Genomic DNA, 113,071 nt, shown 5'->3' with positions numbered 1-113,071 from the left:
GCTCCGGCCTCGTCCTGTGCCCGTACCGCCAGACGCCGGGCGCCGCCTGCGGCCGTGGCGTGCGCAGCCACGCCAGGAACTCCTCGCCCTGTGTCTGCGGCGGCGCACCCGGCGCCTGTGCCGGCCGGGGCGGCACGGCGTCGGCCGCGCCGCCGCGCGGCGGCGCGGGCCGCGGCACCGGAGTGGCGTGCGTCCCGCGAGCGTCGTACGTGCCGTCGGAAGTCATGGCCCTTGCCCCCTGACCTGCCCTGTCCTGACCCTGCTGTGCTGGTTCGCGGCTCAATCTAGTGCCCGCGCGGCACCGTTGGGCCGCGCGCACGCCGATCACGCCAGGGGCCGGCGCCGCGGCGCCCTCGCCGTGGCTATGTCCACCACGGACAACCGCCACGCCGAACATCTCCCCCATGGAGCATGCCCGCCGCCACCGCCCGCCCCTAACCTGCGGAGAAAGACCGAGAAAGCGTCCGGAAAGCCGCTGTGCCCCGAGGACGTCCGCACGCCCCACCACCCCCAGGAGCTCTCATGACCGCCATCCCCCAGGAGCGCCGCGTCGTCACCGCCATCCCCGGGCCGAAGTCCCAGGAGCTGCAGGCCCGCCGCACGGCCGTGGTCGCCGGTGGCGTGGGCTCGGTGCTGCCCGTGTTCACGGCCCGCGCGGGCGGCGGCATCATCGAGGACGTCGACGGCAACCGCCTGATCGACTTCGGCTCCGGCATCGCGGTGACCAGCGTCGGCGCCTCCGCCGAAGCCGTCGTGCGCCGGGCGAGCGCCCAGCTCCAGGACTTCACCCACACCTGCTTCATGGTCACGCCGTACGAGGGCTACGTGGCCGTCGCCGAGGCGCTCGCCGAGCTCACGCCGGGTGACCACGCGAAGAAGTCGGCCCTGTTCAACTCCGGCGCCGAGGCCGTCGAGAACGCCGTCAAGATCGCCCGTGCGCACACCAAGCGCCAGGCCGTCGTCGTCTTCGACCACGGCTACCACGGCCGCACGAACCTCACGATGGCCCTGACGGCGAAGAACATGCCGTACAAGCACGGCTTCGGCCCGTTCGCGCCCGAGGTCTACCGCGTGCCGGTGGCGTACGGCTACCGCTGGCCGACCGGTGCCGAGAACGCCGGGCCCGAGGCCGCCAAGCAGGCCATCGACATGATCAACAAGCAGGTCGGCGCCGACAACGTCGCCGCGATCATCATCGAGCCGGTGCTCGGCGAGGGCGGCTTCATCGAGCCGGCCAAGGGCTTCCTGCCGGAGATCGTGAAGTTCGCGAACGACAACGGCATCGTCTTCGTCGCGGACGAGATCCAGTCCGGCTTCTGCCGCACGGGTCAGTGGTTCGCGTGTGAGGACGAGGGCATCGTGCCCGACCTGATCACGACCGCCAAGGGCATCGCGGGCGGCCTGCCGCTCGCCGCCGTGACGGGCCGCGCCGAGATCATGGACGCCGCGCACGCGGGCGGCCTCGGCGGCACCTACGGCGGCAACCCGGTGGCCTGCGCCGGTGCGCTCGGCGCCATCGAGACGATGAAGGAGCTCGACCTCAACGCCAAGGCGAAGGAGATCGAGTCCGTGATGAAGGCCCGGCTCTCCGCCATGGCCGAGAAGTTCGACATCATCGGCGACATCCGCGGCCGCGGCGCGATGATCGCGATCGAGCTGGTCAAGGACCGCGCGACGAAGGAGCCCAACCCCGAGGCGACCGGCGCCCTCGCCAAGGCCTGCCACGCCGAGGGCCTCCTCGTCCTGACCTGCGGCACGTACGGCAACGTGCTGCGCTTCCTGCCGCCGCTGGTGATCGGCGAGGACCTTCTGAACGAGGGCCTGGACATCATCGAGGCCGCGCTCGCCACGGTCTGACGCACGCCGGGCGCGGCCGTGCGCGCCGCACCTGTCTGGACCTCTGGAACCGGGGCCGTCCCACCGCGGGGCGGCCCCGGCGTCGTGCCGGGCGCGCCTCCTGACATGTGCGGATACCTCCTGGTACAACGCCCGTGACCTGGGGTGACGGTCAGGGCCTGTGAAGAAGGTGTGGGAGCCCCATGGCGGGACGCGCTTCCGGCTGTCGGCCCACAACCTACTGACGTACGGTTTCTGCAGATGAGAGAAACACCCCGCGCACGGGAGACCGTGGGCGAGACCGGGTCGGAGCCTCCCCAGCCCCGCCCTGGGCGTGCCTTCGCGCACACACCTGGAGCCACGCGCTCCGGAACTCCTCACCGATCGGATGGCCGCCCGTCCCAAACCCCCCGGGACGCGCGGCAGCCCGGTCAGGACGGCCGCCTCGGAACTACCCCCGTGGTTCCTTCGCAAGTAGGTCACGGCGGATAGCCGAGACGGCTAGGTCCTACTGAAGGGCCAGCGCATACCCCCCCTTGCGCTGGCCCTTCAGTGTTGTGCGCGAAGCCCCGTGCCTCACGCAGCCCCCAACGACCTTCACCGGCCAGTCGGGGCGGTGAAGGCCGCCGAGGATGACGCTGCTGACGCATGCTCAACCTCACCTGCCGGACGGCAAGGGTTCGGGCACGGAGGCCTTGCCGCCGGGCCGCTGCGCTTTCTCGGCGAGTTCAGCCGGGGGCAGCCCTTTGGGCGAACTCGTCGTCGAGCGGGCCCCTACCGAGCACCGTGAGGCGCGTGCCCTGGCGAACTCCGCCGCTCTACACACTCCCGACGAATCAGCCCTGCCAGGCTGCGGCCATGACCGCCTCATCAGTGTTGTCTCGGGCAAGGCCGCTCCGCCGGGAACGGGTACTCTCCCCACCGCGCGCGGCCCCCCTCACCGGAGCCCTCCACCCGCAGGCCTCCCTGCGCGCCTACCCGTGCGGCCTGTTCTGGCACTTCGGCCACAACTCGGCGCGGTTGAAGCACTACGCCGACTCCAGGCTGCGGGTCATCGGCCTCGAATTGTCGATCACCGAGACCGGCGTCGCGCTGCCGGATGGCGACACGTACCCACTGGCCCCTGACCAGCAGGACGGCGACGGGCGCCTGGTCGGCATCGCGCAGTCCTTCGACGACCTCCTGGCCTCGCCGATTCACCTGGCCGTCATCGAGGACCTGCCGAAACACGCCCACGCTGCGGGGATCACGGGCATGGTCCACACACGGCTCGCCCTGCTCGAAGCCGGAGTTCCGTACGCAGTCGTCGCGCCCGCCACCCTGAAGGCGTTCGCCACGGGCAAAGGGACCGCGGACAAGACCGCGATGGCCCTGGCCGCCTGCAAGCGGGCTGGCGCCGAGTTCGCCGACGACAACTGCTGCGATGCCTGGTGGCTGCGCGCGGCGGGACTCGACTGGCACGGCCAGCCGGTCTGCAGACTCCCCGTCGAGCAGCGAGCCCGACTCGCCAAAGTCGCCTGGCCTGCCCTTTCGGTCGGCAGGGAAGTCGCCTCATGACCAGCTTGAAGGTCGATGGTAAACCTGGCGCCGCCGCTGCCGCCGCTCTGGAACCACATGTCGGCAAGCTGTTCGCCCGGCCCGGGATGCGGCTCGTCGGCATCATCGAACCGGCGCACGTGGAGCGCACACACCCCGCCCCGGACTCCGATAAGACAGCCTCCGTGAAGGTCAAGATCACCCAACTGGAGATCCCGAGCGAGGAGCAAGAGGGCGCAGTCCGAGGAGGACGGGCAGATCGAGCTGTCCGAGGAGACACTGCGACGGACCAGCGGCCTGCTGCACGCCATCGAATCGGCTCGGTTGAAGGCCGCCCTCCAGCACTGGGTCGCCTACGCCCGTCGCGTCGTCCGGAGTCCGGACCTGCCTTCCACACGGGCGCGGCCTGGACGGGCTGGCACACCAGCTCCGTCGAGTGGACACCGGGCAAGGTCCGCTACTACCTCGACGGCCTGCTCATCGGCGCCAGCGCCACCGGCATCCCCGCTCCACCCCTGCCCTGGGTCCTGCAGAACGAAAGCGCCCTGCACGGCCCGTACGCGGCACCCGGCTCCTCCGCCCAGCTCGACATCACCTGGATGATCCGCAGTACAGGGGGCGTCGCCGTAGCGACGTTGGATGAGCTCGTCCGTGGCCTCCTCGACCGGTACGGCGACAACGCTCGACCGGGCCCCGGCCTCCTTGCCCGCCTGGACGGCATCGGGCCCTCCCAATGCAGAGGCAGGCAACCGCGTCGTGGAGGCCGTCCGCCTCGTCGGCATGTGGCACTCCACGGCCCAGACAGTGCTGGGGCTACGTAGCCCGTCCGTGTACATCGCGCACGTGCGCTGCCTCGTGTGTGGCGAGCGCACCATCTACTGCAGGGCTGACGTCGACCGGCCGCGCGCCTGGTGCGTGAACGATGCGTGCGTGGATGAGAACACCAATCGCCCCCGCCCAGTACGAGGGCAACCGGTTGTGTCTCCTCACGATGCGCTGAGCACCGAATCGCACAGCAGCGGCGCCACCTGGAAGGGCAGTTGGCGCGATCTCACCCCGTGCCCCTCCGCTAGCCGCAGCACCAAGGAATCAGAAAATTCGTGAGGCCCAAGTCTCGGCGACATTTTCCCGGAAAGTACTTGCGTAGCACACCAATGGTGATGTCTCCTATACAGGTCGTGATCAACAGCGCACTGCAGGGCGCGTCTTTATCACGCCAGTAGACCTAAGGGGAGAGGTTTGATGAAGCAGAAACTCGCAGCCATGATGATAACCGGAGTCTCAGCATCCGGGCTCTTGATTGGCTTTGCCGGCACCGTGCATGCCGACGAGACACCTGACCCCGTCGCCACATGGATTGATGGCGGAATGCTCGAAGACGGTGCACCCATCGCGGAATCTGAACGGGCTCGCATAACCTGCGACCAATGGGTCTCCGGCTACACCGGGAAGAGTAAGTGTTCAGGCGGAGCCGGCACCGGCGCCCGGCAACAGCGAGCCAAGGTTACCTGCATAAAGCCCAGCGGAGGAAAGTTCGTCATCTATGGCAACTGGGTTGGCTACGGCGGAAATGTCTCCAGTGCCACCTGTTCTCCCCATGGAGAAGCCGGTGTCTACAAGGTTGAGACTGACTCAAGGACGCACGGATAACTCTTAGTCGCTTCGACACAAAGACCGGCAAGAACTCGTAGCAGGATCCTGGTCGTCGGGTCTGGTCAGGTGCGCCTGGCGTGATGGTCCGGCCGGTCACGGTGCATGAGTGCCCGACATGAGCCATGGACGATGACTTGCAGACACTCGTGAAGCCGCTGATACCGCCCTGGCCCGAACGGTCGCCAGGGCCACGGCCAGCGTGTGGCCGGCCATGCCCGCCGGGCATCCACGACGCCCCACGGCAACTCCCGCCGCTAGAGCTGAGGTCCGATCCCGGCTAGACCTGGCTAGACCTGGTGACGACGTCCGGGCCGCCAACGGCAAGCTGGTTCCTTCGACCAGCTGCACCGCATCCTGCTCGAAAACCTCAACGCGGCGCCAGTCGAAGTCAGCCGCTGCACCGGGACAGCCCTCACACCCTAAGCACCGTCCCAAAGAAGGGGGATACGGCATGCGAAATAAGCTCACCACCCTAGCAATTGCTAGTACTTCACTAACTGGCCTCCTCTTCGGCCTTACTGGCACTGCGCAAGCTGGCGAGACAGCAAATACAACGTCCGGGATTGACAGAATAACCACCCAGAGCGATGGTCCGACCCAGGATTACATCGCAGCTGGACTGGACTGCAAAACCTGGGTGTCAGGGTTTACAGGTAACAGTAAATGCCCTGTGACCAGTTCAGCTACGCTACGGCACCGCGCCAAGGTTACATGCGTTAAGAGCAGTGGCGCGAAGTTCGTAGTGTACGGCAAATGGTATCGGGTAACCAGGGGAAAGACTTCCAGCGGAACATGCTCCGCCACTGGAGCAGCTGGCGTATATAAAGTGGAGACGGATTTCAGCCAGAGAGGTTAACACCTAGGCGCATTGGGAGCGCTAGTCGAGGCCCACGCGAGAAGCAGAGGCTAGTCGCACACAATCCCCGAGATGGCAATAACTTCTAAAGGTACAGGTTCTGGCTCCAGACTGGAGCCAGAGCCGTTTCCGTCATGAGTCATTCCTGCGAGTGTCAGATACTCGCAGGCTTTTTCCCATTGAAGAGCCACGTTTCGAACACCCCGGAAAGATCCTTTCCCGACTTCTCCTCGCACAGGGCGATGAACATCTGGGTGTCGGCGTTCCGGTGCCGGTACCGATCCGTCCAGGTTTGGAGGATGTCGTAGAAGGTGTCGTCGCCGACAGCCTCACGTACCTTGTGTACCACCATGGCGCCCCGTCCATAGACGGGAGCGTCGGATACACGGGCCCCGCTGGGCGGATCAGCCGGAGGAAAGCCCCATATGCCATCGCTGTCAGGGTGCGTGCCTTCGTAGAACTCCTCGAAGGTTTTCTGGGCCGGTTTGCCGTCCTGATCCTCCTGCCAGAGCCACTCAGCGTACGTGGCGAGGCCCTCGTTGAGCCACATGTCCTTCCACGCGCGCGGGGTAACGGAATTCCCGAACCACTGGTGCGCCAGTTCGTGCACCAGCAGTGTCTCCTCGGGCGCCTCCTCGAAGTACGGCTTGGTCTGGGTCTCCAGGGCGTAGTCGAGTCCAGGCAAGTGGTCGACGATGGCACCCACGGAGGAGAAGGGGTACGGCCCGAAGTTCTCGCTAGCCCAGTCGATGACCTCGGGCACCAAATCCTTGACGTCTTCGGCATCTTCGGCCTCGTCCGGATCAATGGCGACATAGACGGGCAGGTCGTCGGAGGTCCAGCCCTTGTGGATCTCGAAGTAGCCGACGGAGACGTTGGCGAGATAGCTCGCCATGGGCTCCTCGGCGCGCCAATGCCGGGTGACGCGGTCGCCCTTGTCCTCCTCCTTGATCAGCTCCCCGTTGCTCACCACGTCGTACGGGTCTCCGTCTTCGTCCTTGGGCACGGTGACCGTGATGTCGTACGTCGCCTTGTCCGAGGGGTGGTTGTTGCTCGGGAACCACGTCATGGAACCGGATGGCTGGCCCAGGGCGGTCGAGCCATCGTCCGTCTCGATCCAGCCCTCCAGCCCTCCGTCGGCACCCTTCATCATTCTCGCGGCACCGTCGTAAGTGACGGTGGTCTTGAAGGTGTGCCCATCCCCGACCGCCTTCGCGGGCGTGACGATCAGTTCGTTGTCCTTACGACTGAATCGAGCCTTCCTGCCGTCCACCGTGGCCGCGCGCACCGTCAGCCCGGCGAGGTCCAGGTTGAAGCTGCTCAGGCCCTGGGTCGCGCGCGCGGTGATGGTCGCGGTGCCTTTGAGGTGGTTAGTCTCGGGAACGTAGTCGAGAGCCAGGGCGTAATGGGAGACGTCATAGCCGCCATTGCCCAGCGTAGGGAACAGAGGGTCTCCCCTCCCGGCCGCCCCTGGCTTCGCCACGACTTCCGATGCGTCCGCAGTATGCGACCTGGAAGCGGTGCACGCTGTGCTCGTGGTCACGAGAAGCACCGCGGCCAGAGCCCACTGTGCTAGTCGGGGAAAGATGAGTGCCTCCCATTTGGCCATCTAGTTGCAGTGCGTCAGTTGTGCGCTTCGAAGACGGCACGACTCGTGACTCCAGCCCCGTCGCCGCCCTTCCACCGGCCTCCAGAGGGGGCGTGCCCCCTCGGCCTGGCGAAGAGATTCGTAGCCGGTGAACGTGGCAACGGCGTAGTCGGCACTGGTGAGCTCGACTGTGAAGAGGCGGTTGGCTTGCCGGTCCAGCACCGTCTCGCTCTGAGCGGGCGCCGTCACACGGTTCACTCTGATCCGGGCCCCTGGCTTCGTATCGGCACGAGCCGCAGCCAGAAGCATGGCGAGCGTGGCCGCCTCACACTGAATCCCGTTGCCTCCCCCTGAGCTCATGCGGGGTGCCCCATCAACCGCGTTGCACGAAGAGATAGAGCTTGCAGTCCCTCGCCAGGTTGACCTGCCGAGGGTCAAGGAATCTTTACACCCGGCTACGTCGACAGAGGGCACACCTTGATGCATGATCTTGAACTCGCGGTAGTCGGAAAACGCATCCGGTCATGATGCAGGTGTCAGCTCCTTCTCAGCCTGACTACCCTGGTCTTCACTGGTGACCGTCACGTTGCTGACGCCCTTCTCTTTCTCCCACCACGCGGCGAACGCCTCACTGATGGACTCCAGGCAGTTCTGAGTCTGCGGGGCCTTGTACGTCAGGTAATTCGTCGAGACTGTTGCGGCACCTGAGCCCTTCACGCCGTAGCCGAGGGTGAGCGCTGTGATGTGGGGGGCGAGTCGCCTTCCATCAGAGGTGTTCTGGGTGACCCATGAGCGGAACTCCGTAAGGAGGTTCTCCGGTTTGTCCCCGGCGTAGAGCGCAGTCTCCTTCACGGTCTTGCCCCCTTGACTCAGGAATTGGGCGCTGCTAGCTGCTGGGTCCTTGTCCCACCATGCTGTGAACGCCTCTGCCAAAGGCCCGACTTGGCTCTCAGCCCTACCCCAGGGCCCGTAGTTGGTGAGGACTTTGGCTACACCTGAACGCCCGTCGGAGTAATCGAGGCTGACGGACAGCGCGTGCTCTGCTAGTTCGTCGTCCTTGCTTGACTTGTTCGTCTTCAGCCACGAGCGGAATCCCCGTAGCAGGTTTGGGTTGTCCTTGGATGGCGCATCAGCCCTGCCTGCAGGTGGAGTTGACGAGGAGGAGGGTGACGATGAGTTCTCCTCGTCCGACGTTGCGCACGCTGTCGCAAGGAGCAGCACTGCCACCGAGAGCAGCCCACTCCGGACCCCACGCCGGGCAAACCGCTTGGCCTTGTCCACTGCTACTCCATTCAACTAGCGGACCACCATGTCCACTTAGGGCCCGATGGCTTGAAAGTGCCTTAAGGGGCGCGTCGTTAGGTGTAGAGGTAATGTACCTTCTTGTTTGATCTAGGCCAAGCAGGTCTCGGGCTGCCCGAGGCTAGTTTTGTGGGGGGAACAACCTTGAGAATAAGACGCAGCCTGCCCGCGATAGTCGCCGCAGCGGCGATGCTAACGGCCACCGGGCCGGCATGGGCCACCGAGAGCCCCACACCCACTACCTCTGCTGCCTCCACCGGAGGACCGCTAGACGGCCTTGCAGAACCAGACGTATCGGAATCACCGACTCCACCGCAGGAATCCGTCACGCCCGAGGCGCCGACCACGCCGCCCCCGGACACTCCGACCCTGTCTCCGGCGCCGCAGAATGGCGACCAGGACGCAGAACTGGCCGCCGAGATGGAGAAGTTCTGGACCCCGGAGCGTATGGCCGAGGCCAAGCCGGTGGAAGAACAGCAAGCTCGTGACGCTCTAGCCCAGAAGGAGCTGGACCAGGAAGCCCATCAGTCCGAGCCGAAGCGTGAACGAATGCTGCGGTCGCCCTCACACACCTTCAAGGGCATCAAGGAGGTCGGCACCTTCTACTGGGCGAGGAAGGCAGGCAACGACTTCCCTGACCGGTACGACTACCGGTTCTGCGGCGGCACCGTCGTTCCCTCTCCGGGCAAGAATCTGGTCGTGTCTGCGGCGCACTGCTTCGACAGCAGCGACCAGAACGAGAACATGATCTTCGTGCCGAAGCACAGCTCGACGGATCCGAAGCCCTACGGCATGTTCCCCATTAAGAAGGGGTCCATCGTCAAGGATCCCGGCTACACCGGATCCAAGAAGAGCGAGGAGAACTTCACGGGCGTCGATGTCGCGTTCCTCGCCACCCAGCCACGCAGTGACGGCAAGAAGCTCGAAGACGTGGTCGGATCCATCCCTATGGGCTTCAGCACCGGCTTCAAGCACACCATGCACGTCATCGGGTACCCGTACTTGTACGGGAATGGCAATTACAAGCCGAAGCAGGACCCGCTCAGCTGCACCACGCCGATGAAGAAGTTCACCACTGCCAACGCCCGTGACAGCAAAGGACGGCTCTGGCGCGGCGGCACCTTCTCCGAGGTCCACTGTGACGGCTATGTGGGCGGTACCTCTGGCGGACCCTTCATCATCGCGGGCAGTGAGTCGCCCAAGGTCATCGGCGTCACCGGCGGCTGGATGACCGGCGGCCACAGTGCCAACACCTCTTACTCGTCCTACTTCGACAACGACGTTAAGCGCATCTACGAGGCCGCCAAGGCGGGCGAGCAGCCGGTTGGGGTCAAGCTGCCGCCCCTGACTGACTCAGTGCTCCCTGCGGCGGGTACCTGGAAGCATGCCAAGTCCATCGCCAATGGCTACTTCGCTCTGGGAAGCCCTGTCCCCGAAGACCGCATGGACATGTTCGTCAAGTGGTCCGACGGCGAACTGACCATCTACCGCGGTGCGGGCGGGAACAAGAACTACTTCGACAAGGAGTTCAAGGTCAAAGGCGCCAACGCTCTGTGGCGCGACCACGCCGAGCAGATCGTGGCTGGCGACTTCACTGGCGACAACGGCTCGGACCTCATCGTGCGCTGGTCGGATGGTGAAGTAACGCTGTACCCGTCGGTGGACGAGAATGGGTTCCACGGCGAGTATCAACTGGCGGCGCCCAACGGCACGTGGAAGCACGCCGTGGTGATGGCGGCCGGCCGCTTCGGCGGTAACAAGTGGCAGGACGACCTCGTCGTACGCTGGTCCGACGGCGAAGTAACCCTTTATCAGAACACTGGCAACGACAAGAAGCTCGGTAGCGAGATCAAGGTCGTCTCTCCCGGTACGTCGGAAGCTGGTACCTGGAAGCACTCCGCGCAGATCACTGCCGGAGACTACGCTGGTGATGATACTTGGGATCTCGTAGTGCGGTGGTCTGATGGTGAATTGACGCACTATCAGGACTTCACCGGTACTGGTTCCTCCTGGGGCGAGCACCAGTGGAAGGCCCCCAACAGCCTGTGGAAGCACGCCCTTGTGGTAAGCGGCGGCGACTTCACCGACAACCCTTGGTCCGATGACACCATCGTGCGGTGGTCGGACGGCGAACTCACGCTCTACGCCAACGGCAACGCATCGGGCATCGGCACAGAGCATCAGCTCGTAGTGCCAGCGTGATCGCGCGGCGTGGCCTGCCTCCCGAGTCGGCTCGCTCACTGGGTCTCTACCCGAGAGTTCTGTAAGTCTCCATTGGCGATGGGCCATCTCCGCAGAATGAGATAGGTATCAGTTCGCATGAAAGTGAGGAAGTATGCGTTCTCTTCGAATGGCCTCCGTGGCCGCTGTCACCGGAATGGCGTTGCTGTCAGGGGTGTTCATGGCAAGCCCGGCCGAGGCAATGAGGGTTCCAAAATGCAAGATATGGAAGTCTAACGGCAGCCACAAGGCGAATGCGAAGTGCGGTTACGCCAGTCTTCCGAGATTTCACAAGTACCGAGTAGTTGCTGCGTGCCCTGGCAAGGGCACAATCTACGGCCGGTGGGTGACTCCGATCCCCAAGAACAAGTACGGTGCTACGTCCAGCGCTAAATGCTCTGGAACGGTACGGGGCCTCGAACGCGAGTTCGCCCGGGCCTAGCTGCCGACCAGCAGGGCCTCTTGACCTGTCGCAGGGCAGGGGCCCTGCCAGATACTGAGAAACTTGCACAGAAGTAACTGGTGTGAGGCTCCCGGCATGCTCCGTTTGTTGGGAGCCTCGACTAGGCCGGGTCTTCGGAAGCACGTGCTCAGCCGCTGCTGCCCTCCCACTTGAGTGATCGCCCCTGGGGCGGGAGAGGGGATGGGTCCCGGAGTCGGCAAGATCGGCACCGGGAGCGCCTGGGTGATCCGTCCTGCTCGCTGACAGGTTTGATCGATGGGGGTCACGGCAGTCGCCGATGGAACACTCCCGGGATGGCTCCTTCTCCCTGGTGGAACGATTGGCCGAAGTTCGCACCGGCTGGCTGGCTTTCTGCGCGACCCTCTACACCATTTTCCGCACGTGGCGTACTCGCCGTCATCGACTGGCGGTGGGACCAGACCCGGAGAGGGTGCAGGACCAGCTCATCGTCAGCCGCCGACTCTTCCACTACATCAGAGCAGAGGGCCGTCGTTCGGACTGGTTCCTGGATGAGGACCGTAGGGAGACCGCGCAGTTACTCCGGGATCTCACTGCGCGGTGCAAGGACGAGCTCCTGAAGAGATCGCCTGCTCGGACCTTCAGGGCGAGCACCTGCGAGCGGTCCCGCTTCACCGTGACCCGGCGCGGTACGACGTTGTCGAAGTGCTGCTCAGGAATGGAGCGGTCCCCCGCCACGGACACCCTCGGATACTCGCGGCCGATCTTTCCTGACAGGCTGTGGCCCATGGCCGCCTCCTCGGACCCGCACCACCAGTGTGCGCCTACCTCACAAGGTAATAGGCCCCCTGTTCCGGGGCGGCCGACCGTCCACCTCGTTCTCCTCGCGGTGGGCACGCTGCTCTTCGCCCTTCTCACCTGGCAGATCGCCGCCGACGGCCCCGTGCGCCGGCTCGACGAACGCCTCGGCCGTGCCCTCTCCGGCGCGCTGCTGCCCCGCCCCCTCGCCGAGTTCTTCGCCGACCTGGGCAACATGACGGTCGCGCTTCCGGTGCTCGCCGCCGCCCTCGCGTACACGGCGTGGCGCGGCCGCCGTGCGGGCACGCACCGCTGGTGGCTCCCGCCGCTGCTCGCGGCGCTCGCCATGGCCGCCGTGCCCGCTCTGGTCGTACCTCTGAAGGCGGCCGTCGACCGCGGCGCCCCGCCGGGCATGGACGGCACCGGCTACTACCCCTCCGGCCACACGGCCACCGCCACCGTCGCCTACGGCGCCGCCACGCTCCTGCTCCTCCCCTGCCTGCGCGCCCCGCGCGCCCTGACCGCCGTCTGCGTCCTGGTGAACCTCGCCGTGGGACTCGGCCTGGTCGTCAGCGGCTACCACTGGCCCGCGGACGTCGTGGCGAGCTGGCTGCTGTGCGGGGGGCTGCTGTGGGTCATGTCGCTCGGCCGAAGTACGCGTCGAAGTTCTTCGAGAACTCCCGGTTGTTGAAGCGGTCCCAGTTGATGGACCAGGTCATCAGGCCGCGGAGGGCGGGCCACTTGCCGTGGGGCTTGTAGGAGCCGCAGTTGGTGTTCTTGGTGAGGCAGTCGAGGGCCTTGTTGACCTCGGCGGGCGGGACGTGGCCGTTGCCCGCGTGCGGGGACGCGGGCATGCCGATGGCGATCTTCTCCGGGGGCAGGGGCGGGAAGACGTTGGCCGCGTTGCCCTTGACCGGGAAGCCGGTCAGGAGCATGTCGGTCATGGCGATGTGGAAGTCGGCGCCGCCCATCTGGTGGTACTGGTTGTCGAGGCCCATGACCGGCCCCGAGTTGTAGTCCTGGACGTGCAGCAGGGTCAGGTCGTCGCGCAGGGCGTGGATGACCGGCAGATAGGCGCCCGCGCGCGGGTCGCCGCCCCACTGGCCGGGGCCGTAGTGCTGGTAGCCGAGCTGCACGAAGAAGGTCTCGGGCGCCATGGTGAGCGTGAAGCCGGAGCCGTACTTGGCCTTGAGGGTCTTCACGGCGGAGATCAGGTTGACGATCACCGGACTCTTGGGGTTCTTGAAGTCGGTGTCGCCCGCGCCGAGGGAGAGGGAGTGGCCCTCGAAGTCGATGTCCAGGCCGTCGAGTCCGTACTCGTCGATGATCGCCGACACGGAGGAGACGAAGGTGTCACGGGCCTGGGTGGTGGTGAGCTGTACCTGGCCGTTCTGGCCGCCGATGGAGATCAGGACCTTCTTGCCCTGGGCCTGTTTGGCCTTGACCGCGGCCTTGAACTCGTCCTTCGTCTCGACGTTCGGGCACTCGCTCCTGGGGCAGAGGCCGAAGCGGATGTCGCCGGAGGTCGCCGAGGTCGGCTCGCCGAAGGCCAGGTCGATGATGTCCCAGCTGGCCGGCGTTTCGGCGAGGCGCGTGTAGCCGGAGCCGTTGGCGAAGCTGGTGTGGAGGTAGCCGACGAGGGCGTGCGCGGGCAGAGCGCTGCTCTCCGCTGCCGCCTGCGGACTCTGGACCGCGAGCAGTCCGGCGACCGCGAGCACGAGCGCCCCGAAGGGGCGCGGGGAACTGCGCGACCAGCCACGACGAACCCGCGGGCGAGAAACGAGTGCCACAACTGCCTCCATAAGTGGGGGTGTTGGAGAGCAGGACATACTCAAGCTGGTCCAGACCAATACCCTTGTCAAGTCCCCGTCACCAAGAACGAGGCGAAGGGTCACTCGGGGCGCGGCTCACCCGGGTCGCGAGGGGCGGCGCCCCAGGCATCCCGTTCGGCTCGCACGTCCCGGGCGAGCTGCGCCGCCGCCTCGTGCATCGCGAGCTCCAGGAGCGCCGGATCGACCAGGGTGCCCGAGCCGTCCGGCGGGATCAGCCAGCGCACCGCGCCCGTGGAGCGACCGGGGAAGGGCACCACGATCCAGGTGCCGCGGCCCGCTCCGCGCACTCCCGTGCCCACCCAGCGGGACACGGTCCCCGGGGGCACGAAGAACCCCATCCGCGCGTCGCCGAAGTCGGCGAGCACCGGACCGGGGCGGTCGACCACCCGCGTCAGCACGTCGAGGGTGGGACGGCCGAGCTCGCCCGGCAGGATCAGCACGTCCCAGAGCCGGCCCGCCGGGAGCAGCGCGACCCCGAGGGGGTTGCGTTCCCACTCCCAGCGGCAGGCGTCCGGATCCGGCGCCACCGACACCAGCCACTCCATCGCCGATTTCGCCCCTGAACCGTTCATGAGTCCACCTCTCTGTCTTCGTGTGCAGTACGGATGCCTGACACGAGGGAGAGGACTTCGGGGCCCGGGCATTACGCGGATTCGGCTACTGGCTGGTAGTGAAGCGTGTCACAGAGTGGTGAGGGCGTACGCCGGTGGACAACGGCGGACGGATGTCCACCCGCGCGCCGCCCGGACGGGTGGCGCGCGGGCAGCCGCTCAGGGGGTCAGCTGTCGAAGCCGAGCCCCACCTTGTCCATCGCCCTGAGCCAGACGTTCCGCTTGCCCGCGTTGGCGTCCGCGCGGGCAAGGGCCCACTTGGTCAGGGTCACCCCCGTCCAGGCGAAGGGCTCGGGCGGGAACGGCAGCGGCTTGGAGCGGACCATCTCCAGGGCCGTCCGCTCGGTGCGCTCGCCCGCGAGGAGGTCCAGCATCACGTCGGCGCCGAAGCGCGTGGCACCGACGCCGAGGCCGGTGTACCCGGCGGCGTACGCGACCCGGCCCCCGTGCGCCGTGCCGAAGAACGCCGAGAAGCGCGAGCACGTGTCGATCGCGCCGCCCCACGCGTGCGTGAACCGCACGCCCTCCAGCTGCGGGAAGCAGGTGAAGAAGTGCCCGGCGAGCTTCGCGTACGTCTCGGGGCGGTGGTCGTACTCGGCGCGCACCTTGCCGCCGTACGGGTAGATCGCGTCGTACCCGCCCCACAGGACGCGGTTGTCGGCGGAGAGCCGGAAGTAGTGGAACTGGTTGGCCGCGTCGCCGAGGCCCTGGCGGTTCTTCCAGCCGATGGCGGCCATCTGGTCCGGCGTGAGCGGCTCGGTCATGAGCGCGTAGTCGTACACCGGGACCGTGTACGCGCGCACCCGCTTGACCAGGGACGGGAAGACGTTCGTGCCGAGCGCGACATGGCGGGCGAAGACCCTGCCGTACGGGGTGCGGATCGCCATTCCGGCGCCGGCGGGGGCGAGCTGGAGCGCGGGCGTGTGCTCGTAGACGCGCACGCCGAGCTCGCGGCAGGCGCGCTTGAGGCCCCAGGCGAGCTTCGCCGGGTGCAGCATGGCGACGCCGTCGCGGTCCCAGAAGCCGCCGAGGAAGGTCGGCGAGTCGACCTGCTCGCGCAGCTCGTCCGCGTCCAGCATCTCGGCGGATCCGGTCAGGCCCCGGGCAGCCATCTCCTCGTACATCTCGTGGAGTTCGGCGAGCTGGTGCGGCTGCGTCGCGACGTCGATCTCGCCGGTGCGCTCGAAGTCGCAGTCGATGGCGTAGCGCTTGACGGCCGCCTCGATCTCGTCGAGGTTGCGGGCGCCGAGCTCCTCGATCCTGGCGATCTCGTCCGGCCAGCGGGCCAGGCCGTTGGGCACGCCGTGGGTGAGGGACGCGGCGCAGAAGCCGCCGTTGCGCCCCGAGGCGGCCCAGCCGATCTCGCGGCCCTCGACGAGGACGACGTCGCGGCCGGGGTCGCGCTCCTTGGCGATCAGGGCGGTCCACAGACCGCTGTAGCCGCCGCCGACGACGAGCAGGTCGGCGCGCTCGTCACCGACGAGCGCGGGTTCGGGGTCGGGTTTGTTCGGGTCGTCCAGCCAGTACGGGACCGGCTTGGCCGCGGCGAGGGACTTGGTCCAACGGTTCATGGCAGCAGGGGCCATGATTTCCACTCCCTTGAGAATTGCGTAGAGCTGCACAGAGCTGCTTGGCACCGCACGGGCACGGCCTTTCGGAGTTCAGCGCGCCCGCTTCGCGCGGCGCTTTCCGATCAGCATTCCCGCCAGTACGAGAACGACGGCGATGAGGAACATCGCCGTACCGATCACATTGATCTGAACGGGTGTGCCCCGCTGCGCGGATCCCCAGACGAACATGGGGAAGGTCACAGTCGATCCGGCGTTGAAGTTCGTGATGATGAAATCGTCGAAGGAGAGCGCGAAGGCGAGCAGCGCGCCCGCCGCGATGCCGGGTGCCGCGATCGGCAGCGTGACCCGCAGGAAGGTCTGCACGGGCCCGGCGTAGAGGTCCTGCGCGGCCTGTTCGAGGCGCGGGTCCATGGACATCACGCGCGCCTTCACCGCGGTCACCACGAAGCTCAGGCAGAACATGATGTGCGCTATCAGGACGGTCCAGAAGCCGAGCTGCGCGCCCATGTTCAGGAACAGCGTGAGCAGCGAGGCGGCCATGACCACCTCGGGCATCGCCATGGGCAGGAAGATCAGCGAGCTCACGGCGGAGCGCGCCCGGAAGCGGTAGCGCACGAGCGCGAAGGCGATCATCGTGCCGAGCACGGTGGCGCCGAGCGTCGCGAAGAAGGCGATCCGCAGGCTGATGGAGAGCGAGCCGCACATGTCGGCGACGCCGCACGGGTCCTGCCAGGCGTCGGTCGAGAATTCCTGCCAGGAGTAGTTGAACCGGCCTTTCGGCTTGTTGAACGAGAAGACCGTGACCACGACGTTGGGCAGCAGGAGATAGCCGAGCGTGAGGAGCCCGAAGATGACGACGAGGTTCCGGCGCAGCCAGCGGCCGAATGCGACGAACGGGCCCATCAGACCAGATCCTCCGTTCCCGACTTGCGGATGTAGAACGTCACCATGATCAGGATGGCGGCCATCAGGATGAAGGAGAGGGCGGCCGCCGTCGGGTAGTCCAGAATGCGCAGGAACTGCGTCTGGATGACGTTTCCGACCATGCGCGTGTCGGTGGAGCCGAGCAGATCGGCGTTCACGTAGTCACCGGCGGCCGGAATGAAGGTGAGCAGCGTGCCGGAGACGACACCCGGCATCGACAGCGGGAAGGTGACCTTCCGGAACGTCGTGGAGGGCCGGGCGTACAGATCGCCCGCGGCCTCGTGAAGCCGGGGGTCGATGCGCTCCAGGGACGTGTACAGCGGCAGGATCATGAACGGCAGGAAGTTGTACGTGAGTCCGCAGACCACGGCGAGCGGCGTGGCCAGGACGCGGTCGCCGTCGGTGGCGCCGAGCCAGTTGGTGACGTCCAGGACGTGCAGCGTGTTCAGGGCGCCGACGACGGGCCCGCCGTCCGCCAGGATCGTCTTCCAGGCGAGCGTGCGGATGAGGAAGCTGGTGAAGAACGGCGCGATGACGAGCACCAGGATCAGATTGCGCCAGCGGCCCGCGCGAAACGCGATGAGGTACGCCAGCGGATAGCCGAGCAGCAGACACAGGACCGTGGCGGCGCCCGCGTACAGGACCGAGCGCAGGAACTGCGGCCAGTAGTCGCCGAGCGCGTCCCAGTAGGTGGCGAAGTGCCAGGTGACCTTGTAGCCCTCTTCGAGGGAACCGGTCTGCACGGACGTCGAGGCCTGGTAGACCAGCGGCAGCGCGAAGAAGACGATCAGCCACAGGATGCCGGGGAGCAGCAGCCAGTAGGGCACGAGGCGGCCGCGCCTGCGGGGCCGCGCGGGGGCGGGGTCCTGGGCGTCCTCGACGGGCGCCTTGACGGGGGCCGTCACGCGTCCTCCTCGACCTTCTCGACGCCCGCCTGGACGTCCTGCCCCGCGTCCAGGCCGAAGGTGTGGGCGGGGTTCCAGTGCAGGACGACGTCCGCGCCCGGGGTCAGCCGGGTGTCGCGCTCGATGTTCTGCGCGTACACCTCGAAGGCGTCGCAGAGCGGCCTTTCGATGACGTACTGCGTGGAGACGCCGATGAAACTGGAGGCGACGACGCGGCCGGTGATGCGGTTGCGGCCGTCGGGGACGGTGCCCGCGTCGTCGGCGTGGGTGAGGGTGATCTTCTCGGGGCGCACCCCGAGGAGGACCTTGCCGCCGGGGCTCGTCGCGGCGCCGCAGCGCGCCTTGGGCAGCAGCAGTTTGCCGTCGCCCGCCCTGAGGACCACGTCGTCGCCGCTGACCGAGTCGACCTCGGCCGCGATGAAGTTGGAGGTGCCGAGGAAGTTGGCGACGAAGGTGGTGCGCGGGTTCTCGTACAGCTCGGCGGGGGCGCCCTGCTGCTCGACGCGGCCGCCGTTCATCACGGCGACGGTGTCGGCCATCGTCATGGCCTCCTCCTGGTCGTGCGTGACGTGCACGAAGGTGATGCCGACCTCGGTCTGGATGCGCTTGAGCTCCAGCTGCATCTGACGGCGCAGCTTCAGGTCGAGGGCGCCGAGCGGCTCGTCGAGGAGCAGCACCTTGGGGTGGTTGATGAGCGCGCGGGCCACGGCGACGCGCTGCTGCTGGCCGCCGGAGAGCTGGTGCGGCTTCTTGCGGGCCTGCTCGCCGAGCTGGACGAGGTCGAGCATGTCGCCGACCTGCTTCTTCACCGACTTGATGCCGCGCCGGCGCAGGCCGAAGGCGACGTTCTCGAAGATGTCGAGGTGCGGGAAGAGCGCGTACGACTGGAAGACCGTGTTCACGGGGCGCTTGTAGGGCGGCAGCGCGGTGACGTCCTGCTCGCCCAGGCACACGGTGCCGCTGCTCGGCTCCTCCAGGCCCGCGATCATGCGAAGGGTGGTGGTCTTGCCGCAGCCGGACGCGCCGAGCAGGGCGTAGAACGAGCCCTGGGGCACGGTGAGGTCGAGCGGGTGGACGGCCGTGAAGGAGCCGTAGGTCTTGCTGATCCCGGTCAGGCGGACGTCGCCGCTGGCTTCGGTCATGAGTTCTTCCCAGGGGTGGTGAGCGGGTCGGGACGGCGGGCGCCGTCGAGGGGCCCGAGCGGGGCCGTGAGGGAGTCCGGGGCGGACCGTGAGCGAGTCCGGGGCGGGCCCGACGGCACGGGTTCAGGAGCCCGTGAGCCGGGCGAACTTCTCCTCGTACGCCGTCTCTTCCTTCGGCGTGAGCGCCCGGAAGGCGTGGGACTTCGCCGCCATCTCCTTGTCGGGCAGGATCAGCGGGTTCCGCGCCGCCTCGGGGTCGATCTTGGCCAGCTCGTCGCGGACGCCGTCGACCGGGCACACGTAGTTGATGAACGCGGCGAGCCGGGCCGCGGGCTCCGGCTCGTAGTAGTAGTCGATGAGCCGCTCGGCGTTGCGCTTGTGGCGCGCCTTGTTGGGGATGAGCAGGTTGTCCGTGGAGACGATGTAGCCGCTGTCGGGGATGGCGAACTCGATGTCGGGGTTGGCCAGTTTGAGCTGGACGACGTCACCGGCCCAGGCCACGCACGCGGCGATGTCGCCCTTGTCGAGGTCGGCGGTGTAGTCGTTTCCGGTGAAGCGGCGGATCTGCCCTCTGTCGACGGCCTTCTGGAGCCGGGCGATCGCCGCGTCGTAGTCGTCGTCCTTGAAGGCGGCCGGGTCCTTGCCCATGTCGAGCAGGGTCATGCCGACGGAGTCGCGCATCTCGGAGAGGAACCCGACGCGCCCCTTGAGCTTCGGCTCGTCGAGGAGTTGCGAGACCGAGGTGATCTCCTTCCCGTCGGTCGCCTTCTTGTTGTACGCGATGACGGCGGAGATGCCGGTCCAGGGGTAGGAGTACGCGCGTCCGGGGTCCCAGTCGGGCGAGCGGAACTGGGCGGACAGGTTGGCGTAGGCGTGCGGCAACCGGGCCGCGTCGAGCTTCTGCACCCAGCCGAAGCGGATCAGGCGGGCCGCGAGCCAGTCGGTGACGCAGATGAGGTCGCGGCCGGTGTCCTGGCCCGCGGCGAGCTGCGGCTTGACCTTGCCGAAGAACTCGTTGTTGTCGTTGATGTCCTCGGTGTACTTGACCGTGATGCCGGTGCGCTCGGTGAACGCGTCGAGGGTGGGCCGCCGCTTGTCGTCGTCCACGTCCATGTACTCGGTCCAGTTGGAGAAGTGCACGCGCTTCTCCTTGACCGAGCGGTCCTCGGCGGCGATGCCGCCCGAGCCCTTGCCCGCGGCGGGGATGCCGCAGGCGCTCAGGGCGCCGAGCCCGCCCGCGGCGAGGGCGCCGCCGCCCGAGGCGCGGAGGAGGGAGCGACGGGTGAGCGCGGCCCGGCCGCTGGTCAGGCCGCGCCGCAGGGCGGCCCGCTGGGCCGGGGAGAGGCGGTCGGGCTCGTACTGCTCCATGCGCTGGTCTGCCCTTTCGGGAGGGTCCCTTGCGGGAGGGTTGAGGGCGGGCGCCGCCCGGTCTCGCGGCGCCCCGGCCCGTGCTGACTACCGGTCCCCGAAGATCGTGCGGTGCCAGTCCTTCCTCGCGACCGCGGTGTTGTCGAACATGACGTGCTTGATCTGCGTGTACTCCTCGAAGGAGTAGGCGGACATGTCCTTGCCGTAGCCGGAGGCCTTGTACCCGCCGTGCGGCATCTCGCTGAGGATCGGGATGTGGTCGTTCACCCAGACGCACCCGGCCTTGATCTCGCGCGTGGCGCGTCCCGCCCGGAACACGTCGTGGGTCCAGGCGGACGCGGCGAGCCCGTACGGCGTGTCGTTGGCGAGCCGGATGCCCTCGTCGTCGCTGTCGAAGGGCAGCACGACGAGGACCGGCCCGAAGATCTCCGCCTGGACGACCTCGCTGTCCTGCGCGGCGCCCGTGATCAGGGTGGGCCTGTAATAGGCGCCCGGGTGCTCGGGGGCCTCGCCGCCGGTGACCACGCGCGCGTACGAGCGGGCCCGCTCGACGAAGCCGGCGACCCGGTCGCGGTGGGCGTGCGAGATCAGCGGGCCGAGGTCGGTGGCCGGGTCGCAGGGGTCGCCGAGCCGCACGGTCGCCATCAGGTCGGCGACCCCCGCGACGAAGGCCTCGTACAGCGGCCGCTGGACGTAGGCGCGGGTGGCGGCCGTGCAGTCCTGGCCGGTGTTGATCAGGGCGCCCGCGACGGCGCCGTGCACGGCGGACTCCAGATCGGCGTCGTCGAAGACGACGAACGGCGCCTTGCCGCCGAGCTCCAGGTGGAGGCGTTTGACGGTCGCGGTGGCGACCTCCGCGACCCGCTTGCCGACGCCGGTGGAGCCGGTGAAGGAGGTCATGGCCACGTCCGGGTGGCCCACGAGGTGCTCACCGGCTTCGCGGCCCGCCCCGGTGACGACGTTGACCACGCCGTCGGGGATCCCGGCCGCGGTCGCGGCCGCCGCGAACATCAGCGAGGTGAGCGGGGTCAGCTCGGAGGGCTTGAGGACGATGGTGTTCCCGGCGGCGATGGCGGGGAGCACCTTCCAGGCGGCCATCTGGAGGGGGTAGTTCCAGGGCGCGATGGACCCCACGACGCCGATGGCCTCACGGCGTACGTACGAAGTGTGGTCGCCGCCGTCGTACTCCCCGGCGGACTGGCCCTGGAGGTGGCGGGCCGCGCCCGCGAAGAAGGCGGTGTTGTCGATGGTGCCCGGGACGTCGAACTCGCGGCTCAGCTTGATCGGCTTGCCGCACTGGACGGTCTCGGCGCGGGCGAGGTCCTCGGCGCGGGCGGACAGCTCGGCGGCGAAGCGGTGCATCGCGTCGGACCGCTCGCCGGGGCTCGCGCCCGCCCAGCCGGGGAACGCGGCGCGCGCGGCGGCCACGGCCGCGTCCACGTCCTTGGCGCCCGCCAGCTCGTAGCCGAGCACCTCCTCGCCCGTGGCCGGGTCCACGACCGCGTGGTGCTGCCCCGAGGTGCCGCGGGTGAGCCGCCCCGCGATGTACTGCGCGCCGTCCGCGAAGCGCTCCCGTGCCGGAAAGAACTGGTCGCGCGCCTGGAATGTGTGCATGCCGCTCTCCTCCGCCGCCCGGCCTCGACGAGGGGGCGGCGTAGTTCCAGATCGATTTGAGTGCCGATCCTGACAGAGGGTCGATAGTCCAACAAGTGATTCCGTAGTTGCCTTTTGGTTAAGCGACGGAATCTGTCGACCAGGTGTCGAGTTCCCCCGGAAAAGGCCGGACGGAATGTCCGTGGCGCGTGCCAGGGTGGCGTGCATGAGCGAGCACACGGGGGCGGACACGCGGTCCGACAGGTCATCCACCACGCGTACCGGCACGGACGACATCCGATCGGTGGCCGATCTGACGGCCGCGGTGCGGTCGGGGCGGCGGGTGAAGTACGTGCACTTCTGGGGTCACACCCCGCGCCGTGACGGCGCCCTCGGGGCGAGCTGCTTCAGCCAGTGGTGGCCGTCGCCCTTCACCGCCGACGGGGTCGCGTACGCGACGGCGGAGCACTGGATGATGGCCGCCAAGGCCCGGCTCTTCGACGACGCGGAGGCCGAGCGCGCGGTGCTCGCCTCCCGCACGCCCGCCGAGGCGAAGCGGGCGGGACGGCTCGTGCGCGGCTTCGACGAGGCCGTGTGGGAGCGGGAGCGGTTCGCCGTCGTGGCCGAGGGCAGCGAGCGGAAGTTCGCCTCCGACGCCGGGCTCCGGGCGTATCTGGTCGGCACCGGCGAGCGCGTCCTGGTCGAGGCCAGCCCCCTCGACCCGGTGTGGGGCATCGGCCTCGCCGCGGACGACCCCCGGGCCGAGGACCCCGCCTCCTGGCGCGGCGCGAACCTCCTGGGCTTCGCCCTGATGGCGGCCAGAGAGCGCCTGCGCTGACATCGCCGGTGGTTCCCGCGGTGCCGCGGCGGCGGAAAGCCGGGCCCCGGCCCCCTTCGGCAGGGGGCGTGTTTACGATGAGCCGGACCTCGCGTGGGTCACCCGATCAGCCGATCAACCTTGTTCCGGGGAGGAACCATGACCGAGACCGCCGCATCCCGAGCCGGCAGCTTCATCGCAGGGCTGCCCAAGGCGGAGCTGCACGTCCACCACGTGGGCTCGGCCTCCCCGCGCATCGTCTCGGCGCTCGCCGCCCGCCACCCCGACTCCAGGGTACCGAAGGACCCCGAGGCCCTCGCCGACTACTTCACGTTCACGGACTTCGCGCACTTCGTGCAGGTGTACCTGTCCGTCGTCGACCTGATCCGCACCCCGGAGGACGTCCACCTCCTCACCTACGAGGTGGCCCGCGAGCTCGCCCGGCAGAACGTGCGCTACGCCGAGCTGACCATCACCCCGTTCTCCTCCACCCGCCGCGGCATCGACGAGCGCGCCTTCATGGCCGCCATCGAGGACGCCCGCAAGACGGCCGAGGCGGAGCTGAACGTCGTCCTCCGCTGGTGCTTCGACATCCCCGGCGAAGCGGGCCTCGTCTCCGCGGAGGAGACCGTGCGCCTCGCCACCACCGACGGCATCCGCCCCGAGGGCCTGGTCTCCTTCGGCCTCGGCGGCCCCGAGATCGGCGTGCCGCGCCCGCAGTTCAAGCCGTACTTCGACCGCGCCATCGCCGCGGGCCTGCACTCCGTGCCGCACGCGGGCGAGACCACGGGCCCGGAGACGGTCTGGGACGCCCTGACGCACCTGCGCGCCGAGCGCATCGGCCACGGCACCAGCTCCGCCCGGGACCCGAAGCTCCTCGCGCACCTCGCGGAGCACCGCATCCCCCTGGAGGTCTGCCCGACGTCGAACATCGCGACGCGCGCGGTCACCACGATGGACGAGCACCCCCTCAAGCAGTTCGTGGACGCCGGGGTCATCGTGACGATCAACTCCGACGACCCGCCCATGTTCGGCACGGACCTCAACAGCGAGTACGGCGTCGCCGCCCGCCTCCTCGACCTCGACGAGCGCGGCATCGCGGCCCTCGCGAAGAACGCCGTGGAGGCGTCCTTCCTCGACGAGGCGGGCAAGCGGCGCATCAGCGAGGAGATCGACACGTACACGGAGGCGTGGCTGTCCCGCTGAGTCCGGCGCCCCGGGGGCCACGGCCGTCACAATGAGCCCATGCGCACCGTGACTGCCGTGGCCCACCGAGGCGACCCCTACCGCGTCCGTGAGAACACCCTGCCGTCCCTGCGTTCGGCGCTCGACCAGGGCGCCGACGCGGTGGAGATCGACGTCCGTCTGACCGCCGACGGCGTCCCCGTGCTGCTGCACGACGCCACGCTCGACCGGCTGTGGGAGCACGACCGGCCCCTGGCCGCGCTGTCCGCCGCCGAGGTCAGGGGCGTCACCGAGGGCGGCGTACCCACCCTCGAAGAGGCGCTCAAGGAGACCGAGGGGCACCGCGTGCTCGTGGACCTGCCGGACCCGGAGCCCGCGCGGGACACGGTCCGTACGGTCGTCGGCGTGATCGCCGAGTGCGGCGCGGCGGACCGCGTGTACTACTGCGCGGGCCCCGCCGCGACGCTCGCGCTGCGGGCCGCGGACCCGGCGGCGGAGATCGCCCTGACGTGGAAGACGCTCGCGCCGCCGCGCCCCGCGCTGCTCGCCGCGATCACGCCGCGCTGGCTCAACTACCGCTTCGGCCTTGTGAGTCGGGAACTCGCCGAGCACGTCCACGGACAGGGCTATCTGATCGCCGCCTGGACTGCCGACACCCGCCGCACCATGCGTAAGCTCGTGTCCCACGGAGTGGACTCGATCACCACGAACCGCATGGACGCGCTCGCCACCGTGCTGGGGCGGCCGGGCCAGGGGACGGGGAAGGAACCGCAGGCGTGACGGCAGACAGCACCGGCAGGATCCGCACGGACATCGCGCACAACGCCCGGGTGTGGAACTACTGGCTGGGCGGCAAGGACAACTACCAGGTGGACCGGGCCGTCGGTGAGCAGGTCACCGAGATGTTTCCCGGCATCGGCGAAGTGGCGCGCGCGGACCGGGCGTTCCTCGGCCGGGCCGTCGCCCACCTCGTCGGCGACCGGGGCGTCCGCCAGCTCCTCGACATCGGCACCGGCCTGCCCACCGGCGAGAACACCCACGAGGTGGCGCAGCGCCTGGCCCCGGACGCGCGCGTCGTGTACGTCGACAACGACCCGATCGTCCTGACCCACGCCCACGCGCTGCTCACCAGCTCGCCGGAGGGCGTGACCACGTACATCGACCAGGACGCCCGCAACGCGCGCGAGATCGTGGCGGCCGCCGCGGCCACGCTCGACCTCACCCGGCCGGTCGCCGTGATGCTGCTCGGCATCCTGAACTTCATCCCGGACACCGGCGACACGCTCCGGATCGTACGGACCCTCATGGACGAGGTGCCGTCGGGGAGTTACCTCGTCCTGACCCACCCGACCCTGGACGCCGACGTCGGCGGCGCGGGCAACCAGGCGGCGATGGACTTCTGGAACGAGAACGCCACGCCGCCGATCACCGGCCGCACCCGCGCCGAGTTCGAGGCCTACTTCGAAGGCCTCGAACTCCTCGCACCGGGCGTCGAGTCCTGCTCCCGCTGGCGCTGCCCCGAGGCCCCGGTGGTGCCCCAGTTCGGCGCGGTGGCCCGCAAGCCCTAGCCCGCGCCCCGGCCGTGTCAGCCCCCGGCGTGGGCGAGCGGCGGCACGATCGCCCGCGCGTCCACGCCGCGCCCCACCCACAGGCCGATGAGCAGCGCCGCCGTGGCCTCCACGAGCCCGGCCCGCCCGAGCCCGCCGGCGTCGTACGGCTCGCACCCGAGATCGCGTACCAACTGCCGTACGACGTCCAGCGCTTCGGTGTCGTCCCCGCACACCGGCACCGCGAGCCGCTGTCCGTCGAAGACCGGCGGGGTCATCCGCCACACGCTCTCGTGGCACAGGTTGAACGCCTTGACGACGCGGGCGCCGGGCGCGGCTGCCGCGAGCCGCTCGGCGGCGGCCGGGCCGCGCTCCGTGAGCAGGGCGAAGCCCTCCCCCACCGGGTTGCAGCAGTCCACGAGCACCCGCCCACGCACGGCGTCGGCGAGCCAGGGCAGCACGTCCTCGCCCGCCCCGTACGGCAGCGCGAACAGCACGGCGCCGTCGCCGAACTCCGCCGCGTCCCGCAGCGAGCCGTGCCCGGCGGCCCCGATCCGCGCCGCGAGCCCGGCGGCCCGCCCCGGGTCCCGCCCGCCGACGAACACCTCGTGCCCCGCCCGCGCCCACTGGGTGCCGAGCGCGTCCGCCATGTTCCCGGTGCCGAGTACGCCGATCCGCATGTCCGTTCCTCCCTCGTGTCGCGCCCCTGGTCCGGGGCACGTCACGACAGTAGGAAAGGCCTCGGGCACCATTCGGTACGTGAGCGAACCCCATGACTTCCTGGCCGACTGCCGGGCCCGGCTTGCCTTCGACCTGCTCTCCAACACCTGGAACGCCGTGGCCCTCTGGGCCCTGCGGCACGGCCCGCGCCGCCCCGGCGAGCTGCGCGGGCAGATCGGCGGGATCAGCTCCAAGGTGCTCACCGAGACGCTGCGGCGCCTGGAGTACAACGGCCTGGTGACCCGCCGGTCGTACGCCGGCTCCCCGCCGCGCGTGGAGTACGGCCTCACGGACCTGGGCCGCACCCTGCTCCCGCCCATCGAGGCCTTCGGCGCCTGGGCCTTCACCCACGGCGACGAGGTCCTGGCGGCCCAGGAGCGGGCGGAGGCCCCTTAGGCGGACGGCTAGGCGTTGGTCCCGCCGTCGACCGTGAACTCCGCTCCCGTGATCGAGCGGCCGCCCGGCCCCACCAGGTGCGCCACCGTGGCGGCGATGTCGTCGGCCGCGGCGTAGCGGCCGAGGGCGGACAGGGCGCGCTGGAAGTCGGCGCTCTCGCCGTCGGCGGGGTTCATGTCGGTGTCCGTCGAGCCGGGGTGGACGAGGTTGACGGTGATGCCGCGCGGGCCGAGCTCGCGGGCGAGGCCCTTGGTGAAGCCGGCCAGGGCGGACTTGCTCATCGAGTAGAGGACGACGCCGGGGAACGGCACGCGGTCCACGAGGCTGCTGCCGATGCTCACGATGCGTCCGCCCTCCGGCAGGTGCGCGAGCGCGGCCTGGGCGCCGAGGAACGCGGCGCGGGCGTGGATCGCCAGGGCGCGGTCCAGCTCGTCGAGGGCGACCTCCTCGAACGGCCCGCTCGGGAACACGCCCGCGTTGTTCACGAGGATGTCGAGACGGCCCAGCTCGCGCGCCGCCCGCTCCACCGCGTCGGTGACCGCGTCGGCCTCGGCCGCGTCGGCCTGGATGGCCACCGCCCGCCGCCCGAGCGCCTCCACCTCGGCCACGACGGCCTCGGCCTTCGCCTTCCCCGCGGGGCTCACATAGGTGAGCGCCACGTCGGCGCCGTCCCGTGCGAGCCGCTTGACGATCGCCGCCCCGATGCCCCGGCTGCCGCCCGTGACCAGCGCGGCCTTGCCCTTGAGGTCCGTCATCCCCTGCCCCGAATCTCTCGCTGTACAGGGGCGGCACGCGAGGTCGCGTACCGCCCGCCGATTTCTGTGTCGATCGGCACAGAAACTTTCACACGCGCGTTCCGCCACGTCAAGGCCTATATTTGTCAGCCACTACAGAAATGAGGTGGGGAACGTGGCGGGACGCGGACGGCCCCGGAGCTTCGACCGGGACATGGCCCTGCGCCGGGCCATGGAGGTGTTCTGGGAGCAGGGCTACGAGGCCACGTCGATGACGGACCTCACCACGGCCATGGGCATCGCGTCGCCCAGCCTGTACGCCGCGTTCGGCTCCAAGGAGCGGCTCTTCCAGGAGGCGGTGGCCCTGTACAGCACCACGGAGGGGGCGGCCATGGCGCGTGCGTACACCGAGGTGCCCACCGCGCGCGGCGCCGTCGAGGCGGTCCTGCGCGAGAACGCGCGCGCGTACACCGACCGGGACCGGCCGACCGGCTGCATGATCGTGCTCGCCGCCACCAACTGCTCACCGGGGAACGCGCCGGTGCGCGACCATCTGGCGACCTGGCGCAGATCGGGCGCCGAGATGATGGCCGACCGCCTGCGCCGCGGCGTCGACGAGGGCGAACTCCCCGCCACCACCGACACGGAGGCCGTGGCCGCCTTCTACACCACGATCATCCACGGCATGTCCGTGCAGGCCCGCGACGGCGCGACCCGCACGGACCTGGACAAGACGGTGGACCGGGCGATGGCGGCCTGGGAGACGGTGCTCGCGCCCGCCCCGTAGCGCCCGCCGGCGGCCGGCGGAAGGGCGGGGCCTACAGCCCCACGATGGAGTTCCACCGCCGTGCGAACTCCGTGCGCTCGTCGGACGTGATGTCCCGTGCGATCGCGAGGCGTTCGCGCATCGTGTCGTCGGGGAAGACCAGCGGGTCCTCGGCGAGCGCGGCCAGGTCCCTGTCCTTGGAGGAGGCGAGGACGTCGCGGGCCGCGGGCACGGGGCAGACATAGTTGACCCAGGCGGCGAGCGAGGCGGCGACCTCGGGGTCGTAGTAGTGGTCGATCAGGCGCTCGGCGTTGCGCTTGTGGCGGGCGAGGTTGGGGATCATCAGGGACTCGGCCCACAGCTCGGCGCCCTCCTCGGGGACGACGAACGCGATGTCGGGGTCGTCGGCCTGGAGCTGGATGACGTCGCCGCTGTAGGCCTGGCAGGCGAGGACGTCGCCGCCGGCGAGGTCCTTGATGTAGTCGTTGCCGGTGAAGCGGCGGACGTGGTGGCCGCTCACGCGCTTCTCCAGGCGGTCGCACATGCGGTGGAAGTCGTCCCCGGTCCACTTCCTGATGTCGACGCCGTCCCCCTGCATCAGCAGCGCGAACGCCTCGTCGAGCCCGGACAGGAGCGTGACCCGGCCCTTCAGATCGTCGGCCCACAGGTCCGACACGTGCCGGATCTCGCGGCCGAGCCGCCGCTTGTTGTACGCGATGCCGGTGATGCCCGACTGCCAGGGCACGGAGAACATCCGGCCCTCGTCGAAGTGCGGCGTGCGCAGGATCGGGTCGAGGTGCTCGGCCACGTTGGGCTGCCGGGAGCGGTCCATCTCCTGCACCCAGCCGAGGCGCACGAAGCGCGCGCACATCCAGTCGCTGATGACGACGAGGTCCCGGCCGGTCTCCTGATGGTTCATCAGGGAGGGGCTGATCTTGCCGAAGAACTCGTCGTTGTCGTTGATCTCCTCGGTGTACCGGACGTCGATGCCGGTCCGCTCCTCGAAGGCGTCGAGGGTGGGGCGCCGGGTCTTGTCCTCGTCGTCGGTGTCGATGTACAGCGGCCAGTTGGCGAACGTCAGCCGCTTGTCCCGGCCGGAGAGGTCCTTCGCGGCGCGGTCCGAGGCGTCGACGTACGCGGCGGGCACCCCGCAGCCCGCGAGGGCGCCGAGGACTCCCGCCGCGCCGATGCCCTTGAGGAACGTACGGCGTGCGGCAACTGTCATGCCCCCACCCTCACTTCACACACGAGGGGCGGGCAATGGACAAGGTGTCCACCGCCCGCCCCGAAGACGACCCAGAACGTCAGCCCCGCGCGGGGCCGGGCGTCAGTCGATCGACGTCATGACGTGCTTGATGCGGGTGTAGTCGTCGAAGCCGTAGGCGGAGAGGTCCTTGCCGTAGCCGGACTTCTTGAAGCCGCCGTGCGGCATCTCGGCGACCAGCGGGATGTGCGTGTTGATCCAGACGCAGCCGAAGTCGAGCACCTTGGACATGCGCATCGCGCGAGAGTGGTCTTTGGTCCACACCGAGGAGGCGAGGGCGTACTCCACGCCGTTCGCGTATTCGACCGCCTGGGCCTCGTCCGTGAAGGACTGGACGGTGATGACCGGGCCGAAGACCTCCTTCTGGATGATCTCGTCGTCCTGCTTGAGCCCGGAGACGACGGTCGGCGCGTAGAAGTAGCCCTTCTCGCCGACCCGGTGGCCGCCCGCCTCGACCTTGGCGTGCGCGGGCAGCCGGTCGATGAAGCCGGAGACCTGCGCCAGCTGGCCCGCGTTGTTGAGCGGCCCGTACAGCACGTCCTCGTCGTCCGGAAGACCGGTCTTGGTGTCGGCGGCGGCCTTGGCGAGGGCGGTGACGAACTCGTCGTGGATGGACTCGTGGACGAGCACCCGGGTCGCGGCCGTACAGTCCTGGCCCGCGTTGAAGAAGCCCGCCACCGAGATGTCCTCGACGGCCTTGGCCAGGTCGGTGTCCTCGAAGACCACGACGGGCGCCTTGCCGCCGAGCTCCAGGTGGACGCGCTTGAGGTCCTTGGCGGCCGACTCGGCCACCTGCATGCCCGCGCGCACCGAGCCGGTGATGGAGGCCATCGCCGGGGTCGGGTGCTCGACCATCATGCGGCCCGTGTCACGGTCGCCGGTGACCACGTTGAAGACGCCGGGCGGCACGACGGAGCCGATGATCTCGGCCATCAGGACGGTCGACGCCGGGGTGGTGTCCGACGGCTTGAGCACGACCGTGTTGCCCGCGGCGAGCGCCGGGGCGAACTTCCACACGGCCATCATCATCGGGTAGTTCCACGGCGCGACCTGCGCGCAGACGCCGACCGGCTCGCGGCGGATGATGGAGGTCAGGCCCTCCATGTACTCACCGGCGGCGCGGCCCTCCAGCATCCGGGCCGCACCCGCGAAGAAGCGGATCTGGTCGACCATCGGCGGGATCTCTTCGGAGCGGGTGAGGCCGATCGGCTTGCCCGTGTTCTCGACCTCGGCGGCGATGAGCTCCTCGGCGCGCTCCTCGAAGGCGTCCGCGATCTTCAGCAGGGCCTTCTGCCGCTCGGCGGGCACGAGGTCGCGCCAGGCCGGGAAGGCGTCGGCGGCGGCCTTCATGGCCGCGTCGACGTCGGCCTGGCCGGACAGCGGCGCCACGGCGTACGCCTCGCCGGTCGCCGGGTTGATCACCTCGGTGGTCCGTCCGTCGGCCGCGTCCCGGAATTCTCCGTTGATGTAATTGCGCAGACGGCGCAGCTCGGTGCTCACTTCCGGCCCTCCAGTCAGTGTCCAGTGGATGAGACACCCACCCTAGTCCGTACACCGACGCTTTCAACATACCCAGCCGCCCACCACTGCGAAATCCGTGCTTCCACGCACTCCCAACAACGAATTTCATCGATCCGGGCTTGCGGAACTGTCGAGACGTCGTGCACAGTGAAGTCGTGGCCAGTCGAAGCACAGACCCCAGCCCCCGCGGCCCGAGCGGCTCGCCGACGGTCGACGCCGTCTCCCTGGCGATCATCGAACAGCTCCAGGAGGACGGCCGCAGGCCGTACGCAGCGATCGGCAAGGCCGTCGGCCTGTCCGAGGCGGCCGTGCGCCAGCGCGTCCAGAAGCTCCTGGACCAGGGCGTGATGCAGATCGTCGCCGTGACGGACCCGCTCACCGTGGGCTTCCGCCGCCAGGCGATGGTCGGGATCGACGTGGAAGGCGACGTGGACCCGGTCGCCGACGCCGTCGCCGCGATGCCGGAGGCGGAGTACGTGGTGATGACCGCGGGCTCGCACGACCTGCTCGTGGAGATCGTCTGCGAGGACGACGACCACTTGCTGGAGGTCATCAACAAGCGGATCCGCGCCCTCCCCGGCGTGCGTTCGACCGAGAGCTTCGTCTACCTCAAGCTGAAGAAGCAGACCTACATGTGGGGAACCCGATAGCCGTGAGCAAGGACCTCAGCAAAACCGCGTACGACCACCTGTGGATGCACTTCACGCGCATGTCGTCGTACGAGAACGCGCCCGTGCCCACCATCGTGCGCGGTGAAGGCACCTACATCTACGACGACAAGGGCAAGAAGTACCTCGACGGTCTCGCGGGCCTGTTCGTGGTCCAGGCCGGACACGGCCGCCGTGAGCTGGCCGAGGTCGCCGCCAAGCAGGCGGCAGACCTCGCCTTCTTCCCCATCTGGTCGTACGCCCACCCGAGCGCCGTCGAACTGGCGGAGCGCCTCGCCCACTACGCCCCGGGCGACCTGAACAAGGTCTTCTTCACCACCGGCGGCGGCGAGGCCGTCGAGACCGCGTGGAAGCTGGCGAAGCAGTACCACAAGCTCACAGGCAACCACACGAAGTACAAGGTCATCTCGCGCGCGGTCGCCTACCACGGCACCCCGCAGGGAGCCCTGTCCATCACCGGCCTCCCGGCCCTGAAGGCCCCCTTCGAGCCGCTGGTCCCGGGCGCCCACAAGGTCCCGAACACCAACATCTACCGCGCGCCGATCCACGGCGACGACCCCGAGGCCTTCGGCCGCTGGGCCGCCGACCAGATCGAGCAGGAGATCCTCTTCGAGGGCCCGGAGACGGTCGCCGCGGTCTTCCTGGAGCCGGTGCAGAACGCGGGCGGCTGCTTCCCGCCCCCGCCCGGCTACTTCCAGCGCGTGCGCGAGATCTGCGACAAGTACGACGTGCTGCTCGTCTCCGACGAGGTCATCTGCGCCTTCGGCCGCCTCGGCACGATGTTCGCCTGCGACAAGTTCGGCTACGTGCCGGACATCATCACCTGCGCCAAGGGCATGACCTCGGGCTACTCCCCGATCGGCGCGGCCATCGTCTCCGACCGCATCGCCGAGCCGTTCTACAAGGGCGACAACACCTTCCTGCACGGCTACACCTTCGGCGGCCACCCGGTCTCCGCGGCCGTCGGCCTCGCCAACCTCGACCTCTTCGAGCGCGAGGGCCTCAACCAGCACGTGCTCGACAACGAGGGCGCGTTCCTGAGCACCCTCCAGAAGCTGCACGACCTGCCGATCGTCGGCGACGTCCGCGGCAACGGCTTCTTCTACGGCATCGAGCTGGTGAAGGACAAGGCCACCAAGGAGTCCTTCACGGACGAGGAGTCGGAGCGCGTGCTCTACGGCTTCGTCTCCAAGAAGCTCTTCGAGTACGGCCTGTACTGCCGCGCCGACGACCGCGGCGACCCCGTCATCCAGCTGTCGCCGCCGCTGATCTCGGACCAGTCCACGTTCGACGAGATCGAGGGCATCGTCCGCCAGGTCCTGACGGAGGCCTGGACCAAGATCTGACCGTCGCCGACCCGGCACGGAACCGGCCCGGGCGCGCCCATCCGAGTGAGATGGGTGCGCCCGGGCCGCGTCCTTGTCCGGGGGCCCGCGCCAAATCCTTAGCGTGCCCAGTGACCGATCGGCCCAGCCTTCGTTCCCCCGTACGGGGGAGGCGATCTGATCTGAACCGAGGTGTACGCCCATGGTGGCCCCGCCGGACAACGACGTGCTGTGGGCCCGTGCCCTGCACGTCACGCTCAACGGCACTCCCGCACTCACCGGCGTCTCGCTCGGTGTCCGCGAGGGCGAGATCCTCGCGGTCGGCGGCCCGCGCGGCAGCGGCAAGACGACGCTCCTGCGCTGTCTGTCCGGCCAGCTGCCGCCGCAGCGCGGCGAGGTCTGGTTCAACTCCACGCCCGTGCACACCATGGGCCCGCTGGTCCGGGAGCGGCTGCGCCGCGACCGGTTCGGCTGGATCGACCCCGAGCCCTGTCTCGTACCGGAGCTGACCGGCTGGGAGAACGCGGCGCTCGCGCTGCTCCTGCGCGGCGCCCCGCACCGGGCCGCCAAGCGCGCGGCCCTGGAGTGGCTGGAGCGCCTCGACGCCGGCGACTGCGCCCGCAAGCGGCCGGGCGCCCTCACCCGCGCCGAGTGCCAGCGCGTGGCCGTCGCCCGCGCCCTCGCCGCGACCCCGTCGGTGCTCTTCGCGGACGAGCCCACCGCGCCGCTGCACCGCGCCGACCGCGCGCACGTGCTGCGCACCCTGACGACGGCCGCCCGCTCGCACGGCATCACCGTCGTCCTGGCCACCCACGACGCCGAGGTGGCCGCCCTCGCCGACCGGGCGGTCGCCCTCCTCGACGGCCGCCGCGTGACGACGCTCCCCCTACCGGGCGACGACCTCGCCCCCGGCGATGCACCCGGCTCCGCAGTCCGGGGCGGGCCGGACCGCGCGGACGGACCCGACGAGTCCGGGGGGCCGGGGGGAGCGGGCGGCTCGGGCGGCCTCGGCGCGGCGGGCGCGGCGGGCGCGGCTGGCACGGCGGGCGCGGCTGGCACGGCGGGCGCGGCTGGCACGGCGGGCGCGGCTGGCACGGCGGATGGGTCAGACGTGTCGGCAGGGGCCGGGGCGGGGGGCCGGTCCGGAGCCGCCGCTGGGCGCGCAGGCGGGGCCGCCGCTGCGGCCTCCGCCGGGCGCTCGGGCGGGGCCGGGCAGGCCGGTGGCTCCGACGCGGAAGGCCGGGCCGCGTGCTCGCTCTCCGTCTAGCGCGCGGCGCCCACCCCCTGGTCCTGCTGCGCCGCCTGCTCGTCGCCGCCGCGGCGGCCGGGACCGGGTTCCTGCTCCTGTGCGCCCTCGCCCACGCCCTGGGCCACCCGGGCTCCAGCGGCGCCGCGGCGCGCCTGGCCTGGTGCGCGCTGCCGCTCGCCGCCACCGTGTACTTCGCCGTCGCCGTGGCCCGCAGCGACCCCGGCACCAAGCCGCGCCCCGGGCTCTCCTCGGTCGGCCTCGGCCCCGGACGGCTCATGGTCGTCTCGGCCATGACCACGGCGGTGGCCTGCACGCTCGGGTCCATGGTGGCGCTGCTGTTCTTCCTGCATCTGCGCGGTGACCTCACCGGCCTGCCCTTCGACGGCGCCGCGGCCGAACTCCTCGCCGCCGACCGGCCGTTGCCGCTCGCCGCCGCGCTCACGCTGCTCGCCCTCGCGCCGCTCACCGCGTCCGTCGCGGTCGCCCTCGCGCTCCGCCCGCGCCGCACGAAGCCCGGCGCGGAACCGGCCGACCCCGACGCCCCGCCCCCGGCGCCGGGCGGCCTGCCGTGGGGCGTGGCCCTGCTCGCGGCCGGGCTCGCCGTCGAGACGTACGCCAGCGGCGCCGACGCGGCACCGGGCCTGCGCATGCCCGGCGGCATCGACGGCAGCCCCGCCGGCGTGCTCACCGGGTGGGCGCTCACCGCGATCGGCCTGGCCCTCGCCGGACCCGGCCTCACCCATCTGTGCGGACGCCTGCTGCAGGCGGTGCGGCCCGGCGCCCTGCGGCTGCTCGCGGGGCGTGTACTGATGCGGGAGGCCCGGCGGATCGGACAGCCCCTCGGCGTGGTGTGCGCGGTGGCGTCCGGCGCGTACGCGCTGACCACGCTGCACGCCGCGGGCGGGCGCGCGGACGTCGGCCCGCTCACCACGCTCGGCGCGCTGCTCGTCGCGGGCTGCACGGTGCTCACCCTGGCCACCGCGGCGGCCGAGGCCCGCCACACCCGCGCCTCGACCCGGGCGGCACTGGTCCGCCTCGGCGCACCGGCATCCCTGCTGCGCGGCTCCGCGGCCCTGCGCACGGGCGTGCTCGCGGCCACGTTCGGCCCTCTGACCTGGCTGGTCGCGCAGTTGTCGGCGATGCCGCTGACGCACTGAGAGCACTGAGAGCACTGAGAGCACTGAAGGCACGGGCCCGGGGCGCGCGCCCCGGGCCCGCCGCACCTCCGCCGCGCACGCGCTCGAAAAAACTTCCGCACCACCGATGAGTTCTCGCCCGGCCCCCCGTCTACCCCTCCGTAAGACGCACCGCATCCGAACCACACCCGAGCGGGAGACACCTCATGTACCAGCAGATGATCTTCGTGAACCTGGCCGTGTCCGACGTCGAGGCCTCCAAGAAGTTCTTCACCGGGCTCGGCTACACGATCAACCCCCAGTTCACGACGGACGACTGCGCCTGCGTGGTGATCAGCGACACCATCGTCGCGATGCTGCTCGGCACGGAGCGCTACCGGGACTTCACCACCAAGGAGATCGCGGACTCCAAGAAGACCAGCGAGGTCCTGCTCTGTCTGAGCGCCGAGAGCCGCGCCCAGGTCGACGAGGTGGTCGACAAGGCCGTCGCCGCGGGCGGCACGGCGGGCCGCACCCAGGACTACGGCACCATGTACGGCCGCAGCTTCGACGACCTCGACGGCCACACCTGGGAGATCATGTGGATGGACCCGGCCCAGGCCGAGGGCTGACCCCGCCCCTCCCGCCGCCGGGTGCCTAGCATGGGCGGATGCTCCCTTCCGAAGCATCCGCCCCGCACCCCGGGGACCGCGAGATCGAGACCCTCGCCGCCTTCGACGAGGTCGTCGCGGAGCGCGGTTCGCTGGCGGGATACCGCGTCCAGGCAGTCGATCTGACGGACCGTACGGACGCGCTGCTCACCCTCGACACCGCGGACGCCGTCTTCCTGGGCTGCCCGATGCACGAGGACGCGGCGGCACGGGTCCGCGCCTCCGGCGCCCTGGTCTTCCCGCCCGTGCCGGGCCTTCCGTTCGACCCCTACCTCGCCCGCCTCTACACACCGGGCGACCTGTTCGCGGGCCTGGCCGACGGCGGGTACGACGCGACGCCGGACGCCCGCGCCCACGCCTGGTTCCAGCGCACCAAGGCCGACGGCGACGTCTTCGCCTCCATGCTGCGGGCGGTCCACGACGACTCCGTCTCCGACGCACTCGACGAACTCCTCCACGGCGCACGGGTCGTGGGCGTCATGGGCGGCCACGCGATGGCCCGCGGCACGGACGCGTACGCGGGCGCGGCCCGGCTCGGGCGCTCCCTCGCGCGAGCCGGTCTCACGGTCGCGACGGGCGGCGGCCCCGGCGCCATGGAAGCGGCGAACCTCGGCGCGTACGCCGCCCCGTACGACGACACCATGCTCGACGAATCCCTCGAACTCCTCGCCGAGGCGCCCTCGTTCACGCCGTCGGTGACCGCGTGGGCGAAGGCCGCGTTCCGCGTGCGGGAGCGGTGGCCGGACGGCGGGGCCTCGGTCGGCATCCCCACGTGGTTCTACGGCCACGAGCCGCCGAACGCGTTCGCCGCGCACCTCGCGAAGTACTTCGCCAACGCCACCCGCGAGGACGGGCTGCTCGCCCGCTCGAACGCGGGCGTCGTCTTCCTCCCCGGCGCCGCCGGCACGGTCCAGGAGATCTTCGACAACGCGACCCCCAACTACTACGCGTCCCGCGGCGAGCCCACCCCCATGGTCCTGGTCGGCGAGGCCCACTGGACGACCCACCTCCCGGCCTGGCCCCTGCTCCGGGCCTTGGCGACGGACCGCCCGATGGCGGCGCGCATCACGCTGGTGGACGACGCGGAGACGGCGGCAGAGGTACTCGTACCCGCTGTGGGCAATCGTCCCGCAGGGTGAGTGGGGTCTCCCCTGCTCGAGCGAAGCCGAGAGCTTGGGGAAGGGTGGGCACAGCACCCGGGCGCCGCCCAGCCGTCAACGTAACCTCGGCGTCAGCCGAACGACGCCCGGCTCAGCCAGAACTCCAGCAACTCCCGCTCCCCCAGCACCTCGACCCGCCCGGAGTCCACCCCCCGCCGCCGATAGAACGCGAGCAACACCTCGGTCAGCGGCCCCCGCACCACCACATCCGCATCAGCCGCCGCAGGCCCCCGCTCCCACGCGACCTCGTCCGGCCCCAGCGTGACGACCCACCCCACCCCGGCGTCCACAGCGTGCAGCCCCAGCGTCCACCCGTCCCCCGTCAGCTCCGCCGCCCGCGGATCCGCCTTCGCCAGCTGCACGAACCGTACGATCTCCAGCCACTCGTCGATCGCGTCGGCGGCCACGTCGGGCGCCAGCTCGTACGCGGCGCCCACGGCGATCGCCGCGTCCGCCCGGTGGATCGCCAGCTCGTGCGTCATGCGCCGCGCCCAGAACCCGGCTGTCGCCTGCCCCGCCCAGGACCACACGGGCGTATCGGCGTCGGCGCCCCGCAGCGTCTCGTCGAACTGCTCCGCCGTCTCGGCCAGCCACGCGTCGAGCGCGGCCACGCCGCCCTCCTCGGGCCCTTCGAAGCCGGGCACCTTCGCGTCGGGGATGTTCTCCGTCGCCCGGGTCCGCACATGCAGCTCGACCAGGCGCACGGCGCCGCCCGCGTGCCGTACGAGCCGGTCGAGGGTCCAGTCGGGGCAGGTCGGGACGGTCACCGACAGATCGGCGCCGACCAGCGTCGCCCGCAGACTCTCCAGCTGGGCGGCGACCTGGTGGCGGTATCGCTCGTACGCAAGGGGGGCCATGGGCCGAGCCTAGGCCGTCGCGGCCCGCCGCAGCACGACCACTTCCTCCACCGCGAAGCGCACGCCCACGCGCGCGCCCGGCTCCGGCGCGTCGCGCAGCCCGCACGCGGCCTCCAGGCGCGGCGCGCCCTCGCCCCCGACGGGCTCCAGGCGCACGGCGACGTGCGTGCCCCGGAACGTCCGCCCCGTGACCACGCACGCGAGCCCGTCCCGCGCCCCCACGAGCCGCACCCCGGCGGGCCGTACGAGCAGCCGACAGGGGCCGTCCGCCGTACCGTCCGGCACCGGGACCTTGCCCCACGCGGTCACGGCGGCCGGTCCCGTGACCGTCGCGTCGACCACGTTGTCGAAGCCCAGGAAGCGCGCCACGAACTCGTCGGCGGGCCTGCGCCACACCTCAAGGGGCGTACCGGACTGGGCGATCCGGCCGTCCCTCATCACCACGACCCGGTCGGCGAGCGCGAACGCCTCGCCCTGGTCGTGCGTGACCGCGAGCACGGTCGTACCCAACTCCTGGAACAGCTCGCGCAACTCGGCGACCAGGCGCTCCCGGAGCGAGCGGTCGAGCTGGCCGAGCGGCTCGTCGAGCATCAGCAGACGCGGCCGGGGCGCGAGCGCCCGGGCGAGCGCCACCCGCTGCTGCTCGCCGCCCGACAGCGAGGCGACGGCCCGCTTCTGCGCCCCCGGCAGGCCCACCAGGTCCAGCAGCTCCGCCACCCGCAGGGCCTGTTCGGCGCGCGGCACGCCGTGCATGCGCAGCCCGAAGGCCACGTTGCCCGCCACGTCGCGCTGCGGGAAGAGCTGGTGGTCCTGGAACATCAGGCCGACGCCCCGCTTGTGCGCGGGCACCCCGCCCTGGTCGCGGCCGCCGAGCACGACCCGTCCGGAGTCAAGCGCCTGGAGCCCGGCGACCGCCCGCAGCAGGGTCGACTTGCCGCTGCCGCTCGGCCCGAGCACGCACACGATCTCGTGCTCGGCGACGTCGAGGCCGACGGCGTCGAGCACGGCCCGGCTGCCGAAGCGCACGGTGGCCCCGTCGAGCCTCAGCAGCGCGCGGGGCCCGGCGGCGGCAGTCGCCTCGGGGGCCGTGGCGGTCATCAGAACTCTCCCGTCGTACGGTCCGTGCGCAGCCGCTCCAGGAGCAGGAGCGACACCGCGCACACCAGCATGAGAATCGTCGAGAGGGCCATCGCCTGCCCGTAGTTGAGGTCACCGGGGCGGCCGAACAGGGTGGCCACCGCGACCGGAAGCGTCGGGTTATCCGGCCGGGCGATGAACACCGTCGCGCCGAACTCGCCGAGCGACACCGCGAACGCGAACCCGGCCGCGATCAGCAGCGCCCGCCGCACGAGCGGCAGGTCGACCTCCCGCCAGGCCCGCAGCGGCGAGGCCCCGAGCACGGCCGCCGCCTCGCGCAGCCGCTCGTCCACGGCGCGCAGCACCGGCAGCATCGTACGGACCACGAACGGCACGCCCACCAGGGCCTGCGCGAGCGGCACCAGGAACCACGACGCCCGCAGGTCCAGCGGCGGCTCGTCCAGGGCGATGAGGAAGCCGAAGCCGACGGTCACCGCGGACACGCCGAGCGGCAGCATGAGGAGCGCGTCGAAGCCGCGCACGAGCCGGCCCGCGCGCCGGGTCAGCGCGGCCGCCGCGAGTCCGCCGACGACCAGCGCGATGACGGTGGCGACGGCCGCGTACTGGAGGGAGTTCCCGATCGCGTCGACGGGCGGCACCAGGAAGGCCCCGCCGTCCGTCGACGTCAGCTGGCGGTAGTACGCGAAGCCGTAGCCCTCCGGGCCGTCGAGGGACCGCTGCACCAGGACGCCGAGCGGCAGCACGATCAGCACGGCCACGGTGAGCAGCACGAAGCCGAGCAGCCCCCACTGTCCGGCGCCGCGCGGCCTGCGCGCCGTCGTCGCGGCGTCGACGAGGCGCAGCGTGCTCTCGCGCCGGCGCACGGTCCAGGCGTGCACCGCCAGGACCCCGCCGACCGCCGCGAACTGCACGAGGGTGAGGACGGCGGCCGTCGGCAGGTCGAGCAGGTTGGCGGTCTGCCGGTAGATCTCCACTTCGAGCGTCGCGTACGTGGGGCCGCCGAGGATCTGCACGACGCCGAAGGACGTGAACGTGAACAGGAAGACCATCAGCGCGGCGGCGGCCACGGCGGGCGCGAGCGCGGGCAGCGTCACCGTCCGCCACGCGCGCGTGCGCGAGGCCCCGAGCATCCGCGCGGCCTCCTCCTGGCGCGGGTCGAGCTGGGCCCACAGGCCGCCGACGGTGCGCACGACGACGGCGTAGTTGAAGAAGACGTGGGCGAGCAGGATCGCCCACACCGTGGTGTCCAGCCGGACGCCCCACAGCTCGTCGAGGAGCCCGCCGCGCCCGATCAGCGCGAGGAAGGCCGTGCCCACGACGACGGTCGGCAGCACGAACGGCACGGTGACGACCGCCCGAAGGACCTGCTTGCCCCGGAAGTCGAAGCGCGCGAAGACATAGGCGCCGGGGAGCGCGAAGAGCAGGGTGAGCGCCGTCGACGCGAGCGCCTGCCAGGTGGTGAACCACAGCACGTGCTGGATGTCCGACTGCCCCAGCACGTCCGTGATCCGCCCGAACTGCCAGGCGCCGTCCACCTTCAGGCCGCGCGTGACGATCGCGACGACCGGATAGGCGAAGAAGACGGCGAAGAACGCGACGGGCAGGGCCGTGAGCCCGAGCCGCGCCGCGCTGCCCCGCGACGGCCGCCGGCCCTTGCGGGCCGGGGCCTTCGCTACTTCAGTACGAGCGAGGTCCACGACTTGACCCACGGCTCACGGTTGTCGGCGATCTTCTTGGGGTCCATCGTCCCGGGCTCGTCGACCTCGACCCCGTACTTCCGGAAGAGCTCCGGCACCTGCGCGCCCTTCCGCACGGGGTTCACGAACATCTGCAGCGGCATGTCGTCCTGGAACCGCTTGCCGGAGAGGAAGTCGAGCAGGGCCTTGCCGCCCTTGGCGTTCTTGGCGTTGCTGAGCAGGCCCGCGTACTCGACCTGCCGGAAGCAGGTGCCGGTCGCGACGCCGGTCGGAGCCGCCTTCGGCCGCGGCTTGGCGTACAGGACCTCGACGGGCGGCGAGGAGGCGTACGACACGACGAGGGGCCGGTCGCCCTTGGCCTTGCGGCCGCCCGCGGAGCCGGAGAACTCCTGGTTGTAGGCCTGGTCCCAGCCGTCGACGACCTTGACGCCGTTGTCCTTGAGCTTCTTCCAGTAGCCCTGCCAGCCGTCGTCGCCGTACTTGGCGGCGGTGCCGAGCACGAAGCCGAGCCCGGGCGAGGACGTGGAGGCGTTCTCGGTGACCAGCAGGTCCTTGTACGCGGGCTTGACCAGGTCGGCGAAGGTCTGCGGCGGCGCGAGCTTCTTGTCGGCGAAGTACTTCTTGTCGTAGTTCACGCAGATGTCGCCGCTGTCGACGGGCGTCACGCGGCGCTCGCCCTTCGCGAGCCGGTACTCCGGCAGCACCTGGTCCGCGTCCTTGGCCTCGTACGGCTGGAAGAGGCCGTTGTCGAGGGCGCGCGAGAGCAGGGTGTTGTCGACGCCGAAGAAGACGTCGCCCTGCGGGTTGCCCTTGGTGAGGATCGCCTTGTTGACGGCCTGGCCCGCGTCGCCGTCCTTGAGGATGCGGACCTTGTACCCGGAGCTCTTCTCGAACTCCTTCAGGACGTCCTTGGAGACGTTGAAGGAGCTGTGGCTGACCAGGGTGACGTCCTTGGACCCCTTCCCGGAGCCGCCGCCGGAGTCACTGCCGGAGCCGCACGCCGAGAGGGCGACGAGCCCGAGGCCCACCGCGACCGCGGTCAGAGTGGCCTTCTTGGTGGTGCTCACGTGAGTTCATTCCTCCTGGAGTGACCAGGAGAAGACGCGGCCCCGCCCGCGAACCGGGCGGTTCGCGGGCAGGGCGCAACAGCTTGAGTGGTGACCGAACTTCCTACCCGGAATGACCCGGGCGAGGTTCAGAGGGTCTGCGGCCGGCCTGTGTCAGGTGCCGCACTCTCAGCGCTGTGGCGCTCCCCTGTCGGAATATGCAGATGTTCCGGCCAGCGTACCGCGCTAGCGTTCGGCTGCCGCGAGCTGTCCGCAGGCGCCGTCGATCTCCTGGCCTCGGGTGTCGCGGACGGTCACCGGCACGCCGTGGGCGGCGACGGCCTCGACGAAGGCCTTCTCGTCCTCGGGGCGCGAGGCCGTCCACTTCGAGCCCGGCGTGGGGTTCAGCGGGATCAGGTTGACGTGCACCGGCTTGCCCTTGAGCAGGCGGCCGAGGCGGTCACCGCGCCACGCGTGGTCGTTGATGTCGCGGATCAGGGCGTACTCGATGGAGAGCCTGCGCCCGGACTTCGCGGCGTACTCCCAGCCCGCGTCCAGGACCTCGCGGACCTTCCAGCGCGTGTTGACCGGGACGAGGGTGTCGCGCAGCTCGTCGTCGGGCGCGTGCAGGGAGATCGCGAGACGGCACTTGAAGCCCTCGTCGGCGAACCGGTGGATGGCGGGCACCAGGCCGACCGTCGAGACGGTGATGCCGCGCTGGGACAGGCCCACGCCGTCCGGCTCGGGGTCGGTGAGGCGGCGGATCGCGCCCACCACCCTGTTGTAGTTGGCCAGCGGCTCGCCCATGCCCATGAAGACGATGTTGCTGAGGCGCGCCGGGCCGCCCGGGATCTCGCCGTCGCGCAGGGCCCGCATGCCGTCCACGATCTGGTGCACGATCTCGGCGGTGGACAGGTTCCGGTCGAGACCGGCCTGGCCCGTGGCGCAGAACGGGCAGTTCATGCCACAGCCCGCCTGGGAGCTGATGCACATCGTCACCCGGTCGGGGTACCGCATGAGCACGGACTCCACGAGCGTGCCGTCGAAGAGGCGCCACAGCGTCTTGCGCGTGGTGTCGTCGTCGCAGCTGATGTGCCGGACGACGCTCATCAGCTCGGGAAGCAGCGCCTCCTGGAGCTTGCCGCGCGCACCGGCCGGGATGTCCGTCCACTGCTCGGGGTCGTGGGCGTACCGCGCGAAGTAGTGCTGCGAGAGCTGCTTGGCGCGGAACGGCTTCTCGCCGATGGTGGCGACGGCCTCCTTGCGCTCGGCGGGCGTGAGGTCGGCGAGATGCCGCGGCGGCTTCTTGGCTCCGCGCGGCGCGACAAAGGTGAGTTCTCCGGGCTTGGGCATGATGGCTCCATTGTCCCAGAGATACGACAAGGGGCCCGCCGCCTGTGGACAACGGGCCCCTCACCTACGAAACAGCAGGTCAGCCAAGTGCTACCGCTGGATCACCCGAGCGCTCCCGCCCCGGGTGACAAGGTCACCCCGACCCCACGAACACCACAAGCAGCAACCACACCACCGGCGCCGTAGGCAACAGCGAGTCAAGCCGGTCCATGATGCCGCCGTGGCCCGGCAGCAGCGTGCCCATGTCCTTGATGCCGAGGTCCCGCTTGATCATGGACTCGCCGAGGTCGCCGAGCGTCGCGCTGGCGGCCACCGCGAGGCCGAGCAGCAGGCCCTGCCACCACAGGCCGTCGTCGATCATGAAGTGCATGCACAGCGCGCCCGCCGCCATGGCGAAGGCCACCGCGCCGAGCAGGCCCTCCCGGGTCTTTCCGGGGCTGATGCGCGGCGCCAGCTTGTGCCTGCCGAACCGCCAGCCGACCGCGTACGCCCCGGTATCGCTGACCACGGTCAGGATCAGGAAGGTGAGCACCCGCTCCGGGCCGTCGCCCGCGGTGAGCATCAGCGCCACGAAGGTGGCGAGGAACGGGACGTAGAAGGCCGCGAAGACACCCGCCGTGACGTCCTTGAGGTAACCCTCGGGCGGCTCCGTCATGCGCCACACGAGGACCGCGAGCGCGGTGAGCGCCATCGCCACCCAGGCGCCCTCGACGCCGCGCAGGTACCCGGCGACGACCATCGCCGCGCCGCCCACCGCGAGCGGCGCAAGCGGCGCCTTGATGGCCTTGCGCTCCTGCAGACGGGAGGTGAGCTCCCACAGGCCGACGACGACGGCGACCGCTATGACGCCGATGAAGACGGCCTTCTTGAAGAACAGCGACGCGAGGATGACGGCGCCGAGGCCCACGCCGACCCCTATGGCCGCACCGAGGTCGCGCCCCGCGCTCTTCCTCTGCGGTGCTGGGGCGGGCTGTGGTGCGCCGGTCATGGGCTCCTGCGGCTTCTGCGCGGGGTTCGAAGAGTGCGCGGCGTGCGCGGCCTCGTCACGGAACAGGGGGCCGCTCGACTGAGCAGCCCCCCGGTCGTCGTCCTGGTGTCCGCCGCTCGCGGCTACGTCGGGAACGATGGGCATGGGCTGAGTCTCTGACGGATTCAGCGCGTGCGCATCGTGTGCGGGACCCACCGGGGCAGCACCCTGGACCGGTCCCTGGTCGGGCGCCCCCCAGTACCCGGCTCTGGACGGCGCCCCCCAGGAAGTGTCGTTCACGGAATCGGATTCCTCAGACCTAGATCAGACGTCGCTCGACTCGGCAGACCCGACGGGTCAGACCTCGAGCAGCTCGGATTCCTTGTGCTTGAGCAGCTCGTCGACCTGGGCGACGTACTTGGAGGTGAGGTCGTCGAGCTCCTTCTCGGCGCGGCGGCCCTCGTCCTCTCCGATGTCACCGTCCTTGATGGCCTTGTCGAGGGTGTCCTTGGCCTTGCGGCGCACGGAGCGGATGGACACCTTCGAGTCCTCGGCCTTGCTCTTGGCGACCTTGATGTAGTCGCGGCGGCGCTCCTCGGTGAGCTCGGGGAACGTCACCCGGATGATGTTGCCGTCGTTGCTCGGGTTGACGCCGAGGTCCGAGTCGCGGATCGCCTGCTCGATGTTGCGCAGCGCGGTCTTGTCGAACGGCGTCACCACCGCCATGCGCGGCTCGGGCACCGAGAACGAGGCGAGCTGGTTGATCGGCGTCAGCGCGCCGTAGTAGTCGGCCACGATCTTGTTGAACATCGCCGGGTGCGCACGGCCCGTGCGGATCGCGGCGAAGTCCTCCTTGGCGACCACGACGGCCTTCTCCATCTTCTCCTCGGCCTCGAGGAGGGTCTCTTCGATCACCACTTGCTCCTGCGTGTCTTGAGTGGGCCCGGCTTCCATGGATCGGCCGGCTGCGTCGCGTCTCTTTCCTGCACGGTGTCCGACCGGCAGGGCTTTGTCCATCCCTCCGAGGCGCCCCGGAACCCCGTGGAGCCCCCAGGGAGCCCGGTGCGTCCCCTGCGGGACGGACGTCGTCGGCTCAGGCCCGGGAATCCTGGTCGCCGACGAGCGTGCCGATCTTCTCACCCTTGACGGCCCGCGCGATATTGCCCTCCGCGAGCAGCTCGAAGACCAGGATGGGCAGCTTGTTGTCCCGGCACAGCGTGACGGCGGTGGCGTCGGCGACCTTCAGGTCACGGGTGATGACCTCGCCGTAGCCGAGGGAGTCGAACTTCACCGCGTCCGGGTTCTTCTTGGGATCGGAGTCGTAGACCCCGTCGACGCCGTTCTTGCCCATGAGCAGGGCCTCGGCGTCGATCTCCAGAGCGCGCTGGGCGGCGGTGGTGTCGGTGGAGAAGTACGGCATGCCCATGCCGGCGCCGAAGATCACGACGCGGCCCTTCTCCAGGTGGCGCACGGCGCGCAGCGGGATGTACGGCTCCGCGACCTGGCCCATGGTGATGGCGGTCTGCACGCGGCAGTCGATGCCTTCCTTCTCCAGGAAGTCCTGCAGGGCGAGGCAGTTCATGACCGTGCCGAGCATGCCCATGTAGTCGGAGCGGGCCCGGTCCATGCCGCGCTGCTGGAGCTCGGCGCCGCGGAAGAAGTTGCCGCCGCCGATGACGATGGCGATCTCCGCGCCGTCACGCACGACGGCTGCGATCTCCCGGGCGATTTTGTGCACCACGTCGGGGTCGACGCCGAGGCCGCCGCCCCCGGCGAACGCCTCACCGGAGAGCTTCAGCAGGAAGCGCCCGGCCACTTTGCCGTCGTCAGTCTTGGTGTCGGCCTTGGTCATGGAGTTCTCCTTGTGGTGCACATACGAAGAGGCCATTGCCGGTGGGGTGGTGTTCATCCCATGCTCGGCAATGGCCTCCTCGTCAGATCTTGCGGTCGTCCGTCGCGTGCGAGGCGCACCGTCGCTCTCGGTACGGCCCTCGCGTACGACGTCACGGCCGTCGCGTGCGCCAGTGCGCACGCGGTCGACCGCGGTAGACCCTAGCGGGGTCTACCGGCGATCGTGGTGAGGACTCAGATGCCGACCTTGATGCGCGAGAAGCGCTTCAGGGTGACACCGGCCTCCTGCAGGACCTTCTCGACGGACTTCTTGTTGTCGAGGGCGTACGGCTGGCCCAGGAGAGTGGCGTCCTTGAAGAAGCCGTTGACGCGACCCTCGACGATCTTCGGGAGCGCGGCCTCCGGCTTGCCCTCGGCGCGGGTGGTCTCCTCGGCGACGCGGCGCTCGGACTCGACGACCTCGGCCGGAACGTCCTCACGGGTGAGGTACTTCGGCGCGAAGGCGGCGATGTGCTGCGCGACGCCCTTGGCGGTCGCGGCGTCGGCCTTGTCGAACTCGACGAGGACACCGATCTGCGGCGGCAGGTCGGGCATCGTGCGGTGCATGTAGGCGTACACGAAGCCGTCGTTGTACTGCGCGAAGCGGTCCAGGACGATCTTCTCGCCGAGCTGGGCGTTGGCCTCGTCGACGAACGCCTGGACGGTCTTGCCGGCCTCGATCTCGGACGCGAGCAGCGCCTCGATGTCGGCGGGGGACGTCTTGGCGACGTGCTCGGCGATCTGGTTGGCGACGGCCTGGAACTTCTCGCCCTTGGCGACGAAGTCCGTCTCGCACTTCAGCTCGACGATGACACCGGAGGTGTTGTCGTCGGCGATCACGGAGACGACGGCACCGTTCTCGGCAGAGCGGCCCTCGCGCTTGGCGACGCCCTTCTGGCCCTTGATGCGCAGCGCCTCGACGGCCTTGTCGACGTTGCCGTCGGCCTCGTCGAGCGCCTTCTTGCAGTCCATCATGCCGACGCCGGTGAGCTCACGGAGCTTCTTGACGTCAGCGGCGGTGTAGTTCGCCATGATTCTCTGAAGTCTTTCTCGAAGTCGAAGATCTACGGGTGAACGGCGGGGGCCGCGCTCGTGGCGCGGGCCCCCGCCGTCAGCATCCGATGCTGAGGTCAGGCCTGCTCGGCGGCGTCCGCAGCCGGGGCCTCGGCGGCCTCGGGGGCCTCCTCAGCCTTGGGGGCCTCGGCGTCGGCCTTGGGGGCCTCGGCGTCGGCGGCCTTCTCGTCGGCCTTCTTCTCGCCCTCGAGCAGGTCGCGCTCCCACTCGGCGAGCGGCTCGCCCGCGGCCTTCTCGCCCGGCTTCGAGTCACCGGTGGCAACGCCGGAGCGGGCGATGAGGCCCTCGGCGACAGCGTCGGCGATCACGCGGGTGAGCAGGGTGACGGAGCGGATCGCGTCGTCGTTGCCCGGGATCTTGTAGTCGACCTCGTCGGGGTCGCAGTTGGTGTCGAGGATCGCGACGACCGGGATGTTCAGCTTCCGGGCCTCGCCAACCGCGATGTGCTCCTTCTTGGTGTCCACGATCCAGACGGCGCTGGGCACCTTCTGCATCTCGCGGATACCGCCGAGGGTCTTCTCCAGCTTGGCCTTCTCGCGGGAGAGGACCAGCAGCTCCTTCTTGGTGAGGCCGGAGGCGGCCACGTCCTCGAAGTCGATGGCCTCAAGCTCCTTGAGGCGCTGCAGGCGCTTGTAGACGGTCGAGAAGTTGGTGAGCATGCCGCCCAGCCAGCGCTGGTTGACGTAGGGCATGCCGACGCGCGTCGCCTGCTCGGCGATGGCCTCCTGCGCCTGCTTCTTCGTACCCACGAACATGACCGTGCCGCCGTGGGCGACGGTCTCCTTGACGAACTCGTAGGCGCGGTCGATGTACGACAGCGACTGGAGCAGGTCGATGATGTAGATGCCGTTGCGCTCCGTGAAGATGAAGCGCTTCATCTTCGGGTTCCAACGACGGGTCTGGTGACCGAAGTGGACGCCGCTTTCCAGCAGCTCCCGCATCGTGACGACGGCCATGGCCGTACTCCTTGGTGTTCTCGGTTGTGTCCTGACGCCCTGCCGCGCGCCGTGCCACGCACTCGCGTGCGGGACCGAAAGGCGCTGACACCGGCGGCTGCGAGAGCCCGGTGCCGGGGCGTGCGAAGTCGACCCGGTGACCCGGATCGCCACATGAAGTGTACGGGACCCGCGAGGTGCCGGGTGACGCCGCTGTCCACAACCGGCTGGTAGTCCACAGTTCCCGGCCAAGATCCCTGCGGGTCGGGGCGGCACGGGACCGTTCTCGCATGTCACGTCTACGACGCATCCTGATCTTGTCCGTGCTCGCGCTGCTAGCGCTGCTCGCGGCGCTGCCGCCTCCGGGCGCCCTGGCGGCCGCCGACCCGGTGCCCGCGGTGGGCGGCTCCTGGCCGGTGGGCGCGCGCCCCTGGATCGTCCGGGGCTGGGAGCCCCCGGCGACGGCGTACGGCCCCGGCCACCGGGGCGTGGACCTGGCCGCGCCCCCGGGCTCCCCCGTGCGGGCGGCCGCGCCGGGGCGGGTCTCGTACGCGGGCCGGGTGGCGGGCCGGGGCGTGGTCACGGTGGAGCTCACGGGCACCGGTGATCCACCGCTGCGCACGACGTACGAACCGGTACGGGCGTCCGTGCAGAAGGGCGCCGAGGTCGGCGCGGGCACCGTCCTGGGCACGCTGGAGGCGTCGGCCCGCTTCCACTGCCCCGCGGCATGCCTCCACTGGGGCCTGCGCCGGGCGAAGGCGTATCTGAACCCCTTGGGCCTGCTCCCGCCGTGGCTGCTGCGCGGGGGCCCGTCACGGCTGCTGCCCCTGACGGGCGCCGGTACGCCGCCACCGGCGCCGGTGTGGCCGTTCTGGCCGTGGGCCGCCGCCCTCAGCGACAGCGGCCTTCGGAGCCCGGGGCTCAGCCCCGCACGCCCCGCAGGGCCATGGCCACAGCCGCCTCCGTGATGGCCTCGGGCTCCTCGGCCACGCCGAGCTCGATGCGGCGCACCGCCGCGTCCACGATGCCCTGCAGCAGCATGGCCGCGAGCCGGGGCTCCTGGTGCCCGAGGGCGTCGAGCGCCTCCACGATCATGGCCACGAGGCCGCCGTGCGCGGCCCGGATCTTCTCCCGCGCCCCGGCGTCCAGCTCGCTCGCGGAGATCGCGACCACGGCCCGGTGCCGCCGGTCCCCGACCAGCGCGAGCTGCTGGCGCACATAGGCCTCGATCTGCCCCTCGGGCGTCTCGGCCCGCTCCATCGCCGCCGAGACCTCCGCCGCCCAGACGGGGAAGTCGACCTCGCAGAGCTCTTCGACGACGGCCGCGCGCGAACGGAAGTACTCGTAGACGGACGACCGCGCGAGCCCCGTGCGCTCGGCGAGCGCGGGGAACGTCAGCGCTTCCGTCCCGCCCTCGGACAGCAGGGAGCGCGCGGCGTCCAGCAGGGCGCCTCGCTGCATCGACCGGTGCTCGGCCACAGAGGCCGCTCGAATCCTTGGCACGCCCCCACTTTACGGACGCGCCCCGCGCCAGGGGAGGCCGCCAGGCAGGCACTCTTCCTGGCCGCGAGGGCGCGGCGAGGCACCACCACGGCGCGAACGGAGCGTGGAAGCGGTGCACGGCACGGCCCAGGAAGGGACGATTCAGCTCACTCAGCGACCGAAACTGGCCAGCTTCGCCCGCAACTGGAGCACCGACTTGGTGTGGATCTGACTGACCCGGCTCTCGGTCACCCCGAGCACATTGCCGATCTCAGCCAGTGTGAGGCCCTCGTAGTAGTACAGCGTGACGACGGTCTTCTCGCGCTCCGGCAGCGTGTTGATCGCGCGGGCGAGCAGTCGCCGCAGCTCGCGGTCCTCGGCGACCTCGACCGGGTTGTCGGCGGCGGTGTCCTCCAGCGTGTCCATCAGGCTGAGGCGGTCGCCGCCCTCGCCGCCGACGTGCAGCAGCTCCTCCAGGGCGACGACGTTGGCGAGCGACAACTGGCTGAACACCGCGTGCAGTTCCTCCACCGGGATGCCCATCTCGGCGGCGACCTCGCCCTCCGAGGGCGTGCGCCTGAGCCGTGCCTCCAGGGTCGCGTAGGCCCGCTCCACGTTGCGCGCCTTCTGGCGCACCGACCGGGGGATCCAGTCGAGCGCCCGCAGCTCGTCGATCATGGCCCCGCGGATGCGGGTGATCGCGTACGTCTCGAACTTGATCGACCGCTCGATGTCGAACTTCTCGATCGCGTCGATGAGCCCGAAGACGCCGGAGGAGACGAAGTCGGCCTGCTCCACATTGGACGGGAGGCCCACGCTGACGCGGCCCGCGACGTACTTCACCAGGGGCGAGTAGTGCAGGATCAGCTGCTCGCGCAGCCGCCCGTCGCCCGTCGACTTGTACGACCGCCACAGCTCGTCCAGCGACGAGGGCGCGGGGGGCCGCCGCTCCTGCTCGCCGCTACGGGCGGCTGGGGGAATGGCCGCCCGGTCGGACCCGGAGGTGTGCTGGGGCATGCGTCGCCTTGAGCCGTTCTGCCGTGAACCTGAGAGGTTGCCGGAACTGGTGCGGTGGTGGGTTTGCGTGAAGTGAATGAGGTTGTCCGTCTGATTGCCTGTCTGCACCGGATTCGTTGTGAGCGTAGCGTGACTGAAGTGTCGCGGTGAGCGAAGAGTATGGGATCGCGCGTACGCAGATACGTTCCGCTTTACGTCCGAGCGATCTGCAGCCGTCGCTCTGCGTAATGGATCTAAGGCGCCAACTGCACCGATTCCCAAGGTCGTCAGGCGGACGCCGCGTTGTCATCCATCCGGCGGAACACGCACAGTCACGCATCACCCCCCTCCGGAAAGACCGACAGAAACGCCTGGCGTGTCAACTGCCAGCCGTCGCCCTGCCGTTCGACGAACCCCAGCGAGCGAAGTTCGTACAACCTGGCGACCGCGTCGTCCGCACTGGTGCCCGCACCCCGCGCCACGTCGGGGACCGTCGCCGCGCCCCGGGCGGGCAGCGCCGCGAGGACCCGGGCGGCGCCGGGGGCGAGCAGGTCGCGCGGCACCACGGGGCCGCGCCGCCGCGGCGCCAGCTCGCCCATGTCCCCCACCAGCTCGGCGACTTCGGCGGCGTCGGTGACCAGGACCGCTTCCCCGCGCAGCAGTTCGTGCACCCCCGCCGACAGACCGCTGGTGGCGGGCCCCGGGACGCCCATCGTGAACCGGCCGAGGTCGCGCGCGGCCCGTGCCGTGACCAGCGCGCCACTGCGATAGGCGGCCTCCACGACGACCGTGCCCCGGGTGAGGGCCGCGATCACCCTGTTCCGCAGGACGAATCTGCTCGGTGTCGGGTGGTCGCCGGGCGGCAACTCCCCGACGACGAGGCCCTGTTCGGCGATCCGGCCGAGCAACTGGGCGTGGCCGCGAGGGTAGGGCCGGTCAACTCCGCACGCGAGCACCGCCACAGTGGCGCCGCCCGCGCCCAGGGCGCCCCGGTGGGCGGCACCGTCCACGCCGTACGCGCCGCCGGACACCACCACCCAACCGCGCTCGGCGAGGCCCGCGCCGAGGCTCGCCGCCATGTGCGCTCCGTACTCCGTACAGGCCCGCGCTCCCACCAGGGCCACCGAGCGCAGCGCCCAGATCCGCAGCGAGGGCCGCCCCCGCACCCAGAGCCCCACGGGCCGCGCGTCCCCCAGGTCGTCGAGCTGCGCGGGCCACTCCGCGTCATCGGGCGTCACGAACCGCGCTCCGGCCGCGGCCGCGGCCTCCAGGTCCCGCGCCGCCCGCACCCGCCGGGCGCGCGCCCGCAGCCCCTCCCAGCGCCGGTCGCTCACCCCCGGCAGCATCGCCTCGCCCTCCGCGAGGCGGCGCAGCACCGCCACGGCTCCCCATTCCCGCAGCCACCACCCGCCCACGGCATCGCCCGGCTCCAGCACCCGCGTGAGGGCGACCCGGGCGAGCCGCACCTCGTCCGGCGCGGAGGCCGAGGGCGGCCCCGGCTCCGGGGGCGGGCCGTCCTCCCGGCCCCTGCCCCGCTCCGCGCTCACGTCCGCGCCTCCACCACCATGGGCACCCCGCGCGGCACTCCCGTGCGCAGTTGCAGCGCCAGGCCCACGTCGCCCTCGTCGGGGCGGTCGTGGCCCGCGAGGTCCGCGACGGTCCAGGCGACCCGCAGGACCCGGTCCAGGCCGCGCGCCGTCAGCACGCCGCGCTCCAGGCAGTGCTCCGCCTCCGCCATCGCACCCGGCAGCGCGTGCCAGCGGGTGCGCAGCGCATGGCCGGGCACGTCGCTGTTCGTGCGCCAGGGCGTGCCCTCGAAGCGGGCGGCGGCCCGCTCACGGGCCGCACGCACCCGCTCGGCCACCACGCGTGTGGTCTCGCCCCGCACTCCCTGTGCCGTCAGCTCGGAGCGCGTCACGGGCTCCACGCCGACCCGCAGGTCGATCCGGTCGAGGAGCGGCCCGGAGAGCCGGGCCTGATAGCGGCGGACGCTGCTGGGCGCGCAGTCGCAGGCGTCACCGGTCAGGCTGAACCGGCCGCACGGGCACGGGTTGGCCGCGAGCAGCATGAGGAACCTGGACGGCAGCCGCACCACCCCGGCGCTCCGGGCGATCACCACGTGCCCGGACTCCAGCGGCTGCCGCAGGGCGTCGAGCGCGTGGGTGCTGAACTCCGGGGCCTCGTCCAGGAACAGCACGCCACGGTGCGCCAGCGACACCGCGCCCGGGCGGGCGATGCCTCGGCCGCCGCCCACGAGCGACTGCATGGTCGAGGAGTGGTGCGGCGCGCAGAACGGCGGGATGTCCACGAGGGGCTTGCCCGGCGGCAGCATGCCCGCGACCGAGTGGACCGCCGTCACCTCCAGGGACTCCGTCCTGGTCAGCCGGGGCATGATCGACGGCAGCCGCTCGGCGAGCATCGTCTTGCCCGCGCCCGGTGGCCCGTGGAGGAACACGTGGTGCCCGCCCGCGGCCGCCACCTCCATCGCCGTGCGCGCCGACAACTGGCCCACCACGTCCGCCAGATCGTGCGCGTGGTCGTGGTCCTGCGCGCCGAGACCGCTCACGTCCACGCCGAGTCCGGCGCCCGGCAGGCTGAGGCCGGCCATCAGGGGATCCGGTCGCCCCGAGTCGTCGGGGGCCTCGTCCGGCACGGGCTCGTCGGTGAGCACCGCGATCAGCTGGCGCAGGCTGCGCACGCCGAGGACGGAGACACCGGGCACGAGCGTGGCCTCCGCCGCCGTGCACTCGGGGACGACCACCTGTTCGTACCCCGCGTCGGCGGCCGCGAGGACGGCGGGCAGCACGCCGCGCACCGGTCGCACGCGGCCGTCGAGCCCCAGTTCGCCGATCATCACGATGTCGGCGAGGACCCGGGGGTCGATCCGCTCCGACGCACCGAGGACCGCGCAGGCCACCGCCAGGTCGAAGCCGCTGCCGCCCTTGGGCACGGAGGCGGGGCTCAGGCCGACCGTGAGCTTTTTCTGGGGCCACTCCCCGCCCGAGTTCACGACGGCGGCCCTGACCCGGTCGCGGCTCTCCGTGAGGCTCTTGTCCGGGAGGCCCACCAGCGTGAACGCCGCGACGCCGGGCTCCAGATCGGCCTGCACCTCGACGACGACGCCCTCCACCCCGACGAGGGCCACCGAGCACGTACGCGCGAATCCCATCAGGCCACCCCCCGCGCGTGCTCCACCACGGGCGCGCCACGCTCGGGCAGCAGGACACCGACCACGTCGAGCCGCACACCGCCGGGTGGGGCTCCGCCGTGCTCCTGGACCCAGCGCTCGGCGAGCCCTCGAAGGCGCTCGGCCTTGGCGGGCGTGACCGCCGCCATCGGATGCTCGAAGGACGCCGCCCTGCGGGTCTTCACCTCGCAGACGACCAGCACGTCGCCGTCACGGGCGACGATGTCGATCTCCCCTGTCCTGCCTCCGCGCCAGTTGCGCTCCAGGACCGTCATACCGGCTTCGGCGAGCAGTCGGGCTGCCAGTCGTTCGCCGTACTCGCCGAGTGCACCTCGTGCGTTCATGTCGGCACCACCTCCGACATCAACGGTCGCGAGGCGGGCCGCACGTTGTGGATCTTGGTGCGCTACCGACGGGTTGTGGACAACTTCGTCACCCACACGTGGCACGTCAGCACGGTCAGCACGCCGCCTGGCCCATCAGTGCAGCGGCACGGCGCCTCAGCCGCCCGGCAGCTCCAGATCGCTCTTGTTGAGCTCCTCAATATTCACGTCCTTGAACGTGAGTACGCGCACCTGCTTGACGAACCGGGCCGGTCTGTACATGTCCCACACCCAGGCGTCCGCCATGGAGACCTCGAAGAACACCTCACCCTGGACCGAGTGCACCTGCATCTCGTAGTCGTTCGTGAGGTAGAAGCGCCGCTCGGTCTCGATCACGTATTTGAACAGACCGACGACATCTCGGTACTCCCGGTAGAGCTTCAGCTCCATCTCGGTCTCGTACTTCTCGAGGTCCTCGGCGCTCATGGCATGTTCCCCTTCAGCCGTGCGTCCCCCTATTGTGCGCCAGCCCCGGAGGCCCCTACACGATTTCCGTGTCCAGGGTCTCGGGCCGTTGCGGAGGACCCTCGTCGAGCAGCTTGCGCAGCAACTCGGCGAGCCTGGTCGGATACACCGTCTCATGCGCCCGGGCCAGTTCCGGGCACGTCCACCAACGTGCTCCGGCGACGCTGCGCCGCTCGAGGTCGGTCAGGCCCGTCGCCCGGGTCGCCGTCTGCGACGTACGTCCCAGGTAGTACCACTCGTCCTGGTCCCAGCGCCGTCCGGCGAAGGGGAAGGAGCACACGCGCCGCCACAGCACCGGGCCCAGCTCGACGTCCGTGATGCCGGTCTCCTCGGCCAGCTCCCGCAGCGCGGCCTGCTCACGCGTCTCGTCGCCCTCCAGGCCGCCGCCCGGCGTGAACCACCAGTCGTCCGTCGGGTCGCCCGGCTCGTGGCCGTGCAGCAACAGGATCCGGTCCCGGTCGTCGAGCAGCACGACGCGCGCGACCCGCCGCAGCGGCCGCCCGGCCACGGCGTCCCCGGTCATCGCCTCTCCGTCCACCGCGTCCCCGGTCATCGCGTCCCCGGCCGACACCGGCCGCTCCTCAGGAGACACCGGCCGCCTCCGTGACCCCGCCGCGGCCCCGGCCGCGCCGCCGCACGAGTCCGGCGACCGGCCCGTACGCGGCGCCGCCGAGCACCAGCACGGCACCGGCCACGACCGCGCCCACGAGGAGCCGCAGCGGGCCGGGCTCGGAGGTGCCGCCCGGCAGGGCGTCGAAGCCGGAGGGGCGGTCCAGCATGCCCTCCAGCGGCCAGGCGACGGCGTCGACGCGGCCCTTCACGGCACTGCGGGGCACGGAGCCGTTGCCCGCCTCCTCCAGGTGCGCGGTGGAGTCCAGGGAGCCGTTGCGCTCGTCACCGAGCAGGAAGAGGCGCCCCTCGGGGACGGTGATGGACGGTATGCCGCTGTCCATGCCCTTGGAGAGATACGGTTCTGCGATCTGCTTGCCGTTGACGGTCAGCTTGCCGTTCGTGCAGCAGGCGACCTTGTCGCCGCCGACGCCGACGACCCGCTTGACCATGGGCATGTTGCCCCAGGACTTCTGCCGGAAGACGACGACGTCACCGCGGCGCACGTCGTCCCCGTCGATCCGCTGGGCGAGCACCCGGTCGCCCGCGCCGATGGTCGGCGTCATGGAGCCGGTGGGCACGGTGTACGGCTGGTAGAGGACGGCGCCCCAGACGAATCCGCCGAGGAAGAGGACACAGCCGAGGGCCACGGCGACTCCCGACAGCACGCTGCCGAGCCGTCCGTGGCCCTCGTCCGTACGACGTGTCCTGCTGCTCATCCCAGTGCTCCCCCGGCTCGGAGACGATCCCGTCGGCGCGGCCGCCGGAGGCGACCGGCGTACGGGGCCGACGGGCGCGCTACGGGGACCGGACCACGGAAGATCGGCGATCTGGGAGGGCAGACTACCCGGCGGTACCCCCGCCAGAAACCCTGGTGCCGCCCGGGATCAGGCGGCGCGGGCCACGCGGCGGCGGCGCCACAGCACGAGCGGCACGGCGCCCGCGAGGCCGAGGGCGGCGGGTGCCGCGCTCATCGCCTGGCTGAGGCCGGGCTGGTCGAAGGTGTCCGGGACCGGCAGGGTGCCCCAGCGGGTGGGAGGCCAGGCGATCACGAAAGCGCGGCCCACGACGTTGTCCACGGGGACGGAGCCGCCGCCGGGCTGGTTCTGGTGGTAGCGGGAGTCCAGCGAGTTCTGCCGGTGGTCACCCATGACCCAGATTTTGCCCTTGGGCACGGTGATCTTGAACTGGCCGCCCTGGTCGTCATCCGTGCAGGGGGTGTTGCCCGGGTAGACGTACGGCTCGTTCAGCGCCTTGCCGTTGACCTTCAGCGGGCCGGTGCCCTTGCACTCCACGGTGTCGCCGCCGACGCCGACGACGCGCTTGATGAGGTCCTTCTCGTCGGCGGACGGCATCAGGCCGATCCAGCCGAGGACCCGCTGCACGGCGTTCGGGTCGGGCGTGGGCTCGCCGTCCAGCCAGTGGCCGGGGTCCTTGAAGACGACGACCTCGCCGCGCTCGGGCTCGGAGCCGAACCACGGCGTCAGCTTGTCGACCAGGACCCGGTCGCCCTGCTGGAGCGTGTTCTGCATCGAGTCCGAGGGGATCGAGAAGGCCTGCACCAGGAAGGTCTTGATGATCAGGGCCAGGACGAGCGCGATGCCGATGAGGAGCGGCAGCTCCTTCCAGAAGGACTTGTGCTTCTTGCCCTTCGCCGGCTCGGGCGGCTTCGGCGGCTCGCTGCCGGTCCCACCGGGCTGCTGGTCCTGCGTCCCGGGCGCGGCACCGGGCGCCTGCCCCGGCGCCCCGGGCTCGCCCGGTGCTCCGGCGTTGCCCGGAGCCGGGGTGTCAGGGGCGGCGTTCACGCCGCCCTCCGGTGGCGCGGGCGCGGGCTCCCCGGAGTGCCTCGGCCGCTCCTCGGGCCCATCGTGTCCGGATCGTGCGCCGACCGCCACATCCCCCACATCCACTCCTCAGTCCGTGCCGCTGCCTGCCCCGTACGCGACGCAGGCCCACCACTCCCATAACGAGCGGGAGTTCCGCAGGGGTCGGGAGCCCGGTCATTCCATCGCGATCGCCGGGGGCCACCCTATGCGACGCACCTGTGGCCGTGTCCGACCCGTCGGGCGCGTCGGGCACCGACGCGTACGCATCCGGTTCCTCCAGTTTGCGCCAGTGTCCGAGCGGCCAGGCGATGACGAGCGCACGGCCGACGACCTCGTCCTCGGAGACGGTGCCGCTGAACTTCTCGTTGCGGTGGAAGCGGGAGTCGGCGGAGTCCGCGCGGTGGTCCCCCATGACGAACAGGCGCCCCTCGGGCACCTTCACTTCGAAGGCGAAGTCGGACGGCTTGTTGCCCGGGTGCACATACGGCTCGTTCAGCGGTTCGCCGTTGACGGTGACCTTGTCGTTCTTGTCACAGCACTTCACGGTGTCGCCGCCGATGCCCACGACCCGCTTGATCAGGTCGCGTTCGTCGTCGGACGGGAGGAGGCCGATGAAGGTCAGGCCCTGTTTGATCTGCTTGACCACCACGGGGTCGTCCTTCTTCTTGGCCCGCTCCTCCTCCAGCCAGTTGCCGGGGTCCTTGAAGACGACGACGTCGCCGCGCTCGGGCTTGTTGCCGAACCAGGGGGTGAGCTTGTCCACCAGGACGCGGTCCCCGATGCGGATCGTCTGCTCCATGGAGCCCGAGGGGATCACGAAGGCCTGCACCAGGAAGGTCTTCAGGACCAGCGCTATGAGCAGGGCCACGCCTATGAGGAGAGGTATCTCCTTGATCGCGGAGCGGCGCCTGCGGCGCTTGACCTTCTTGGCGAGTTTGCGCCGCTCGGCGCGGCCGGGCAGTACGGGGCCGCTCGTCGGGCGCGTGCCGGTGGGCAGCCCGGTGTCGGCACCCTCGGGCGCCTTCGCCCGGCCGCGGCTACCCATGGGTGCCGCCGGGCGCCGGCACGCGCGCGTAGACGTCGGGGCGCTTCAGCGAGGTCCAGCGGCCGAGCGGCCAGGCGATCCAGTCGGCCCTGCCGATGACGTCGTCCACGGGGATCATGCCGCCGCCCGGGGACCCCAGGTGGTCGCGCGAGTCACTGGAGTCGCTGCGGTGGTCGCCGAGGACGAAGATCCTGCCGTCGGGCACGACGACGTCGAAGGGCACCTTGGAGGGCTTGTCCCCCGGGAAGAGATAGGGCTCGTCGACCGGCTGGCCGTTCACCTTGATCCTCCCCCGCTTGTCGCAGCAGACCACCCGGTCGCCGCCGACGCCCGCGACGCGCTTCACGTAGTCGGCGTCTCCGAAGTAGCCGCTGCCGTCGAAGACGACCGCGTCACCGCGCTGCGGCCCGGATCCGAAACGGTACGCCAACTTGTTGACGAGTATCCGGTCGCCGACCCGGAACGTGGGCTCCATGGATCCGCTCGGGATCTCGTAGGGCTGCACCACGAAGGTGGTGACGAGCAGCAGGACGACCACGCTGAACAGCGCGCCCAGGGTGAGGCGACCGCCGGGCAGCCAGGCCACGAAGGACGCGAAAACGGAGCGCGACCGCTCCTCCGTACCCTCCGTGTCCGGCTCGCCCGCGCTCGCGGGGGTGGACTCGGGGGGTGGGGAGGAGCGGTCGCGCTCCGCGTGCTGTGCTTCGGTGTCCATCGGGGCCAGATGTTATCCGGCCCCGCTGTGGACCCGCGCCAGAGCTCAGCTCTCGCGCTTCTCCTTGATCTTCGCGGCCTTGCCGCGCAGGTCGCGCAGGTAGTACAGCTTGGCGCGACGCACGTCACCGCGGGTGACGAGCTCGATCTTCTCGACGATCGGGGTGTGCACCGGGAAGGTGCGCTCGACGCCGACGGAGAACGAGACCTTGCGGACCGTGAAGGTCTCGCGGACACCGGCGCCCTGGCGACGGATGACTACGCCCTTGAACTGCTGCACACGGGAGCGGTTGCCCTCGATGACGCGGACGTGGACGTTGACGGTGTCACCCGGACGGAAGGCCGGGATGTCGCTGCGCAGCGACGCGGCGTCGACGGAGTCGAGCAGGTGAGACATGATCGTCTGCTTCCTCGCTGATGCCACAGGTCATCAGCGGTATGTCGTGATGAGATTCGGGGTACTTCCGTACGCGCGGGCGCTTCCGGGGAAACGCGCGGCACGGAGGCCGCTGGACGCGTCGGGCGGGCGTCGTGTCCCCCTGTGGCAGGGGCGCACGCTGGACGCACAGCAGCTGCCTATTCTTCCACGTCATCCGCCTTGCGCCAAAATCGGGCGCCGGGCTCGGGCTCCCAGCCCAGTATGGAGAGCATTTCGCGGTCCTTCTTGTCGAAGGCCGACGCCTCGCAGCGCTCGATCAGGTCGGGCCGGTTGGCGGTGGTGCGGCGCAGCGCCTCGTCCCTGCGCCAGCGCGCGATCTTGCCGTGGTGGCCGCTGAGCAGGACGTCCGGGATGGAGCGGCCGCGCCACTCGGGCGGCTTGGTGTAGACGGGGCCCTCCAGGAGGTTGGCCATGGCGCCGGGGGCGAAGGAGTCGTCGCGGTGGGACTCGGCGTTGCCGAGCACGCCCGGCAGGAGCCGGGCCACGGCCTCGGTGACGACCAGGACGGCGGCCTCGCCGCCCGCGAGGACGTAGTCGCCGATGGAGACCTCGTAGACGGGCATCCGAGTCGCGTACTCGTCGATGACGCGGCGGTCGATGCCCTCGTAGCGCGCGGGCGTGAAGACCAGCCAGGGGCGCTCGGACAGCTCGACGGCGAGCTCCTGGGTGAAGGGGCGCCCGCTGGGCGTCGGGACGACCAGGGCGGGCGCCGAGCGGCCCGCCTCGTAGCCGTCGGCGAGGACCTGGTCCAGGGCGTCGCCCCAGGGCTCGGTCTTCATGACCATGCCGGGGCCGCCGCCGTAGGGGGTGTCGTCGACCGTGTTGTGCCGGTCGTACGTCCACTCCCTGAGGTCGTGCACGTGCACGTCGAGGCTGCCGCGCGCGCGGGCCTTGCCGACGAGCGAGACGTTCAGCGGTTCCAGGTACTCGGGGAAGATCGTGACGACGTCGAGCCGCATCAGGCGTCGCCCTCGCTCCGGGCGTCCCGCACCGCTGCGGAGCCGTCCTCGGGGGCGCTCTCGGCGTCCCTGCCGGAGGCGATCTCGGCGCGGTCGTCGATGAGCCCGGGCGGCGGGTCGATGACGGCCCGCTGCTCCTCCAGGTCGATCTCGGTGACGATGCTCTCGACGAAGGGGATCATCACCTCGCTGCCGTCCGGCCGCTCGACGATGAAGAGGTCCTGCGAGGGCAGGTGGGAGATCTCCGTGATCCGGCCGACCTCGGTGCCGTCCTTGGTGACGACGTCGAGGTCCATCAGCTGGTGGTCGTAGAACTCGTCCTCGTCCTCGGGCAGCTCCTCCGGGTCGACCTCGGCGATGAGCAGGGTGTTGCGCAGGGCCTCCGCGCCGGTGCGGTCGCCGACGCCCGCGAAGCGCAGCAGGAGGCGGCCGCTGTGCACCCGGCCGGTCTCGATGGTCAGCGGTCCCCGGGCGGCGGGGTCGGTGGCGAGCACGGCGCCGGGGCCGAGCCGCAGCTCCGGCTCGTCGGTGCGCACCTCGACGGTGACCTCGCCCTTGATGCCGTGGGCGCGGCCGATCCGCGCGACTACGAGCTGCACTGGTGTCTCTCCTGTCCCTACCTGCGACTGGGGCCTGGGCCCGAAACTGGTTCGGGCCGGGGACGGCCCTGAGGCCCTCCCCGGCCCGAGCCGGTGCTGCGTACGGTTCAGTGAACCTGGTCCACGTCGACGAGGTCGACGCGGACACCACGGCCGCCGATGGCACCCACGACGGTGCGCAGAGCGCGTGCGGTGCGGCCGTTGCGGCCGATCACCTTGCCCAGGTCGTCCGGGTGGACCCGGACTTCGAGGACGCGCCCCCGGCGCAGGTTGCGCGAGGCCACCTGCACGTCGTCGGGGTTGTCGACGATGCCTTTCACGAGGTGCTCGAGAGCCTCCTCGAGCATGCTCAGGCCTCGGTCGACTCGGTGGACTCGGCCTTGGCCTCGTCCGCCTTCTTGTCGGCCTTCTTGGCCTTCTGGGTGATGGCCTCACCCTTGGGCTCATCCTCGGCGCTGACGGCCTCGAAGGACGGGCGCGCGGACTTGACCTCGGGCTGCAGCAGCGGCGCCGGGGCCGGCAGGCCCTTGTGCTTCTGCCAGTCACCGGTGAGCTTCAGGATCGCGAGGACCGGCTCGGTCGGCTGGGCGCCGACGGACAGCCAGTACTGCGCGCGCTCCGAGTTGACCTCGATGCGCGAGGGGTTCTGCACCGGGTGGTACAGACCGATCTCCTCGATGGCCCGGCCGTCACGGCGGGTACGGGAGTCGGCGACGACGATGCGGTAGTGAGGCGAACGGATCTTGCCCAGACGCTTCAGCTTGATCTTGACTGCCACGGGAGTGGGTTCTCCTGGATTGACGTGGGTGGGCACAACGAGATGCCGCGTGGGGTTGCGGTACCCGAGTGGCCCGATGGACGCGTCAGCCGGAGGAGAGAGGGGTCCTGTGCGACTGTCGAGTACAGCTAGCCATTGTGCCACACCCCGGCGTGGGTGCCCTCAGCCGACCGTGCCCCCACCGGCACGGGAGGGGCGCCCCCCGTTCACCAACAGCACCCCTCGCCCGCACGCGAGGGACACCCCAGGGCGCAGCGTCGCCCTGGGGAAAGGATCACCCCCCTGCACAGGGGGTCACCCCGCGCCCACGCCCACCACTTCCGGGATGCGGAAGGGCTTGCCGCAGCCGCCGCACATGATGGGGGCCTGGGCGAGCACCGAAGGGACGACGCGGACGTTGCGCCCGCAGTCGCAGACGGCCTTCACGCGGACGCCGCCTCCCGAGGAGCCGTGCCGGGCGGCCGGGCCGCGGAAGGTGCGTGAGGTGTCCGCCGCGGTCGCGACCGTGTGCGCCTTGAGGGCGCGCTGGAGCCGGTCCATCGTCGGGCGGTAGCGCTTCTTGGCCTCGGGGTTGAGCGTGACCAGGGAGAAGCCGCTGCTCGGATGCGGCTCCTCGGGATGGTCCAGGCCCAGCTCCTCGGCGATCGCGAGGAATCTGCGGTTGTGATAGCGGCCCGCGCGTGAAGTGTCGCGCACACCGCGGGCTGCGGCGATGCCGTGGACTGCTTCATGCAGCAGTCGCTCGAAGGAGAGCTCGGCGCCACAGGCGGACGACGACTCTCCGATCAGGGATTCGGGCGCGGCTAGGTCCGGCAGCTCAGGGTGGTGCCGCTGAATATCGGCCCACGCCTGTGCCAGCTCTGCGGCGAGAACAGGTGGTGTCGTGCTCACGTCGTGACAACGAGCCGAGGTGCCTCCGGGTTCCATTCCGGGGCATCTCAAATATTTTGCACTTACCCGTCAGTTGCCATTGATGCGTCCGGACGAGGGCGGGTGCGCTGATCTGCGGAGAAGCCTCGCAGCTCGCATCAAGCCGGTACGTAGCGGCGCGTACGCCCCGGCGCTCGGGTCAACTCCGCGCGCCGGGGCGCCTGTTGCGCAGGGCGCACAGCGTCGCCCAGGGGAAGCCGTCGAGGGCCTCGGGAACGCAGCCCGACCGGAACCCCAAGTCTCAATAAGCGCGCGCCACGAGGGCGACGTTACCGGGTGTCTCATCGGCGTCCGGCACCGCCCCGTCCTCCGTGACCAGACACCGTACGGTCACGCCGTGCTCGGCGAGCCGGGCCTCGCCGTCGGGGCCGAGCGCGGCCCACGGCAGACGCGCCCACCCACCGGCGGCGGCCGCCTCCACGGCCTCGTCCACGCCGGTGACCTCACTCGTACGGGACTCCCGGCGCTCCCGGGCCCGGGCCAGGAGCAGCTCCTGGTCCTCCTCCAGGACGGCGGGCAGCAGCGCGGCGAGGGCGTCGAGAGCCACCGGCCGCTTGCCGCCCGCGATGCGGCGCACGAGCATCGCGGTGCCGCCCGCCACGTCGCGCGGGCCGATCTCCACGCGCACCGGCACGCCCTTGAGCTCCCAGTCGACCGCGCGCCGCCCGAAGGGCGTGTCCGTACGGTCGTCGACCTGGACGCGCACGCCCGCCGCCGTCAGCCGCTCGCCCACCTCGCGGACCTTGGCAAGCACGGCCTCGTCGTCCTTCACCGCCAGCACGACGACCTGCACGGGCGCGAGGCGCGGCGGCACGCACAGGCCGTCGTCGTCGCCGTGCATCATCACCAGGGCACCGACCAGACGCGTCGTGGAACCCCAGGAGGTCTGCCAGACCAGCTCCTGCGTGCCGTCCTTGGACAGGTACTGGGTGTGGAAGGCGCGCGCGAAGTTCTGGCCGAGTTCGTGGCTGGTGCCGAGCTGGAGGGCCTTGCCGTCGCCCATCATCCCTTCGAGCGTCAGGGTGTTGACGGCCCCGGCGAAGCGCTCCTTGGCGGTCTTGCGGCCGAGCACGAAGTCCATCGCGAGGAAGTCCCGCATGAAGGCGCCGTAGACGTCCCGGTGGATCCGGGCGGCGAAGTCCCGCGCGTCCTCGTACGTCGCGTGCGCGGTGTGCCCCTCCTGCCACAGGAACTCCGAGGTGCGCAGGAAGAGCCGGGGGCGCAGCTCCCAACGGACCACGTTGGCCCACTGGTTGATCAACAGGGGCAGATCGCGGTAGCTCTGCACCCACTTGGAGAAGTACTCGTTGACGATGGTCTCCGAGGTGGGCCGGACCACGACCGGCTCCTCCAGCTCCTTGCCGCCGCCGTGCGTGACGACGGCGAGCTCCGGCGCGAAGCCCTCGACGTGCTCGGCCTCCCGCGTCAGATACGACTGCGGGATGAACAGCGGGAAGTACGCGTTCTGCGCACCGGTGCGCTTGATGCGCGCGTCCATCTCCTGCTGCATGCGCTCCCACAGGCCGTAGCCGTAGGGACGGATGACCATGGTGCCGCGCACCGGGCCGTTGTCGGCCAGCTCGGCCTTGCTGACCACGTCCTGGTACCAGCGGGGGAAATCGTCCGCGCGGGGCGTGAGTACGGGTGCCTTTGCCATGGCGCGCATGGTACGTCCGAGCCGTCTGAAGGGTCCGGAAATATCGCTCCGCCGGGGCGCACGACGGGGGCACGCAAGCATTGCCTGACAACCCCTGGACGCCACGACGGAAGCGGAGTTCCCTGGCATACGGGGGAGAGCGAACGCACGTCATGGGGGCGGACGCATCGTAAGGAATCAGCTGGACAACTCTCGGCGGATTGGGGCGCTTTCGATGACACCTACGCTCGTGCACCCACACCCCTCGCGCGCGGGTGCACCCCCACGTGTGGACCGGTGCGCACGCGCGCGTGACTGGGCGGAGATCCAGGAGAGGATGCTGGTCCCCCTCGTGGACGCGGTGTACCGGCGGCTCGAAGTGGGCTCCGGCACCCGCCTGCTCGACCTGGGCTGCGGCTCCGGGCTCGCCCTGCTGATGGCGGCCTCGCGCGGCGCCGCGGTGACCGGCGTCGAGCCCTCGGCGCCCGAACGGCTCGCGCTGGCCCGCGAACGGCTCACACCGGACGGCCCCTTCGCCGCGCACGCCGGCACACGCCTCCTGGAGGGCTCCCCCGAGGCCGCCACGCCGGACGCGCCCGCGTACACCCTGGTGACCGCGTTCCAGCCGATCGGCTGCACGGCGGGCGACGCCGACGGCCTGTCGGCCCTGCTCGACGTCGCGGCGCCGCTCGCCGAGCGCGGCGCGCCGGTGGTCCTGGTGGGCTGGGGCCCGCCGGAGCGCTGCACGACCTCGTCGGTGCTCCGGGTGGCGACGAAGCTCGCCGACCCGCTGCGCGGCGCCGGCGGCTGGCGCCCGGCCCGCCGGGACGATCTGGAGGACGTCGCCCAGCGAGCGGGTCTCAGGCCCGACGGCTCGGGCCGCGTGGCCTGCCCCTTCGGCTACGCGGACACCGAAAGCGCGGTCCGCGGGCTGCTGTCCACGGGCCTGTTCGACGCGGCGGTCGGCGCGACGGACCAGGCACAGGTCGACAAGGAGCTGACCGAGGCCCTGCACCCGCACCAGCGCCGCGACGGCACCATATGGATGCCGAACGTGTTCCGCTACCTCATCGCCCGAACGCCCTAACGGCCCTCCCCGTAGAACACGATTGCCGCTACCGCCCTCTTCGTAGGACCCGTACGCCGATATCCGCCCCTGTGGCCTCAGCCTTCCTTCGTGAGCCGGGTGATCCCGGCCACCCGGTAGGCGTCCGCCTCCTCCAGGGTCTCGTTCTCCATCAGGGCGTCGGCCAGGGCGTCCAACTGGCCACGGTGGTCACGCAGTTGACGGCAGGCACTCTCGTAGCACTCGTCCACGATGCGCCGCATCTCGCCGTCGATGGTGTCGAGGGTCTCCGGGGCGGCCGCGAGGCCGTACGCCTGCTGGGCGTCGTTCGGCAGGGCCGACAGGCGGCCGACGCGCTCGCTCATGCCCCAGCGCGCGACCATCCCGCGCGCGATGTTGGTGACCTGCTCCAGGTCGTTCTCGGCGCCCGTGGTGATGACCCCGTAGACGACGTGTTCGGCCGCCATGCCGCCGAGCGCGCCGATGATGCGGCCGCGCAGATACTCCTCCGTGTACGCGTACCTGTCGGCGTCCGGAGTGGAGAGCGTGACGCCGAGGGCACGGCCGCGCGGCACGATGGTGATCTTGCGGACGGGGTCGGCGCCCGGCTGCAGCATGCCGAGGAGGGCGTGGCCGCTCTCGTGGTACGCCGTGCGGCGCCGCTCCTCGTCCGGCATGACCAGCGGCCGCTCGGCCCCCAGCTGGACCTTCTCCAGGGCCTCGGAGAGGTCGGCCTGGGTGACGGCGGACTGCTTGCGCTTCACCGCGAGGAGGGCCGCCTCGTTGGCGAGGTTCGCGAGGTCCGCGCCGGTCATCCCCGGCGTGGTGCGCGCCACCTGGGCCAGGTCGACGTCGGCCGCCATCGGGATCGCCCGCGTATGGATCTTGAGGATGGCCTCGCGGCCGCCCCGGTCGGGCGGCGAGACGTTCACGATCCGGTCGAAGCGGCCGGGGCGTGTCAGGGCCGGATCCAGGATGTCGGCGCGGTTCGTGGCCGCGATGACGATGACGCCCTCCGAGCCGGAGAAGCCGTCCATCTCGGTGAGGATCTGGTTGAGCGTCTGCTCGCGCTCGTCGTGGCCGCCCATGCCGCTGCCGCCGCCGCGCGCACGGCCGATGGTGTCGATCTCGTCGATGAAGATGATCGCGGGCGCGACCTTGCGGGCCTCCGCGAACAGCTCCCGCACCCGCGAGGCGCCGACGCCCACGATCATCTCGATGAACTCGGAGGCCGACGCCGAGAAGAACGGCACCCCCGCCTCGCCCGCCACCGCCCGCGCGAGGAGCGTCTTGCCCGTGCCCGGAGGTCCCGCGAGCAGCACGCCGCCGGGCATCCGGGCGCCCATCTTCCGGTACTCCTCGGGGTTCCGCAGGAAGTCGACGACGTCGTTCAGCTCGCCCTCGACCTCGTCGATGCCCGCGACGTCCTCGAACGTGGTCCGCTTCTTGCCCGGCTCCAGCTCCACCGGCTTCGGCGGCTGCTTGCGCCCGAGCATCCCGCCCGCACCGCCCATGCCGGACGCCATCCGCCGCGCGATGAAGATCCACAGCACCACCAGGAGCAGCATCGGCGCCAGCGAGATCAGCAGGTTCGACAGGAAGCTGCGCTCCTGCACCACCGGCTCGGCCGTGACCGTGACCTTGTTCTTGGTCAGGTCCTCCCACAGCTTGTCGTCCGCGAACGCGGGCCGCTGGGTCTTGAACTTCGTGTAGTTCCCGTCGCCGTCCGGGTCCTTCTGCTCCTTCTTGAGCTGCCCCTGGATCGCGTCGCCCTTGGAGTAGAGCTTCGACACGTTGCCGTCGTCGACCTGCTTGCTGAATTCGGTGTACGAGATGGTCGGCTCGTCGCCCTCGTTGAAGAAGGAGAGGACGATATTGGCGATCAGGTACACGATCAGGGCCGTGAGGATGAGCCCCATCCAGCCGCCGGGCATCTTCCGCTTGGGCGGCGGTGCGGGCGGGGGCTCCGGAGCGCCCTCGGAGCGCCAGGGCTGCTCGGGCTTCTGGCGCGGCGGCACGGGGTTGCTCATAAGCGGACGTTACGTCACAAAGCAACCACCGGCACCCGCCCGTACGACGTCTGGGGCGCCCCCTCACACGAGGAAGCGCCCCAGATGCCGTACGAAGTGAGCCCCGCCGCGCGGCGGGCCGCCCGGGCTCAGCCCATGAACTTCTTGAACTCGTCCGGCAGCTCGAAGTCCTTGCCGCCCTGCCCGGCCGGCAGGCCGAACGCGCCGCCCGCGCCGGCCTCCTCGGCCGCGGCACGCCGAGCGGCGGCGTCCTCCTCCTGCTGCTTGCGCTTCATCGGGTTGCCCGAGCGCTGCTTGCCCTTGGCCTGCTTCTGCTTCTTCTTCTGCCGACCGGGGCCGCCGCCCATGCCCGGCATCCCGGGCATCCCCGGCATGCCGCCGCCCTGAGCCATGCGGGACATCATCTTGCGGGCCTCGAAGAACCGCTCGACCAGGTTCTTCACGGCGCTGACCTCGACGCCGGAACCCTTGGCGATACGGGCGCGGCGCGAGCCGTTGATGACCGTCGGGTCCTGGCGCTCGCCCGGCGTCATCGACTTGATGATCGCGGCCGTGCGGTCCACGTCCCGCTCGTCCAGGTTGTTGATCTGGTCCTTGATCTGCCCCATGCCGGGCAGCATGCCGAGCAGCTTGCTGATGCTGCCCATCTTCCTGACCTGCTCCATCTGCGCCAGGAAGTCATCGAGCGTGAAGTCCTGGCCCTTCTTGGAGGCCAGCTTGGAGGCCATCTTCTCGGCCTCTTGCTGCGAGAAGGTCTGCTCGGCCTTCTCGATCAGCGTGAGCATGTCGCCCATGCCGAGGATGCGGGACGCCATGCGGTCCGGGTGGAACGCGTCGAAGTCGTCCAGCTTCTCGCCGTTCGACGCGAACATGATCTGGCGGCCGGTGACGTGCGCGATCGACAGGGCCGCACCACCGCGGGCGTCACCGTCGAGCTTGGAGAGCACCACGCCGTCGAAGCCGACGCCGTCGCGGAACGCCTCGGCCGTGTTGACCGCGTCCTGACCGATCATGGCGTCGACGACGAACAGGACCTCGTCCGGGCTGACCGCGTCGCGGATGTCCGCGGCCTGCTGCATCAGCTCCTGGTCGATGCCGAGGCGGCCCGCGGTGTCGACGATGACGACGTCGAACTGCTTGGTCCTGGCGTACTCGATGGAGTCCTTGGCGACCTGCACCGGGTCGCCGACGCCGTTGCCCGGCTGCGGCGCGTAGACGCCGACGCCCGCGCGCTCGGCCACGACGCTGAGCTGGTTCACGGCGTTCGGGCGCTGGAGGTCACAGGCCACGAGCAGCGGCGAGTGGCCCTGCGACTTCAGCCAGCGGCCGAGCTTTCCGGCGAGGGTGGTCTTACCGGCACCCTGAAGACCGGCGAGCATGATGACCGTCGGCGCGGTCTTGGCGAAGCGCAGACGACGGGTCTCGCCGCCGAGGATCGCGACCAGTTCCTCGTTGACGATCTTGATGACCTGCTGGGCGGGGTTCAGGGCCTGGGAGACCTCGACCCCGGCCGCGCGCTCCTTCACCTGCTTGATGAAGGCGCGGACGACAGGGAGCGCCACGTCGGCTTCCAGCAGGGCGATACGGATCTCGCGCGCCGTGGCGTCGATGTCCGCCTCGCTCAGACGTCCTTTGCTCCGGAGAGACTTGAAGGTCGCTGAAAGGCGATCGGAGAGAGTATCGAACACGGCGGAGTCGGTCCTCAGGGTCGGCGATGGTAAGCGTTGCACCCCAGGGTATCTGGCCCGGCAAGCCGAGCGTCCCTGCCTGCCGTCAGCCGACCGGCGAGAACCCGGGGGCCGGGGGCGTCCGGCGGACCGCCTCAGCCCCGCAGGGCCGCCTCCACCCCCCGCGCCACCTCGGCCGCCCGCTCCCCCGCCAGCGGCCCCCCGTCGGCCCCGGTGACGTAGAACGCGTCCACGGCGTTCGCCCCGAGGGTCGACACATGGGCGCTGCGCACCCGTACCCCGGCCGCCTCCAGGGCGAGGCCGATCCGGTGCAGCAGGCCAGGCGCGTCCTGGGCCCGGACCTCGATGACCGTGGCACGCCGTGAGCCCGCCGACGCGACGGCGACGCGCGGCGGCGGCGCGAGCACCCCGCGCCGCCGGGGGTGGGCCGCGTCCCGTTCCGCGAGGCGCCCGGCGATGTCCAGGGAGCCGTCGAGGGCCCGTACGAGGTCGGAGCGGAGCCGGGCGGCCTGCGGCAGGGAGCCGTACTCGGCGGCCACCCGCCAGTCGAGCAGCAGCACCGAACCCCCGACCTCCGAGGGCAGTTCGAGGACGCGCAGCTCGGCCGTGCGGACGGTCAGGCGGTGGGTGGCGAGCACCCCGGCGGCGGCCGCGAGGATCCCCGGCCGCTCCGGCACGGCGATGAGCAGTTCCACGCCGAGGCCCTCGGCGGGCTCCTCCGGGGCCGGTCCCGCCCGGGTGCGCAGCGACAGGACGGGCCCGCCGGTGCGGAACGCCTCCAGGGCGAGCCGCTCCTGCTCGGCGGACGCGGGCGGCTCCGGGCGCTCGACCGGCTCGTTCCCGGCGAGGACCGCGCCGACGCGGCGGACGAGGTCCGTGACCAGGCAGCCGCGCCAGGAGGACCAGGCGGCGGGCCCGGTGGCCAGGGCGTCGGCCTCGGTGAGCGCGTGCAGCAGCTCCAGGGTGCCCTGGGTCCCGACGGCCTCGGCCACGGTCTTCACGGTGGCGGGGTCGTCGAGGTCGCGCCGGGTCGCGGTCTCGACGAGGAGCAGATGGTGGCGTACGAGGCGGGCGAGCACGGCGGCGTCGGTGGAGTCGAAGCCGATCCGGGTCGCCACGTCACGGGCGATGATCTCCCCGGCGACGGAGTGGTCGCCGGGCCAGCCCTTGCCGATGTCGTGCAGGAGCCCGGCCATGAGGAGCAGGTCGGGCCGTCCGACGCGGCGGGTGAGCGCGGAGGCCCGTACGGCCGTCTCGACGAGGTGGCGGTCCACGGTCCAGGTGTGCACGGCGTTGCGCTGCGGCCTGCACCGCACCCGCTCCCAGTCGGGCAGGAGCCGGGTGATCAGGCCTTCGGCCTCCAGGGCCTCCCACACCTGAACGGTGGGTCGCCCGGCGCCGAGCAGGGTGACGAGCTGTTCGCGGGCCTCCGCGGGCCAGGGCGTGGGCAGCGGCCTGGCCGTGGCGGCCAGGTGGCGCACGGCGTGCAGGGACAGCGGCAGGCCCGCCTGGGCGGCGGCCGCGGCGGCGCGCAGCGGCAGGACGGGGTCCCGCTCGGGGCGCGCGGCCCGGGCGAGGACGACCTCGCCGTCCTGCTCGACGACGCCCTCGGCGAGCGGTGAGCGCTCGGCGGCGGTGGTCCGCGCGCCGCCGAGGAGGCCGCGAAGGCGCGGCCGGGCGCCGCGGGCGCGCAGGACGCGGGAGACCTCGCGCCAGGTGACGTCACCGGCGTAGGAGAGGGTGCGGGCCGCCTCGTAGACCTGCCGCAGCAGGGTGTCGGCGTCCAGGAGGCCCAGTTCGGCGGCGACCTGGTCCTGCTCCTGGAGGGCGAGCCGGTCGGTGGCGCGGCCGGTGGTCAGGTGCAGTGCGTCGCGTACGTCGAGCAGGGCGCGGCGCGCGTCGGCGAGGCCTTCGCGGGGCGCGTCGGCGAGCCAGGAGGCGGCGACGGCGCGCAGGGCGGTGGCGTCCCTGAGGCCGCCGCGCGCCTCTTTCAGGTCGGGTTCGAGAAGGTGGCTCAACTCGCCCTGTCGCTCGGCCCGTTCGGCGCACAGCTCGCGCAGCTCCGGGAGCCGTTTGGGCGCCTGGTTGCGCCAGTCGGCGAGGACGGTGGCGCGCAGCGCGGTGGTGAGGCCGAGGTCGCCCGCGACGTGCCGGGCGTCGAGGAGGCCGAGCTGGACCTTGAGGTCGTCGGCGGCCGTCGCGCGGGCCTCGGCGGGGGTGCGTACGGAGTGGTCGAGGGAGAGGCCGAGGTCCCACACCGGGTACCAGATGCGGTCGGCGAGGGCCGCGAGGGCGCCGGGCCCGGCGCTGCCGTCGTGCAGGAGCAGCAGGTCGAGGTCGCTGCGCGGGGACAGCTCGCCGCGGCCGTAGCCGCCGACGGCGACGAGGGCGGCGCCGCGCGGCGCCCCGAGGTCGGCGGCGCCCGCGGCGAACAGACCGCTGAGCCAGCCGTCGGTGAGCTCGGCGAGGGCGGAACGGCGCGGCGGCCCGGACCGCGCCTCCTGGTGCAGGAGGCGGAGCCGGGCCGCCGCGTAGCCGCTAGGACCGGAGTCCTCGGCTTCGGTTCGTACGTCCACACTCGTCACCCGGCGGCTCCTGTTCTCCACGGTCCCACGGTCTCCAGGGCGGTTACGGCACGTCGTCCGGGCGCCCGTGACGCGGCGCCCGGGGGTCACACGGCGTCGGGGCCGCGCTCCCCGGTCCGGACGCGGACGGCGGTCTCGACGGGCAGCGTCCACACCTTGCCGTCGCCGATCTTGCCGGTGCGGGCTGCCTTCACGATGACGTCGACGAGCTGCTCGGCGTCGTCGTCCTCGACGAGGACCTCGATGCGGATCTTGGGTACGAGGTCGACGGTGTACTCGGCGCCGCGGTAGACCTCGGTGTGTCCGCGCTGGCGTCCGTAGCCGCTGGCCTCGGTGACGGTCAGGCCCTGGACGCCGAAGGCCTGGAGGGCTTCCTTGATCTCGTCGAGCCGGTGCGGCTTGACGACCGCGGTGATGAGCTTCATGCGTCCACCTTCTTGGTCTTCTGCTTGGCCGCGGAGGAGGCGGCGGACTGCGGCTGGGGGCCCGGCACGGCGGTCGTGGTGCGCGGCGCCGTGCCGCCGCCCGCGCCGCTGAAGTCGTACGCCGTCTCGGCGTGCTGGACCTGGTCGATGCCGCCGACCTCCTCGTCCTCGCCGACGCGCATGCCGATCGTCTTGTCGATGAGGAGGGCGAGCACGGCGGAGGCGAGGAAGGAGTACGCGAGGACGGCGCCGACGCCCGCCGCCTGCTTGCCGAGCTGGTCGAGGTTACCGCCGTAGAAGAGGCCCTTCGCGTCGGACTGGCCGCCGCCGGTGGCGAAGAGGCCGACGAGGAGGGAGCCCGCGATGCCGCCGACGAGGTGGACGCCGACGACGTCGAGGGAGTCGTCGTAGCCGAACCGGAACTTCAGGCCGACGGCCATGGCGCACAGCAGTCCGGCGACGGCGCCGATGGCGAGGGCGCCGAGCGGGGAGCAGGAGCCGCCTGACGGGGTGATGGCGACGAGGCCCGCGACGGCTCCGGAGGCGGCGCCGAGCGTGGTGAACGCGCCGTGCCGCAGCTTCTCGTAGACGAGCCAGGAGAGCATGGCGGCGGCCGTGGCGACCTGGGTGTTGAGGAACATCAGCGCGCCGACGCCGTCGTCGTTGCCGAGCCAGGACCCGGCGTTGAAGCCGAACCAGCCGAACCACAGCAGGCCCGCGCCGAGCATCACGAGCGGCAGGCTGTGCGGCCGCATGGGGTCCTTCTTGAAGCCGACGCGCTTGCCGATGACGAGGATGACGCCGAGTGCGGCGGCGCCCGCGTTGATGTGGACGGCGGTGCCGCCCGCGAAGTCGATCACGCCGAGTTCGAAGGCCCAGCCGCCGGTGCCCCACACCCAGTGGGCGACGGGGAAGTACACGATCGTGGCCCACAGCGTGACGAACAGGGCCCAGGCGGTGAACTTCACGCGGTCCGCGAGGGCGCCGCTGATCAGCGCGGGCGTGATGATCGCGAACATGAGCTGGAAGACCGCGAAGACGTAGACGGGGACGGTGTAGCCGTCCCACAGCTGGGTGAGGCCGATGTTGCCGAGGCCGACGTAGTCGGAGTCCCAGGCGATGAGGCTGCCGTGGTCGGTGCCGAAGGCGAGGGAGAAGCCGTAGAGCACCCACAGGACGGTGACGATCCCCAGGCTGATGAAGCTCATCATCAGCATGTTCAGGGTGCTCTTGACGCGGACCATGCCTCCGTAGAAGAAGGCGAGACCCGGCGTCATGAGCATCACCAGGGCGGAGCAGATGAGCATGAACCCGGTGTTGGCGGCAGACAGCTCCGGGGCGTCTGCGGCAAGCGTGATGCCTGGGGGCATCGCAGTCTCCTCGTCGTCGGATACGGCCCGTGCGGGCTGCGGCCTCGGCGGAGCGAGGACGGTGGGCCGGTTATGCGGCACGAGGTTGGCGCAGCGCGGTTTCGGCCAGTGCCGCTCGATGTTTCGCACCAGTGACGAAGAGGTCGTACGTGTTACGCGTGCATGAATTCGACGGTGCGGACAGGGGTGCGGACATATCCTCCCGAACCGCGGCGGCCCCGGAAGGGCGCGCACGGCGGGAAGCAGCCAACCGGCCGCGGCGCCATCCGGATGACCTGGCGTGAGGGAGCCGAGTCGGGCTGTTCGGGATGGGCTGCCGCGGCCGGAGTCCTGGGGCGTCGGGCCCGGGGGCCCTGGAGGGGTCGGCGGGGGTCTCGGGCCGTCAGACGGCCTCCGCGGTTTCCGGCATCTCCTGGGCGAGCTGCTCGGTGAAGTGGACGACCTCCGGGACGTCGCCGAAGTCCCGCACCGCGTTGTCCACGGTCTTGCGCAGCCGGGTGTTGACCCGCTCGGAGCGCACCTTCTTGGCGATGCGCAGGGTGTCCCTGGCGAGCAGCATGCTCTGCTCGGGCTCCTTCTGGAGCAGGTGGACGGTAGCCATGCCGATGAGGTTCAGCGCGTACGACCGCTGGTGCTCGGGGTCCTTGCCGAAGAGCTCGACGGCGCGCTCCATGACGGGCTCGGAGAGGGAGGCGTAGGTCGGGCTGCGGCCCGCCACATAGGCGAGGTCGCGGAAGGAGTGGGCGTTCTCGCCGTTGAGCTCGGCTTCGGAGAAGAAGCGGATCCAGTCCGGCTCGGGCTCGTCCCAGTCGTCCGCGTCGGTGAAGGTGTCCTCGGCCATGCGCACCGCCCGTTTGCAGCGGCCGGGCTGGCCCATGCCCGCGTAGGCGCGGGCCTCCATCGCATACAGCATCGCCTGGGTGCGCGGGCTCGCGCAGTCGCGGCTGCCGTACTGGGCGAGGTGGATGAGCTCCAGGGCGTCGTCGGGGCGGCCGAGGTGGATCATCTGGCGGCTCATGCTGGAGAGGATGTACGAGCCGAGCGGCTTCTCGCCCGCTTCCTTGGCGGCGTGCAGCGCGAGGACGAAGTACTTCTGGGCGGTGGGCTGGAGCCCCACGTCGTAGCTCATCCAGCCCGCGAGCTCGGCCAGTTCACCGGCGACCTTGAACAGGCGCTTGGCGGTGGACTCGGGCTGGGGCTCCTGGAGCAGGTCGGTCACCTCGTGCAGCTGGCCGACGACGGCCTTGCGGCGCAGGCCGCCGCCGCACTGGGCGTCCCACTGGCGGAACATCACCGTGGTGGATTCGAGCAGGTCCAGCTCCGGCCCGGAGAGGCGGCCGGGGCGCCGGCCGGGGAACTGCTGGGGCTCGGCCTCCGCCACCACCTGGGCGGTGGAGGGCCCCGGCACCAGCCAGCGCTGCATGGGCTCGATCAGGGCCGGGCCCGCGGACAGGGCGAGCGAGGTGCCGAGGAAGCCGCGCCGGGCCAGCATCAGGTCGCTGCGGCTGAACTCGCTGATCAGCGCGACCGTCTGCGGTCCCGTCCAGGGCAGGTCGACGCCGGAGACCGAGGGCGACTGGTGGGCGGCGCGCAGGCCGAGGTCCTCGACGGCGACGACGCAGCCGAAGCGCTCCGAGAACAGCTCGGAGAGGATGCGCGGGATGGGCTCGCGCGGATTCTCCCCGTCGAGCCAGCGCCGGACGCGCGAGGTGTCCGTGGAGATGTGGTGCGCGCCCAACTGCCGCGCTCTGCGGTTCACTTGGCGCGCCAGCTCGCCCTTCGACCAGCCGCTGCGCACGAACCAGGAGCTGAGCATCTCATTCGGGCGCTTCTCGGCGTTCGCACCGCCACCGCTACTGCCGCCCACTGGAACGCCCCCATCCCTCAAGACACTTGTACGCGGTCCTCGGTCAAGCCCTAACAGAATGCCGCGTGCTGCGGCCGCCCGTCCGGAGAATGTCACCCATCGAACGGGAAGCCGACTTGCCTCCGGCATACCCGCGAGCGCGCTCCGCTCCCGACTCCATGCACTGAAAGTAATCCTACGATCACCCCTCCGGCGAGGGCGATCCCGGAAACGCCACCATTCGCCACCCCTTCGAATGAACTCCCGGCCCGCCGCACGCGATTCACTTGACACAGAACAACCGAGAGTCGGCGGAACGGAGCACACGGGGGCGCAGGATGCGGGGCACACCACCCCCGAATCCCCCGAGCGCCGTGAGCACTTGACGGCGGAAGTCGGCGAAAGTCAGCGAAAGTCGGCTTGAGACGTCCAAACAGCGACGCCCGGCGACTCTCAAGACGGCTCAACACAGCTTAAGACAGGCTCAAGACAGAGCGTCACGATCCGATTCCGTCACGTAACCACGGCGCACTCGACCCGTTGGAGGGGGCATGGGCTTCACGATCGGCGGCATCCGGGGGACCAAAGAGCCCCGTTCCGGTGACCGCGGGACAACCGACCGCGGGACGAAGGACACGGGACTCCGCGGGGCGAAGGACGCGGGCGAAACGGCCCGGGCGGCGGGCGACCGGGAGCCCGGCCGCGCGAAGGAGCCCAAGGAGCCGCGCGCCGCGTCACGGCGGCGGGGGCGCGCCGCCGCGTCCGACTGCACCGCGGTGGCCGAGTACACGGGCCTGTGGGGCTGGGCCGTGGTGCCGGGGGCGCGCGCCCAGGACGGCCACTGCTCCTGCGGCGCCGCCGGCTGCCCGGCCCCCGGCGCACACCCGCTCGACTTCGCGCCGGAGGTCCCGGCGGGCGCCACGCTCGACGAAGTGACCGACGCCTGGGGGCAGTTCCCCGGGGCGGCCGTGATGCTGCCGGTCGGCCGCGCGTTCGACGTCATCGAGGTCGCGGAGACCGCGGGGCGCCACGCCCTGGTGCGCCTGGAGCGGATGGGCCTCCCGCTCGGCCCGGTGGCGGCCACGCCCGACGGCCGCACGCACTTCCTCGTCGCCCCCGGCGCCGCCGCCGAACTCCCCCAGCTGCTCTACCGCATGGGCTGGGACGACGCGGCTCTCGACCTGCACGGACTCGGCCCCGGCAGCCACATCACCGCGCCGCCGTCCGACCGCGGGGGCCTGGGCCCGGTGCGCTGGCTGCGCGCGCCCGACCCGGACTCCGCGACGAGCCCCCCGCACGCCCGTCTGGTCCTCGGCACGCTGGCGTACGTGGCCCACCGCTCACCGGCGTAGCGCCCGCACACACGCGGGGGCGCACCACCCGCGCGCGGGACGCCCCACACGGAAGGGCCCCGCCCCGGCTGCACCCCGGGGTGGGGCCCTTCTCTTGGTCTGGCGCGGTGCGGGAGTGCCCAAAGGGGCGCGGGGCTGTGTCGATGTGCGGCTCCGCCGCGCGGGCGCACCCAGCCACGACGCACCCGCAGACAAGCGACGGCAAGGCGCCGCAGAACCAGCGGAGCGCTCAGTCGCCGATCAGCGCGTCGACGAAGGCCTCGGGCTCGAACGGCGCCAGGTCGTCGGCGCCCTCGCCCAGGCCCACCAGCTTGACCGGCACGCCCAGCTCGCGCTGGACGGCGACGACGATGCCGCCCTTGGCGGTGCCGTCGAGCTTGGTGAGGACGATGCCGGTGATGTCCACGACCTCGGCGAAGACCCGGGCCTGCACCAGGCCGTTCTGGCCGGTGGTGGCGTCCAGGACGAGCAGCACCTCGTCGAGCGGCGCGTGCTTCTCGACGACGCGCTTGACCTTGCCGAGCTCGTCCATCAGGCCGGTCTTGGTGTGCAGGCGCCCCGCGGTGTCGATGAGCACGACGTCGGCGCCCTCGGCGATGCCCTCCTTGACGGCGTCGAAGGCGATGGAGGCCGGGTCGCCGCCCTCGGGCCCGCGCACGGTGCGCGCGCCCACGCGGTCGCCCCAGGTCTGGAGCTGGTCGGCGGCGGCGGCACGGAAGGTGTCGGCGGCGCCGAGGACGACCGAACGGCCGTCGGCGACGAGGACGCGGGCGAGCTTGCCGGTGGTGGTGGTCTTGCCGGTGCCGTTCACACCGACGACCATCACGATGCCCGGGGTCTCCAGGCCGGACTCGGTCTTCACGGCGCGGTCGAAGTCCGTGCCGACGAGCTGCAGGAGCTCCTCGCGCAGCAGGGCGCGCAGCTCCTCCGGGGTGCGGGTGCCGAGCACCTTCACGCGCGCGCGCAGCCGCTCGACCAGCTCCTGGGTGGGGGCGACGCCGACGTCGGCGGTGAGGAGGGTGTCCTCGATCTCCTCCCAGGTGTCCTCGTCGAGGTGCTCGCGCGAGAGCAGGGTCAGCAGGCCCTTGCCGAGCGCGTTCTGCGAGCGGGACAGGCGGGTGCGCAGCCGGACCAGGCGGCCCGCGGTGGGCTCCGGGGTCTCGATCTCCGGAGCTTCGGGGGCCGCGGGAGCCTCGGGCTCCTCGACCACGACGGGGGCGGACGCCGACGGCTCGGCGACCGGCAGGTCCACCTCCTCGATGGTGCGGCGCGGCTCGTCGCGCGGCGTCTCGGCCTCGTCGCCGACGTGCGGCTCGGCCGGGGGTGCGGTGATGGTGGGCGTGCTCGACGGGGCCTGGGACGGCGGCAGCTGCTTCTTCTTGCGGCTGCCGACGACGAGCCCGCCGATCGCGCCGACCACGACCACGGCGATGACTACAGCGAGGATGAGGATTTCCATAACCCACCCAGTATCAGTCATGGCCCGTCGACGGGCCCCCCTTGTGTCTTCCTCCAAAAGACATAGGCCACTAGCCGGGATTACTCGGACTAAAGTACGATGGAAGAGGCTGCGTCAACGCGCGTAGAGTCCCATCCGAAGAAAACCCCCACCGGCTGCGACAACGTCGACGCAGGCCGAGCGAGAGGCACGGAACTCCCCCTCATGAGCACCACCGCCGAAACCGCCGAACACGAAGGCGCCCTGGAGACCAGGGGTCTGGAGCCGGTCCCCGACTCCGAGCGCCACGGCCGGACCCGCGAGCTGTTCCCCACCTGGGTCGCCGCCAACATCAGCGTTCTGCTGCTCACCATGGGCGCGGGCCTCATCGTCTCGAACGACCTGAACTTCTGGCAGGTCCTGGTCGTCGCGCTCGTCTCGCCCGTCCTGAGCTACGGCCTGGTGGGCCTGGTCTCCATCGCGGGCAAGCGCGGCGGCTCGCCGGGCATGACCCTCTCGCGCGCGGTCTTCGGCCAGCGCGGCAACCTCTTCCCCGGCTCGCTCATCTGGGTCGCCCGCTGGGGCTGGGAGACGATCAACGCGGTCACGGGCGCGTACGCGATCCTCACCGTGCTCGACATCTGCTTCGGCGTGAAGGCGAACACGGCCCTGAAGGTCATCACGCTGCTCGCCTTCGTCGCCGCCACGTTCCTCATCTCGGGCCTCGGCCGCAAGGTCCTGCACGTGTGCAGCCAGTGGTCGACGTACCTCTTCGGCGCGTTCAGCGTCCTGGTCCTCGTCTACCTCCTGAAGAACACCGACTGGTCCCAGGTCTTCGACAAGCCCGCGGGCTCCACGGCGATGATGATCGCGGGCATCGGCACCATCGCCGCGGGCGGCATCAGCTGGGTCCCCACCGGCCCGGACTTCACCCGCTATCTGCCGCGCACGGCGCCGAGCAAGCCGCTGGTCGGCCACGCCGTCGGCGGCGCCGCCATCGTCGTCGTGCCGATGGTCCTCATGGGTGCCGTCATGGCCGTCTCCACGCCGAGCCTGTCCTCCGCGCAGGACCCGGTCGCCTTCCTCGGCGACCTGCTGCCGACCTGGATCGCCGTGCCGTACCTGATCATGGCCCTGATCGGCATGCTCCTGATCAACTCGATGTCGATGTACTCGGCGGGCTTCACCGCGATGACCCTCGGCATCAAGGTCCCGCGCGCATGGGCCGTCAGCGTGAACGCCGTCATCAGCCTGATCTTCGGCTACCTCCTGATGAACGTGGCGACGAGCTTCATGGGCTCGTTCATCTCCTTCCTCACCCTGCTCGCGGTCGCGTTCTCCGCCTGGATCGGCGTCTTCGGCATCGACATGCTGCGCCGCAAGACGTACGACGGCGAGGGCCTGATGGACACCACGCGCACCAGCGTCTACTGGTACAAGGCGGGCTTCGCCTGGCAGGCCATGGCCGCCTGGGCCGTGGCGCTCGTCGTGGGTCTGCTCTTCACCAAGGTCGACTGGTTCAGCGGCCCGCTGGCCACGTCCTGGATCGGGCGCAACGGCCTCGGCTGGCTGGTCACGATCCTGGTCGCCGCGGCGCTGTACGCGGTCCTGCCGCGCCAGCCGCTCCCCGAGAGCGACACGAAGGCCCCGGCCGCCGAGGCCGAGCCGGTCGCCGCCAAGGCGTGATCCCCCGAGGCCGCCCCGGACGGCGGACCGACCGCCGCCCGGCCCTGTTCATCTGACACTACGTCAGCTAGCGTCCCCCTTCACCGGGGCCCGCCGCTTCGGCGGGCCCCGGTGAAGGGGGACGTCGCGCATGCCCGTCACAGTCGTCCGCTTCAACCTCGTCGACCCGGCGTCGCGGGAGCTCGGCGCGCGCTACCGGGCCGCCGTGGAGATGGCCGCGTACGCCGACGACCGCGGCGTCACCACCGTCCAGACCGAGGAGCACCACGGCGCCGCCAACAACTGGCTGCCCTCGCCGTTCGTCTTCGCGGGCGCGGTGTTCGGCGCGACCCGGCGCGTCCTGGTGACCGTCTCGGCCGCCATCGGGCCGCTGTACGACCCGCTGCGGCTCGCCGAGGACATCGCCGTGCTCGACCTGCTCAGCGGCGGGCGCCTGGTCACGGTGGCGGGCATCGGCTACCGGCCCGAGGAGTACGCGGCCCTCGGCGTCGACTGGGCACGGCGCGGCGCGCTCCAGGACGAGCTCCTGGAGACCCTCCTGAAGGCCTGGACCGGCGAGGAGTTCACCTTCCGCGGCCGCGGCGTGCGCGTCACCCCGCGCCCGGGCACCCGGCCCCACCCGCTGCTCCTGGTGGGCGGCTCGTCCCGGGCGGCGGCGCGCCGCGCGGCCCGGCTCGGCCTGCCCTTCTTCCCGAGCGCGCACCTGCCGGACCTGGAGGCGTACTACCGGCGCAAGCTCGCGGAGTACGGCACCGAGGGCTGGACCACGATGCCCGCCGCCGAGACCCCGCTGCTGCACCTGGCCGAGGACCCGGACCGCGCCTGGGCGGCGTACGGCACCCACTTCCTGCACGAGGCGCGCGCCTACGCCTCCTGGCAGTCCGGCGGCGTCCGCTCGGCGGTGCGGTCCGCGGCCACGACGGTCGAGGAGCTGCGCGCGGAGGGCGTGTACCGGATCCTCACGCCGGACGAGTGCGTGGCGCACGCGGCGGGCGGCGCGCCGAGCCTCGTACTGCATCCGCTGGCCGGCGGGATGCCGGTGGACGAGGGCTGGCGCAGCCTGCGTCTGTTCGGTGAACGCGTACTGCCCCGGCTCAAGGACGTCGGGTCCTTGAGCCGGGGCAGCTTTCCGCAGGAGGAGGGGGCAGCGGGGTCTTAGCCCATCTCCTCCAGGGTCTTGCCCTTCGTCTCCTTGACGAACTTCAGGACGAAGGGGATCGAGAGGGCCGCGAAGGCGCCGTAGATGACGTACGAGCCGGACAGGGACCACTCGGACATGCTCGGGAAGGTCTTGGTGATCGCGAAGTTGGCGAGCCACTGGGCGGAGGCGGCCACACCCAGACCGGCGGCGCGGATGCGGTTGGGGAAGATCTCGCCGAGGAGCACCCAGACCACCACGCCCCAGGAGAAGGCGAAGAAGAGCACGAAGGCGTTGGCGGCGATGATCGCGACCAGACCCTGCGCGTGCGGCAGCGAGACGTCGTCACCGGAACCGCTGCGGTACGAGAACGCCCACGCCATCGTGAACAGCGCCGCCGCCATGCCCGCGGAGCCGATCAGGGCGAGCGGCTTGCGGCCGATGCGGTCGACCAGGACCATCGCGATCACCGTGCCGACGATGTTCACGATCGAGGTCTCGAAGGAGTACAGGAACGAGCTGGACGGGTCCTTGCCGATCGACTGCCACAGCTGGTTCGAGTAGTAGAAGATCACGTTGATGCCGACGAGCTGCTGGAAGACCGAGAGCCCGATGCCGATCCAGATGATCGGCAGGAAGCCGCCCCTGCCGCCGAGCAGGTCCTTGAACGTGGACTTGTGCTCGCGGTCCATGCCCAGCTTGATCTGCGCGATGCGCTGGTCCAGGTTGACGTCCTTGCCCTCGACGTCGGCGAGCACCTCGCGGGCCTCGGCGTCGCGGCCCACGGAGATCAGGAAGCGCGGCGACTCGGGGATCGCCAGGGACAGCAGGCCGTAGAGGACCGCCGGGACGACCATGACGCCGAGCATCCACTGCCAGGCCTCCAGACCGGCGAGCTTGCCGCGCTGGTCGCCGTCGGCCATGTTCAGGATGCCCCAGTTGACCAGCTGCGACACGGCGATGCCGATGACGATGGCGGCCTGCTGGAAGGAGGCGAGACGGCCCCGGTAGGCGGGCGGCGCGACCTCGGCGATGTAGGCCGGGCCGATCACGGAGGCCATGCCGATGCCGATGCCGCCGATGAGGCGCCACACCGTCAGGTCCCAGGCGGCGAACGGCAGGGCCGAGCCGACGGCGCTGGCGGCGAAGAGGACCGCGGCGATCTGCATGACCCGGATGCGGCCGATCCGGTCCGCGACGCGGCCGGCGACGGCGGCACCGACGGCGCAGCCGAGCAGCGCGGTGGCGATGATCCAGCCGAGCAGGTTGGCGTCCACGTCGAACCGGTGCTGAATGGCGACGGTGGCGCCGTTGATCACCGAACTGTCGTAGCCGAACAGGAATCCGCCCATCGCGGCTGCCGCCGTGATGAAGATGACATGGCCGAGATGGTCCGGGTGGGCCTCCCGGGCCCGTGGTGTCGGCGGCTGCGCTGTGCTGGTCACGTGTACTCCTCGGGCCACCGGCGTCGCTGCCGGGGTGGGGGCGAGCACTTCAAGTGGCGCACAACTTCACGCCGCCCACCACCTGAAGGTAAAAGCAACGTTGCAGAGACTATGCCTTCAAGTTTCGAAGTCAATAGTTCGTTAACAACCAGTTGAATCATCACTGGTCACACCTTGACTTCAAGAGTTGAAGCGAAATGAAGTTGATCAAGAAGAGGCCCGGCGCGGGCCTCGGGGCGCTCCGGGCGCGCGGCTCAGCGCAGCCGCTGGCTGATCACCTTGGACACGCCGTCGCCCTGCATCGAGACGCCGTACAGCGCGTCCGCGACCTCCATCGTGCGCTTCTGGTGCGTGATCACGATGAGCTGCGAGGCCTCCTGGAGCTCCTCCATGATGCGGATGAGCCGCTGGAGGTTGGTGTCGTCGAGCGCCGCCTCCACCTCGTCCATCACATAGAACGGGCTGGGCCGGGCCTTGAAGATCGACACGAGCAGCGCCACGGCCGTAAGGGACCGCTCGCCGCCGGAGAGCAGCGAGAGCCGCTTGACCTTCTTGCCGGGCGGGCGGGCCTCGACGTCGACGCCCGTGGCGAGCATGTTGTCGGGATCGGTCAGGATCAGCCGTCCCTCGCCACCCGGGAAGAGCCTGCTGAAGACCCCCTCGAACTCCCGGGCCGTGTCCCGGTAGGCCTCGGTGAAGACCTGCTCGACGCGCTCGTCGACCTCCTTCACCACCTGGAGGAGATCGGCGCGGGTCTTCTTCAGGTCCTCCAGCTGCTCGGAGAGGAACTTGTGCCGCTCCTCCAAGGCCGCGAACTCCTCGAGGGCGAGCGGATTGACCTTCCCCAACTGCTGGTACGCCCGTTCGGCTGACCTCAGCCGCTTCTCCTGCTCGGCACGGGCGTAGGGCCGCGGCTGGTTGCGAGGGTGCGCCGGGTCCTCGGGCAGCTCCTCGCCCTCGGCGGCGGGCGAGGGCGGCACGAGCTGATCGGGCCCGTACTCGGCCACGAGCCCCGCCGGTTCCACACCGAGCTCCTCCAGCGCCTTGGTCTCCAGCTGCTCGATCCGCAGCCGCTTCTCCGCGCCGAGTACCTCGCCCCGGTGAACCGAATCCGTCAGTTTGTCGAGCTCCGCCTTGAGATCGCGCCCCCGGTTCCGCGCGGCGGCGAGGTCCCGCTCGCGCACCTCCCTGGCCCGCTCGGCCGCCGCCCGCTCCTGGTCGGCCCGGGCCAGGGACACCTCGACGTGCGCGAGCAGCTGGCGGGCGCCGGACGCGACGGCCCCGGCGACCGCGGCCTCGTGCCGCAGCCTGGCCCGGTGCCGCTCCGCACGCGCGCGTGCCTCACGCTCGGCGCGGGCGGCCCGGTCAAGGGATTCGGCGCGCCCGGCGAGCCCCTTGACCCGCTCCTCGTGCGTACGGACCTGGAGGCGGGCCTCCATCTCGGTCTGCCGCGCGTTGGCGCCGTCGGCGGCGAGCCGGTCGCGCACCCCGGTGTCCGGCTCCTCGTCCGCCGGCATCTCCTCGGCCACGGCGAGCCGTTCGGCCAGCTCCTCGACGTCGAGCCGCGCCTTCTCCAGGGCGTCCTGGGCCTTGGCGGCGGCCGCGGCGGACCGCTCGGCCTCACCGGCGGCACCCCGAGACTGGCCCGCGAGGCTGCCGAGCCGCTGGGCGACGGCGGACTTCTCCCGGTCGGCGGCGCGCCGCCGCTCCCCCAGCTCCTCCACGAGCGCGGCGCACTCCCGGCGCCGCTCGTCGGCGGCCCGCTGCTCCTGGGCCAACTCCGTGCAGCGTCCGCCGAGTTCCTCCAGTTCGGCGGCGGCCTCGTCCACCGAGGCCTGCACTTCGAGGAGGCTGGGCGCGCCCGCGGACCCGCCCTGCGCGAAGTGCGCCCCGAGCAGATCGCCCTCCGCGGTGACGGCGGTCAGCTCCGGGTGCGCGTACACCAGGTCCTCGGCGTCCTCCAGGGTGCCGACGACGACGATCCCGCGCAGCAGCCGCCGCACGGCGGGCAGCAGTTCGGCGGGGCCGCGCACGAGGTCGGCGGCACGGGGCGGCCCGTCGCCCACGGCCTCGGGGGCGGCCTCCTCGGTGTCGGCGGCCCCCGCGAGCAGCAGTGCGGCGCGGCCCGCGTCCTGCTTGCGCAGCAGGCGGATCGCTTCTGCTGCGGACGCGGGCGTCGTGACGGCGATGGCGTCCGCCGCCGCGCCGAACGCCGCCGCCACCGGCACCTCGAAGCCCGGCGCGACGGAGAGGAGTTCGGCCGCGGGGCCGAGCAGACCGGTGAGCCGGTCCTCGGCGGCGAGCAGCGCGCCCGAGCCGTCCTTGCGGCGCAGGCCGAGCGCGAGCGCCTCGTGCCGGGCGGCGACGGCGGCCCGCTTCCGCTCCGCGGCGGTGGCCGCCTCCCGGGCCGCCGTCAGCGCGGCCTCGGCGTCGGCGAGCGCCCGGCGGGCCTCCTCGTGCCGCTCACCGAGCTCCGCGTCGCCCGCGTCGAGCCCGTCCACCTCGGCCTTGAGCTGCTCGTACTCCTCCTGCGCGGCGACGGCCCGCTCCTGTGCCTCGTCGCGCGCCACCGCGAGCCGGTCGATCTCGGCCTGCGCGGACGCGGCCCGCGAGCGCGCGGCATTGACCTGCCCGCCGAGCCGCGCGAGGCCCTCGCGCCGATCGGCGATCGCCCGCGCCACGTCCTTCAGTCGCCGCTCCTCGGCGGCGAGCTCCCGCTCCAGGTCGGCGCGGTGCCCGACGGTGTCGTCGAGGGCGTGCTGGGCGGCCTCCAGGGCGGCTTCCAGCTCGGCCTCCTGCTCGCGGACGCGGGCGGCCTCGCGCTCCATGTCCTCCGGGTCGCGGCCGCGCCGCTCCTCGGCGGGCGCGGCGGTGGCGCTGGTGACCCGGGCGTCGGCGAGCGAGACGGTGCCGCGCACCCGCTCGGCCAGCTGCGACAGCTCGTACCAGGTCTGCTGGGCGCGCTGGAGGCGCGGCGTGAGCTGCCGCACCTCGTCCTCGAGCCGGGCCTCGCGCGTCAGGGCGGCCTTCAGCTCCGCCTCGGCGGTGTCCCTGCGGGCCTTGAGCGCGGCCTCGTCGGCGACCTCGGTGTTCAGGGCCTCGCGCAGCCGCACCAGGTCGTCGGCGAGCAGCCGCAGGCGGGCGTCCCGCAGGTCGGCCTGGATGACGGCGGCGCGGCGCGCCACGGCCGCCTGCCGCCCGAGCGGCTTGAGCTGGCGGCGCAGTTCGTCGGTGAGGTCCTGCACCCGGGCGAGGTTGGCCTGCATCGCGTCCAGCTTCCGCAGCGCCTTCTCCTTGCGCTTGCGGTGCTTGAGGACGCCCGCGGCCTCCTCGATGAAGGCGCGGCGGCCCATGGGGTCGGCGTGCAGCACGGAGTCGAGCTGGCCCTGCCCGACGATGACGTGCATCTCGCGGCCGATGCCGGAGTCGGAGAGCAGCTCCTGGATGTCGAGCAGACGGCACGTATCGCCATTGATCTGGTACTCGCTGCCGCCGTTGCGGAACATGATCCGCGTGATGGTGACCTCGGCGTACTCGATGGGCAGCGCGCCGTCGGAGTTGTCGATGGTGAGGGAGACCTCGGCGCGGCCGAGCGGCGGGCGGCCCGTGGTGCCCGCGAAGATCACGTCCTCCATCTTGCCGCCGCGCAGCGACTTGGCGCCCTGCTCGCCCATGACCCAGCTCAGCGCGTCCACGACGTTGGACTTGCCGGATCCGTTGGGTCCGACGACGCAGGTGATGCCCGGCTCGAACTTCAGTGTCGTGGCGGACGCGAAGGACTTGAAGCCGCGCAGTGTCAGGGCCTTGAGGTGCACGCCGCTGGACTCTACCTTTCGCCGCGAGTTCACCGAGGGAACGTGCGGGCCGTTTCATGGAGGAAGGTGCAGGGCACATCAGAGTTAACGCGGGGCCTCGCACCGGGGTCCGAACGGCCAAGTCCAGGGCACGGCTTGACCGTTCGTCCGGAGCGGGACCGCTGGACCAAAGAAAGAAGGGACGCCGAAGCGTCCCTTGCAGATCTCTTGAGGCAGAGCTCTTGGGTCATGCGGTTGATACGGGCATCTTGGCCACGTCGCACCGGGCGTGCGACCGCTCCGCGATTCCCGCGTATGCGGTGATACGCGGGACTGCGTCACAGGTACGCGCGGAGTGCCGGGTGCCCGGGGTGGCGTGGGTCAGGTGAGCGCAGGCTCCGCCTGGGGTACGTCGATGCTCTCCAGGAGCGATTCGTGAGAAGCGGCAGCCGTCAGCGCGTCGTTCTCCGCCTGGATCCTGACCAGCTCGGATTCCAGGTCCTGGACGCGCTGCTGGAGCCGTCGCATCTCGGCGAGAAGTCGCGGGTCGCTGCCGCCGACGTAACCGAGAAGCGCCTTTGCCATGATGGATGGTCCTCCACACTGAGTGACCGACCGAATCGGTGTGGGTCGTGAGGGAATCGCACCCGCGGTGCTTGGCACTCTTCAGTTCTTGCTGGGTCTTACTTGGCCGTTCTCACATGCCAAACAGCGAGGATGCGCGGGGCTTCCAGCGTCTCACCAAAAAGTTTGACGGTCAACACGATCACACCCCGTATTGACGGGCAACCCGGTGGCGCACGGCGGTCGAACCCGCTGCGGCGCTTCTCCTTCGGGGCCCTGGGGGTGTGGAGATCATCCTTACCCGCGGAGCCTGCCACGGCAAGGGCTTCTTGGCAATCACCAGGCCTTTTTTGCCCCGGACGACCGCCGGGACCCCAGCGGAACCGTGGGTGTGACGGCCCCGCCGGGGTGCCGCGTCAGCGAATCGCGAACGAGTCGTAGCCGCCCCGCGGCGTGTCCCAGATCTCAGTCACACCGTCCACCCTGCCGGGAGTGTCGCCCTTCAGGAGCCAGTCGAGGAGCGCCTCGCACCCGGCTCGGGGGCCCTCGGCCACCACTTGTACACGGCCGTCGTCGAGATTGAGAGCAAAACCACTCAGGCCGCCGATCTCCAGGGCCCTGGCCCGCGTGAACCAGCGGAATCCCACGCCTTGCACACGGCCGCGCACCCAGGCGGTGAGCCGGACTTCTTCGTTCATGACGTGCACGCTAACCGGCCAATTGCCCAGGGAGCACTTCGCCCCCTTGCGCCATCGCGTACAGTCGCGACTCGACGCGCCTCACCCGTACGGGCGAGTCACGTGGACCGTCAGGACGACGCCGGGGCACATCACCGGGCGTCTCGACGAAAGGCCAGGACATGGGACGCCACCGACGCTCCGCCGCCGGGCGCGCCGCCACCGGCCGTGCCGAGCACGCGAACCCGTCCGACTTCCCCGACACCTCTGCTTCCCCCGATACCCCGGTGGGCCCGTTCTACACCTACGGCCCCGACAGCACCGTCGATGCCGGGGACCCGCCCCGGCCGCGCTCGCACCGTCGCAAGGGCCGTGCGGCCGCGCCGGTGCGCACCGGGCTCCTCGGAGTCTCCGCCGCCGTCGCCATGGGTGCCGTCGCGGTCGCCTCGGGGCTGCTGCCCGGTGGCGACACCTACTCCTTCGGCGGGGGCGACGACGCCGGCGCCATCCGCTCCGCCAGCTCCCCCTCGGCCCTCGACCCGCAGGGCGGCGGCTCCGGTGCCGCCGGGCGCGGCCCGTCGCCGACGCCCGGCACCGGCCGCGCCGAGGCCCCGGCCCCGGTGCCCTCGGCGTCCAGCGGCAAGCCGTCCGCGAAGCCGTCGAAGCAGCCCGCGGCCGAGCCGTCCCAGGACAAGGGCAAGGACAAGGACAAGCAGCGGGACGGCGCCGACCGGGCCGGCCGCGACGAGGCCCCGGACAAGGAGCCGACCCAGCCCGCGCCGCCGCGCGCCGAGGAGCCGAAGCCCACGCCGCCCGCCCCGCGGCCCGAGCCGTCCACGGGTGACAGCTCCGCCGAGGCCCAGGTGCTCGCGCTGGTCAACGAGGAGCGCGCCAAGGTGGGCTGCCGCCCCGTGACCGCGGACGACCGGCTCGCCGCGCTCGCCGAGGGGTTCAGCGCGGACATGGCCGAGCGCGGCTTCTTCGCGCACACCGACCCGGACGGCGCGACCCCGTGGGACCGCGCCGAGAAGGCCGGGATCAAGGACCTCGGCGGGGAGAACATCGCCCGCGGCCAGGCCGACGCCCAGGCCGTGATGGACGCGTGGATGAACAGCCCGGGCCACCGGGCGAACATCCTCAACTGCGACTACAAGACCCTCGGCGTCGGCGCCCACTTCGCGCCCGGCGGCCCGTGGTGGACGCAGGACTTCGGCTTCTGAGGACCCGCGGGTCCCCGGCCCCCGGCCCCTGACCTCTTAAGACCTCTGACCTCAGGCCGCGACGGCCGCGCGGCCCGCCGTGAAGGCGCGCGTGGTCTCCGTGACGCGGCGGCCGAGGTGCTCGGCCGTGGCGATGTCCGCCTTGTGCACGGCCTCCGGGCCCTCGTCGGAGTTGGTCTGGGCGGCGGCACCGGCGAAGAAGCCCAGGCGGTTGAGGTCGTTCTCGGAGCCCGTGGAGGAGTTCCAGCCCGGGAACAGGCCGAGGTTCACCCAGTGCATGCCCTGCTGCGCGGCGAGCGTCTGGAAGTACTGGAGCGTGTGCAGCTTGTCGCCGCTCTTGGAGGCCGAGTTGGTGAAGCCGGCGGCGATCTTGTCCTGCCAGGCGCGGGTGAACCAGCGCTTGGAGGAGGCCTCCGCGAAGACGTGGAAGGCGCCCGACGCGGTGCCCATGTAGGTGGGCGAGCCGAAGACGATCGCGTCGGCGGAGTCCAGGAGCTCCCACTGGGCCTCGGTGATCTCGTCGACCTTGACCAGGTGCACGGTGGCACCGGCGTCGGCGGCACCGGCGCGCACGGCCTCGGCGACGACGGCGGTGTGGCCGAAGCCGGAGTGGTAGGCGATCGCGACGACGGGGCTTGCGGACATGGGGGTGCTCCTCGGGTGGGCGTGTGCGGGGACGACGGCGGCACCCAGGTGCTCACCGCTGCGCCAAGGAAAGCACTAACTTTTGGTTAGCGCAATCTCATGGCTAGCGCTGCGTCCGAGTACGCTTGTGGTATGGACTCCACCGCACCCGTCGAGACGGCCTCCGATCCGGATCTGGCGTACGACGTCTTCGCCCGGAACTGTCCCTCGCGGACCACGCTCGAGCACGTCACGGGACGCTGGGGCGCGCTGACGCTCGGCGCGCTGCACGACGGCACGTTCCGGTTCAACGAACTGCGCCGCCGCGTCGACGGCGTGAGCGAGAAGATGCTGTCGCAGACCCTGCACGCCCTGGAGCGGGACGGGTTGGTGCACCGCGAGGCGCAGCCCACCAACCCGCCGCGCGTGGACTACCGGCTCACCCCGCTCGGCGGGCAGATCGCCGAGCGCCTGCTGACGCTCATCCACTTCGTGGAGAGCGCCCAGGACACCGTCGGCGAGGCCCAGCGGGCCTATGACAGCCGCGACGGCCTGGGCGGGCGCTGACAGCGGGGGCAGAAGTAGCTGGAGCGGTTCATCCAGGGCCGCCTGCGCATCGGCGTGCCGCACCGGCGGCACGGCTCGCCCTCGCGGCCGTACGCGTCGAGGGACCGGTCGAAGTACCCGGACTCCCCGTTCACGTTCACGTAGAGGCTGTCGAAGCTGGTGCCGCCGACGGCGAGTGCGGCGTTCATCACGTCCCGTACGTGACCGAGGAGTTCGCTCGTGCGCGGGCGGGTGAAGGTGGCGGTGGGGCGCTCGTAGTGCAGCCTGGCGCGCCAGAGCGCCTCGTCCGCGTAGATGTTGCCGACGCCGCTGATCAGCGACTGGTTCAGGAGCGCGCGCTTGATCGTCGTACGGCTGCGGCGCAGTGCGTGGTGGAAGGCGTCGGCGTCGAAGCGCTCGTCCAGCGGGTCGCGGGCGATGTGCGCGATGACGTCGGGCAGGCCGTCCGGGGTGGTGTCGTGCAGCGAGAGGCCGCCGAAGGTGCGCTGGTCGACGAAGCGCAGCTCCGTGCCGACCGAGTCGTCGAAGCGGACCCGGATCCTCAAGTGCTTCTCGTCCGGGGCCTCTTGCGTCTTCACGAGCAGCTGCCCGCTCATGCCCAGATGGGCGAGCACGGCGCTGCCGGTGTCCTCGACCGGCAGCCACAGATACTTGCCGCGGCGGCTCGGGGCGCCGATGCGGTGCCCCTTGAGACGGTGCGCGAAGTCGTCCGCGCCCGCGATGTGCCGCCGCACGGCGCGCGGGTGCAGCACGTCCACGTCGGCGACGGTCCGGTCCGCCACCCAGCGCGCGAGACCCCGCCGCACGACCTCTACCTCGGGCAGCTCGGGCACGGCACTCCTCGGGTGGGACGCGCTGATGGTCCGGGCAGCGTACCGCGCGGGCGCGGGGCCGCCGCCGGGGGGAGCCGACAACAGCGCACCCCCGCAGGACCGGGGTCCTGCGGGGGTGCGGCAGAGCCTGGATGTCAGGCGGTCGCGGCGTCCGATGACGACGGGCCGTCGTCCTCGCCCGCCTTGGCACGCTCGTCGGCGGCCGCGCGGATCGCACGCCACGCGGACTCCGCGGCCTGCTGTTCCGCTTCCTTCTTGCTGCGGCCGGTGCCGGTGCCGTACGAGACGCCTCCGACGCGGGCGGCAGCGGTGAAGGTCTTCTCGTGGTCCGGTCCGCTCTCCGAGACGAGGTACTCGGGCACGCCGAGGCTCTCCATCGCGGTGAGCTCCTGGAGGCTGGTCTTCCAGTCCAGGCCGGCACCGAGGTTCGAGGACTTCTCGATGAGCGGATCGAAGAGCCGGTGCACCAGCTCGCTCGCCGCGTCGAGACCCTGATCGAGATAGACCGCGCCGATCACCGCTTCAAGGGTGTCGGCGAGGATGGATGCCTTGTCCCGGCCGCCCGTGCCCTCTTCGCCCCGGCCGAGCCGGATGAAGGAGCCGAGTTCGAGCCCGCGGCCCACCTCCGCAAGCGCACGCGAGTTGACCACCGCGGCCCGCAACTTGGCCAGCTGGCCTTCGGGCAGGTCCGGGTGGGTGCGGTACAGCGTGTCCGTGACGACGAGGCCGAGTACGGAGTCCCCGAGGAACTCCAGGCGCTCGTTCGTCGGCAGACCGCCGTTCTCGTACGCGTACGAACGGTGGGTCAGCGCACGCACCAGAAGGGCGGACTCGAGCTGATACCCGAGCCGCCCTTCCAGAAGCGTGTGGGGCGAGGCCGCGTTGTTGCTGTCTGCCATCTTGGCGTCTTCCGCCTTCTTAGGGCTAGACACAGCGCCTCTCACCAGCCGCTCAGACCTCGAGGACCTGGCGCTTGTTGTAGGTGCCGCAGCTCGGGCACGCGATGTGCTGCTGCTTCGGCTCCTGGCAACGCTCACACGAAACCAGGGGGGTGACCGCAGCCTTCCACTGCGACCGGCGGTGGCGCGTGTTGCTGCGCGACATCTTCCGCTTCGGAACAGCCACGGCTACTTCTCCTGCTTCTCGTCGGCGTGCGCTGATCGAGGCGCGCCGCCGCTCATCTCGTCCTTCTCGCCGCCCTTGATGGAATCGGCGAGTCCCTGCAGTGCCGCCCAACGGATGTCGACGGCGTCGTGGTGGTGGTCCGGGTCGTCCGTGAGCCGCGCCCCGCATTCGGAGCACAGACCCTCACAGTCTTCCTGGCACACCGGCTGCATCGGCAGTGCGAGCACTACCGCGTCACGCAGCACGGGCTCGAGGTCGAACATGCCGTCCTCGAGCAAGAGCCTGTCCTCGTCTTCCTCGGCGTCGTCGGCCGGTTCCGCAGCGCGGCCCCGGTCGTCGGCGTCAGGGTACGAGAACATCTCCTGGAAGTCCGCGTCGAGCTCCTGCTCGAGCGGCTCCAGACACCTTACGCACTCCCCCTTGGCCGATGCACGGGCGGTGCCTGTGACAAGCACCCCTTCCATGACCGACTCCAGGCGGACCTCAAGCTCCACCGGAGCGCCCTCGGGCACTCCGATGACACCTTCGACACCGAACGGCGCCGGGGCGCCGGGAGCGTCGATGGTGCGGGTCAGCCGCTGCATGGCACCGGGACGCCGGCCCAGCTCGTGCGTGTCGAACACGAGGGGGTTGCGGTGGTCGAGGCGCGTACTCAGGGCTTTTCCTGCTTTCGAGATCCTGGGATGAGGCAAGGGGGCCACCACGCGGACGCCTCGGAACCGAGGCCTGAGCGGGCAGCGCAGATCGCGGACATAGCGCGACCGAAGAGCCAGGATACTGGACCATTCGCTCTCGTCCCAATCCGGCCCCGGCGAACCGGCCGGACCCGGGCGCGAGGGGCCCTAGCGCCCCTGCTCGTACTGGCGCAGCTGCTCCGCGCTGATCATCGTGGTGTCGAAGAGGCTGGTCTCGTCGAGCACGGCGGGGGCGGGGCCCTGCTGGCCGTAGTCCTGCGCCTGCTGCGGGGCGTAGTCCTGCCGCTGGTACGCGTACGGATCCTGGGGATAGCCGTACGGATCCTGCTGGCCGTACGGCTGCTGGTAGGCGTACTGGTCCTGCCGGGCGTACGGGTCCTGGTGGCCGTACTGACCCCGCTGGTCGTACGCGTACGGGTCCGGCTGGTGGTCGGGGCGCGGCGGGGCGTACGGCTCCTGGGCGGGGACGCGGGGTGCGGCGGGGGCGCCAGGGGCGGCCGGTGCGCTCCCGGCGCGGGGGGCCTCGGGGGTCTCGGCGAGGTCCGCGAGGAAGTCGGCGTCGGAGGTGTGGCCCGTGCGCCCGGAGCGCTCGGAGCCCGCGTGCTCGCCCAGCTCGCCCAGTTCGGCCGCGGGGGCGCGGCCCTGGAGCTTCTGGCGGCCCCGGCCGACGGCGTCCAGGGTCTTGGCGAGGACGGCCTCGAAGGCGCCGAGCTTGGCGTCCACGTACGCGTCGGCGTCGCGGCGCAGCGTCTCCGGGTCGTGGCTGCGCCGGGGGGCGTCCTCGTCCTCGTAGCCGTGCTCGTCCAGGCCGGGGCCTGTGCCGAGGAGCTTCTCGCGGCCGCGGCCGACCGAGCCGAGGGTCTTGGTGAGGACGACCTCGAAGTTGGCGAGCTTGGAGTCCACGTAGTCGTCGGCCTCGGCGCGGATCTCCTCGGCGTCCTGGCGGGCCTCGCCGACGATGCGGTCGGCCTCGCCCTGGGAGCGGCGCGCGACCTCCGTGTCGGAGATCAGCGAGCCGCGCTCCGCGTGCGCGGACTCGATGATCTGCTCCGCCTCCTGGCGGGCCCGCTCGACGAGCTGCTCACGGCCGCCGATCAGCTCCTGGGCCTGGGCGAGTGAGCCCGGCAGGGCCTGGCGCACTTCCTCGAGCATCGACAGGAGCTGTGCGCGGTTGACCACGCAGGAGGCGGACATGGGCATCGACTTGGCGCTGCCGACCGCCTCGACGATCTCGTCGATCTTCTTCTGCACGTCCACCGCGGGCTCGCCACTCTCTACCTGGTTGGGAGACGGACGGGACGACTGTAGCCCTTGATCAGCCCTTGGCGAGGCGCTTGTTGAGGGCTTGGAGCACGACCGGGGGAACGAGGTGCGCGATGTCGCCGCCCCAGGCCGCGACCTCCTTGACGAGCGAGGAGGAGAGGAAGCTGTAGGCGGGGTTGGTGGGCACGAACAGCGTCTCGACGCCGGAGAGGCCGTTGTTCATCTGGGCCATCTGCAGTTCGTAGTCGAAGTCGCTGACCGCGCGCAGGCCCTTCACGATGGCCGGGATGTCGCGCTCCTTGCAGAAGTCCACCAACAGGCCGTGGAACGACTCCACTTCCACGTTGCCGAACTCACTGGTGACCTGACGGATCAGGTCGATGCGCTCCTCGATCTCGAAGAGGCCCTTCTTCGACTGATTGATCATCACCGCGACGTGCACGACGTCGTACAGCTTGGAGGCGCGGGCGATGATGTCCAGGTGTCCATTGGTGATGGGGTCGAACGACCCCGGACAGACGGCGCGGCGCAACGGAAGTCCCTCGCTCTCCGGTCGGGTCATGGCGCGATTTCTTGTTCGTCGCACGTAGAGGCGGCGCGACCGTACCAAAACGTGCCTTCGCCGTAGCGACGGGACCTCAGTTCCTCGAAACCGTCGGGCCAGCCGAAAACTCCGCCTCTCGTACTGCGTTCAACGGTGACGAGCGCGTCGTCCGCGAGCCAGCTTCCCGAGCGGAGTGTGAGCAGGATCTCCCGGAGATCGTCATCTCCCACCGCGTAGGGGGGGTCGAGAAACACCAGGTCATAGGGGGCGGTAGGGGCGCTTTCCCGGATGACTTGAGCGGCTTTGCCCGCTCTCACGTCGGCGCCGGGCAGGCCGAGGGCCCGGACGTTGTCCCGGATGGTGCGCACCGCGCGGGCGTCGGCCTCGACGAGCAGGGCGTGCGCGGCGCCCCGGGACAGGGCCTCCAGGGCGACGGCTCCCGAGCCCGCGTACAGGTCGAGGACGCGGGCGCCGTCGAGCGGGCCCTGGAGGGCCTGCCAGGTGGAGAACAGGCCTTCGCGGGCGCGGTCCGATGTGGGCCGGGTGCCGTTGCCCGGCGGAACGGCGAGGCGGCGTCCGCCGGCCGTACCGGCGATCACGCGGGTCATCTGGGTGTCTGCGTCCTTCGGCTGCGAGGGGAGCCCGGGGTGGGGCGTGGGGTGGGCCCCGGAGTGGGGCCTGCCTTCACGATAGGTCGTATCCGGGCGTCATCCCTTGTCGAGGTACTGCTCGCGCTCCGCGTCCAGGAGGGCGTCCAGGGCCGTGCGGAGCTCGGGCAGGTGCTCCAGGTCGGGGTCGCGGGCGACCACGGCGGTCGCCTCCTCGCGGGCCGCCGCGATGATCTCCTCGTCGTCGATGACGGCGAGCATCCGCAGCGACGAGCGGACGCCGGACTGCGCCTGGCCGAGCACATCGCCCTCCCGGCGCTGCTCCAGGTCGATGCGGGAGAGCTCGAAGCCGTCCAGGGTCGACGCCACCGCGTTCAGCCGGGCGCGGGCCGGGCTGGCCTCCGGCATGTCGGTGACGAGCAGGCACAGGCCGGGCGCGGAGCCGCGGCCGACGCGGCCGCGGAGCTGGTGCAGCTGGGAGACGCCGAAGCGGTCGGCGTCCATGATCACCATCGCCGTCGCGTTCGGCACGTTCACCCCCACCTCGATCACCGTCGTGGCGACCAGGACGTGGGTCTCTCCGGCGGCGAAGCGGCGCATCACCGCGTCCTTGTCGTCGGGCTGCATGCGGCCGTGCAGGACCTCGACCCGCAGGCCCTGGAGCGGGCCGCGGGCCAGCTGCTCGGCCACCTCGAGGACGGCGAGCGGAGGCCGCTTCTCCGCCTCCGCCGCCGCTGCCTCGGCCTCCGCCTCGGGAGACTTCTTCTTGCCCTTGCCCTTCTTCGGGGAGGCGTCCTTCTCGTCCTCGTCGTCGCCGATGCGGGGGCAGACCACGTACGCCTGGTGGCCGTTCTCCACCTCCTCGCGGACGCGTTCCCACGCGCGGGCGAGGAAGTGCGGCTTGTCCTGGGCCGGTACGACATGGCTGGAGATCGGCGAGCGCCCGGCGGGCAGCTGGTCGAGCACGGAGGTCTCCAGGTCGCCGAAGACCGTCATCGCGACCGTGCGCGGGATGGGCGTCGCCGTCATCACCAGCAGGTGCGGGGGCTGCTTGCCCTTGCCGCGCAGGGCGTCGCGCTGCTCCACGCCGAACCGGTGCTGCTCGTCGACCACGACCAGGCCCAGGTCGTGGAACTGCACCTTGTCCTCGATCAGCGCGTGCGTCCCAATGACGATCCCCGCCTCGCCCGTGACCAGGTCGAGCAGCGCCTGCCGCCGCGCGGCCGCGCCCATGGACCCGGTCAGCAGCGTGACCTTGGTGGCGTGCTCGGAGCCCCCGAGCATGCCGCCCTCGGCCAGCTCCCCCATCATCTCGGTGACCGAGCGGTGGTGCTGCTGGGCGAGCACCTCGGTGGGCGCGAGCATCGCGGCCTGGCCCCCGGCGTCCACGACGGCGAGCATGGCGCGCAGCGCCACCATTGTCTTTCCCGAACCGACCTCTCCCTGGAGGAGGCGGTGCATGGGGTGCTCCGTGGCCAGGTCGGCGAAGATCTCGCCGGAGACGGTGCGCTGGCCGTCCGTGAGCTCGAAGGGGAGCTTGGCGTCGAAGGCGTCCAGGAGGCCGTCCGGGCGGGGTCTGCGGGCGACCGCGGGCAGCTGGGCGTCCGCGAAGCGGCGGCGGGCCAGGGCGACCTGGAGGACGAACGCCTCGTCCCACTTCAGACGGTCGCGGGCCGTCGCGATGTCCGCCTTCGAGTGCGGGCGGTGGATCTTGAGGAGGGCTTCGGGGAGCGGGATGAGGCCGCGGCCGTCGCGCAGGCTCGGGGGCAGCGGGTCCAGGGCCTCCCGGGCGCTCGGCAGCACCGCGTCGATCGACTTGGCGATCTTCCACGACTCCAGCTTCGCGGTGGCCGGGTAGATCGGGATGAGCGCGCCCGCCCAGGAGTCCACCGCCTCGGCCGCGGACTCGGCGTCGGCACGCAGCAGTTCGTACGCGGGGTGGGCGAGCTGCGTCTTGTGGTTGAAGACGGAGACCTTGCCCGCGAACATCGCGCGCGTGCCGGGGAGCAGGTCCTTGTGCGGCTTGTGGATGCCCCGGCCGAAGAAGACGAGCTGGAGCTGGCCGCTGCCGTCCGTGATCGTCACCTCCAGGCGCTGGCCACGGCCCGCGTTGAACTTCAGTACGCGGGCGGTCGCCACCTGGGCCACGACCGTGACGTGCTCGTCCAGCGGGAGGTCGGAGAGGCGGGTGAGCTCGCCCCGCTCGGCGTAGCGGCGGGGGTAGTGGTGCAGCAGGTCGCCCACCGTGTGCAGGTCGAGGTGCTCGGCCATGACCTTGGCGGTGGCTTGGCCGAGGGCGTTCTTCAGCGGTTCTTGGAGCGCGTGCACGAGATCCATTGCACACCACGCCACTGACATTCCGGGCCCGGGCCCGGAATCCGGCCGGCCGGTCACCCTGCGGGGGCTACTCCACGCCGATCAGCAGGAGGGCCGACTGCGGGCCGCCTCGGTAGAGGACCGTGTCCACGGCCAGGTGGCCGTCCCGCACGTGCTTCTGGAGGCGCTCGGCCACCTCGTCCGAGACCTCCTCGCCGAGGACCAGCGTGACCATCTCGCCGCCCGCCGCCAGCATCCGGTCGAGGACGACCGCGGCCGTGGCCGGGACCTCCGCCCCGATGACCGCGACGTCGCCGTCGATGAGGCCGAGGACGTCCCCGGCCTGGCAGATGCCCGCCGTCGTCCAGGACTGCCGCTCGGCGACGGCCAGTTCCGCGTACCGGGTAGCGCCGGCCGCCGACGTCATCGCGACGACGTCCTCGTCGAAGCGCCGGTCCGGCTCGTGCACGGCGAGCGCCGCGATGCCCTGCACCGGGGAGCGGGTGGGGATCAGGGCGACGCGCACGCCTTCGGAGCGGGCCTGTTCGGCGGCGGCCGCCGCGGTGTGCCGCAGTTCGGCGTCGTTCGGCAGCAGGACCACCTCGCGCGCGTGGGCGCGCCGGACCGCGTCGACCAGCTCGCCGCTCGCGGGCGGCTCCCCCGCGCGCGCGGGCACGGTGGTCGCCCCGGCCTCCGCGTACAGGCCGCCCAGGCCCTCGCCCCGTACGACGGCCACGATGCCGCGCTGCGCGCGCTCGCGCGGCGGCTGCGCGGCGCGGACGGCGTGCGCGTCGCCGAGGCCGAAGTGGGTGATGCGGATGCGGTACGGCCTGCCCGCCTCGACGCCCGCCTCGACGGCCGCGCCCGCGTCGTCCACGTGCACGTGGACGTTCCACAGGCCGTCGCCGCCGACGACGACGAGGGAGTCGCCGAGCCCGTCGAGCCGGGTCCGGAGCCGGGCGACCGCGGCGTCGTCCGCCTCCAGGAGGTAGATCACCTCGAAGGCCGGACCTGCGCCGGTGCCGAGGCCGTCGGCGCACTCGGCGCCCGGAACCGCGCAGTCCGCGGTCTCCACGCGCGCGTGGGTCCACGCGCTCCGAGGAGCCGTGGAGGTCCGGTCGACCACGCTCTGCCCCGAAAGGGCCTCGACGAGCGCCCCGAGGACCGCCACCAGGCCCCGGCCGCCGGCGTCGACCACGCCCGCGCGGCCGAGCACGGCCAGCTGGTCCGGTGTGGCGGCCAGGGCCGCGCGGGCGCCGTCGTAGGCCGCGCGGGCCACCGCTCCGCAGTCCCCCGCGGGCCGCCCCGCCCCCGCCGCCTCCGCCGCCGCCCTGGCGACCGTCAGGACCGTCCCCTCCACGGGGTGGGCGACCGCCTGGTAGCCGGCGTCGGCCGCGCGCCGCAGCGCCCGCGCCAGCAGCTCCCCGTCCGCGTGAGGTGCGTCACCTTCGGCATCCGGCGCGCCGCCGTCGTCGGCGAGCACCTGCGCCATGCCCCGCAGCAGCTGCGCGAGGATCGTGCCCGAGTTGCCGCGGGCCCCGATCAGCGCTCCGTGCGCCAGCGCGCGCACGGCCTCGGCCCGCGTGGGCCCGGCGGGCTCAAGGCCCGCGAAGACGGCGTCGACCGCCTGGGTCGCCGACTCCATGGTCAAGTAGAGGTTGGTCCCGGTGTCCGCGTCGGCGACCGGATAGACGTTGATCGCGTCGATCTCCTCGCGGGCCTGCCCCAGCGCGTCCAGAGCCAGTGCGCTCCAGGTGCGGATCGCGACCGCGTCGAGGTTCTGCGGCAACTGTCGCCTCCTAGAAAGCGTCCGGAACGGCCGGTACGGCGGGATGAGACGCAGCGTAGACCCGGTTCAGGAGGGGAGCGCGGGGCGGGCCCCGGGCGAGACATGGTAGTTTCGTTGTACCGAAGCAGTCGTTGTATGCTGCTCCGGTTGCCCGATACTCATCGGGACATTCCCCTGGCACCGCCACCCAGATCATTCGCTCTGATCCCGGCATGCCGGGTTTAACCGTAAGAGCATCTGAAGTCTTTGGAGTGACCCGTGGCTGCCAACTGCGACGTCTGCGGCAAGGGGCCGGGCTTCGGCAACAACATCTCGCACTCGCACCGCCGTACGCCCCGTCGCTGGAACCCGAACATCCAGCGCGTGCGTGCCGTGGTCGGCGGGACGCCGAAGCGGCTCAACGCCTGCACCTCGTGCATCAAGGCCGGCAAGGTCTCGCGCTGACGCTAAGTTCCGCGCGGCCACCTGGCCGGTTACTGAAAAAGCCGGTCCCCTCGGGGACCGGCTTTTTCAGGTACTGACACCGATACTTCTCGTGTGCGCACCAGCACCCTCCGCACATGCATGTGCGTGCCTGTGGCCCCTCACCCCCGGCGGGCCCCCGGGCCCTCCGTGGCGTCCCGGAGCCGCCAGGCGTGATCCACGGGGCCGATCCCGTCGCCGAGGGCGAATCCGGCGGCGATCGCCCCGGTGACGTACTCCTTGGCGGCCCGCGCGGCCTCGGGCACGGCCTTGCCCTTGGCCAGCTCGGCCGCGATGGCGCTGGCGAGGGTGCAGCCGGTGCCGTGGGTGTGCCGGCTGCCGTGCCGCGCGGAGCGCAGCCAGTGCTCGTCGGAGCCGTCGGTAAGCAGGTCCACGGCCTCGTGGCCGCCGGGCAGATGGCCGCCCTTGACGACCACCCACCGCGGCCCGTACGCGAGGAGGGCGGCGGCGGCGCGCCGCATCCCGTCCTCCGACTCCACGCGCAGGCCGGTGAGTTGCGTCACCTCGTCCAGGTTCGGCGTGGCGACCGTGGCGACGGGGAGCAGCTTCGTACGGACGGAGTCGAGGGCGGAGGCGGCGAGCAGCGCGTCGCCGTGCTTGGAGACGCCGACGGGGTCGACGACGGCCGGGGCGTCGGTGCCCGCGAGCAACTCCGCGACCGCCTCGACCAGTTCGGCCGAGGCCAGCATGCCGGTCTTCACGGCCTGGACGCCGATGTCGTCGACGACGCTGCGGTACTGGGCGCGCACCGCCTGAACCGGCAGTTCCCAGGCGCCCTGCACGCCCAGGGAGTTCTGCGCGGTCACGGCGGTCAGGACGCTCATGCCGTGGGTGCCGAGCGCGAGCATGGTCTTCAGGTCGGCCTGGATCCCGGCCCCGCCCCCGGAGTCGGAGCCCGCGACGGTCAGCACCCGGGGCGGTGCGAGGCCCGGTTCCCTCGGCGGCCGCATCAGTCGTGGCCCCCGTTGTCCCCGAAGTGGTCCCAGCCCTTGCTGGTCCACGGCGCGCCGTCCACGGTCACCTGCGGCATCGCCGAGGGGTTCAGGACCTCGCCGATGACCTTCCAGCGCGCGGGCAGCTTCACGTCGGAGGGGAACGTGGCGACGATCGCGTGGTCCTCGCCGCCGTTGAGCACCCACTGGAGCGGGTCGATGCCGACCGCCTGGGCGATGTCGTTCATCTGGGAGGGCACGTCGACGTCGCCGGAGCGGACGTCGATGCGCACCTTGCTGGCCTCCGCGATGTGGCCGAGGTCGGCGATCAGGCCGTCGCTCACGTCCGTCATGGCGGTGGCGCCGAGCCCGGCGGCCGCGGGGCCCGCGTGGTACGGCGGTTCGGGCCTGCGGTGGGCCTCCACGAAGGCGCGCGGCGAGCGGAAGCCCCGCGAGAGCACCGCGTGCCCGGCCGCGGACCAGCCGAGCCAGCCCGTGACGGCGACGGCGTCGCCGGGCTGCGCGCCCGCGCGCGTGACGGGTTCGTGGTTGCGCAGGTCGCCGAGCGCGGTGATCGAGACGGTGATGGTGTCGCCGCGCACGACGTCGCCGCCGACGACGGCGGCGCCCGCCACCTGGCACTCGTCGCGCAGCCCGTCCATCAGCTCGGTGGGCCAGCTCGCGGGGAGTTCGGCGGGGACGACGAGGCCGAGCAGGATCGCGGTGGGCACGGCGCCCATGGCGGCGATGTCCGCGAGGTTCTGGGCGGCGGCCTTGCGGCCCACGTCGTACGCCGTGGACCAGTCGCGGCGGAAGTGCCGGCCCTCCAGGAGGATGTCGGTGCTCGCCACGACCCTGCGGTCCGGTGCGGCCACGACCGCGGCGTCGTCGCCGGGGCCGAGACGTACGGCCGGAGTGGAGGTGAGCCGCGAGGTGAGCTCCTTGATGAGCCCGAACTCCCCCAACTCGCCGACGGTGCCCTTCATGCGCGTGCTGCTCCTTCTGCCGCGGTCCGCTTGCGGTCGCGAGCCGTCCCTGTCGTCGGTACGGTCGACGTGACCGTCAACCTCTGTTGTCCGTCCGCCGTGATGTGTGCGGCGCGGCTCCCCCGGGTCTCCCCGTGACGAGCGGCGACGCGGTACCGTGGCGTCCCTTCTCCCCACATGATCCTCGTGGCCGCCCTGGAGGTTCCGTGGTACAGGCGTACATCCTGATCCAGACCGAGGTCGGCAAGGCGTCGACCGTCGCCGAGCTGATCGGCAAGATCCCGGGAGTGATCCAGGCCGAGGACGTGACCGGTCCCTACGATGTCATCGTGCGCGCCCAGGCGGACACGGTGGACGAACTCGGCCGCATGGTGGTCGCCAAGGTCCAGCAAGTGGACGGCATCACCCGCACCCTGACCTGCCCCGTCGTGCACTTGTAGCCCCCGTCTACCCTTGGCCGGTGAACGTTTCCCGCCGGCTCCGCTCCCCGATCGGGCTGTCCGCCCTCGCACTGCTGATCGCATGCGCGGGCTGCTCCTCAACGGACGACAGGGGGACGGCAGCGGTTCCCTCGCCGGGCGCCGGCGTCACCGAGCTGTGCCGGAACCTGGCCGAACGACTGCCGCGCGAGGTGAACGGTCTCAAGCGGCGCGACCCGAAACCCGCGTCGCCGCTCACCGCGGGGTGGGGGGACCCGGCGATCATACTGCGCTGCGGCGTGGCACGACCGGCGAAGATGAACGATCCCGCGGCCGACGGCGTGACCGTGAACGGCGTGGGCTGGCTGCTCGAGGAGCAGACGGACGGCTCGTTCCGCTTCACCACGACGCTGCGCAAGGCCTACGTCGAGGTGAGCATCCCCGAACAGCGGACGGGGGACGGCGTGGGCCCGCTCACGGACTTCGCCGCCCCCGTCAGGAAGTCGATCCCGGAAGGCATCGCCTAAGAGGGGCGGCCCCGTGAAGGCGTCGCCCCTCTGTCGCGCGTCAGCGCAGCCCCGTGGAGCGGCGCAGCGCGGCCTGGATCAGGCGGTCCACGAGCTCCTCGTAGGAGACCCCGCTCTTCTCCCACATCTGCGGGTACATGGAGATCGGCGTGAAGCCGGGCATCGTGTTGATCTCGTTGATCACGAACCGGCCGTCCTCGGTGAGGAAGAAGTCGGCGCGCACCAGGCCCTCGCACGAGGTGGCCTCGAAGGCCTCGACCGCGAGCCGCTGGACCTCGGCGGTCTCCTCGGGCGTCAGCGGGGCGGGCACGATGCCGGGCGTCGAGTCGATGTACTTCGCCTCGAAGTCGTAGTAGTCGTGCGCCTGGACCGGCGGGATCTCGGCGGGGACGCTGGCCCGCGGCCCTTCCTCGAACTCCAGGACGCCGCACTCGATCTCGCGGCCGCGGAGGAGGGCCTCCACGATGATCTTCGGGTCGTGGCGCTGGGCCTCCGCGATCGCCTCGTCGAGGCCTTCGAAGGAGTCGACCTTGGTGATGCCGATCGAGGACCCCGCGCGCGCGGGCTTGATGAACAGGGGCCAGCCGTGCTCGCCCGCGAACTCCGCGATCCGCGCCCGGGCCGCCTTCTCGTCGCTCTCCCACTCGCGCGGCCGGATCACCAGGTACGGGCCGACGGGGAGGCCGAAGGAGGTGAAGACGCGCTTCATGTACTCCTTGTCCTGGCCGACGGCCGAGGCGAGGACGCCCGCGCCCACGTACGGCACGCCGGACAGTTCGAGGAGGCCCTGGAGGGTGCCGTCCTCCCCGTAGGGGCCGTGCAGCATCGGGAAGACGACGTCCACCTCGCCGAGCGCCTTGGGCACGGCGCCGGGCTCGCTGTAGACGACCTCGCGGTTGTTCGGGTCCAGCGGCAGTACGACGCCGCCGTCGGTCGACTCGGCGAGGTCGGTGACGTTCGGCACCTTGCGGTCGGTGATGGCCATCCGCTCGGGCTCGTCGGCGGTCAGCGCCCAGCGGCCGTCCGTCGTGATGCCGATGGGGAGCACGTCGTACTTGGTGCGGTCGATGGCACGCAGTACGGCACCGGCGGTGACGACGGAGATGCCGTGCTCCGAGCTGCGGCCGCCGAACACGACGGCGACGCGCGGCTTACGGGGGCTCTGGGGGAGGTTCTCGCTGCTCATATCGCGTTGAGCGTACCCGGTGCCCCAGGCAACGTCAGCGTTCAGCCTTTGCGCTGCGCGCCATCAGCTCCTTGAGCGCGACCATCGGCGGGGTGCCCTCGTGCACGATGCCCACGACGGTCTCCGTGATGGGCATGTCGACGCCGTGCCTGCGGGCCAGGTCGAGCACGGACTCGCAGGACTTGACGCCTTCGGCGGTCTGCTTGGTGACCGCGATGGTCTCCTGCAGGGTCATGCCCTTGCCGAGGTTGGTGCCGAAGGTGTGGTTGCGCGACAGGGGGGAGGAGCAGGTGGCCACCAGGTCGCCGAGGCCCGCGAGCCCGGAGAAGGTCAGCGGGTCCGCGCCCATCGCGAGGCCGAGCCGGGTGGTCTCGGCGAGGCCGCGCGTGATGAGCGAGCCCTTGGCGTTGTCGCCGAGCCCCATGCCGTCGGCGATGCCCACGGCGAGGCCGATGACGTTCTTCACGGCGCCGCCCAGCTCGCAGCCGACCACGTCGGTGTTCGTGTACGGCCGGAAGTAGGGGGTGTGGCAGGCGGCCTGGAGCCGCTGGGCCACGGCTTCGTCACGGCAGGCGACGACGGAGGCGGCGGGCTGCCGGGCGGCGATCTCACGGGCGAGGTTGGGCCCGGTGACGACCGCGACGCGCTCGGCCGCGGCCTTGGTGACGTCCTCGATGACCTCGCTCATGCGCATGGCGGAGCCGAGTTCGACGCCCTTCATCAGGGAGACGAGGACGGTGTCGGGCGTGAGCAGCGGCGCCCAGGCGGCGAGGTTCTCGCGCAGCGTCTGCGAGGGCACGGCGAGCACGGTGAAGTCGGCGCCGTCGGCGGCCTCGGCGGGGTCGGTGGTGGCGCGCAGGTTCCGCGGCAGCTCGACGCCGGGGAGGTAGTCCGGGTTCGTGCGGGTGGAGTTGACCGCGTCGGCGAGTGCGGCGCGGCGGCCCCACAGCGTGACGTCGCAGCCCGCGTCGGCGAGGACCATGCCGAAGGCCGTCCCCCACGAGCCGGTGCCGAAGACGGCGGCCTTCAGGGTTCGGGTCACTTGCTCTCCTCCGCGCTGCCCTGCTGTGAACTGCCCTGCTCCGTAAGGCCGCTGGGGCCCTGCCCCGCGTCGGCCCCCCGGGCCTTGCGCCGCTGCGCGATCCGGACCTCGCGCGGGTCGTAACGCTTCTGCGGGGCCTTCTCGCCGCGCAGTTCCTCAAGGAGCGCGGTGATGTCCGCCATGATGGCCTCCGTGGCCTCCTTCAGGAGCTCGGGAGTCATCTCCTTGTCGTAGAAGCGCTCCAGGTCCACCGGCTCGCCGACCAGGACCCGGTGCGTCTTGCGCGGCAGCAGCTGCGGCTTCTTGGCGTACGGCGGCAGGACGTGGTTGGCGCCCCACTGGGCGACGGGAATGACCGGGCGCTTCGTCTGCAGGGCCACGCGCGCGACGCCCGTCTTGCCCGTCATGGGCCACAGGTCCGGGTCGCGGGTGAGGGTGCCCTCGGGGTAGAAGGCGACGCATTCGCCGCGCTCGACGGCGTCGATCGCGGCCCGGAACGCGCTGAGCGCGTTGGTGGTCTCGCGGTAGACCGGGATCTGTCCCGTGCCGCGCATGACCGCCCCGACGAACCCCTTCTTGAAGAGGCCGTGCTTGGCGAGGAAACGCGGAACCCGTCCGGTGTTGTACTGAAAGTGGGCGTAGACCAACGGGTCCAGATGCGAATTGTGGTTCACGGCGGTGATAAAACCGCCGTCGGCCGGGATGTTCTGCATTCCCCGCCAGTCCCGCTTGAACAGAACCAACAGCGGCGGTTTTGCGATCACCGCCGCCAAGCGGTACCAGAAGCCGATTCTGCGGCGGGACACTCGGACACCTTCCTCCATGAGCCTGGTCGGCCGCACAAGTGTCGCCCCAGGCTGCCGTCCTGTCGAGAACACCGTACGCCCACCCGTCCGCGGCCACCGCCTCCGCGCCGCCGCGCCACCTCGCTGACCGGCCATTTCGCCGACCCCGGCCCCTGGTGCCGCGCTTCTGGCAGGCCACAATGGGCCCGACGCGAAGGACGGAGCGCCCGTGCACTGGACCCTGGTGATACCGCTCAAACCCCTGGCGCGGGCCAAGAGCAGACTCACTCCCGCCGCGGGCGAGGGGCTGCGGCCCGCGCTCGCCCTGGCCTTCGCCAAGGACACCGTGACGGCCGCGCTCGCGAGCACCGCGGTAAGGGATGTGGTGGTCGTCACTGATGACGTCCGGGCGGGCCGCGAACTGGCCGCGCTCGGCGCCCGCGTCGCCCCCGACACCCCGGGAAAGGGCCTCAACGCCGCCCTCGAACACGGTACGACGGTGGCGCGCGCGGCCCGGCCCGAAGCGCCCGTAGCGGCCTTGAACGCCGATCTCCCCGCCCTGCGCCCCGCCGAATTGACCCGCGCCCTCGACCGCGCCGCCGCATTTCCCCGTGCGTTCGTCCCCGATGCCGCGGGAATCGGCACGACACTCCTGTCCGGATCCCCCGGCACGGAATTGCGGCCCATTTTCGGCCCGGATTCCCGGGCCCGGCACACGGCCTCGGGGGCCGTGGAACTGGCTCTCGCCGACATGGATTCCGTACGCCAGGACGTGGACACCGGCGGCGACCTGCGGGTCGCGCTCGCCCTCGGCGTGGGCCCGCACACGGCCGCGGCGGCGGCCGGGCTGCTCATCCCGGACTGAGTAGGCTTCCGCTCATGCAGGCGACCGCGTACACGTACGACTCCGACACCCGCAGCGGCAGCGTGCTGCTGGACGACGGCACTCCGGTGCCCTTCGACGCCCCGGCGTTCGACGCGGGCGGTCTGCGTCTGCTGCGCCCGGGGCAGCGGGTGCGGATCGAGGTGGCCGGCGAGGGCGAGGCCCGCCGGATCACCCTGGTGACGCTCCAGACGTTCTGAGCCGCGGCCCGGGACGTCCCGATTCGTATACGTTCACCGCTGTGCACGCGCCGCGGGCCGGGCTCCCCAGCGGGAGCCCGGCCCGGCGCGTGAGTACCCAGTGCCCTTAGCGCTTGCGGGCAGTGGTCTTCTTGGCGGTGGTCTTGCGCGCCGTGGACTTCTTGGCGGGGGCCTTCTTGGCCGTGGCCTTCTTGGCGGGGGCCTTCTTCGCCGCGGCCTTCTTGGCGGTGGTGGCCTTCTTGGCCGGGGCCGCCTTCTTGGCCGTGGCGGCCTTCTTCGCCGGCGCGGCCTTCTTGGCGGTGGCCGCCTTCTTGGCCGTGGTGGCCTTCTTCGTCGCCGTCGCCTTCTTGGCGGTGGTCGTCTTCTTCGCCGCCGCCGTGGCCTTCTTGGCGGTGGTGGTCTTCTTCGCCGTGGCCTTCTTGGCCGTGGTGGCCTTCTTGGCGGCGGCCTTCTTGACCGTGGCGCGGGTGGAAGTGCCACCCGAGAGGCTGCCCTTCGGCGCCTTCTTGACCGCGACGTCGTTCTTCGGGAGCTTCTTCGAGCCGCTCACCAGGTCCTTGAAGCCCTGGCCCGCGCGGAAGCGGGGCACCGAGGTCTTCTTGACCCGCACGCGCTCCCCGGTCTGCGGGTTGCGGGCGTACCGGGCCGGGCGGTCGACCTTCTCGAACGAGCCGAAGCCGGTGACCGAAACCCGGTCGCCGCCGACGACGGCACGGACGATGGCGTCCAGAACCGCGTCCACGGCGTCGGCGGCCTGCTGACGGCCGCCGAGCTTGTCGGCAATCGCTTCTACGAGCTGCGCCTTGTTCACGTCTTCCCCTTCGGAGACATTGCCTGAAGCGAATGCGCCAGGCTTTTTCGCACGTTAGGCAGATATATACCGCAAATCAAACACGAAACGGGCTAATCACCCTTGTGCCGCAACGTTCTGGACTCTCGAGGAGTTCCTCGAACGCCCGTTGAGGCCCGTTGAGGCCCGACGCTCAGTCGTCCCCGGGGATTCGGCCCTCGTCGCCCTCGTCGAGGTACGCCATCAATCGCTCCAGACGCCTTGCCGCATCGGCGAGATCGTGTTTGGCCGCGGCCGTAATGACCAGCAGCTTCCGGGTCAGCGCCATCCGTACGCCCTCCGGGACTTGCAGTGCGCGCACTCGGGAGTGCGCTTCCTTCAGCCGGTCCGCGACGAGTCCGTAGAGCTCGAGTTGGTCGTCGCGTCCCATGCACCGATTGTGCCATCTGGGGCGAGTTGTCGCCTCCGCAGGGGGTAACTACCCCCGCTCAGCGCCTTCCTGAGGATACCCGCACCCACTGTGTGCAAGGGGATTTCCAGCCTCTTCTTCCCTTCGGTTCAAGGCAGTTGGGACCACCCGTTCAGGTCATCGGGGGTCAAAGGGGACCTGGAAAGGGCCGGACACGGATGTACCCCCAACCGTCCACGATTGGGGGTACATCGGGTGGGTCGCGGCCCGCGCGGCCGCCGGCGAGGGGGTGTCAGACCCGCGCGGTGCTCGGCTTGTGGGCGGGGCGGAGGGCCTCGTAGGCCGCGATGTCCGCCTCGTTCCGGAGCGTGATGCTGATGTCGTCCAGGCCGTTGAGCAGGCGCCAGCGGGCGTTCTCGTCGAGCTCGAAGTCCGCCGTGACTCCCTGGGCGCGGACTTGGCGATCCCGCAGGTCAACGGTGATCTCGGCCCCCGGATCGGCCTCCGTCAGGGCCCACAGGGCGTCCACCGTCTCCTGCTCCAGGACCACCGTGAGCAGCCCGTTCTTGAGCGAGTTGCCCCGGAAGATGTCGGCGAAGCGGGAGGAGATGACGGTCTTGAAGCCGTAGTTCTGGAGCGCCCAGACGGCGTGCTCGCGCGAGGAGCCGGTGCCGAAGTCGGGGCCCGCGACCAGCACGGTGGCCCCCTGGCGCTCCGGCTGGTTGAGGACGAAGTCGTCGCTCTTGCGCCAGGCCTCGAAGAGCCCGTCCTCGAAGCCGTCGCGGGTGACCTTCTTCAGCCAGTGGGCGGGGATGATCTGGTCGGTGTCCACATTGCTGCGGCGCAGCGGGACGGCCCGGCCGGTGTGTGCGGTGAAGGCTTCCATGGCTGATCAGACTCCGGCGGTCGCGGGGGTGTCGGTGAGGTCGGCGGGCGCGGCCAGACGGCCGGTCACCGCGGTGGCCGCGGCCACCTGGGGCGACACCAGATGGGTGCGGCCGCCCTTGCCCTGCCTGCCCTCGAAGTTGCGGTTGGAGGTGGAGGCGGAGCGCTCGCCGGGCGCGAGTTGGTCGGGGTTCATGCCCAGGCACATCGAGCAGCCCGCGTGCCGCCATTCGGCGCCCGCCGCGGTGAACACCTTGTCCAGACCCTCCTCGACGGCCTGCAGGGCGACCCGCACCGAGCCGGGCACGACCAGCATCCGTACGCCGTCGGCGACTTTGCGCCCCTCGATCACGGCGGCCGCCGAGCGCAGGTCCTCGATGCGGCCGTTGGTGCAGGAGCCTACGAAGACGGTGTCGACCTCGATGTCGCGCAGCCGCTGGCCCGCGCTCAACCCCATGTACTCCAGGGCCTTTTCGGCGGCGAGGCGCTCCGAAGCGTCCTCGTACGAAGCCGGGTCGGGGACGCTCGCGGACAGCGGCAGGCCCTGGCCCGGGTTGGTGCCCCAGGTGACGAACGGCGACAGGGAGGCGGCGTCGATGTAGACCTCGGCGTCGAAGACGGCGTCGTCGTCGGTCCGCAGCGTCTTCCAGTACGCCACGGCGGCGTCCCAGTCCTCGCCCTGCGGGGCGTGGGCGCGGCCCTGGATGTACGCGAAGGTCGTCTCGTCCGGGGCGATCATCCCGGCGCGGGCGCCCGCCTCGATGGACATGTTGCAGATGGTCATGCGGGCTTCCATCGACAGCTTCTCGATGGCCGCGCCGCGGTACTCGATGACGTAGCCCTGGCCGCCGCCGGTGCCGATCTTCGCGATGATGGCGAGGATGAGGTCCTTGGCCGTGACGCCCTCGGGCAGTTCGCCGTCGATGGTGATGGCCATGGTCTTGGGGCGCGCCATCGGCAGGGTCTGAGTGGCGAGCACGTGCTCGACCTGGGAGGTGCCGATGCCGAACGCGAGGGCGCCGAAGGCGCCGTGGGTGGAGGTGTGGGAGTCGCCGCAGACGACGGTCGTGCCCGGCTGGGTCAGGCCCAGCTGCGGCCCCACGACGTGGACGACGCCCTGCTCGACGTCGCCCAGCGGGTGCAGGCGCACGCCGAACTCGGCGCAGTTCTTGCGCAGCGTCTCCAGCTGGGCGCGCGAGACCGGGTCCGCGATGGGCTTGTCGATGTCGAGGGTGGGGGTGTTGTGGTCCTCGGTCGCGATGGTCAGGTCGAGCCGCCGCACCTCGCGGCCCGCCTGCCGGAGGCCGTCGAAGGCCTGCGGGCTGGTCACCTCGTGCAGCAGGTGCAGATCGATGAAGAGGAGGTCGGGCTCGCCTTCGGCGCGCCGGACGACGTGGTCGTCCCAGACCTTCTCCGCGAGTGTCCTACCCATCGCTTTCCCTCCGACCGGCTTCGTGCACCGGCCCAACTAGAGAATGAGTTCGCGGGCGCCGGCCCCCTCATCACGCATGCCGGACGTCCGTCGCGTATCCGTTGGTCCGCGGATCGCTTCTCCAGGGTGGCGGGTTCCTGGGATTTTTGAACTTGCGTTTCACAGAGTGAGACGCGAGTATCGTTTCATGGACAACTCTAGCGGCGTAGGCGTTCTGGACAAGGCGGCCCTTGTCCTGAGCGCTCTGGAGTCCGGTCCGGCCACCCTCGCGGGACTGGTCGCGGCCACCGGGCTCGCACGACCCACGGCGCACCGTCTCGCCGTGGCCTTGGAGCACCACCGGATGGTGGCCCGGGACATGCAGGGCAGGTTCATCCTCGGCCCGCGCCTGGCCGAACTGTCCGCGGCGGCGGGCGAGGACCGCCTGCTCGCCACGGCGGGCCCGGTGCTCACGCATCTGCGCGACGTCACGGGCGAGAGCGCCCAGCTCTATCGCCGCCAGGGCGACATGCGCATCTGCGTGGCGGCGGCGGAGCGCCTCTCCGGCCTCAGGGACACCGTCCCGGTCGGCTCGACACTCACGATGAAGGCGGGCTCGTCCGCGCAGATCCTCATGGCCTGGGAGGAGCCGGAGCGGCTGCACCGGGGCCTGCAGGGCGCGCGGTTCACGGCGACGGCCCTGTCCGGGGTGCGCCGCAGGGGCTGGGCCCAGTCGATCGGCGAGCGGGAGCCGGGCGTCGCCTCGGTGTCCGCGCCGGTGCGGGGCCCGTCGAACCGCGTGGTGGCGGCGGTCTCCGTCTCGGGGCCGATCGAGCGCCTGACCCGCCACCCGGGCCGCATGCACGCCCAGGCCGTCATAGACGCCGCAGGCCGTCTCTCCGAGGCCCTGCGCCGCACCAACTGAGCCGCGCGAGACCGGCGTACGACATCAGGAAGGGCCCGCCTCAACGCCGCGGCGGGCCCTTCCCCCTTTTCGCACGCACCGCTTTTCGTACGCACCGCGCCGCACGCGCACCGCGTTCCACACGCGCCACGTGCGGGCGCTCACCCGCCGGACGGGCCGGAAGCCTGCCGCTCACCGGTCCGTGACCGGTACGCGAGGCGGTCCTTCGCCCGCCGGCCGCGCCGCTCCACCGGCACCTGCCCGTGCGCCGCCGCGAGCCCGAAGGCGGGCATATCCATGTAGATGGCTTCGTACGCCCCCTCCGGCACGACGTACGTCTCGTGCCACAGGCCCACGTGCCCGCGCACCTTTCCCGCCCGCTCCTTGCGGTTGGCGATCGCCCACGCCTTGTGGTGGAACATCTCGGGGGCGTGCGCGTACGCGTACAGCTTCTCCTTGGACTCCCAGTACTGGACGACGTAGTACGTCCGGGGCGAGGCGGTGAGCAGGACGTGCCGCAGCAGCCCGCGGCTCTTGTCCCGGCTCAGCTCGCGCTGCATGCGGACCATCGCGAAGAGGACCGGGCCCCAGTGGTGCACGGCCCAGAAGCGGTTGACGCGCATGCCGATCAGGAGCACGACCACCTCCCCCTCGGCGTCGGCGGTGGTGCGTCCCGCGATGACGGGCCTGCCCGGCATGACTCCCCCTGACGCGCGTTGGTGAGCGGTACTATCCGACTGCATCGTGCTTGGATAGTGCCACTAGCCGATGGGAGGCGCAAGGGATGCGGCTGGCCGAGCTGAGCGAGCGCAGCGGTGTGTCCACCGCGACGATCAAGTACTACCTGCGCGAGGGCCTGTTGCCGCCCGGCCGTCAGGTCAACGCGACGACGGCCGAGTACGACGACGGCCATCTGCGCAGGCTGCGTCTGGTGCGGGCGCTCATCCAGGTGGGCCGGGTGCCGGTGGCGACGGCCAGGGAGGTGCTCGGGCACGTCGACGACGATTCCCTGGGGCGCACGATCCGCATGGGCGCGGCCCTGTGGGCGCTGCCGCAGGGCCCGGAGCCGGACGAGGCCGATCCCTCGGTGGCCGGTGCGCGCGCCGAGGTGGATCTGCTGCTTCGGCGGCTCGGCTGGGAGACCTCGCGGGAGCTGGCCGAGCTGTCTCCCGTACATCGCTCCCTGGTCGCGGCGGTGGCGACGCTGAACCGGCTCGGCTACGGCTGGGACGCCGAACGCATGGCGCCGTACGCGGAGTTGATGCACGCGACGGCGAAGCTGGATCTCGACTTCCTGGAGACGCACGCCTCGGAGGCGGAGCGGGTCGAGACGGCGGTGGCGGCGGCGGTCCTGTGCGAGCCGGTCCTGCGCGCGCTGCACCGGCTCGCGCAGGAGGAGGAGTCGGCGCGGCGGTACGGCATCGAGTAGGCGTGGCGGGTGCGGCCAGGCGCCCACGGCCGGGCCCTCGCGGTCCGGCCCCCGCGCCCGGCCTCCGTGACGCACCTCTCACTACCCGGCTCGCGCGATCCGGGAACGCCGAAGGGCCTCCACCGCGGTGGAGGCCCTTCGGTCTCGTACCCCCGACCGGATTCGAACCGGCGCTACCGCCTTGAGAGGGCGGCGTGCTAGGCCGCTACACAACGGGGGCGAGGATCTTGCGAGCGTTTGACCGCCGCAGATCCGAGCTGGTCTACCAGGACTCGAACCTAGACTAACTGAACCAGAATCAGTCGTGCTGCCAATTACACCATAGACCAATGTGGTTTAGACCAGTTTGTACCCCCGACCGGATTCGAACCGGCGCTACCGCCTTGAGAGGGCGGCGTGCTAGGCCGCTACACAACGGGGGCCCTAGCGATCCTGCATCGTGGACGGTGGGAGCTACCCGTGCCGCCCTCGCGGGAAGGATCTGTACCCCCGACCGGATTCGAACCGGCGCTACTGCCTTGAGAGGGCAGCGTGCTAGGCCGCTACACAACGGGGGCTTTGCAGATGAGCTCTGCGAGCTGGCCTACCTGGACTCGAACCAAGACTAACTGAACCAGAATCAGTCGTGCTGCCAATTACACCATAGGCCACTGGAACGCAACCCCCGGGAGGGTTTCTGTTCCGGTTGCGCTTTCCTGCCGGACCTTTCGGCCCTCTCGGGCGGCGCAGGAAGAACATTACCCGAAGGTGGACGGCGCTCCAAAACGGGTATCCGAGCGCAGCAGCGCGGGGAGCTCCGCGAGGCTCGTGATGCGGTGGACGCCCGACGGGCCGTCCCCCCGCCCGCCGTTGC

105 protein-coding genes, 5 tRNA genes and 2 pseudogenes (2 of these 112 running past the window's edge) are annotated in these 113,071 nt (G+C 71.0%); 32 read left to right on the top strand and 80 right to left on the bottom strand.

Annotation, left to right across the window (positions count from 1 at the left end; translation table 11 throughout):
* Positions 1 to 226: the 5' end (the start) of a type IV secretory system conjugative DNA transfer family protein gene (locus tag CP982_RS30170; RefSeq protein WP_150513352.1), read on the bottom strand. The gene continues 1,904 nt to the left of window position 1, outside the view; the window shows 226 of its 2,130 coding nt (coding positions 1-226); the start codon lies at positions 224 to 226; its stop codon lies off the left edge, out of view.
* Between the two features lie 296 nt (positions 227 to 522).
* Between CP982_RS30170 and gabT the strand changes: the two genes are divergently transcribed.
* The 4 genes and pseudogenes from gabT to CP982_RS30150 all read left to right on the top strand — a co-directional run bounded on the left by gabT (position 523) and on the right by CP982_RS30150 (position 5,022).
* On the top strand, positions 523 to 1,857 hold the full coding sequence (gene gabT, locus CP982_RS30165) for a 4-aminobutyrate--2-oxoglutarate transaminase (RefSeq protein ID WP_150513351.1): 1,335 nt from the start codon (positions 523 to 525) through the stop codon (positions 1,855 to 1,857).
* A gap of 240 nt (positions 1,858 to 2,097) precedes the next feature.
* A pseudogene (locus tag CP982_RS42695) lies at positions 2,098 to 2,304 on the top strand (phosphatase PAP2 family protein); the annotation flags it as partial.
* A gap of 390 nt (positions 2,305 to 2,694) precedes the next feature.
* Complete coding sequence (locus CP982_RS30155; RefSeq protein ID WP_229878431.1) at positions 2,695 to 3,393, top strand: hypothetical protein; 699 nt, start codon at positions 2,695 to 2,697, stop codon at positions 3,391 to 3,393.
* 1,221 nt (positions 3,394 to 4,614) lie between these two features.
* Complete coding sequence (locus tag CP982_RS30150; RefSeq protein ID WP_150513350.1) at positions 4,615 to 5,022, top strand: hypothetical protein; 408 nt, start codon at positions 4,615 to 4,617, stop codon at positions 5,020 to 5,022.
* A 1,013-nt stretch (positions 5,023 to 6,035) separates the two neighbouring features.
* Here CP982_RS30150 and CP982_RS30145 read toward each other — a convergent pair.
* Positions 6,036 to 7,490 carry a M1 family metallopeptidase gene (locus CP982_RS30145; protein WP_150513349.1) on the bottom strand — a complete coding sequence of 485 codons (1,455 nt, stop codon included), beginning with the start codon at positions 7,488 to 7,490 and terminating at the stop codon, positions 6,036 to 6,038.
* Positions 7,491 to 7,991: 501 nt separating this feature from the next.
* A complete protein-coding gene (locus tag CP982_RS30140) occupies positions 7,992 to 8,750 on the bottom strand; it encodes a hypothetical protein (RefSeq protein WP_150513348.1) in 759 nt (252 codons plus the stop codon).
* A 441-nt stretch (positions 8,751 to 9,191) separates the two neighbouring features.
* On the opposite strand from CP982_RS30140, the gene CP982_RS30135 reads away from it, so the two are divergent.
* Together CP982_RS30135 and CP982_RS30130 are read left to right on the top strand one after the other, a co-directional pair.
* Positions 9,192 to 10,973, top strand: coding sequence for a trypsin-like serine peptidase (locus CP982_RS30135; RefSeq protein WP_170316510.1), 1,782 nt, complete (start codon positions 9,192 to 9,194; stop codon positions 10,971 to 10,973).
* 1,328 nt (positions 10,974 to 12,301) lie between these two features.
* A complete protein-coding gene (locus CP982_RS30130; protein WP_229878440.1) occupies positions 12,302 to 12,901 on the top strand; it encodes a phosphatase PAP2 family protein in 600 nt (199 codons plus the stop codon).
* On the opposite strand, the gene CP982_RS30125 is transcribed toward CP982_RS30130, so the two are convergent.
* The 8 genes from CP982_RS30125 to CP982_RS30090 form a co-directional block, all read right to left on the bottom strand.
* On the bottom strand, positions 12,846 to 14,000 hold the full coding sequence (locus tag CP982_RS30125) for a chitinase (protein ID WP_229878442.1): 1,155 nt from the start codon (positions 13,998 to 14,000) through the stop codon (positions 12,846 to 12,848). The two genes, CP982_RS30130 and CP982_RS30125, sit on opposite strands and share 56 nt — an antisense overlap.
* Before the next feature lie 101 nt (positions 14,001 to 14,101).
* The gene (locus tag CP982_RS30120) at positions 14,102 to 14,614 is read right to left on the bottom strand and encodes a hypothetical protein (RefSeq protein ID WP_150513344.1); all 513 of its coding nucleotides are present in this window, start codon (positions 14,612 to 14,614) and stop codon (positions 14,102 to 14,104) included.
* Positions 14,615 to 14,820: 206 nt separating this feature from the next.
* The gene (locus CP982_RS30115; protein WP_150513343.1) at positions 14,821 to 16,239 is read right to left on the bottom strand and encodes an NAD(P)/FAD-dependent oxidoreductase; all 1,419 of its coding nucleotides are present in this window, start codon (positions 16,237 to 16,239) and stop codon (positions 14,821 to 14,823) included.
* 75 nt (positions 16,240 to 16,314) lie between these two features.
* Entirely contained in the window at positions 16,315 to 17,127 is an 813-nt protein-coding gene (locus CP982_RS30110) for an ABC transporter permease (RefSeq protein ID WP_150513342.1), read from the bottom strand.
* On the bottom strand, positions 17,127 to 18,053 hold the full coding sequence (locus CP982_RS30105; protein WP_150513341.1) for an ABC transporter permease: 927 nt from the start codon (positions 18,051 to 18,053) through the stop codon (positions 17,127 to 17,129). The genes CP982_RS30110 and CP982_RS30105 overlap by 1 nt, the downstream gene beginning before the upstream one ends.
* Positions 18,050 to 19,195, bottom strand: a complete 1,146-nt coding sequence (locus CP982_RS30100; protein WP_150513340.1) for an ABC transporter ATP-binding protein — start codon at positions 19,193 to 19,195, stop codon at positions 18,050 to 18,052. Before CP982_RS30100 ends, CP982_RS30105 begins: the two co-directional genes overlap by 4 nt.
* Positions 19,196 to 19,318: 123 nt before the next feature.
* On the bottom strand, positions 19,319 to 20,563 hold the full coding sequence (locus CP982_RS30095) for a polyamine ABC transporter substrate-binding protein (RefSeq protein WP_150513339.1): 1,245 nt from the start codon (positions 20,561 to 20,563) through the stop codon (positions 19,319 to 19,321).
* A gap of 87 nt (positions 20,564 to 20,650) precedes the next feature.
* Positions 20,651 to 22,177 carry a gamma-aminobutyraldehyde dehydrogenase gene (locus CP982_RS30090; protein ID WP_150513338.1) on the bottom strand — a complete coding sequence of 509 codons (1,527 nt, stop codon included), beginning with the start codon at positions 22,175 to 22,177 and terminating at the stop codon, positions 20,651 to 20,653.
* 175 nt (positions 22,178 to 22,352) lie between these two features.
* Here CP982_RS30090 and CP982_RS30085 point away from each other — a divergent pair, with 175 nt between their 5' ends.
* The 4 genes from CP982_RS30085 to CP982_RS30070 all read left to right on the top strand — a co-directional run bounded on the left by CP982_RS30085 (position 22,353) and on the right by CP982_RS30070 (position 25,726).
* The gene (locus CP982_RS30085) at positions 22,353 to 22,994 is read left to right on the top strand and encodes a riboflavin biosynthesis intermediates N-glycosidase (protein ID WP_150513337.1); all 642 of its coding nucleotides are present in this window, start codon (positions 22,353 to 22,355) and stop codon (positions 22,992 to 22,994) included.
* A gap of 138 nt (positions 22,995 to 23,132) precedes the next feature.
* Positions 23,133 to 24,179 (top strand): adenosine deaminase, encoded by a 1,047-nt coding sequence (locus tag CP982_RS30080; protein ID WP_150513336.1) that lies wholly within the window; start codon positions 23,133 to 23,135, stop codon positions 24,177 to 24,179.
* 39 nt (positions 24,180 to 24,218) lie between these two features.
* Positions 24,219 to 24,938, top strand: a complete 720-nt coding sequence (locus tag CP982_RS30075) for a glycerophosphodiester phosphodiesterase (protein WP_150513335.1) — start codon at positions 24,219 to 24,221, stop codon at positions 24,936 to 24,938.
* The gene (locus tag CP982_RS30070; protein ID WP_150513334.1) at positions 24,935 to 25,726 is read left to right on the top strand and encodes an SAM-dependent methyltransferase; all 792 of its coding nucleotides are present in this window, start codon (positions 24,935 to 24,937) and stop codon (positions 25,724 to 25,726) included. Before CP982_RS30075 ends, CP982_RS30070 begins: the two co-directional genes overlap by 4 nt.
* Positions 25,727 to 25,743: 17 nt before the next feature.
* Here CP982_RS30070 and CP982_RS30065 read toward each other — a convergent pair whose 3' ends face one another.
* Complete coding sequence (locus CP982_RS30065) at positions 25,744 to 26,385, bottom strand: NADPH-dependent F420 reductase (protein ID WP_150513333.1); 642 nt, start codon at positions 26,383 to 26,385, stop codon at positions 25,744 to 25,746.
* 79 nt (positions 26,386 to 26,464) lie between these two features.
* On the opposite strand from CP982_RS30065, the gene CP982_RS30060 reads away from it, so the two are divergent.
* Entirely contained in the window at positions 26,465 to 26,821 is a 357-nt protein-coding gene (locus tag CP982_RS30060; RefSeq protein ID WP_229878446.1) for a winged helix-turn-helix transcriptional regulator, read from the top strand.
* 8 nt (positions 26,822 to 26,829) lie between these two features.
* Here CP982_RS30060 and CP982_RS30055 read toward each other — a convergent pair whose 3' ends face one another.
* Complete coding sequence (locus tag CP982_RS30055; RefSeq protein WP_150513331.1) at positions 26,830 to 27,576, bottom strand: SDR family NAD(P)-dependent oxidoreductase; 747 nt, start codon at positions 27,574 to 27,576, stop codon at positions 26,830 to 26,832.
* Between the two features lie 154 nt (positions 27,577 to 27,730).
* Here CP982_RS30055 and CP982_RS30050 point away from each other — a divergent pair, with 154 nt between their 5' ends.
* Positions 27,731 to 28,342 carry a TetR/AcrR family transcriptional regulator gene (locus CP982_RS30050; protein WP_150513330.1) on the top strand — a complete coding sequence of 204 codons (612 nt, stop codon included), beginning with the start codon at positions 27,731 to 27,733 and terminating at the stop codon, positions 28,340 to 28,342.
* Positions 28,343 to 28,373: 31 nt separating this feature from the next.
* On the opposite strand, the gene CP982_RS30045 is transcribed toward CP982_RS30050, so the two are convergent.
* Positions 28,374 to 29,546: an ABC transporter substrate-binding protein gene (locus CP982_RS30045; protein WP_150513329.1), complete on the bottom strand. Its 1,173-nt coding sequence runs from the start codon at positions 29,544 to 29,546 to the stop codon at positions 28,374 to 28,376.
* A gap of 102 nt (positions 29,547 to 29,648) precedes the next feature.
* Positions 29,649 to 31,085, bottom strand: a complete 1,437-nt coding sequence (locus CP982_RS30040) for a gamma-aminobutyraldehyde dehydrogenase (RefSeq protein ID WP_150513328.1) — start codon at positions 31,083 to 31,085, stop codon at positions 29,649 to 29,651.
* 161 nt (positions 31,086 to 31,246) lie between these two features.
* Between CP982_RS30040 and CP982_RS30035 the strand changes: the two genes are divergently transcribed.
* From CP982_RS30035 to CP982_RS30010, 6 genes and pseudogenes are all read left to right on the top strand, one after another.
* A complete protein-coding gene (locus CP982_RS30035; protein WP_150513327.1) occupies positions 31,247 to 31,756 on the top strand; it encodes an Lrp/AsnC family transcriptional regulator in 510 nt (169 codons plus the stop codon).
* Positions 31,741 to 33,120: an aspartate aminotransferase family protein gene (locus CP982_RS30030; RefSeq protein WP_150513326.1), complete on the top strand. Its 1,380-nt coding sequence runs from the start codon at positions 31,741 to 31,743 to the stop codon at positions 33,118 to 33,120. Before CP982_RS30035 ends, CP982_RS30030 begins: the two co-directional genes overlap by 16 nt.
* A gap of 181 nt (positions 33,121 to 33,301) precedes the next feature.
* Positions 33,302 to 34,018: pseudogene (locus CP982_RS42690) on the top strand (ABC transporter ATP-binding protein); the annotation flags it as partial.
* Between the two features lie 329 nt (positions 34,019 to 34,347).
* Positions 34,348 to 35,505 (top strand): hypothetical protein, encoded by a 1,158-nt coding sequence (locus CP982_RS30020; RefSeq protein ID WP_150513324.1) that lies wholly within the window; start codon positions 34,348 to 34,350, stop codon positions 35,503 to 35,505.
* A gap of 185 nt (positions 35,506 to 35,690) precedes the next feature.
* Positions 35,691 to 36,095 (top strand): VOC family protein, encoded by a 405-nt coding sequence (locus CP982_RS30015; protein WP_150513323.1) that lies wholly within the window; start codon positions 35,691 to 35,693, stop codon positions 36,093 to 36,095.
* Positions 36,096 to 36,133: 38 nt separating this feature from the next.
* Positions 36,134 to 37,273: an LOG family protein gene (locus CP982_RS30010; RefSeq protein ID WP_150513322.1), complete on the top strand. Its 1,140-nt coding sequence runs from the start codon at positions 36,134 to 36,136 to the stop codon at positions 37,271 to 37,273.
* 92 nt (positions 37,274 to 37,365) lie between these two features.
* On the opposite strand, the gene CP982_RS30005 is transcribed toward CP982_RS30010, so the two are convergent.
* The 10 genes from CP982_RS30005 to rpsB form a co-directional block, all read right to left on the bottom strand.
* Positions 37,366 to 38,151 (bottom strand): maleylpyruvate isomerase N-terminal domain-containing protein, encoded by a 786-nt coding sequence (locus CP982_RS30005; protein WP_150513321.1) that lies wholly within the window; start codon positions 38,149 to 38,151, stop codon positions 37,366 to 37,368.
* 9 nt (positions 38,152 to 38,160) lie between these two features.
* Positions 38,161 to 39,249 carry an ABC transporter ATP-binding protein gene (locus CP982_RS30000; protein WP_150513320.1) on the bottom strand — a complete coding sequence of 363 codons (1,089 nt, stop codon included), beginning with the start codon at positions 39,247 to 39,249 and terminating at the stop codon, positions 38,161 to 38,163.
* Positions 39,249 to 40,946, bottom strand: a complete 1,698-nt coding sequence (locus CP982_RS29995; RefSeq protein WP_150515772.1) for an ABC transporter permease — start codon at positions 40,944 to 40,946, stop codon at positions 39,249 to 39,251. The genes CP982_RS30000 and CP982_RS29995 overlap by 1 nt, the downstream gene beginning before the upstream one ends.
* Positions 40,922 to 42,013 carry a thiamine ABC transporter substrate-binding protein gene (locus CP982_RS29990; RefSeq protein ID WP_150513319.1) on the bottom strand — a complete coding sequence of 364 codons (1,092 nt, stop codon included), beginning with the start codon at positions 42,011 to 42,013 and terminating at the stop codon, positions 40,922 to 40,924. Before CP982_RS29990 ends, CP982_RS29995 begins: the two co-directional genes overlap by 25 nt.
* 225 nt (positions 42,014 to 42,238) lie before the next feature.
* Complete coding sequence (gene rlmN / locus CP982_RS29985; protein WP_150513318.1) at positions 42,239 to 43,345, bottom strand: dual-specificity RNA methyltransferase RlmN; 1,107 nt, start codon at positions 43,343 to 43,345, stop codon at positions 42,239 to 42,241.
* A gap of 133 nt (positions 43,346 to 43,478) precedes the next feature.
* On the bottom strand, positions 43,479 to 44,612 hold the full coding sequence (locus CP982_RS29980; RefSeq protein ID WP_150513317.1) for a phosphatidate cytidylyltransferase: 1,134 nt from the start codon (positions 44,610 to 44,612) through the stop codon (positions 43,479 to 43,481).
* A 57-nt stretch (positions 44,613 to 44,669) separates the two neighbouring features.
* Positions 44,670 to 45,227, bottom strand: coding sequence for a ribosome recycling factor (frr, locus tag CP982_RS29975; protein ID WP_150513316.1), 558 nt, complete (start codon positions 45,225 to 45,227; stop codon positions 44,670 to 44,672).
* Positions 45,228 to 45,405: 178 nt separating this feature from the next.
* Positions 45,406 to 46,200: a UMP kinase gene (gene pyrH, locus CP982_RS29970; RefSeq protein ID WP_372503436.1), complete on the bottom strand. Its 795-nt coding sequence runs from the start codon at positions 46,198 to 46,200 to the stop codon at positions 45,406 to 45,408.
* 197 nt (positions 46,201 to 46,397) lie between these two features.
* The gene (gene tsf, locus CP982_RS29965; protein ID WP_150513314.1) at positions 46,398 to 47,234 is read right to left on the bottom strand and encodes a translation elongation factor Ts; all 837 of its coding nucleotides are present in this window, start codon (positions 47,232 to 47,234) and stop codon (positions 46,398 to 46,400) included.
* Positions 47,235 to 47,332: 98 nt separating this feature from the next.
* Positions 47,333 to 48,232, bottom strand: coding sequence for a 30S ribosomal protein S2 (gene rpsB, locus CP982_RS29960; protein ID WP_150513313.1), 900 nt, complete (start codon positions 48,230 to 48,232; stop codon positions 47,333 to 47,335).
* Positions 48,233 to 48,501: 269 nt separating this feature from the next.
* On the opposite strand from rpsB, the gene CP982_RS29955 reads away from it, so the two are divergent.
* Entirely contained in the window at positions 48,502 to 49,179 is a 678-nt protein-coding gene (locus CP982_RS29955; RefSeq protein WP_150513312.1) for a murein hydrolase activator EnvC family protein, read from the top strand.
* Here the strand turns inward: CP982_RS29955 and CP982_RS29950 are convergent.
* The 18 genes from CP982_RS29950 to proS all read right to left on the bottom strand — a co-directional run bounded on the left by CP982_RS29950 (position 49,133) and on the right by proS (position 64,280).
* Entirely contained in the window at positions 49,133 to 49,690 is a 558-nt protein-coding gene (locus CP982_RS29950; RefSeq protein WP_150515771.1) for a TetR/AcrR family transcriptional regulator, read from the bottom strand. The genes CP982_RS29955 and CP982_RS29950 overlap by 47 nt on opposite strands.
* A 174-nt stretch (positions 49,691 to 49,864) precedes the next feature.
* A complete protein-coding gene (whiG, locus tag CP982_RS29945; RefSeq protein ID WP_150513311.1) occupies positions 49,865 to 50,710 on the bottom strand; it encodes an RNA polymerase sigma factor WhiG in 846 nt (281 codons plus the stop codon).
* 311 nt (positions 50,711 to 51,021) lie between these two features.
* Positions 51,022 to 52,155 (bottom strand): DNA-processing protein DprA, encoded by a 1,134-nt coding sequence (gene dprA, locus CP982_RS29940; RefSeq protein WP_229878548.1) that lies wholly within the window; start codon positions 52,153 to 52,155, stop codon positions 51,022 to 51,024.
* A gap of 77 nt (positions 52,156 to 52,232) precedes the next feature.
* Positions 52,233 to 53,858 (bottom strand): YifB family Mg chelatase-like AAA ATPase, encoded by a 1,626-nt coding sequence (locus CP982_RS29935; RefSeq protein WP_150513309.1) that lies wholly within the window; start codon positions 53,856 to 53,858, stop codon positions 52,233 to 52,235.
* Positions 53,858 to 54,220, bottom strand: a complete 363-nt coding sequence (locus CP982_RS29930; protein WP_144321191.1) for a YraN family protein — start codon at positions 54,218 to 54,220, stop codon at positions 53,858 to 53,860. Before CP982_RS29930 ends, CP982_RS29935 begins: the two co-directional genes overlap by 1 nt.
* Positions 54,221 to 54,376: 156 nt before the next feature.
* The gene (locus CP982_RS29925) at positions 54,377 to 54,685 is read right to left on the bottom strand and encodes a DUF2469 domain-containing protein (RefSeq protein WP_003965949.1); all 309 of its coding nucleotides are present in this window, start codon (positions 54,683 to 54,685) and stop codon (positions 54,377 to 54,379) included.
* A 55-nt stretch (positions 54,686 to 54,740) separates the two neighbouring features.
* Positions 54,741 to 55,247 (bottom strand): NUDIX hydrolase, encoded by a 507-nt coding sequence (locus CP982_RS29920; protein WP_184925234.1) that lies wholly within the window; start codon positions 55,245 to 55,247, stop codon positions 54,741 to 54,743.
* 58 nt (positions 55,248 to 55,305) lie between these two features.
* Positions 55,306 to 56,052, bottom strand: a complete 747-nt coding sequence (lepB, locus tag CP982_RS29915; protein WP_150513308.1) for a signal peptidase I — start codon at positions 56,050 to 56,052, stop codon at positions 55,306 to 55,308.
* Positions 56,053 to 56,220: 168 nt separating this feature from the next.
* On the bottom strand, positions 56,221 to 57,237 hold the full coding sequence (lepB, locus tag CP982_RS29910; RefSeq protein ID WP_150513307.1) for a signal peptidase I: 1,017 nt from the start codon (positions 57,235 to 57,237) through the stop codon (positions 56,221 to 56,223).
* Entirely contained in the window at positions 57,122 to 58,204 is a 1,083-nt protein-coding gene (gene lepB / locus CP982_RS29905; protein WP_150513306.1) for a signal peptidase I, read from the bottom strand. The genes lepB (CP982_RS29910) and lepB (CP982_RS29905) overlap by 116 nt, the downstream gene beginning before the upstream one ends.
* Complete coding sequence (lepB, locus tag CP982_RS29900) at positions 58,197 to 58,919, bottom strand: signal peptidase I (RefSeq protein WP_150513305.1); 723 nt, start codon at positions 58,917 to 58,919, stop codon at positions 58,197 to 58,199. Before lepB (CP982_RS29900) ends, lepB (CP982_RS29905) begins: the two co-directional genes overlap by 8 nt.
* 45 nt (positions 58,920 to 58,964) lie before the next feature.
* Complete coding sequence (gene rplS / locus CP982_RS29895; RefSeq protein ID WP_150513304.1) at positions 58,965 to 59,315, bottom strand: 50S ribosomal protein L19; 351 nt, start codon at positions 59,313 to 59,315, stop codon at positions 58,965 to 58,967.
* Between the two features lie 179 nt (positions 59,316 to 59,494).
* Positions 59,495 to 60,316, bottom strand: a complete 822-nt coding sequence (gene trmD, locus CP982_RS29890) for a tRNA (guanosine(37)-N1)-methyltransferase TrmD (protein ID WP_150513303.1) — start codon at positions 60,314 to 60,316, stop codon at positions 59,495 to 59,497.
* Positions 60,316 to 60,915, bottom strand: coding sequence for a ribosome maturation factor RimM (rimM, locus tag CP982_RS29885; RefSeq protein WP_150513302.1), 600 nt, complete (start codon positions 60,913 to 60,915; stop codon positions 60,316 to 60,318). Before rimM ends, trmD begins: the two co-directional genes overlap by 1 nt.
* Before the next feature lie 107 nt (positions 60,916 to 61,022).
* Entirely contained in the window at positions 61,023 to 61,262 is a 240-nt protein-coding gene (locus CP982_RS29880) for an RNA-binding protein (protein WP_030361979.1), read from the bottom strand.
* 2 nt (positions 61,263 to 61,264) lie between these two features.
* The gene (gene rpsP, locus CP982_RS29875; RefSeq protein WP_150513301.1) at positions 61,265 to 61,693 is read right to left on the bottom strand and encodes a 30S ribosomal protein S16; all 429 of its coding nucleotides are present in this window, start codon (positions 61,691 to 61,693) and stop codon (positions 61,265 to 61,267) included.
* A 294-nt stretch (positions 61,694 to 61,987) separates the two neighbouring features.
* A complete protein-coding gene (locus CP982_RS29870) occupies positions 61,988 to 62,584 on the bottom strand; it encodes a hypothetical protein (protein WP_030675946.1) in 597 nt (198 codons plus the stop codon).
* Positions 62,585 to 62,864: 280 nt separating this feature from the next.
* On the bottom strand, positions 62,865 to 64,280 hold the full coding sequence (proS, locus tag CP982_RS29865; RefSeq protein ID WP_150513300.1) for a proline--tRNA ligase: 1,416 nt from the start codon (positions 64,278 to 64,280) through the stop codon (positions 62,865 to 62,867).
* Positions 64,281 to 64,494: 214 nt separating this feature from the next.
* On the opposite strand from proS, the gene CP982_RS29860 reads away from it, so the two are divergent.
* Positions 64,495 to 65,346 (top strand): class I SAM-dependent methyltransferase, encoded by an 852-nt coding sequence (locus tag CP982_RS29860; protein ID WP_150513299.1) that lies wholly within the window; start codon positions 64,495 to 64,497, stop codon positions 65,344 to 65,346.
* Between the two features lie 77 nt (positions 65,347 to 65,423).
* Here the strand turns inward: CP982_RS29860 and ftsH are convergent, their stop codons facing one another.
* The 6 genes from ftsH to nsdA form a co-directional block, all read right to left on the bottom strand.
* The gene (gene ftsH, locus CP982_RS29855) at positions 65,424 to 67,355 is read right to left on the bottom strand and encodes an ATP-dependent zinc metalloprotease FtsH (RefSeq protein WP_150513298.1); all 1,932 of its coding nucleotides are present in this window, start codon (positions 67,353 to 67,355) and stop codon (positions 65,424 to 65,426) included.
* A gap of 128 nt (positions 67,356 to 67,483) precedes the next feature.
* The gene (gene ffh, locus CP982_RS29850; protein WP_150513297.1) at positions 67,484 to 69,043 is read right to left on the bottom strand and encodes a signal recognition particle protein; all 1,560 of its coding nucleotides are present in this window, start codon (positions 69,041 to 69,043) and stop codon (positions 67,484 to 67,486) included.
* Positions 69,044 to 69,177: 134 nt separating this feature from the next.
* Entirely contained in the window at positions 69,178 to 71,628 is a 2,451-nt protein-coding gene (locus tag CP982_RS29845; RefSeq protein WP_150515769.1) for a [protein-PII] uridylyltransferase, read from the bottom strand.
* 86 nt (positions 71,629 to 71,714) lie between these two features.
* Positions 71,715 to 72,053: a P-II family nitrogen regulator gene (locus CP982_RS29840; RefSeq protein ID WP_150513296.1), complete on the bottom strand. Its 339-nt coding sequence runs from the start codon at positions 72,051 to 72,053 to the stop codon at positions 71,715 to 71,717.
* A complete protein-coding gene (locus CP982_RS29835; protein WP_150513295.1) occupies positions 72,050 to 73,423 on the bottom strand; it encodes an ammonium transporter in 1,374 nt (457 codons plus the stop codon). Before CP982_RS29835 ends, CP982_RS29840 begins: the two co-directional genes overlap by 4 nt.
* Before the next feature lie 382 nt (positions 73,424 to 73,805).
* Positions 73,806 to 75,290 carry a transcriptional repressor NsdA gene (nsdA, locus tag CP982_RS29830; protein ID WP_150513294.1) on the bottom strand — a complete coding sequence of 495 codons (1,485 nt, stop codon included), beginning with the start codon at positions 75,288 to 75,290 and terminating at the stop codon, positions 73,806 to 73,808.
* Between the two features lie 530 nt (positions 75,291 to 75,820).
* Between nsdA and CP982_RS29825 the strand changes: the two genes are divergently transcribed.
* Positions 75,821 to 76,621: a bifunctional DNA primase/polymerase gene (locus CP982_RS29825; RefSeq protein ID WP_229878448.1), complete on the top strand. Its 801-nt coding sequence runs from the start codon at positions 75,821 to 75,823 to the stop codon at positions 76,619 to 76,621.
* 229 nt (positions 76,622 to 76,850) lie between these two features.
* Here CP982_RS29825 and ftsY read toward each other — a convergent pair whose 3' ends face one another.
* A complete protein-coding gene (gene ftsY, locus CP982_RS29820) occupies positions 76,851 to 78,080 on the bottom strand; it encodes a signal recognition particle-docking protein FtsY (protein WP_150513293.1) in 1,230 nt (409 codons plus the stop codon).
* Between the two features lie 204 nt (positions 78,081 to 78,284).
* On the opposite strand from ftsY, the gene CP982_RS29815 reads away from it, so the two are divergent.
* Positions 78,285 to 79,745 (top strand): purine-cytosine permease family protein, encoded by a 1,461-nt coding sequence (locus tag CP982_RS29815; RefSeq protein ID WP_150513292.1) that lies wholly within the window; start codon positions 78,285 to 78,287, stop codon positions 79,743 to 79,745.
* Positions 79,746 to 79,875: 130 nt separating this feature from the next.
* Positions 79,876 to 80,904, top strand: a complete 1,029-nt coding sequence (locus CP982_RS29810) for an LLM class flavin-dependent oxidoreductase (protein ID WP_150513291.1) — start codon at positions 79,876 to 79,878, stop codon at positions 80,902 to 80,904.
* Here CP982_RS29810 and CP982_RS29805 read toward each other — a convergent pair.
* From CP982_RS29805 to CP982_RS29790, 4 genes are all read right to left on the bottom strand, one after another.
* Positions 80,901 to 82,328 carry a sugar porter family MFS transporter gene (locus CP982_RS29805; RefSeq protein WP_150513290.1) on the bottom strand — a complete coding sequence of 476 codons (1,428 nt, stop codon included), beginning with the start codon at positions 82,326 to 82,328 and terminating at the stop codon, positions 80,901 to 80,903. The genes CP982_RS29810 and CP982_RS29805 overlap by 4 nt on opposite strands.
* Positions 82,329 to 82,582: 254 nt before the next feature.
* Complete coding sequence (smc, locus tag CP982_RS29800; RefSeq protein WP_150513289.1) at positions 82,583 to 86,143, bottom strand: chromosome segregation protein SMC; 3,561 nt, start codon at positions 86,141 to 86,143, stop codon at positions 82,583 to 82,585.
* Positions 86,144 to 86,503: 360 nt separating this feature from the next.
* Positions 86,504 to 86,707 (bottom strand): hypothetical protein, encoded by a 204-nt coding sequence (locus CP982_RS29795; RefSeq protein ID WP_030675993.1) that lies wholly within the window; start codon positions 86,705 to 86,707, stop codon positions 86,504 to 86,506.
* Between the two features lie 395 nt (positions 86,708 to 87,102).
* Positions 87,103 to 87,384 (bottom strand): acylphosphatase, encoded by a 282-nt coding sequence (locus tag CP982_RS29790; RefSeq protein ID WP_144321168.1) that lies wholly within the window; start codon positions 87,382 to 87,384, stop codon positions 87,103 to 87,105.
* A gap of 161 nt (positions 87,385 to 87,545) precedes the next feature.
* Here CP982_RS29790 and CP982_RS29785 point away from each other — a divergent pair, with 161 nt between their 5' ends.
* On the top strand, positions 87,546 to 88,583 hold the full coding sequence (locus tag CP982_RS29785) for a CAP domain-containing protein (protein WP_150513288.1): 1,038 nt from the start codon (positions 87,546 to 87,548) through the stop codon (positions 88,581 to 88,583).
* Positions 88,584 to 88,634: 51 nt separating this feature from the next.
* Here the strand turns inward: CP982_RS29785 and CP982_RS29780 are convergent, their stop codons facing one another.
* Positions 88,635 to 89,228: a flavodoxin family protein gene (locus CP982_RS29780; protein ID WP_150513287.1), complete on the bottom strand. Its 594-nt coding sequence runs from the start codon at positions 89,226 to 89,228 to the stop codon at positions 88,635 to 88,637.
* Positions 89,229 to 89,360: 132 nt separating this feature from the next.
* Between CP982_RS29780 and CP982_RS29775 the strand changes: the two genes are divergently transcribed.
* Positions 89,361 to 89,774 (top strand): winged helix-turn-helix transcriptional regulator, encoded by a 414-nt coding sequence (locus CP982_RS29775; protein WP_150513286.1) that lies wholly within the window; start codon positions 89,361 to 89,363, stop codon positions 89,772 to 89,774.
* On the opposite strand, the gene mutM is transcribed toward CP982_RS29775, so the two are convergent.
* The 9 genes from mutM to CP982_RS29730 all read right to left on the bottom strand — a co-directional run bounded on the left by mutM (position 89,741) and on the right by CP982_RS29730 (position 98,947).
* On the bottom strand, positions 89,741 to 90,607 hold the full coding sequence (mutM, locus tag CP982_RS29770) for a bifunctional DNA-formamidopyrimidine glycosylase/DNA-(apurinic or apyrimidinic site) lyase (protein ID WP_144321164.1): 867 nt from the start codon (positions 90,605 to 90,607) through the stop codon (positions 89,741 to 89,743). The genes CP982_RS29775 and mutM overlap by 34 nt on opposite strands.
* A 134-nt stretch (positions 90,608 to 90,741) precedes the next feature.
* Positions 90,742 to 91,551, bottom strand: a complete 810-nt coding sequence (rnc, locus tag CP982_RS29765; RefSeq protein ID WP_170316508.1) for a ribonuclease III — start codon at positions 91,549 to 91,551, stop codon at positions 90,742 to 90,744.
* 7 nt (positions 91,552 to 91,558) lie between these two features.
* The gene (rpmF, locus tag CP982_RS29760) at positions 91,559 to 91,732 is read right to left on the bottom strand and encodes a 50S ribosomal protein L32 (protein ID WP_030676011.1); all 174 of its coding nucleotides are present in this window, start codon (positions 91,730 to 91,732) and stop codon (positions 91,559 to 91,561) included.
* A 2-nt stretch (positions 91,733 to 91,734) separates the two neighbouring features.
* A complete protein-coding gene (locus CP982_RS29755; RefSeq protein ID WP_150515768.1) occupies positions 91,735 to 92,409 on the bottom strand; it encodes a YceD family protein in 675 nt (224 codons plus the stop codon).
* A 165-nt stretch (positions 92,410 to 92,574) separates the two neighbouring features.
* Complete coding sequence (locus CP982_RS29750) at positions 92,575 to 93,684, bottom strand: F0F1 ATP synthase subunit B (protein WP_150513285.1); 1,110 nt, start codon at positions 93,682 to 93,684, stop codon at positions 92,575 to 92,577.
* A 58-nt stretch (positions 93,685 to 93,742) separates the two neighbouring features.
* Positions 93,743 to 94,222, bottom strand: a complete 480-nt coding sequence (gene coaD / locus CP982_RS29745; protein WP_184925237.1) for a pantetheine-phosphate adenylyltransferase — start codon at positions 94,220 to 94,222, stop codon at positions 93,743 to 93,745.
* A 26-nt stretch (positions 94,223 to 94,248) separates the two neighbouring features.
* Positions 94,249 to 94,842: a 16S rRNA (guanine(966)-N(2))-methyltransferase RsmD gene (rsmD, locus tag CP982_RS29740; protein ID WP_150513284.1), complete on the bottom strand. Its 594-nt coding sequence runs from the start codon at positions 94,840 to 94,842 to the stop codon at positions 94,249 to 94,251.
* Between the two features lie 99 nt (positions 94,843 to 94,941).
* The gene (gene recG, locus CP982_RS29735) at positions 94,942 to 97,179 is read right to left on the bottom strand and encodes an ATP-dependent DNA helicase RecG (protein ID WP_150513283.1); all 2,238 of its coding nucleotides are present in this window, start codon (positions 97,177 to 97,179) and stop codon (positions 94,942 to 94,944) included.
* Between the two features lie 67 nt (positions 97,180 to 97,246).
* Entirely contained in the window at positions 97,247 to 98,947 is a 1,701-nt protein-coding gene (locus tag CP982_RS29730) for a DAK2 domain-containing protein (protein ID WP_184925193.1), read from the bottom strand.
* Positions 98,948 to 99,205: 258 nt separating this feature from the next.
* On the opposite strand from CP982_RS29730, the gene rpmB reads away from it, so the two are divergent.
* Positions 99,206 to 99,391, top strand: coding sequence for a 50S ribosomal protein L28 (gene rpmB, locus CP982_RS29725; protein WP_030195073.1), 186 nt, complete (start codon positions 99,206 to 99,208; stop codon positions 99,389 to 99,391).
* 140 nt (positions 99,392 to 99,531) lie between these two features.
* On the opposite strand, the gene thiD is transcribed toward rpmB, so the two are convergent.
* Positions 99,532 to 100,380, bottom strand: coding sequence for a bifunctional hydroxymethylpyrimidine kinase/phosphomethylpyrimidine kinase (gene thiD, locus CP982_RS29720; protein WP_150513281.1), 849 nt, complete (start codon positions 100,378 to 100,380; stop codon positions 99,532 to 99,534).
* A complete protein-coding gene (locus CP982_RS29715) occupies positions 100,380 to 101,348 on the bottom strand; it encodes a thiamine-phosphate kinase (protein WP_030676042.1) in 969 nt (322 codons plus the stop codon). Before CP982_RS29715 ends, thiD begins: the two co-directional genes overlap by 1 nt.
* Before the next feature lie 206 nt (positions 101,349 to 101,554).
* Here CP982_RS29715 and CP982_RS29710 point away from each other — a divergent pair, with 206 nt between their 5' ends.
* Both CP982_RS29710 and CP982_RS29705 read left to right on the top strand, forming a co-directional pair.
* Complete coding sequence (locus CP982_RS29710; RefSeq protein WP_016642988.1) at positions 101,555 to 101,788, top strand: Lrp/AsnC family transcriptional regulator; 234 nt, start codon at positions 101,555 to 101,557, stop codon at positions 101,786 to 101,788.
* Positions 101,789 to 101,808: 20 nt separating this feature from the next.
* A complete protein-coding gene (locus tag CP982_RS29705; protein WP_150513280.1) occupies positions 101,809 to 102,294 on the top strand; it encodes a DUF3515 domain-containing protein in 486 nt (161 codons plus the stop codon).
* A 40-nt stretch (positions 102,295 to 102,334) separates the two neighbouring features.
* Here CP982_RS29705 and CP982_RS29700 read toward each other — a convergent pair whose 3' ends face one another.
* Genes CP982_RS29700 through CP982_RS29690 form a run of 3 tightly spaced genes read right to left on the bottom strand, consistent with a single transcriptional unit; the run spans position 102,335 to position 105,328 of the window.
* On the bottom strand, positions 102,335 to 103,480 hold the full coding sequence (locus CP982_RS29700; protein ID WP_150513279.1) for a D-alanine--D-alanine ligase family protein: 1,146 nt from the start codon (positions 103,478 to 103,480) through the stop codon (positions 102,335 to 102,337).
* A 34-nt stretch (positions 103,481 to 103,514) separates the two neighbouring features.
* Positions 103,515 to 104,522, bottom strand: a complete 1,008-nt coding sequence (locus CP982_RS29695) for an NAD(P)H-dependent glycerol-3-phosphate dehydrogenase (RefSeq protein ID WP_150513278.1) — start codon at positions 104,520 to 104,522, stop codon at positions 103,515 to 103,517.
* The gene (locus CP982_RS29690; RefSeq protein WP_229878450.1) at positions 104,519 to 105,328 is read right to left on the bottom strand and encodes a lysophospholipid acyltransferase family protein; all 810 of its coding nucleotides are present in this window, start codon (positions 105,326 to 105,328) and stop codon (positions 104,519 to 104,521) included. Before CP982_RS29690 ends, CP982_RS29695 begins: the two co-directional genes overlap by 4 nt.
* A 208-nt stretch (positions 105,329 to 105,536) precedes the next feature.
* Between CP982_RS29690 and cofC the strand changes: the two genes are divergently transcribed.
* Both cofC and CP982_RS42685 read left to right on the top strand, forming a co-directional pair.
* Complete coding sequence (cofC, locus tag CP982_RS29685) at positions 105,537 to 106,172, top strand: 2-phospho-L-lactate guanylyltransferase (RefSeq protein WP_229878452.1); 636 nt, start codon at positions 105,537 to 105,539, stop codon at positions 106,170 to 106,172.
* Between the two features lie 14 nt (positions 106,173 to 106,186).
* Positions 106,187 to 106,390 carry a hypothetical protein gene (locus tag CP982_RS42685; RefSeq protein ID WP_229878454.1) on the top strand — a complete coding sequence of 68 codons (204 nt, stop codon included), beginning with the start codon at positions 106,187 to 106,189 and terminating at the stop codon, positions 106,388 to 106,390.
* 106 nt (positions 106,391 to 106,496) lie between these two features.
* Here CP982_RS42685 and CP982_RS29680 read toward each other — a convergent pair whose 3' ends face one another.
* The 4 genes from CP982_RS29680 to leuC all read right to left on the bottom strand — a co-directional run bounded on the left by CP982_RS29680 (position 106,497) and on the right by leuC (position 109,906).
* Positions 106,497 to 107,201 (bottom strand): HU family DNA-binding protein, encoded by a 705-nt coding sequence (locus CP982_RS29680; protein ID WP_150513276.1) that lies wholly within the window; start codon positions 107,199 to 107,201, stop codon positions 106,497 to 106,499.
* A 172-nt stretch (positions 107,202 to 107,373) separates the two neighbouring features.
* Positions 107,374 to 107,610, bottom strand: a complete 237-nt coding sequence (locus CP982_RS29675) for an SCO5555 family protein (RefSeq protein WP_150513275.1) — start codon at positions 107,608 to 107,610, stop codon at positions 107,374 to 107,376.
* Positions 107,611 to 107,881: 271 nt separating this feature from the next.
* The gene (gene leuD / locus CP982_RS29670) at positions 107,882 to 108,475 is read right to left on the bottom strand and encodes a 3-isopropylmalate dehydratase small subunit (protein ID WP_150513274.1); all 594 of its coding nucleotides are present in this window, start codon (positions 108,473 to 108,475) and stop codon (positions 107,882 to 107,884) included.
* A 6-nt stretch (positions 108,476 to 108,481) separates the two neighbouring features.
* Positions 108,482 to 109,906 (bottom strand): 3-isopropylmalate dehydratase large subunit, encoded by a 1,425-nt coding sequence (leuC, locus tag CP982_RS29665; protein WP_150513273.1) that lies wholly within the window; start codon positions 109,904 to 109,906, stop codon positions 108,482 to 108,484.
* Positions 109,907 to 110,093: 187 nt separating this feature from the next.
* On the opposite strand from leuC, the gene ndgR reads away from it, so the two are divergent.
* Positions 110,094 to 110,810 carry an IclR family transcriptional regulator NdgR gene (gene ndgR, locus CP982_RS29660; RefSeq protein WP_144321144.1) on the top strand — a complete coding sequence of 239 codons (717 nt, stop codon included), beginning with the start codon at positions 110,094 to 110,096 and terminating at the stop codon, positions 110,808 to 110,810.
* Between the two features lie 140 nt (positions 110,811 to 110,950).
* Here ndgR and CP982_RS29655 read toward each other — a convergent pair whose 3' ends face one another.
* Entirely contained in the window at positions 110,951 to 111,487 is a 537-nt protein-coding gene (locus CP982_RS29655) for a DUF4188 domain-containing protein (RefSeq protein WP_150513272.1), read from the bottom strand.
* A gap of 86 nt (positions 111,488 to 111,573) precedes the next feature.
* Here CP982_RS29655 and CP982_RS29650 point away from each other — a divergent pair, with 86 nt between their 5' ends.
* On the top strand, positions 111,574 to 112,218 hold the full coding sequence (locus tag CP982_RS29650; protein WP_150513271.1) for a MerR family transcriptional regulator: 645 nt from the start codon (positions 111,574 to 111,576) through the stop codon (positions 112,216 to 112,218).
* A 147-nt stretch (positions 112,219 to 112,365) separates the two neighbouring features.
* Here the strand turns inward: CP982_RS29650 and CP982_RS29645 are convergent.
* The 6 genes from CP982_RS29645 to CP982_RS29620 all read right to left on the bottom strand — a co-directional run.
* Positions 112,366 to 112,438, bottom strand: a tRNA-Glu gene (locus CP982_RS29645).
* 37 nt (positions 112,439 to 112,475) lie between these two features.
* Positions 112,476 to 112,547 (bottom strand) — tRNA-Gln (locus tag CP982_RS29640).
* A 20-nt stretch (positions 112,548 to 112,567) separates the two neighbouring features.
* Positions 112,568 to 112,640 (bottom strand) — tRNA-Glu (locus CP982_RS29635).
* A 62-nt stretch (positions 112,641 to 112,702) separates the two neighbouring features.
* Positions 112,703 to 112,775: transfer RNA gene (locus CP982_RS29630), tRNA-Glu, on the bottom strand.
* A 21-nt stretch (positions 112,776 to 112,796) separates the two neighbouring features.
* Positions 112,797 to 112,868 (bottom strand) — tRNA-Gln (locus tag CP982_RS29625).
* An 87-nt stretch (positions 112,869 to 112,955) separates the two neighbouring features.
* A protein-coding gene (locus tag CP982_RS29620) for an HAD family hydrolase (protein ID WP_150513270.1) crosses the window boundary here: on the bottom strand, positions 112,956 to 113,071 show its 3' end. Its footprint extends 646 nt past the window's final position; only the last 116 of its 762 coding nucleotides appear in the window; the start codon falls outside the window, past its right edge; the stop codon is at positions 112,956 to 112,958.

The sequence above is a fragment of the Streptomyces spectabilis genome (genome assembly GCF_008704795.1).
GTDB classification, from domain to species: domain Bacteria; phylum Actinomycetota; class Actinomycetes; order Streptomycetales; family Streptomycetaceae; genus Streptomyces; species Streptomyces spectabilis.
This window is presented reverse-complemented; position numbering and strand designations above follow the sequence as displayed.

Bases quoted from the DNA above. Each gene is read 5' to 3' on its own strand.
- gabT (WP_150513351.1), top strand. From the start codon at position 523: ATGACCGCCATCCCCCAGGAGCGCCGCGTCGTCACCGCCATCCCCGGG.
- CP982_RS30155 (WP_229878431.1), top strand. From the start codon at position 2,695: ATGACCGCCTCATCAGTGTTGTCTCGGGCAAGGCCGCTCCGCCGGGAA.
- CP982_RS30150 (WP_150513350.1), top strand. From the start codon at position 4,615: ATGAAGCAGAAACTCGCAGCCATGATGATAACCGGAGTCTCAGCATCC.
- CP982_RS30145 (WP_150513349.1), bottom strand. From the start codon at position 7,490: ATGGCCAAATGGGAGGCACTCATCTTTCCCCGACTAGCACAGTGGGCT.
- CP982_RS30135 (WP_170316510.1), top strand. From the start codon at position 9,192: ATGGAGAAGTTCTGGACCCCGGAGCGTATGGCCGAGGCCAAGCCGGTG.
- CP982_RS30120 (WP_150513344.1), bottom strand. From the start codon at position 14,614: ATGAACGGTTCAGGGGCGAAATCGGCGATGGAGTGGCTGGTGTCGGTG.
- CP982_RS30115 (WP_150513343.1), bottom strand. From the start codon at position 16,239: ATGGCCCCTGCTGCCATGAACCGTTGGACCAAGTCCCTCGCCGCGGCC.
- CP982_RS30110 (WP_150513342.1), bottom strand. From the start codon at position 17,127: ATGGGCCCGTTCGTCGCATTCGGCCGCTGGCTGCGCCGGAACCTCGTC.
- CP982_RS30100 (WP_150513340.1), bottom strand. From the start codon at position 19,195: ATGACCGAAGCCAGCGGCGACGTCCGCCTGACCGGGATCAGCAAGACC.
- CP982_RS30095 (WP_150513339.1), bottom strand. From the start codon at position 20,563: ATGGAGCAGTACGAGCCCGACCGCCTCTCCCCGGCCCAGCGGGCCGCC.
- CP982_RS30090 (WP_150513338.1), bottom strand. From the start codon at position 22,177: ATGCACACATTCCAGGCGCGCGACCAGTTCTTTCCGGCACGGGAGCGC.
- CP982_RS30085 (WP_150513337.1), top strand. From the start codon at position 22,353: ATGTCCGTGGCGCGTGCCAGGGTGGCGTGCATGAGCGAGCACACGGGG.
- CP982_RS30080 (WP_150513336.1), top strand. From the start codon at position 23,133: ATGACCGAGACCGCCGCATCCCGAGCCGGCAGCTTCATCGCAGGGCTG.
- CP982_RS30075 (WP_150513335.1), top strand. From the start codon at position 24,219: ATGCGCACCGTGACTGCCGTGGCCCACCGAGGCGACCCCTACCGCGTC.
- CP982_RS30065 (WP_150513333.1), bottom strand. From the start codon at position 26,385: ATGCGGATCGGCGTACTCGGCACCGGGAACATGGCGGACGCGCTCGGC.
- CP982_RS30055 (WP_150513331.1), bottom strand. From the start codon at position 27,576: ATGACGGACCTCAAGGGCAAGGCCGCGCTGGTCACGGGCGGCAGCCGG.
- CP982_RS30045 (WP_150513329.1), bottom strand. From the start codon at position 29,546: ATGACAGTTGCCGCACGCCGTACGTTCCTCAAGGGCATCGGCGCGGCG.
- CP982_RS30015 (WP_150513323.1), top strand. From the start codon at position 35,691: ATGTACCAGCAGATGATCTTCGTGAACCTGGCCGTGTCCGACGTCGAG.
- CP982_RS30010 (WP_150513322.1), top strand. From the start codon at position 36,134: ATGCTCCCTTCCGAAGCATCCGCCCCGCACCCCGGGGACCGCGAGATC.
- CP982_RS30005 (WP_150513321.1), bottom strand. From the start codon at position 38,151: ATGGCCCCCCTTGCGTACGAGCGATACCGCCACCAGGTCGCCGCCCAG.
- CP982_RS30000 (WP_150513320.1), bottom strand. From the start codon at position 39,249: ATGACCGCCACGGCCCCCGAGGCGACTGCCGCCGCCGGGCCCCGCGCG.
- rlmN (WP_150513318.1), bottom strand. From the start codon at position 43,345: ATGCCCAAGCCCGGAGAACTCACCTTTGTCGCGCCGCGCGGAGCCAAG.
- pyrH (WP_372503436.1), bottom strand. From the start codon at position 46,200: ATGGCCTCTTCGTATGTGCACCACAAGGAGAACTCCATGACCAAGGCC.
- tsf (WP_150513314.1), bottom strand. From the start codon at position 47,234: ATGGCGAACTACACCGCCGCTGACGTCAAGAAGCTCCGTGAGCTCACC.
- rpsB (WP_150513313.1), bottom strand. From the start codon at position 48,232: ATGGCCGTCGTCACGATGCGGGAGCTGCTGGAAAGCGGCGTCCACTTC.
- CP982_RS29955 (WP_150513312.1), top strand. From the start codon at position 48,502: ATGTCACGTCTACGACGCATCCTGATCTTGTCCGTGCTCGCGCTGCTA.
- whiG (WP_150513311.1), bottom strand. From the start codon at position 50,710: ATGCCCCAGCACACCTCCGGGTCCGACCGGGCGGCCATTCCCCCAGCC.
- CP982_RS29935 (WP_150513309.1), bottom strand. From the start codon at position 53,858: ATGGGATTCGCGCGTACGTGCTCGGTGGCCCTCGTCGGGGTGGAGGGC.
- CP982_RS29930 (WP_144321191.1), bottom strand. From the start codon at position 54,220: ATGAACGCACGAGGTGCACTCGGCGAGTACGGCGAACGACTGGCAGCC.
- CP982_RS29925 (WP_003965949.1), bottom strand. From the start codon at position 54,685: ATGAGCGCCGAGGACCTCGAGAAGTACGAGACCGAGATGGAGCTGAAG.
- CP982_RS29920 (WP_184925234.1), bottom strand. From the start codon at position 55,247: ATGACCGGGGACGCCGTGGCCGGGCGGCCGCTGCGGCGGGTCGCGCGC.
- lepB (WP_150513308.1), bottom strand. From the start codon at position 56,052: ATGAGCAGCAGGACACGTCGTACGGACGAGGGCCACGGACGGCTCGGC.
- lepB (WP_150513306.1), bottom strand. From the start codon at position 58,204: ATGGGTAGCCGCGGCCGGGCGAAGGCGCCCGAGGGTGCCGACACCGGG.
- lepB (WP_150513305.1), bottom strand. From the start codon at position 58,919: ATGGACACCGAAGCACAGCACGCGGAGCGCGACCGCTCCTCCCCACCC.
- rplS (WP_150513304.1), bottom strand. From the start codon at position 59,315: ATGTCTCACCTGCTCGACTCCGTCGACGCCGCGTCGCTGCGCAGCGAC.
- trmD (WP_150513303.1), bottom strand. From the start codon at position 60,316: ATGCGGCTCGACGTCGTCACGATCTTCCCCGAGTACCTGGAACCGCTG.
- CP982_RS29880 (WP_030361979.1), bottom strand. From the start codon at position 61,262: ATGCTCGAGGAGGCTCTCGAGCACCTCGTGAAAGGCATCGTCGACAAC.
- proS (WP_150513300.1), bottom strand. From the start codon at position 64,280: ATGGCAAAGGCACCCGTACTCACGCCCCGCGCGGACGATTTCCCCCGC.
- CP982_RS29860 (WP_150513299.1), top strand. From the start codon at position 64,495: ATGACACCTACGCTCGTGCACCCACACCCCTCGCGCGCGGGTGCACCC.
- ftsH (WP_150513298.1), bottom strand. From the start codon at position 67,355: ATGAGCAACCCCGTGCCGCCGCGCCAGAAGCCCGAGCAGCCCTGGCGC.
- CP982_RS29840 (WP_150513296.1), bottom strand. From the start codon at position 72,053: ATGAAGCTCATCACCGCGGTCGTCAAGCCGCACCGGCTCGACGAGATC.
- CP982_RS29835 (WP_150513295.1), bottom strand. From the start codon at position 73,423: ATGCCCCCAGGCATCACGCTTGCCGCAGACGCCCCGGAGCTGTCTGCC.
- CP982_RS29825 (WP_229878448.1), top strand. From the start codon at position 75,821: ATGGGCTTCACGATCGGCGGCATCCGGGGGACCAAAGAGCCCCGTTCC.
- ftsY (WP_150513293.1), bottom strand. From the start codon at position 78,080: ATGGAAATCCTCATCCTCGCTGTAGTCATCGCCGTGGTCGTGGTCGGC.
- CP982_RS29815 (WP_150513292.1), top strand. From the start codon at position 78,285: ATGAGCACCACCGCCGAAACCGCCGAACACGAAGGCGCCCTGGAGACC.
- CP982_RS29810 (WP_150513291.1), top strand. From the start codon at position 79,876: ATGCCCGTCACAGTCGTCCGCTTCAACCTCGTCGACCCGGCGTCGCGG.
- CP982_RS29795 (WP_030675993.1), bottom strand. From the start codon at position 86,707: ATGGCAAAGGCGCTTCTCGGTTACGTCGGCGGCAGCGACCCGCGACTT.
- CP982_RS29790 (WP_144321168.1), bottom strand. From the start codon at position 87,384: ATGAACGAAGAAGTCCGGCTCACCGCCTGGGTGCGCGGCCGTGTGCAA.
- CP982_RS29785 (WP_150513288.1), top strand. From the start codon at position 87,546: ATGGGACGCCACCGACGCTCCGCCGCCGGGCGCGCCGCCACCGGCCGT.
- CP982_RS29780 (WP_150513287.1), bottom strand. From the start codon at position 89,228: ATGTCCGCAAGCCCCGTCGTCGCGATCGCCTACCACTCCGGCTTCGGC.
- CP982_RS29775 (WP_150513286.1), top strand. From the start codon at position 89,361: ATGGACTCCACCGCACCCGTCGAGACGGCCTCCGATCCGGATCTGGCG.
- rsmD (WP_150513284.1), bottom strand. From the start codon at position 94,842: ATGACCCGCGTGATCGCCGGTACGGCCGGCGGACGCCGCCTCGCCGTT.
- recG (WP_150513283.1), bottom strand. From the start codon at position 97,179: ATGGATCTCGTGCACGCGCTCCAAGAACCGCTGAAGAACGCCCTCGGC.
- thiD (WP_150513281.1), bottom strand. From the start codon at position 100,380: ATGCGGCCGCCGAGGGAACCGGGCCTCGCACCGCCCCGGGTGCTGACC.
- CP982_RS29715 (WP_030676042.1), bottom strand. From the start codon at position 101,348: ATGAAGGGCACCGTCGGCGAGTTGGGGGAGTTCGGGCTCATCAAGGAG.
- CP982_RS29700 (WP_150513279.1), bottom strand. From the start codon at position 103,480: ATGAGCAGCGAGAACCTCCCCCAGAGCCCCCGTAAGCCGCGCGTCGCC.
- CP982_RS42685 (WP_229878454.1), top strand. From the start codon at position 106,187: ATGCAGGCGACCGCGTACACGTACGACTCCGACACCCGCAGCGGCAGC.
- CP982_RS29675 (WP_150513275.1), bottom strand. From the start codon at position 107,610: ATGGGACGCGACGACCAACTCGAGCTCTACGGACTCGTCGCGGACCGG.
- leuD (WP_150513274.1), bottom strand. From the start codon at position 108,475: ATGGAAGCCTTCACCGCACACACCGGCCGGGCCGTCCCGCTGCGCCGC.
- leuC (WP_150513273.1), bottom strand. From the start codon at position 109,906: ATGGGTAGGACACTCGCGGAGAAGGTCTGGGACGACCACGTCGTCCGG.
- ndgR (WP_144321144.1), top strand. From the start codon at position 110,094: ATGGACAACTCTAGCGGCGTAGGCGTTCTGGACAAGGCGGCCCTTGTC.
- CP982_RS29655 (WP_150513272.1), bottom strand. From the start codon at position 111,487: ATGCCGGGCAGGCCCGTCATCGCGGGACGCACCACCGCCGACGCCGAG.
- CP982_RS29650 (WP_150513271.1), top strand. From the start codon at position 111,574: ATGCGGCTGGCCGAGCTGAGCGAGCGCAGCGGTGTGTCCACCGCGACG.